The following is a 114,517-nucleotide window of genomic DNA, read 5'->3' on the forward strand; positions in this document are numbered from 1 at the left end:
ATTCCCCATCGCTCCATCGTGCCAGTCGGCACCGACAACGCAGGGTGCGGATCAGTACCCGCGGTACTGCTGCTGGTTGTTGTACGGGTCCTGCTGGTACGGCGCCGGGGCCGGGCGGGGAGCCGCCGGACGCATCGCCTCGTAGCCGGCCGGAGCCGCCATCGGACGCGGCTGCTGTTGCTGCTGCCCGGGGTAACCGCGCGGCGGGGCCTGCTGCGGGATGTAGGCGGCGGGCGCCTGCTGCAACGGGGAGGGCTGCTGCGCCTGCGGATAGCCGCCGTAGGAAGCCTGCGACGGACCCGCCGGGAGGGCGGGCAGTGCCGACGGCAGCGCCGGCAGGTTGCTCCCCGGCATGTCGTAGGCGGCGGGGACCCGGATCGGGGCGATCTGCGGGGTACCCCGCTCGGCCACGAGGGAGTCGTAGATCGGGGTGTCCGGGAAGGAGGCGGAGTAGTAGCCGCCGCCATAAGTGGAGCGGGGGGAGGTCATGGCACATAAGTTAAGCCCACGATGTGCTGGTTGGGGAGACCGATTAGAGGGTTGTTTTCCGTGTCGGCAGTGGCATGGGATCCCCAATGCGAGCGAACTTGCCAAAAAAGGGCATCAACCCGTGTTCGGATCGGGTAAAAGCCTAGTTCCCGGCGGGTTACCAGCGGTTGGCCGACGGTGTTGCAGCGCCCCTCATGGGCGTTTGCCGCCCCGGGGAATAGGTTGTGCGGGTAGACACCCGATGGGCTGCCGGGGCGTGTCCTGGCACGGTGACACGTGATGGGGGCAGACATGTCGATGCCGAAGGGATCGAATGTTCCGGTGCCGACGACGGCACTGCGCGTCGAATTGGGCTGGCGGTCCGGACCGGGCGTCCCGGACGCGGACGCCTCGGCCCTGCTGCTGGTCGACGGGAAGGTCCGCTCCGACAGGGACTTCGTCTTCTACAACCAGCCCACGCACTCCTCCGGCGCGGTCCGCCACGAGGGCAAGGGCAACGTCGGCGGACGGTTGACCGACACCCTGGTCGTCGACCTCGCGCGCGTGGAGCCCGCCCTTGACCGCATCGTCCTCGCCGCCTCGGCGGACGGCGGTTCGTTCGGCCAGGTCCCCGACCTGTACATCGAGGTCCGGGACGCCGTACAGAACACCGTGGTCGCCCGCTTCGACAGCGCGGGCGCGACAGTCGAGACCGCCTTCGTGCTCGGCGAGTTCTACCGCCGCCAAGGAGCCTGGAAGTTCCGGGCCGTCGGCCAGGGCTACGACAGCGGGCTCCAAGGCCTGGCGACCGACTTCGGCATCACCGTGGACGAGCCGCAGCAGGCGGCACCAGCCGTCACCATGCCACCGCCCTCCGGGCCGCCGGTGAACCTGGCGCCGCCGATGCCCGCGGCTCCGCCCGCCGGCCCGCCCGCGCCGCCTCCGACCACCCCCGTCCGGCTGTCGAAGGTCACGCTCACCAAGGCCGCCCCCTCGGTCTCGCTGACCAAGCAGGGCGGCACCTCGGGTGCCCTGCGCGTGAACCTCAACTGGGAGGTGCGCAAGCAGTTCTCGGGCTGGGGCAGCAAACGCGGCCGGGCGGTCGCGATGCACGCGGACCTCGACCTCGACCTGTGCGCCCTGTACGAACTCGCCGACGGCCGCAAGGGCGTCGTCCAGGCCCTCGGCAACGCCTACGGCTCCCTGCAACGGCCCCCGTACATCCATCTCGACGGCGACGACCGCACCGGCGCGTCGACGAGCGGTGAGAACCTCACCGTGAACCTCGACCACATCAAGGACTTCCGGCGCATCCTCGTCTTCGTGACCATCTACGAAGGCGCGCGTTCCTTCGCCGACCTGCACGCCACGGTCACCCTCCAGCCGCAGCACGGTGCCGCGATCGACTTCTCGCTCGACGAGTGCACGGTGCCCTCCACGGTGTGCGCGCTCGCGCTGATCACCAACACCGGGGGCGATCTCGTCGTCCAGCGCGAGGCCCGCTACCTCGTCCCCGACCGCGGGGTGAGCCCGCAGCGGACCGTGGACCGCATCTACGGGTGGGGCATGAACTGGACCCCAGGTCGCAAGTGAGCCTTCAGCTCTCGTCGCCGACGACGGCGTCGGGACGCGCGTACGTGCGGCCCTTCCAGGCCGCACCGCGTCCCCTGTAGTGCTGCACAGCGGAATCGACGGTCATCAGGAGGTACAGGAACGCGGTGAACGGCAGCAGGGGAGCGAGCCACAGCGACTGCCCGTAGTAGCGGAGCATCGGGACGTACGTCCCCGTCATCACCAGCCATGCGAGACCCCCGAGGACCGCGGTCGCCGTACTCCCGACCGCCAGACCGGTGAACAGGGTCACCGGCGGCACCAGATACACCAGTGCCAGGCCGACGACGGTACCCAGGAGGAGGAGCGGGTTGTGCCGCAGTTGCGCGTACGCGCTGCGCGAGACCATCCGCCACAGGTCGTGCAGCCGGGGATACGGGCGCACGCTGTCCACCCGCTCCGCGAGCCCCAGCCAGATGTGCCCGCCACCGCCCTTGACGGCCCGCGCGAGTGCCACGTCGTCGATCACCGCCTGCCGGATCGCGTCCGGGATCCGCGCCCGCTCGGCGGTGTCGGTGCGCAGCAGGACACAGCCGCCCGCTGCGGCCGCCGTACGTGCCGACGGCTTGCCGATCCGGCGGAACGGATACAGCTGCGCGAAGAAGTAGACGAACGCCGGCACCACGAGCCGCTCCCACAGGCTCTCCACGCGCAGCCGGGCCATCAGCGACACGGCGTCGAACCCGCCGGTGCGGGCCGCCGCCACCAACTCCCGCAGGCTGTCCGGGGCATGGGCGATGTCCGCGTCCGTCAGCAGCAGGTACTCGGGGTCACGCGCGCGTGCCAGACCGATCCCGTGCCGTACGGCCCACAGCTTGCCCGTCCAGCCGGCGGGCGGTTCGCCGGGGGAGCCCACGGTGAGCGGCAGCCCGCCGTGCCGGGACGCCAGCTCGTGGGCCAGTTCCCCGGTGCCGTCCGAACTGCCGTCGTCGACAAGGAAGATCTCCGCCCGCCCGGGATAGTCCTGGGCGAGGAGCGAGGGCAGACTCTCGGGCAGTACGGCGGCTTCGTCGCGGGCCGGGACGACCACACAGACCGACGGCCAGTCGTCCGGGTCGGTACGGGCCGGGAGTCTGATGTCCGTGCGCCAGAAGAAGCCCTGACACAACAGCAGCCACAGCCAGGCGGCGAGTGATCCGGCGGCGATCCACACGATGGCGCTCACGGGCGCAGTCTGCCCCACGGCAGCGGGTCCACCGAGGCCATCGTCTATCGTGGCCGGGTGAAGATCGCGCTGATGGACTCCGGAATCGGCCTTCTGGCGGCCACCGCGGCGGTACGGCGGGTGCGCCCCGACGCGGATCTCGTGCTCTCCCTGGACCCCGCCGGCATGCCCTGGGGACCGAGGACACCGGAAGACGTCACGGGGCGCGCGCTGGACGTCGCCGAGGCCGCCGCCGCGCACCGGCCCGACGCCCTGATCATCGGCTGCAACACCGCGACCGTGCATGCCCTCACGGCCCTGCGTGACCGCCTGGAGCCCGGCATCCCGGTCATCGGCACGGTCCCGGCGATCAAGCCGGCCGCGGCCGGTGGCACGCCCTTCGCGATCTGGGCGACGCCCGCCACCACCGGCAGCCCCTACCAGCGCGGCCTCATCAAGGACTTCGCCGACGGCGTGCCGGTCACCGAGGTCCCGTGCTGGGGACTGGCCGAGGCCGTGGAACACGGGGACGAGCCGGCCATCGACGCCGCCGTCGCCGCGGCCGCCGAGCTGACCCCCGACGATGTAACGACCGTCGTCCTGGGCTGCACTCATTACGAACTGGTCGCCGAACGCATCCGCGCCGCCGTGCAGCGCCCCGACCGCCCGCCGCTCGTCCTGCACGGTTCCGCCGACGCGGTGGCCGCCCAGGCGCTGCGCCGGATCGGTGAGAAGCCTGCCCCCGAGGCGCTGCCCGACGGCACCGTGACGGTGCTCCTGAACGGCCGTGAGGGCGCGCTGCCCGCCGCCGCGTCGGTCTACGCCGAGGGCCGGCTCCTGCGGGCCGTCACCCCCGCCCACTGACCACAGGCGACGCACCGGACGCTGTGCGTCCACCATGTCGCCCCACAAAACGGTCACCCTCCGCAACGCCGTACCCGCGCAGCGAAACCTGAGTAGTCTCGTAGGCATGAGGGACCACCCCCGCGACGAAACCTTCCCGCAGACCGAGATCTGGACCGGTAGCGCCACCAACCGGTTCCAGTGGCTGCTGGCGCTCGCCGGTGCCGCCTGCATGGCGCTCGGCATCGAGCTGGCCGTGGACTCCGTCTGGACGTCCGGCATCGCCCCGCTCGCCATGTCCGTCGTCGGGTGCATCGCGGCCGGACTGCTCATGCTGTTCGGCACGCTCGCCTTCGTGCACGTCGGCCTGAAGGTGGACACGGAGTGCCTCGAAGTGCGCTGCGGCCACATCGGTCTGCCGCGCCGCCGCATCCTCCTCGCGAGTGTCGCGGGCGCCGAATTCGCCCCGCACGTCACCCCGCGCCAGTGGGGCGGCTGGGGCTACCGCTGGCGGCCCGAGAAGGGCACCGCGGTCGTCGTACGGCGTGGTGAGGGCATCGTCCTGCGGCTGTGGGACGGGCACACGTTCACGATCACCGTGGACAACGCGGAGGCGGCCGTACGGATCATCACGGACCGGCTGGCGCCGCCCAAGCCCGGCGCGGTGCTCTGACGCGTTCCTCGCCCGTCACGGGGCCAGGCGGTCGCCACGCGCGTGTGCGTCGAGTGCGGTGTGTGAGGGGTCGTCGGCGATCGGGTGGGCCGTGGCCAGCCCGGCCAGGAAACCGGCGCCGACCGACACCGACGTGAAGCTCAGCGCGTCGCCGACCGAGGCGACGATCGCGAGCCCCGTCAGCGCGGCGGCCGCGGAGAGCGCGATCGGGGTGGAGCGCGTGGTGCGCCACAGCGCGTGGAGCAGCCAGACGTAGGTCGCGGCCAGCAGGAGCACTCCGACGATTCCCTGCTCGGCCGCCAACTGAAGCGGCGCCGAGTGCGGCTTGCCGTCCGGCAGCAGGGCCTCGGCCGCCGCGCTGCTCAGTTCCCCGAAGCGTCCGGGGCCCACCCCCAGGGCCGGGTCCCGGTGAGCCATGTGCAGGGCGTCCTGCCACAGCTGGATCCGGTGCGGGGTCAACTGGCCCTCCAGGGACGCGGTCAGCCCGTCCGGGAGCACGTTTCCGGCGACGGCCCAGGTCGCGCCGGTCACCAGTGCCGTCGCCAGGCCCAGGCCCGCGATGCCCAGACCTCGGTGCCGCATCCGGCCGGCGGCGAGCGAGCACAGCAGTACCGCCGTGCACAGGACGAATCCCGCGAGCGAGCCCAGGACGCCCGCGGTGACCGTGATCCCGGCCGCCAGCAGCCGCAGCGCGAGCCGCAGGGCCGGTGCCGAGGCGGCCCAGGCGGAGCAGCACGCGGAACCCACGGCCAGGGTCAGCAGGGCCGCGGTCGCACCGGCGTGGCCCAGCGGTACGGCGAACTGGGGGCCCGGCGCGAGATGTGGTTCGGCCAGCGCCACACCGAGCCCGGCCAGCGCCCCCGCACAGGGCGCGGCGACCGGCACCAGCGCCCCGGAGATGCGCCCCGACGCGTAACCGGCGGCGACCGCGAGGACCGCGAGCAGCACGCCCTCGGGGCGGCCGTCGTGCATGGCGGCGGTGATCAGCGACCATGCGGCACATGATCCGAGCACCGTGATGCCCGCCGCATCCGAAACGTTTCGTCTTTCACCTTCGGCGTCCGGACCGGTCGCCGACGCCATCCCCGTGGAACCCACCCCGCCGCCCCCTGAACCGGGCCGCCCCCGACCCGTGACCGGCCCCGCCCGTCCTGGCCTGGACCGACCGCACGACAGGGGCTCCGGCACACCGTAACGGCTGATGACCGATTTGTGGACGAGTTGCGCAGGAACGATGCTGCTGCGGCCCTGCTCAGTGCCCTGCGCTGCCATCCGGACCGTGCTGTCGGCGCCGAGGCCGACCGCCGTACACTCCCGGAGTGACCGTCACCGCAACTTCCGTGGACGAGTCGGACCAGCTGGAGCCACAGGCCGCGCCCGCATCGCGCCTCGCCCGCCTCGTCCGTCTGGTCCCGGCCGCCGTAGCCGCGCTCTCCGGAGTGCTGCTCTACGTCAGTTTCCCGCCGCGCACCCTGTGGTGGCTGGCGCTGCCCGCCTTCGCCTGTTTCGGGTGGGTGCTGCGCGGCCGCAGCTGGAAGGCGGGCCTCGGGCTGGGCTATCTCTTCGGCCTCGGGTTCCTGCTGCCGCTGCTCGTGTGGACCGGTGTGGAGGTCGGCCCCGGGCCCTGGATCGCCCTGGTGGTGGTCGAGGCGATCTTCGTCGCGCTGGTCGGCGCGGCCATCACCGCGGTGTCGAAGCTGCCCGCCTGGCCGCTGTGGGCGGCGGCGCTGTGGATCGCCGGCGAGGCGGTACGCGCGCGTGTGCCCTTCCACGGCTTCCCCTGGGGCAAGATCGCGTTCGGCCAGGCGGACGGCGTCTTCCTGCCGCTCGCCGCGGTGGGCGGTACCCCGGTCCTCGGTTTCGCGGTCGTCCTGTGCGGCTTCGGCCTGTACGAGATCGTGCGCCTGGCCCTGGAGAGCCGCCGCACCCGTGTCGTACGGCGATCCGCGGCGACCGTCGCCCTGCTGAGCGTGGCTCTACCGGTGGTCGGCGCGGTGGCCGCGCGGTCCCTGGTCAGCGACAAGGCCGAGGACGGCACCACGACGGTCGCGGTCATCCAGGGCAACGTCCCGCGCGCGGGACTGGAGTTCAACGCCCAGCGGCGTGCGGTGCTCGACTACCACGTCAAGGAGACACTGCGGCTGGCCGCGGAGGTCAAGGCGGGCAAGGCCGCCAAGCCCGACGTGGTCCTGTGGCCGGAGAACTCCTCCGACGTCGACCCCTTCGCCGACGCCCAGGCGTACGCCGACATCGACGCGGCGGCCAAGGCGATCGGCGCGCCCATCTCGGTCGGCGGTGTCGTCGAACGGGGCGGCAAGCTCTACAACGAGCAGATCCTCTGGGACCCGGTGAAGGGCCCGACCGACACCTACGACAAGCGGCAGATCCAGCCCTTCGGTGAGTACCTCCCGATGCGCTCGCTGCTCGGGGCGATCAACAAGAACTGGACCAGCATGGTCCGCCAGGACTTCAGCCGCGGCACCAAGCCGGGCGTGTTCACCATGAACGGCGCCAAGATCGGCCTGGTCACCTGCTACGAGGCCGCCTTCGACTGGGCCGTGCGCTCCGAGGTCACCGACGGCGCCCAGCTGATCTCCGTGCCCAGCAACAACGCGACCTTCGACCGCAGCGAGATGACCTACCAGCAGCTCGCCATGTCCCGGGTCCGCGCGGTCGAACACAGCCGTACCGTCACCGTCCCGGTGACCAGCGGTGTCAGCGCGATCATCATGCCGGACGGGAAGATCACCCAGAAGACCGGCATGTTCGTGGCCGACTCCCTGGTCCAGAAGGTGCCGCTGCGCTCCTCGGAGACCCCGGCCACGAAGCTCGGCATCCTGCCCGAGATGGCGCTGGTGCTCATCGCCGCGGCCGGCCTCGGCTGGGCGGTCGCCGCCGGTGTGCGCGGGCGGCGCGCGGCCGACGTGTAGCCGTACGCCTGCTGTACGCCCGCCGTGCGCACGGCAGTTCGTGGAGTAGCCATGGATCGTCCCGTTAGGGTCGGTGCATGGCTACTCCTGATTTCATCCGTACGATCCGGGCCTCCGCGGGGCACCAACTGCTCTGGCTTCCCGGGGTCAGCGCCGTCGTCTTCGACGACGCGGGTCGCATCCTGCTGGGCAAGCGGGCGGACAACCACGAGTGGGCGCTGCCCTCCGGCATTCCCGAGCCCGGTGAGCAGCCCGCGGTCTGCGCGGTGCGCGAGGTGTTCGAGGAGACGGCCGTCGAGTGCGTCGCGGAGCGGGTCGTCATGGTGAAGGCCGGGGGACCGATCAGTTATCCCAACGGTGACGCCTGCCAGTTCATGGACATCACGTTGCAGTGCCGGGCGGTGGGCGGGGAAGCGGCCGTGAACGACGACGAGTCGCTGGAGGTCGGCTGGTTCGAGCTGGACGCGCTGCCCGAGCTGAGCGATCACCAGCTGTTCCGGATCAAGCAGACCCTGGCTGATGCACCCACATGGTTTGACACTACGAGTTCTGACTGAAGTATGTGCTCGGCCCCTATGTGGCGGGGCGGGAGCGCTGTCTAGGCTCCCCACATGACCGTGCCCAACACCCTCCCGGGACCCCACGCGAGCCTCCTCGACCTCAGCGGCCGCACCGCCCTGGTCACCGGTGCGGCCGGCGGTATCGGCCGTGCCTGCACGCTGCGGCTGGCGGCCGCCGGGGCGAAGGTCAGAGCGGTCGACAGGGACGCCCCGGGACTGACGGAGCTGGCCGAGCTGGCGCGGGACCTCGCGGGCACCGTCGAGCCGCACGTCCTCGACCTCACCGACCTGGACGCCGCCGAGCACGCCGCCGCCGGTACGGACGTCCTGGTGAACAACGCGGGGCTGCAACTGGTGCGCCCCATCGAGGAGTTCCCGCCCGACGTCTTCCACACGGTGCTCACCGTGATGCTGGAGGCGCCCTTCCGACTCATCCGCGGAGCCCTGCCCCATATGTACGGGCAGGGCTGGGGGCGGATCGTCAATGTGTCCTCCGTCCACGGGCTGCGCGCCTCCGCCTTCAAGTCCGCGTATGTGGCCGCCAAACACGGTCTGGAGGGGCTCTCCAAGACCGCCGCCCTGGAAGGCGCACCCCATGGCGTCACCTCGAACTGTGTGAACCCCGCCTATGTGCGCACCCCCCTCGTCGAGCGACAGCTCACCGACCAGGCGCAGGCGCACGGCATCCCCGAGGAGCGCGTGCTGACCGAGGTGCTCCTCCAGGACAGCGCGGTCAAGCGGCTCATCGAACCGGAGGAGGTCGCGGAGGCCGTCGCCTATCTGTGCGGCCCGCACGCGTCCTTCGTCACCGGCACCTCGCTGGTGCTGGACGGCGGGTGGACCGCGCACTGAAGCACCTGGTACGCACGCGATTTTCGAGTTGTCCACAGGCCTGACCGGCCGGCCCGGCGATGGGGAATCCTGTGAGCATGTCCAGCGATCACGTGCAGTCCGCCGAGCGCTCCGCCACCGTCACCGGTGCCGCAGCGCGACCGAGCAGTGCCGAGACGCCGTTCCTCGAGCTGCTGGCCCGGGGTGCCTCCGCCGACGCCTATGAGCAGCCGGTGCTGCTCGCCCGCGCCGACGGTAGACCGGCCGAGGCGATCGCCGGACTCGAACACGCCAAGGTGCTCGCGCTGCGCGTGCGTTCGGAGCTGGAGGGGCGCCGACGGCGCGAGGCCGAGCTGTCCGCGCTCTTCGAGACGGCCCACGACCTCGCCGGACTGCGCGACCTGGACGCCGTGTTGCAGGCGATCGTCCAGCGCGCCCGCTCGCTGCTCGGCACCGACATCGCCTACCTCAGCCTCAACGACCCGGCCAGGGGCGACACTTACATGCGGGTGACCGAGGGGTCGGTCGCGGCCCGCTTCCAGCAACTGCGGCTCGGCATGGGGGAGGGGCTCGGCGGACTCGTGGCCCAGACGGCACGGCCGTACGTCACCGACGACTACTTCAAGGACGACCGTTTCCAGCACACCCTCACCATCGACTCCGGGGTGCGGGACGAGGGGCTGGTGGCGATCCTCGGGGTGCCCTTGATGCTCGGGCACCGGGTCATCGGGGTGCTGTTCGCGGCGGACCGGCGGGCGCGGGTCTTCGAGCGGGAACAGATCGCGCTGCTGGGCTCGTTCGCCGCGCTCGCCGCGGCCGCCATCGACACCGCGAACCTGCTCACCGAGACCCGCTCGGCCCTCGCCGGCCTGGAGCGCGCTAACGAGATCATCCAGGACCGCAGCGGAGTCATCGAGCGCGCCTCCGACGTCCACGACCGGCTCGCCGAACTCGTCCTGCGCGGCGGCGGGGTCCACGACGTCGCCGCCGCGGTCTCCCAAGTCCTCGACGGAGTCGTCGAGTTCACCGAGACCGACGCCACACCCACGAAAGCGCTGGAGGCGTCCCGCACCGAGGGGCACGCGGTGCGGCACCGGGACGACTGGATCGCCGCCGTGGCCGCAGGCGGCGAACTGCTCGGCGCGCTCGTGCTGCGCGGACACCCCGGCCTCGACCCCGTCGACCAGCGCACCCTGGAGCGCGCCGCCATGGTCACCTCCCTGCTGCTGCTCGCCCGACGGTCGGCCGCCGAGGCCGAACAGCGCGTGCGCGGCGAGTTGTTGGACGACCTGCTCGACGCCCGGGACCGTGACCCGCGCCTGCTGCGGGAGCGGGCGTCCAGACTGGACGCCGACCTGGACGCCACCCATGTCGTCCTCGCCGCCCGGCTCGACGGCACGGCAGCCGACGCCGAGCAGGAGGCCGCCGCCCGCAGACGCCTGTGGTCCGCCGCCTCGCACCTCGCCGGTACCCGGCACGGACTGGCCGCCGCCCGCGACGGCGGCACGGTTCTGCTGCTGCCCCTCGGCCCCGGCGACACCGCCACGGACCTGGCCCGGCGCACCGCCGCCCACCTCGGAGCGGCGGTCCACGAAACGGTCACCGTCGGTGCCTCCGCACCCGTCGAGAACCCCGCCGGCCGGCCCGACGCCGTGGTCGCCGCCTACGAGGAAGGGCGCCGCTGCCTCGACGCCCTGCGGTTGCTGGGCAGGACCGGAGACGGTGCCGCCGCCGAGGACTTCGGCTTCCTCGGACTGCTCCTCGCCGGGGACCGGGACGTCGGAGGCTTCGTCGAGCGGACCATCGGACAGCTCGTGCGCTACGACGAGCGGCGCGGCACGGATCTGCTGCGCACCCTCGACGCCTACTTCGCCTGCGGCATGAGCCCGGCCCGGACGAAGGACGACCTGCACGTCCACGTCAACACCGTCGCCCAGCGGCTGGAGCGCGTGGGCCGGCTCCTCGGCGAGGACTGGCAGGAACCGGGACGAGTCCTGGAGATCCAACTCGCCCTGAGACTAAGGCGGTTGGCGGATCCGGTGCGGCGGTGACCCTCGTAGGCGCGGGGCGTACGAGGGCCCGTGGGGCGTGGGCCGTTCGTGCGGATCAGGCGGTGCGGGCGTCCGCCGTGCCCGCGGTGTCCGTGGCGGGCGGTGCGTCCGCCGTGTCCGTCGCCGCGGCGGTCGCGGGCCGGTCGCCGGTGGTGGACTCGATCTCGGTCAGGTCGCGGTGCCGGGTCTCCTTGGCCACGCCCACCGCGATCAGCGTCAGGACCACCGCCCCGATCACATACAGGGCGATCGGGGTCGAGCTGTCGTAGTCGGCCAGCAGGGCGGTGGCGATCAGCGGGGCCGGGGCACCCGCCGCGACCGAGGCGAACTGGGCGCCGATGGAAGCCCCGGAGTAGCGCATCCGGGTCGCGAACATCTCGGAGAAGAAGGCGGCCTGGGGTGCGTACATCGCGCCGTGCAGGATCAGGCCGACGGTCACGGCGAGGACCAGGTCGCCGAAGCCCCCGGTGTCGATCAGCGCGAAGAACGGGAACATCCACAGCCCGATGCCCACCGCACCCAGCAGATACACGGGCCGGCGCCCGATCCGGTCCGACAGCGCGCCCCAGGCCGGGATGACGGCGAAGTGCACGGCGGAGGCGATCAGTACGGAGTTCAGCGCCGTCTGCCGGGAGACACCGGCCGAGGTGGTGGCGTAGACGAGGATGAAGGCGGTGATCACGTAGTAGCTGATGTTCTCCGCCATGCGTGCGCCCATCGCGACGAGGATGTCGCGCCAGTGGTGGCGCAGCACGGCGACGAGCGGGAGTTGCTCGGGCTCGGTGCTGCGGGATGTTGTCCGGGCGGCGGTCTTGCGGGCCTCCGCCTGTGCCAACGCCTTCTGGAACACCGGGGATTCATCGACAGAGAGACGAATCCACAGACCGACGGCGACCAGGACACCGGAGAGCAGGAACGGGATGCGCCAGCCCCAGCTGCCGAAGGCCTCGTCGGAGAGGACGGCGGTGAGCAGGGAGAGCACTCCCGTCGCGAGCAACTGCCCCGCGGGTGCGCCGGTTTGGGGCCATGACGCCCAGAATCCGCGCCGGCGTGCGTCCCCGTGCTCCGAGACGAGCAGTACGGCTCCGCCCCACTCGCCGCCGAGTGCGAAGCCCTGCACCAGGCGCAGCGCGGTGAGCAGGACCGGCGCCGCCGCCCCCACGGTCGCGTGGGTCGGCAGCAGCCCGATCGCGAAGGTCGCCCCGCCCATCAGCAACAGGCTGAGCACCAGCAGTTTCTTGCGGCCGAGCCGGTCGCCGTAGTGCCCGAAGACGAGGGCGCCGAGCGGACGGGCCGCGAAACCCACGGCGTAGGTCAGGAAGGAGAGCAGGGTGCCGACGAGCGGGTCGGAGCCCGGGAAGAACAGCTTGTTGAAGACGAGCGCGGCCGCGGAGCCGTAGAGGAAGAAGTCGTACCACTCGATGGTGGTGCCGATGAGGCTGGCGGCGACGATTCGTTTGAGGCTGGCGGGGGGTGGGGGAGCGGTGAGTGCGGAGGCCATGTGCGCCACTTCCTTGTGTGCCGTGGGGACGGGTACGTGATGGCACACGGTAGGAAGGGGCACGTCAGCGGCACATGTGGTGGGACACCATAGTTCTGGGCGGTGAAGTGCGTGCGGCGACTATGAGTTGAGGGTGTCAGGGCAGGATCGAGTCGATGTATCCGCCGTCGACGCGGAGGGCTCCGCCCGTGGTGGCCGAAGCCTGGTCGGAGCTGAGGTAGACGACCATGTGGGCGATCTCCTCGGGCTCGATCAGCCGTTGCAGGAGCGACTGCGGCCGGTGCTTGCGCATGAACTCGCGCTGGGCCTCTTCCCAGGGCAGGTCGCGGTCGACGAGTTCGTAGACGAAGTCCTCGACGCCGCCGGTGTGGGTGGGTCCGGCGATGACCGAGTTGACCGTCACCCCGGTGCCCGCCGCCTGCTTCGCGAAGCCGCGGCCGACGGCGAGGAGCGCGGTCTTGGACATGCCGTAGTGGATCATCTCGGCCGGGATGACGACCGCCGAGTCGCTGGCGATGTACTGGATCCGGCCCCAGCCGCGGTCCGTCATGCCGGGCAGGTACAGGCGGGTCAGCCGTACGGCGGCCAGCACGTTCACCTCGAAATAGCGCCGCCACTCCTCGTCGGTGATCTCCAGCGGGTCGGCGGAGCCGAAGATGCCCAGGTTGTTGACGAGGATGTCCACCTCCGGCAGCGCCTCCAGGGCGCGCTGTGCGCCCTCCTCGTTCGACACGTCGGCCGTCACGGGCACGAAGGCCGCACCGGGCACCTCCGCCGCCAGCCGTGCGACGCCCTCCGCGACGCGCTGTTCGTTCCGGCCGTTCACCCCCACCCGGGCGCCGGAGCGCGCGAGCCCGGCGGCGATCGCCGCGCCGATGCCCTGCGTCGAGCCCGTCACCAGGGCGGTGCGTCCCGTCAGATCGATCTGCATGTGGAACCAGTCCCCTTGTGCGTCTGTCCGTCCTGCGGAGCCGGTGGGTCTGCGGTCAGCCTGGCGGCAGGGCGATCCACCCGCCACTCCGGCCGACGTGGAAGGGCGCGGCCTGTCATGCCCGAGCCCCTAGACGTGGATGTCGACGACCACCCACGAAGCGTGGTGCATCCAGTGCGCGATCGCGGCCAGGTGCGAGGGGTGGTTGAAGTACCGCTGGAAGGCGGCGGTGTCGTCGAAGAGGCTGTTCAGGGCGAAGTCGTACGAGACAGGTGTCTCACCGAACACGTGCCAGCCGACCTCCCACTGCCGGATCTCGGGGATCTCCTGGTTGAGTCTCTTCACGAGTTCGAATCCCTCCGTGACCTCGGGGGATTCGCGCGTGAGACCTTCGTTGAGCTTGAAGAGGACGATGTTCCGGATCATTTCCGCTCCTCGTGCCATGTCGAAGTGCCCTGCCGAATTCGGCGAACGTTGACGGCTACGGGGCGTCCGACGACTTGGTTCACGGCGGGGGCGTCGACCCGGGCAGCTCACCCCGCGACGCGCCGACAAGCCCCTCGGGGCTTTCGGCCGGCCACGGCAGGATGGCGGGCATGCGTTTTCGACTGCTCGGCCGACTGGAGCTGGTGACCGCCCACGGCGCGGTCGTCCCTCCCGGCGCGGTGTCCCGGGCGATCGTGGGACGGCTGCTGCTCGCCCACGGGGCGGTCGTGCAGCGCGACACCCTCGTCGAGGAGCTGTGGGAGGAGCGCGGGACCAAGAACCCGGTCGGCGCGCTCCAGGTCCAGATGGCCAAGCTGCGCGCCGCCTTCGCCGCGCGCGGCGAGGACGCCCGCCTGCTCTTCGGCCACGGCGGCTACCGGATCGCCCTGGGTCCGGACGACGAGATCGACGTACCCGACTTCGAGGCCGCGGTCCGGCAGGGCCGTGAGCAGCTGGCGGCCGCGGAGTACGAGAAGGCCGAGAGCGAGCTGCGGCGGGGGCTGTCGATGTGGCGGGGCCGCGCCCTGGACGGCCTGGAGGGACGGGCCTTCGAGACCGAGCGGACCCGCCTGGAGGATCTGCGGCTGGGCGCGCTGGAGGACGCCGCCGCCGCGGGCCTCGAACTCGGTCGCGCGAAGGAGCTGATCCCGGAACTGCGGGCCCTGTTGTCCCTCGCACCGCTCCGCGAGCGGTCCCGGGCCCGTCTCATGCTCGCGCTGTATCGCTGCGGGCGGTTCGCGGAAGCCCTGGAGGTCTACGACACGGGCCGTCGGCTGCTGAAGTCCGAACTCGGTGTCGCCCCCTCGCAGGAGCTGAGCTCCCTGCACGCCGCGATACTCCGCCACGATCCGTCGCTCCACGGGCACGAACCGGCTCCCCAGGGGCGCGACCTGTCCCTCCAAGGGCCGGTCTCCCTGTCCGGCCGGCTGTCCTCGCCGCGCACGGATGTCCGGCCGGCGGCCGGCGAAGGCAACCTGAGCCGGCCGCTCGGCCCGTTCGTCGGGAGGCGCAAGGAACTGATCGCGCTGTGCGAGGTCCTCGACCGGGAGCGGCTGGTGACCGTGCTGGGACCGGGAGGCGTCGGCAAGACGCGCCTGGCGCTGGAGGTGTGCGCACTGGTCCAGCCGTCGCGCGGCACCGTCCGGTGGGTCGATCTTGCCCCGGCCGACGACGCGAACGTGCTCGCGGTGGTCGCCTCCGCGCTGGGACTGTCCGACACCTCCGTCCGGCCGGACCAGCCGCCGCACGACTACGTGCACCGGATCACCTCGTTCCTGGCCGGACGGTCGGCCGTGCTCGCGCTCGACAACTGCGAGCACCTGCTCGACGCCGTCGCCCCGCTCGTGGCGACGCTGCTGGGACGGTGTCCCTCCCTGACCGTCCTGACCACCAGCAGGTCACCGCTGGAGGTCCCGGCCGAGGTGCTGCACCCCCTGGCGCCGATGCCGGACGAGGACGCCGCGGACCTGTTCGGCACCCGCGCCGCCATGATCGACCCGTCCTTCGCCCCGGACGAGTCGGCGCTGCGCGACATCCGCCGCCTCTGCCGCAGGCTCGACGGACTGCCGCTGGCGGTGGAACTCGCCGCCGCGCACGTCCGGTTGCTGACCGTCCGTGAGATCGAGGCCCGCCTCGACAACCGCTTCACCCTGCTGACCAAGGGGGAGCGCACCGCACCGGCCAGACACCGCACCCTGCGCGCCGTCCTCGACTGGAGCTACGCCCTCCTCGACACCACCGAACAGCGGCTGCTGACGGAACTCGCCCTGTACGTGGGCGGCTGCTCGCTCGGACTTCTGGAAGCGGCCGTGCCGTTGCCCGGGGCGGACAGCGCCGAACTGCTCCACGTACTGGGGCAGTTGGTCGACAAGTCCCTGCTCGTCCCCGTCTCCACACCCGACGGGAACCGGCTGCGGATGCTGGAGACGGTCCGCGCGTACGCGCTTACCCGGCTCCGCGAGGAGGGCCGGGCGTCGGAGGCCGAAGAGCGCCTCATGACGTGGGCGGCACGCTTCGTCCGTGACGGCAGCGCGGGACTCTCGTCCCGTGACCAGCGGGACTGGGCCAGGCGGCTCACCGAGGAGTCCGCCAACATCCGGGCGGCATCGGACCTGATGACGGCCAGGTCCCGGCCGGCCGAGGCCCTGCTGCTGGAGGCGCGGCTGGGCTACTTCTGGTTCATCAGCGGCTGTGAGGAAGAGGGCATCGACCGGCTCCAACGCGGTCTGCAGGCCTACGACGCGACGGCGGGACAGCGGACCGCGGGGGCCCACCGAGGAGGACGAGTGGGCGCTGTTCTACACGATCGCCTGGCTCACCTGGCTCCACCATGTTGCCGGACACCACACGGAAGCCAGTTCCTATGTGGACAGGCACAAGGAGGCGTGGCAGCACGCGAAGAACCCCGACCTCGCCGTCCTGGGCCTCTGCTACGACGCGCTCCACGCGTTGCTCAACGGACACGACGACGTGGAGGAGCGCTTCGCCGTGGGGGAGGCCGCCGTGGTGGACACGGAGTTCCACTGGGACCGGGCGGTCCTGCAGACGAACTGGTCGACCTACTGCCTTCAGCACGGGGACGTCGAGGGGGCCCGCCGCCACGGGCTGATCGCCGTGGCCGCGTCGCGCGCGGCCGACGACGACTTCGCCCGGGTCTTCTCCCTCACCCTCTGCGGCGACGCGGACGAGAGCGACGGCCTGCGCGCCCGGGCCCGTGAGCAGTGGGTGGAAGCGGCCCGGATCCTCCGTGCCGTCGGGGCGCGCACCCGCTGGGCGTACGTACTGCTCAGGCTGGTCTGTCTGGACATCACCGAGGGGGAGTTCGCCCTGGCTGAGGAGCGGCTCATGGACGTGAGCCGGCTCGCGGACGAACTGGGCGCGGACGATCTCCAGGCGGCCGTGGCCAACCTGCGCGGAGTGCTGGCGGTCCGCGGCGGTCGCTTCGCGGACGCGGCGAGACTCTTCCGCGGGGTCTGGCGCTGTCCGGGAGCGCCGCCCGACCGCAGAGCGGTCTCGGCCGTCGGTCTGGCGGTCGTCGCGACGTTCGGTCCGCCGAGCCCGACCGCCCCGGACGACGCGCGGGCCTGGATCGACCGGGGGCGCCGGACGCACGCCGGACTGCTGGAACCGCTCGCCCGGCACGCGGTGGGCGTGCTGCTGGACAGGCTGGACGCCCACCATCGGGCCCACGCGAACGGGCCGGCCCGGACGGACCGGGAGTGCGACTGGCTCTCGGACAGCCCTTCCGTGCTGGCCGCCTTCAGCTGACCGCCCCGGCCGCGCCCGGCGACGGGCCGTACGCGGACCGTGAACCTCTTCGGGGTGCGCGCCGTAGCAGCGACCAGACGGCACCTGGTCACCCGGGACCGCCTCCGCCGCCATGTCGTACCACGCCGCGGAGTCGTTCCCTCCTGCTCTCCCAAGTGACCGTCGGACAGGGCCGGTTCTCCGACGAAAAGCACAGCACCATGACCGAGTACCAGGGGCGGATCGTTCTCGGAGAGGACACCGTCGCCGAACTGGCCGACCGGATCGAGGGATCCGTGTTCGCCCCGGACGACGCGGGCTACGGGGAGGCGGTCGCGGGATTCAACCTGCGCTCGCAGCAACGGCCCTGCCTGGTCGTCACGGCGGCCGGCGCCGCCGATGTGCGGGCCGCGGTCGCTTTCGCCGCCGCGCGGGACATACCCGTCGGGGTCATGGCCACCGGGCACCAGCCGTTCCCCGCCACGGACGACTTCCTCCTCGTCACGACGCGTGCGATGCGTACGGTCGAGATCGACACCGAGCGTGGTGTGGCCCGGGTGGGCGCGGGCGCCGTCTGGTCGGACGTCGTGGAGCCCGCTCAGGAGGAAGGGCTGGCACCGCTCAACGGGTCCAGTCCGCTGGTGGGAGTCGTGGGCTTCACCCTCGGCGGTGGACTCAGCCCGTTCCTGGGCCGGTCCTACGGCTGGGCCGCCGACCACGTCGTGGCGATCGAGGTCGTCACGCCGGACGGTGAGCTGCGTCGCGTCACCGCGGAGGTGGAACCGGAGCTGTTCTGGGGCCTGCGCGGCGGACGCAGCAACTTCGGGATCGTGACCGAGCTGGAGATCGGGCTCTTCCCCGTGACCTCCTTCTACGGCGGCGGGATCTACTTCCCCGCCGAGCACGTCGAGGCCGTGGTCCGCGCCTTCCCCGAGGTGGTCCGCGACGCGCCCGACGCCTTCACCTGCTCCGTGGCACTGCTCAACTTCCCGCCGGTCCCGGAGATCCCCGAACCGCTGCGCGGCCGGTTCCTCGCCCACGTCCGGGTGACCCACCTCGGCTCCGACGAGGACGCCGAGAAGCTCATCGCGCCCTTCCGTGCCATCGGCGAGGGAGTGATCGACACGATCGGCCGCCATCCCTACGGCGCGTTCGCCCTCGTGCACACCGACCCGGCCGACCCCTTCCCGTACGAGGAACAGGGCGCCCTGCTGGCCGAGTTGCCGGCCCAGGCCGTCGAATCCCTTGTGGAGAGCGCCCAGTTGGCGGCCGGCGGACTCGTCACGGTCCTGGAGATCAGGCAGCTCGGCGGGGCGCTGGCGGATCGGCCGGCCGCGGCGAGCCCCGTCGCCGCCCGGGACGCCGGGTTCAACGTGTGGGGAGCGACCGTCGGACCGCCGGAGGTCGTCGACGCCGGTATGGCCATGCTCGGCGGCATGGTGGAGCGACTTCGCCCCTGGTCCACGGGTCTCGCGTACACGAACTTCGCCGGCCGTGACGACCGGGCGGAGGACGTGTTCACCGCCGACGACCTGGAGCGGCTGCGCGCCCTGAAGCGGCACTACGATCCGCGCAACCTGTTCCGGGTCAGCAACCACAACGTCGCTCCGCAATAGGACTCCGCCGGTACGCCGGCGCAGAGCCGTCGAGTCGTGGAGCAGCCGAGCCGCCGGAATACCGACGTGATTCCAGGAGACCGCACGGTGAAATGCGAGCAGGAGAGAACCCGACTGGCCGCCTATGCCATGGCAGCCCTCGATCCCGGAGAAGCCGTACTCGTCGACAGGCACGTACGGGAGTGCCCGGCGTGCGCGGGCGACGTGGACGAGGTCCGCGCCGCTCTCGCCGCTGTCCGGCGACTGCCCGCGGAGGACATGCTGGGCAACTGGTCCGGCAGGCTCCCCGCACTGCGGGAAGCAGCGGTCCGAGCCGCCCTGGCCCGGACCTCCGACCGGGAGTGAACAGCTCCTGAGTGTCCCCGGCGCCCGGGGCTCCATCCCACGGAGCCCCGCGCGGCGGGCGCTTTCCTGCGCCTTTCCTCCGGCTGTCCTCGCAGGTACAGGCCAGGCAAGCGGACATCAAGCCGCGGGCAAGAGGTAACCCCGAAGGTTTCCCCGTTCAGCTTTCAACGAATTGGCGCGCCGTGAAACGACCCGCGGCGCATCGGGGGAACGTGGCAATGAGGCACAGCACAGCGATCCGGGACGCACGGCCGGGCGGGCCCGGCGACGCCCGTGACCGGGCGCGCGACGAGGCGTTCATCCGCGCCGTCTACGACAAGCACGGTGTGTTCCTGCTCAGAGTGACCACCGGACTGCTCTGGGGCGACAGCCATCAGGCCCAGGACCTGGTCCAGGAGGCCGTCCTGCGGGCCTGGCAGAACGCCGACATCCTCGATCCCGAGGGCATCCGGCCGTGGCTCGTCACGGTCGTCCGCAACCTCGTCATCGACGGCTACCGCGCCCGGAAGGCCCGACCGCCGGAGACGGTCGACACCGCGCTGAACGACATGCCCGGTCCTGAGTCCATGGATCCGGCCCTCACCAAGAAGATCGTGCGCGAAGCCCTGGCGGACCTGACGTTGCAGCACCGCGAGATCCTCGTCCACGTCGAGTTCCTGGACCAGTCCGTGGCCCGGACGGCACAGACGCTGGGCATACCGCCGGGCACGGTCAAGTCCCGGACACACCTCGCCCTCAGGGCGCTGCGGGCCGCGCTGGCCGAGCGGGGGTACACGCCGTGAGCGGTCGACGGCGCTGAGGAGCGCGCAGGCCGCCGCCCCGCCGCGGTGCCCGGAACGCGGAGAGGGAGCGCCGACAAGCTCGGCGCTCCCTTCCTCGGCACACGGCCCGACCGGTAGCCGGCGGACGGGTACCCCCGGCTACTGAGTCACCCGATCCGGAGATTTCGCGGCGGTCTCACGCCGAGTCGCCCGACGGCGTGCTTCCTCCACCGCGCTCCGCTCTTCCGGAGTGAGGCGATTCATGAGCCGTTCGTTGTTGACCCAATCGTTGAGAAGCGCATGAGAACCCCCCAGACTCAGGGAGTACGCCCACATACTTCGCCCGCGCGTCGTTCCGATCCATTCGTTCGCCCAGCTGAGCAGATGGCCAATTCGCTGTTCCGTCGTGAACCTCGTCAATTGCATGCCCATCACCTTTCGATGGTTACGAGAAGGTCTGGTCCTAGTCCGCCCTGTAAACGGGGCGGAGGAGAAGGAGGTTCACGGCAGGATCAGAATCCGGTGAGCGTCACCTTGCCGATGGTGCTGCCGGACTCGAGGATGCGATGGGCCTCGCGCAGATGCGCGGCGTTGATCGTGCCGAGGTCCTGGGTGGCCGTGGTCCGCAGCGCGCCCGCGTCCACGAGGTCGGCGATCCGGTTCAGGATGTGGTGCTGCGTCACCTGGTCCGGGGTCCCGAACAGCGAGCGCGTGAACATGAGTTCCCAGTGGAAGGAGATGCTCTTCGCCTTCAGCAGGCCGATCTCCACGGGGCCGAAGTCGTCGATGGCCAGCAGCCCGCCGAACGGCTTCAGCATGTCGGCGTACGCGGCGAGGTTCCGGTCCGTACCGGCGGTGCCGAAGATGTGGTCGACCCCGCCGGGCGCCACCTCGGCCACCTGCGCCGGCAGCGGACGATGGTGGTCGACCACATGTGTCACGCCCATACGGCGGGCGAACTCGACGGTCTCCGGGCGGGACGCGGTGCCGATCACGGTCAGTCCGGTGAGGGCCCGGGCCAGCTGAGCCACCATGGCCCCGACGCCACCCGCCGCAGCGGTCACCAGCAGTGTGCCGGTCTCCTCCGAAGCGCCCTCGCGCAGACCGAGACGTTCGAACAGCCCCTCCCAGGCGGTGAGGGAGGTCAGCGGCAGCGCCGCCGCCTCGCCGAAGGAGAGAGTGGCGGGCTTGCGGCCGACGATGCGCTCGTCGACGGTGTGGAAGCGCGAGTTGGTGCCCGGCCGGTCGATCGCGCCGGCGTAGAAGACCTCGTCGCCGACCTCGAACAGCTCCACCTGCTCACCGACCGCGACGACCGTGCCGGCGGCGTCCCAGCCCAGCACCTTGAGCTCACCGCCCGGGTCGTTGCTCTGCCGGACCTTGTAGTCCACGGGGTTGACCGCGACGGCCTCCACCTGGACCAGCAGATCGTGCGGACCCGGCTGCTGCACCGGCAGTTCGACGTCCACCAGGCTCTCGGCTTCATCGACCGGCAGGCTCTTGCGATACGCGACGGCGGGCATCGTCGACGTCTTCCAGGCCTCACTCATCAGGGATCTCCTCGACTCGTACGGTGGGCCGACGATGATCGGCGGCCACGACCCGCAAGGTACCTATCGGGAGGTAGTAACCATCAAGGGAGCCTGCTTCCCAAAAGAAACCATCGAGGTGAGGAGGGTGGGAGGAGCCCCGCGTGTCGCGCGATCAGGCGGATTCCGGGAACCGGTCGATGTTCTGCTCCACCCAGCTGCGCAGATGGGAGAGCGGGGCGCAGGCGTCCCTGCCGAGCGGGGTGAGGCTGTATTCGACGCGGGGCGGCACCTCCGCGTAGATCCGACGGTCGATCAGGCCGTAGTCCTCCAGGCGGCGCAGTGTCTGGGTGAGGACCTTGGGGCTCACGCCCTGGAGCCGGCCGCGCAGTGCTCCGAAGCGCCGTGGCCCGTCCTCAAGGGCGCCCAGCGCGAGGGCGCTCCACTTGTTGGCGAGGAGATCCAGCATGTCGCGGCAGGGGCAGGCCGCGGAGTAGACGCTCTTGGGGTCGTCGCAGAGGCCCGATGTCTTGGTCATACGGCAACAGTACCCAATGGGTACTAGTGTCCCTTGCGGGTAACCACCGCCTGCCTCGTACGGTCATGGGCATGCTCGGAATCCAGATGGGGAATCCAGGTTTCGGGCATCGGAACCGCCGATGAAGGCTGACACATGAGTGACGACGCCCTGCACCTCCGACTGCTCGGCCGCCTGGAGTTGGCGGACGGGAGCGGTGCCGTCACCCTTCCTGGCGCCGTCTCCCGCGCGATCGTCGGCCGGCTGCTGCTGGCCGGGGGAGCGGTCGTGCACCGCGACACCCTCATCGACGAACTGTGGGAGGAACACGAGGCGAAGGACCCGGTCAACGCCCTTCAGGTCCAGGTGACGAAACTGCGCGCGGCGCTCGCGAAGCGGGGCCGGGACGGGCGGCTCCAGTCGCAGCACGGGGGATACCGGTTCGTCCTGGGACCGGAGGACCAGCTCGACACGGTCCGCTTCGAGGCGACGGTCCGCGAGGGACGCGAACACCTGGCGGCGGGGGCGTACCGACAGGCCGAAGGCGTCCTACGGCAGGGACTCGCGCTGTGGCGGGGCCGCGCGCTGGACGACCTCAAGGGCCGGGTCTTCGACGCCGAACGGCTGCGCCTCGAGGAACTGCGCCTGGGCGCGCAGGAGGACGCCGGTGCCGCGGGTCTCGAACTCGGCCGCGCGGCGGAGCTGGTCCCCGAACTGACCGCGCTCGTGTCCGCCGCGCCGCTGCGCGAACGGTCCCGGGCACGGCTGATGCTCGCGCTCCACCGCTGCGGGCGGAACGCCGAGGCGCTGGACGTGTACGAATCGGGCCGCGGACTCCTGAGATCCGAGCTGGGCGCCGACCCTTCCCCCGAACTGCGCTCCCTGCACGACGCGATACTGGCGGGCGATCCACGTCCCGGCACGGCGCCCGCGGACACCGTACGACTGTCCCCGGCCCCCGCCGCTTCCCGCCCGGCGCCCGGTGACGGCGGTCCCGACCATCCCCTCGGCCCGTTCGTCGGCCGCGGTGAGGAACTCGACGGGCTGCGCGCGGCCCTCGACCGCGAGCGGCTGGTGACCGTCGTAGGAACCGGTGGTGTCGGCAAGACCCGCCTCGCGCTCGAGGCGTGCCTGCTGATGCAGTCCTCGTGCGACGGGGTGTGGTGGGTCGATCTGGTGTCGGCCGACGGCGCGGGTGTCCTCGCGGCGATCGCCGGGGCCCTGGGTCTGTCGGACGCGTCGGTCCGGCCGGACCAACCACCGCACGACTATGTGCACCGGCTCACCTCGTTCCTCGCCGGGCGTCGGGCGATGCTCGTGCTCGACAACTGTGAGCACCTGCTCGACGCGGTCGCCCCGCTCGTGGCGGTCCTGCTCGGCCGCTGCCCCGCGCTCACCGTCCTGGCAACCAGCAGAGCCCCACTGGCAGTTGCGGGCGAGACGCTGTATCCCCTGGTACCGATGCCCGACGCCGAGGCCGCTGACCTGTTCAGCACCCGCGCCCTCATGATCGACCCGTCCTTCACCCCCGACGAGACGGCGATGCACGACATCCGCTCGCTCTGCCGCAGGCTGGACGGACTACCGCTCGCGGTCGAACTCGCCGCCGCACACGTACGGTTGCTGCCGGTACGCGAGATCGAACTCCGCCTCGACAACCGCTTCACCCTGCTGGCCAAGGGGAAGCGGACAGCTCCCGCCCGGCACCGCACGCTGCGTGCCGTCCTCGACTGGAGCTACGCACTCCTCGACACCACCGAGCAGCGGGTGTTGACGGAACTCGCCCTGTATGTCGGCGGCTGTTCCGTGGAGTTGGCGGAGACGACGATGCTCCCTCCCGAGACTGACTGCCCCGGGGTGGACCACCACGAGATCCTCCAGGTGCTGGCCCAACTGGTCGACAAATCCCTCCTGTTCACCGTCTCGACCCCCGACGGAACTCGGCTGCGGCTGCTGGAGACGGTCCGCGAGTACGCCCTCGACCGGCTCCGGGCCGAAGGAAGGGCCGCCGAGGCGGAGGAACGCTTCATGGCATGGGCCCTGCGTTTCGTGCGCGACTGCACCGACGCCAACGCGCCCATCGGCCAAGGGGAGTTGATCAGACGGCACACCGGGGAGTCCGCCAACATCAGGGCGGCCTCGGACCTCATGATGGCCCGGTCGAGAACAGCTCAGGCCCTGTCCCTGGAATCACGCCGGGGCAGCTACTGGATCATCAGCGGCCGTGAGGAAGAGGGAATCGACCGTCTCCAGCGCAGCGTGCGGGCCCTTGACACGGCGGAGGGCCAACGGGCCGCCGCACAACTCACCGAGGGGGACGAGCAGGCACTCTTCTACGCCCTCGCGTGGCTTGTCTGGCTCAACCACGTCGTCGGCCGGTACGTGGAGGGCGGCCACGTCATCGATCGCTTCAAGGCGGCATGGCGCCAGGCGAAGAACCCCAACCTCGCGGTCCTGGGCCCCTGTTACGAACCGCTCCACGCCATGCTGGCCGGACGGGACGACGTGGAGGAACTCTTCGTACGGGCCGAAGAGGGCGTGGCGGGCACCGAGTTCCACTGGGACCGGGCGATCCTCCTGACCAACTGGACGACGTACTGCCTCCAGGCCGGCGACATCGACGGCGCCCGCGGCCACGGCCGGGCCGCCGTCGCGGCGGCGATCGCCTCCGGAGACGACTTCGCCAGGGCGTGCGCCCTCACGCTCCGCGGCGACGCGGACGAGAGCGCCGGCCTCCGCGACCGCGCCCGCGCGCACTGGTCCGAGGCGGCGCGCATCCTCCGTTCCATCGGCGCGCGCGGTCAGTACGCGTACGCCGCCCTCAGGATCGTGTGCCTGGACATCGCGGAGGGAGCGGTCGGGACGGCCGAGAACCGGCTCGCGGAAGTGGTCCGGCTCGCGGACGAACTGAGCGCGGACGACCTGCGCGCCGCGGCAGCCATCCTGCGCGGAACACTGGCGTTCTACGGCGGTCGCTTCTCGGATGCGCGGACGATCTTCGCCGACGTCTGGGACAGCCCTACGGCGCCGCTCGACCGCAGGGCGATGTCCGCCGTGGGCCTGGTGGCGGTGACGACGTTCGGCCCGCCCGCCCCCTCGGCGGCCGACGACGCGCGGATGTGGATGGACCGCGCCGGCGAGGCGCTCGACCGGGTACGTGAGCCGCTGGCCCGCCGTGCGGTGGGCGCCCTGCTGGGCAAGCTGGACGCCTACTTCAAGTCCGGTCCCAGCGGCGCGATCGGGGCGGAGCATGTGCAGGCCTGGCTCTCCAACAACCCTTCCCTGCTTGCCGGTTTCACCGGAGTGCTGAACGGCCCGGGCCGGCATCGCTGATCCGCCGAGTCCGGTACCCGCGCCGCACGCGTCATGCGTTCCGGTGACGGCATGTCCTTGTGCGCCCGATGCGTTCCCGGCGCCGAGTGAACCGGGTCGTGGAGCGGCCCGTAGACGGCATGCGACGAGTCCTGCGAACAGCTCGTCCGAGGCTCCGTGACGGGTTCGTCTTCTCAGGCTTGTAAGGAATGACATGTCGAGCAGTTCCGCAGATCAGACCCTGGCTGTCCGGGTCGTCGACAGCATGGAGCGGATGAGCGGGAGGCATCCCGGATACCGCCGGTCCAGTGCACGGGGGGCCGCATTCCGGGCCACCTTCACGCCCAGCGGGGTCGCGGCTGCCCTGACCACGGCCGCGCACCTTCAGACGCGGCCGGTCGCGGCGACCGTGCGGTTCTCGAACTCCGAGGGAGATCCGCACACCCCCGACACCGCCCCGGTGACCCGCGGCATGGCCGTCCGCTTCCACCTGCACGACGGCGGTGACACCGACCTCGTCGCCCTCACCGTCCCGCGGTTCGTCGCCTCGACGCCCAGGGAGTTCCTGGAGCTGACCGAGGCACTGCGCCCCGACCCCGTGACCCGCCGGCCCGACCCGTCCCGGGTGCACGCGTTCGTCGGTGCCCATCCCCACCTGGCCGAGGCCGTGGTGCAGCAGCCGCCCATACCCGTCAGCTATGCCACCGCCGCCTACTGGGCCATCCACGCCTTCATCTGGGTCGACGCGGACGGCACCAGGCGGCCCGTGCGGTACCGCTGGGAACCGGAGGCCGGACGCACCGCCCTGACCCCCGACGAGGCGGCCACCCGCGCCGCCCACTACCTGACCGACGAACTGCACCAGCGCCTGGAACGGGCACCGGTGGCGTTCGACCTGCGGATCCAACTCGCCGAACCCGACGACCCCACCCACGATCCCAGCACCGTCTGGCCCGACCACCGCGAGGAGTTCACCGCCGGGCGACTGGAGATCACCGCACCCGCCGACGACCAGGACCCCTGGAACACACAGGCCTTCAACCCCACCCGTGTCACCACCGGCATCCAGCTCTCCGACGACCCCGTCCTCGCCTTCCGGGCCCACGCCTACGCCGAGTCCCACCTCCGGCGCAGCCACAACCAATGAGTGAACCTTCCCGACCCGCACACCGTTTGACGTTTGGCCAGCACAACGCCCCCTCACCTGACGCCTGTTGGCTGAGCGACTCGACGAGTGCTTCGGGGGCCCGATGAATGGATGGACTTGAACACCAAGCAGACCAAGAACACCCCGGGCCGGCGGGGCCTGTTGCGCGGCGCCGCGGTGGCGTGTTGCGCGATGGCCCTGTCCACCGCGGGGGCGACGGCGGCCAGCGCCTCGATACCCACCGCGCGCACCACGGTGAACTACGTGGCGCTGGGCGATTCCTACGCCTCCGGCCCCGGCATCCCGACCCAGGTCGACGCCACGTGCGCGCGCTCCGACCAGAACTACCCGTCCCTCCTCGCGGCGGCGAGGAACTGGCAGTTGACCGACGTGAGTTGCTCGGGCGCGACCACGACTGCCCTGGCCGGACCCCAGGGTTCGCAGCCGCCGCAACTGGACGCACTTGGCGTCGACACGGACGTGGTCACCCTCACCATCGGCGGCAACGACATCGGCTTCTCCAGCAACCTGGCCACCTGCGCCGGACTGACGTCCAAGGACCCGGCGGGCCACCCGTGCCAGACCTTCTTCACGAGCGACGGCACCGACCGGCTGGCACAGCGCGTCGAGGACACCGCTCCCAAGATCGCCGCCGCGCTGGACGCCGTACGGCAGCGGGCTCCGCACGCCAAGGTCGTGGTGGTCGGCTATCCCGACCTGTTCCCGGACGACGGGGTCGGCTGCACCGGTTCGGCCGTACCGCTCGCCGCCGGTGACTTCGCCTATCTGCGGGACACCGAGAAGAAGCTCAACGCGATGATCGCGGACCAGGCGTCGGCGAACGGCGCGCGCTACGTCGACACCTACACCCCGACGGTCGGACACGACATGTGCAAGCCGGCCGGCGGGCGCTGGATCGAACCCCTGGTCGCGGCGGCCCCGGCCGCACCCGCGCACCCCAACGCCCAGGGCCAGCAGGCCATGGCCGCCACGGTGGAGCGCGCCGTCCGCTGCGGCGCGTCCCGCCGCTGACCTGAGCCACTGGCCCGAGGGGAACGGGGGCACCGGCTGCCAGAGGGAGCGCCGGTGCCCTTGCTTTCCTCCGGTTCTTTCCTCCGGCTTTTCCGCCGGTCCAGGAAACACGCCTCGGTCTTGCCGTCGATCGTGTCGGCGCCCACCAAGGGGGTACTCGGCTTTCTGCGGCACCCAGGGGTGCCGCTCCCCGAGGGAAAGAGAAACCCGTGTACATAGGTCTGGGCACCGTCGTCGTCATCATCGTCATCGTCGCTGTCGTCATGATGCTGCGCCGCGGCTGACCCGTGCCCCTCGTACGGCACGAGCAGCACGACCAGCCATAACCACAGCCCGCCCTGGATCCCCTTTTCCGGATCCCCGGGCGGGCATGGTCACGTCCGGCGCCGGCGCGAATTCCGTTTCGCCCGGCCCACTAGACTCCGTCGAGTGGTGACAGCGGTTGACGGGTACGAGTTCGGGCTGCTGGGGCCACTGAGTGCCCGCCATGGCGGACGTGCCCTGGATCTCGGCAGCCCACTACAGCGTGCGGTCCTGGTCAGGCTGCTGCTCGGAGACGGACGCCAGTGCGGCCTCGACCACCTCATCGACGCGCTGTGGGAAGTGCCGCCCGGCAACGCGGTGCGCTCGGTGCAGACGTACGTCTACCGCATCCGCCTCTCGCTGGGCGACGAGCGTTCCCGACTGGAAACCACACAGGGCGGATACCAGCTCGCCATCCCGGAACAGGCCGTCGACGCCCTGCGCTTCGAACGGCTCGTCCGTGACGGCGAGGAGCTGCGGGCCGCACGGCGGACCGCCCCCGCCCTGCGCGCGTTCGACGCCGCGCTCGCCCTGTGGTCGGGCGAGCCGCTGTCGGGCGTACCCGGTCCCTACGCCCGCCGACACCGCGGACGTTTCGTCGATCTACGGCTCAACGCCCAGGTGGCGCAGCTGAGTTGCGCCGATGAACTGGGCGAGCACGCCCGCGTCGCGACGGAACTGATCTCCCTGATCGCCGACCATCCGCTCCGCGAGGACCTGTACGCGCTGCGCATGCGCGCGCTGTACCACGCCGGGCGGACGGCGGAGGCCCTGGCGGTCTACGCCGCGGCCCGCGAGACCATGGTCGCCGAGCTGGGCATGGATCCGGGGCCGGAGCTGCGCGAGTTGCAGACCCGCATCCTCAGCGGCGCCGAACCCGAGCCCGTCCAGTCGAGTCCCAGAGGACAACTCGCCGGTGCCCCGCCGCCGTTCGGTGCCACTGCCTCGATCAGTCCTACGACGTCTGCCGGTGCCCCCGGCGACCTCGCGACGTGGTCGGACGGCCAAGGCCGGGGAGAGGGACAGCCCCTCGCATCAAGCGCCGCACCCGACGCCGACCGGTTGGCGACCACACGGGTAGAGGAGGTTCCGGTCCGTGTCCGCCCGCAGCAACTGCCCCCGGCGCCGGGCGACTTCGTAGGGCGGGAGCGGTTGCGGGAGCGGCTCCGGCTCGCGTTGCGGCCCAGTGGGGAAGCGGTCGCGCTCGCGGTGCTCAGCGGTATCGGCGGTGTGGGGAAGACAGCGCTCGCGTTGCGCGTCGCCCACGGCATCCGGGGCGACTATCCGGACGGGCAGCTCTATGTGGACCTGCGGGGCGACGGCGGCCAACCAGCCGACCCCGCCGACGTGTTGGTCGACTTCCTCCTCGCGCTCGGCATGCCCGCCGCCGAGATCCCCGCGACGCCCACCGCCCGCGCCGGGGCCTATCGCACCCTGACCGCCGACCGCCGGATCCTGGTGCTCCTGGACAACGCGTCCGACGCCGCCCAGGTGACCCCGCTGCTCCCGGGCACACCCGGCAACGCCGCGCTGATCACGACCCGGCACCGGTCGCTCGTACCGCCGGGCGCGACGCGTTTCGAGGTACCGGTGCCGGACCAGCGCGAGGCGGTGGCCATGCTGGGCCGGTTCACCGGCGACGCCGAGATCGCGGCCGCCCCGGAACTCGCGCTGGAACTGGTGCACGCGTGCGGGCAGTTGCCGTTGGCGCTGCGCATCATCGGTGCCCGCACGGCGGCCCGTCCCGGACGCGGGCTCGGCGCGCAGTTGGAGCGCCTGCGCGCCGAGGAGCGCCGGCTCGACGAACTGCGGGCCGGAGACCTGTCGGTGGAGGCCACCTTCCAGGTCGGATACCGGGCTCTCGCCCCCGCCCAGGCCCGGGCGATGCGCCGGTGCGCGCTGCTCGACGCCGCCGACTTCCCGGTCGCGGTCGCGGCGGTCCTGCTCGACCAGCCCGAACCGGAGACCGAGGAGCAGCTGGAGCACCTGGTGGAGGCCGGTCTGCTCGAACCGCACTCGGCGGACCGCTACCGATTCCACGATCTGGTACGGGCGTTCGCCGCACGTCGTGCCGATCGCGAGGATCCCGTCGCGGACCGCGAGGCGGCGCTGGTGCGGCTGACGATGTTCCTCCAGGCCACCCTGTTCCAGGCCATGAACGCGACCGAGGAGGCCGGTTCGCTCAGTACCCATCTCTTCTCCGTGCCCCTGACCGGACTGCGGTTCGCCGACGCCGAGGAGGCGCGCTGCTGGCTGCTGGCCGAGCACACGCTGCTGGTCTCGGTGTTCTCCCGGGTGCTGCGGGACATCCCGGACGCCGCGAGGATCGTCGTCGCCGCGCTGTCGGTGATCGCGTCGAGCGGGCTGTTCGCCGGACCCGCGCATCAGCGGGAACTGGAACGCGTCACGGACCACGCGGTCGCGGCGGCCGACCTGGGCGACGACCCGGCGATGCGGGCGCAGACCCGGCACATCCGGGCCTGGCTCGCCTTCATCCGGGGCGATCTGACGGCGGCGGAAACCGATCTCCGCGAGGCGATCCGGCGTGCGCGCGCCGTCGACGAGCGGGTGACGCTCTTCATGTCCGCCCGGCTCCTGTCAGTCGTCCTGGCGGACCGGGGGCGGAGCGCGGAGGCCGTCGGGTTCTTCGCAGAGTCGGAGGCCGTCGCCGGCGCGGAGGACGATCCGAACAGCCCGGCCTACTTCCTCCAGGAGGTGGCCCGCCTGTTCACTGCCCTCAGCTCGGACCGGGCCGAGGTCAACATCGCCGCCGCCCAGCATGTGTACGAGGTGAGTGACCGCCTGCGACGGGAAACCGCGCGGCGCTGAGCCTGTTCGGCCGCCGAGTCGGCCGAGCTTTCACCCGGCGTCGACCGGACGTCGATCGGTGTTCGGCAAGGTGATCCGAACCGACCGCAGCCGCAGGGAATCCGTACGCCCTTCTCATGGGGCTGGAAGCCCACCACGTCAGCGAGGACGAGTTCCTCTGGCCCCGGCTCGCGGCACGGGCGGCGGTGCGGGCCGACGCGGTCACGCGCATGGAGGAGCAGCACCACCGCCTGGAAGAGCTGGTCACGGAGGTGAGGAGCGCGCTGGACGGGCTGGCCGCCGACCCCCGGCCGCCCGTCTGTGAGCAGGTGGCGGCTCAACTCACCGCATTGGGTTCGGTGTTGACCGCGCACATGGACGAGGAGGAGAGCACCATCCTGCCGTTGGCCGCCGAGTATCTGAGCGTCGCCGAGTGGGAGGAACTCGGCGAGATCAGCCTGGCGAAGTTGGAGAAGAGGCATCTCCTGCGCGCCTTCAGCGCGTTGATGGCGGTAGCGACTCCGGAGGAACAGCGGGCGATTCTGGCCAAGGCGCCACTGCCCGCCCGCCTCCTGTGGCGCCTCACCGGCCGCCGCTCGCACGCCCGTTGGAAGGCCCGCCTGGCACGGGGCGTGAGCCTACGGCGTAGCCGCGGAGGGACCCGCGCTGCTGGGCGGATCCGTCGGTGAGGTGTCCGCCGAGCTGTGGTCGGGGGAGAACCAGGCCAGCCCGACCAGCAGCGCCGCGAGGAACACCACCACGGCGGCGACGGTACCCACCGTCTTCGACCGGTTCACGGCGACACCGCGGCCTCCCGTTCGTTGCCGGCGCCGTGTCCCGTGGGCCGGCGCGGTGCCGCTGCCGCCGACGGCGGACGGGAAGGCGTACGTGGTCACCGACCCGGAGCCGGGCAGGGAGCGGGAGCCAGGCGCGGAGCGGGGGGCCGGGTTCCTCCTGGGTTCCGCGATCGGATCCCAGGCGGTCACGCGTGGTTCCGGCTCGGGGCGCGGCGCGGCTGCCGGGAGTGGCTCGGGTCGCCCTCTCCAGGCGCCGGAGGCGAACCACTCGGCCACCTGGCGCGCCGTAGGCCGGTCCTCGGGCCGCTTGGCGAGGAGACCGAGTAAATAGTTCTCGAAGGCGGGCGGGAGTCCGACGCCGAGTTCCCGTGGCGGCACCGGGGGCGTGTCGAGGTGGTGGTGGAGGACGGCGATGGGGCTGCCGGCGCGGAACGGCGGCTGCCCGGTGAGGAGTTGGTAGAGCACGCAGCCGAGCGAGTAGACGTCGGACGGCGGCCCGGCGGGCTGGCCCAGGGCGCGCTCGGGGGCGATGTACAGGCTGGTCCCGACGATCTGGCCGGTCGCGGTGAGCGCGCCGCTCGGGTCGTTCATGAAGTGCGCGATGCCGAAGTCGGCGATCTTCACGGACCCGTCGGCGTCGAGGAGAAGGTTGCCGGGCTTGATGTCCCGGTGCACGATGCCCTGTTCGTGCGCCGCGCTGAGCCCCGCGGCCGACTGGGCGGCGATGTGGGCCACGTGCTCGGCCGGCAGCGAGCCCGCCTGGGCGAGCACGTGGGAGAGGCTGTCTCCCCCGACGAGCTCCATCACCAGGTAGAGACGGCCCTCCTGTTCACCGAAGTCGAGGACGCCGACCACATGGGGGTGGCTGAGCCGGCCCGCGGTCTGGGCCTCCAGGCGGAAGCGGGCGGTGGCGGTGGGCTCGGAGTTCTGGGAGTGCAGGAGCTTGACGGCCACCGGTCGGCCGCCCATCTCGTCGTACGCCTGCCAGACCTCGCCCATCGCGCCGCGTCCGATGGTGGTGTTCAGCCGGTACCGGCCCGCTATCAGCACCTGTTGCTTCATCCTCACGCAGTGGAACGACTCGACTGCTGCAAGCCATGTCCCTTTGAGGGAAGGGGTGTTGGTGGGGTGGCGCAGCTGTCACAGCCTACTGGCGGGCAGGCGGTCACCGACCGCGATCCCGCACATGCCTCGCGGCGGCGGGCGTGCCGGAGGCGCGCTGGTAAAATGGGTGGACGCTTCGACGCTGCCGGGGTCCGTACCGAGGGGTACGGACCCCGGTGCCGTTGCGGGCATCGGACTCAGGAAGGTTCCCCATGAACGCGAAGCCGTCGGCTGCTTCCTTCGGCGCGCTCGGGCTGCCGTCCGAGCTGGTCGAGACGTTGACCGGTCTCGGGGTGACGGAGCCGTTCCCGATCCAGGCGGCGACACTGCCCGACGCGCTGGCCGGGCGCGATGTGCTCGGCCGGGCACGGACCGGTTCCGGCAAGACGCTGGCCTTCGGTCTCGCGCTGCTGGTGCGGATCTCGGGCCTGCGCGCGGAGCCGAAGCGGCCGCTCGCCCTGGTCCTGGTGCCGACCCGCGAACTCGCCCAGCAGGTCAGCGACGCGCTGGCGCCGTACGCGCAGACGCTGGGCGTGCGGCTGGCGACGGTGGTCGGCGGGCTGTCGATCAACCGGCAGCAGGCGCTCCTGCGGACCGGCGTCGAGCTGGTCGTCGCGACGCCGGGGCGGCTGACCGACCTGGTGTCCCGCCGGGACTGCCTCCTGAACCACGTGCGGATCACCGTCCTGGACGAGGCGGACCAGATGTGCGACCTGGGGTTCCTGCCGCAGGTCTCGGAGATCCTGGGGCAGATCCCCGCCGACGGGCAGCGGCTGCTGTTCTCGGCCACGCTCGACCGCGACGTCGACCAGCTGGTCAAGGACCATCTGCACGACCCGGTTCACGCGTCGGTCGACCGGGCGTCGGGCTCCGTCACGACGATGGAGCACCACGTTCTGAACATCCACGGCGCCGACAAGTACGCGACGGCGACCGAGATCGCCGCCCGGGACGGCCGGGTGCTGATGTTCCTCGACACCAAGGCCGCCGTCGACCAGTTCACCCGTCACCTGCGGGCCAGCGGCGTACGGGCGTCCGCCCTGCACAGCGGCAAGTCGCAGCCCCAACGCACGCACACCCTCGGCCAGTTCAAGGACGGCGACATCACCGTGCTGGTGGCCACCAACGTCGCCGCACGGGGCATCCACATCGACGCCCTCGACCTCGTCGTCAACGTCGACCCGCCCGCCGACGCCAAGGACTACCTGCACCGGAGCGGGCGTACGGCGCGCGCCGGCGAGTCAGGGCGCGTGGTCACCCTGGTCACCCCGAACCAGCGGCGCGACGTGAACCGGATGATGTCCGACGCCGGTATCCGGCCGATCGTCACCCAGGTCCGCTCCGGCGAGGAGAAGCTGACCGCCATCACCGGCGCCAAACGCCCGCCGACCGGGACGAAGACCAGCGGCGGCAACGCCCCCTTCCGCGGCATGGGCACCCGCCCGGGCCGGGCGGGCAAGGAGACCCGCAAGACCGCCGAGGCCCGCAAGGCGGCGGAGGCCCGCGCCGCGGCGAGGGTCCGCAAGAGCCGCTGAACCGTGGGGAGTTCACTCCTGCCGGACTACGACTCCTCCCTCACCGGACTACGACTTCGCCGCGGAAGCGTCACGTGCGGCCGCCTCACCATGTGAGGCCGCGTCGCCATCCGAAGCGGCACGGCCCCGGAGCGTGACGAGAGCCAGCAGCGCGGAGCACAGCGCGGCCGTACCGCAGACCACGAAGCCGATCGAGTAGCCGTGTCCGAGGGCGTCCAGGGCGAGCGGATGCAGGTCGGCCAGCTTCGGCGAGGCCGCCGAGGCACCGTTCACCGCGAGCGGTCCGCCTTCTTCGAGTACGGCCGTGCCCGCGCCCTTCAGTGCCTGCGGCAGGGCGGAGCCGTGCAGCGAGTCGGAGAAGTCACTGGCCGCGCGGCTCAGGGCGACGGCGCCGATGACGGCCGGGCCGAGGGTGAAGCCGAAGTCCCGGAGGAGGTTGGTGGTGGCGCTCGCCATGCCGGCCAGGTGGGTCGGCACGGTGTTGACGGCCGTCGCCGTGATCGAGGTGACGGTGACCGAGAAGCCCAGGCCGACGAGACCGAGCGGCACGATCAGCGAGGTGAAGGCGGTGTCGGTGATCGGCAGCGTGGCCGCCCAGTAGTCGCCCGCCGCGATCAACAGCAGCCCCGAGCCCAGCAGTAGACCCGGTGCGACCGCTCGCAGCAGCCGTTCGGTCACGGGCAGCATCGCCAGCGTGATGCCGTTGAGCAGAACGAACGCGAGGCCCGTCCGCATCGGGGCCTGGTCCTGCACCGGGCCGAGCCGGATGCTGACGGAGTAGGCGGTTCCGAGGAAGGCGAACATGCCCACCACGGCCACGACCGAGGCCACCGCGAAGGCACGGTTGCTGAACAGATCGAGGCTCAGGAGCGGGGACTTGGCACGCTTCTCGGCCAGGACGAAGGCGGCGAGGAACACGGCCGCCAGCACGAAGGCGATGACGATCGAGGGCGAGGCCCAGCCGTCCGTCGGGCCCTGGATGATGGCGTAGAGGAGGGCGAACAGGCCCAGGCCGATGGTCACCTGGCCCGCTATGTCGAGTGAACGGCCCTCGGGCGCGCTGGAGTTGACTACGAACAGGGCGCTCACCGCGACGCTCGCCACAGCTATGGCGGTGACCACGACGAACGACCAGCGCCACGAGCCGTAGGTGGCGGTGACCCCGCCGAGCAGCGGGGCGATGAAACCACCGGTGGAGAGAAGGGCCGCCCACATCGCGATGACCCGGGCGCGCTGTGCGGGCGAGGTGGTGCCGGCGGCCAGGATGGCCAGCGAGGTCGGGAACAGGGCGGCGGCGCCGAGGCCCGCGAGGGCCTGCCCGGCCCAGAGCTGGTGGACGCCGGAGGAGGTGGCGCTGACCAACTCGCCCACCGCCAGCAGCGCGGCACCGCCGACCAGCAGCCGCTTACGGCCGAAGAGGTCGCCGAGCAGACCGAAGGTCAGCTCCAGTACGGCGACCGGGAGCAGGAACGCGTCGGAGATCCAGGTGAGTTGGGAGCCCACCGGGTGCAGGTCGGACTGGAACAGCCCGTTGAGCGTGGCCGGTATGGCCAGGCCTATCTGGGCGAGGCAGACGGCGAGGAGACCGGCGACCAGGGTGCCGGTGGTCAGACCGGGGCCGGTGGCGGACCTGGTGGAGGGTTCTGTCGTCATTGACACGGAGGGCTCCTGTGGCGCGCGGGCTGGGGACGGGGAGAGGGTGTTTCTGGATCAGCGGGTACCGGTCAGACGGCTCGGCCGGTAGTCGGTGAAGGCTGCGCCGTCGAGGCCCAACTCGTCTGCGCCGCGCTGGAGTTGGGCGGCCGTGGTGGAGTCGCCCCAGTGCCGGGTGTCCAACCGGTGTTCCACGGCGTGCAGACCGGCGACGACTTCGGCGGTGGTGAAGTTGCAGTGGCTCTGGCGGGACACGTAGGCCTGTCGCAGGAGCCGGGAGTCTCCGGCCGCGCGCACCCGCCCGGCGAACGCCGACTCCTGTTCCACCGGCACCAGCTGGTCGGCGGTGGTGTGGAGGTCCAGCAGCGGAACGGCCAGTCCCTGTCCGGCAGTTGAGGTGCGGTTCAGCCGGGCCAGCGCGGCCGGGTCGGCGGTGATGTCCGCACCGCGGGTGAGCCGGTTCAGATCGCTGCGCAGGTCGAGCCCCGCGTCACGGTAGAGCGCCTCGACCTGCTTGGCGTGCGCGGACTCGCGCAGCAGCCCGGCGTAGTCGACACCCTTGTTCCACGACGTGTTGCCGCCCGCGGACTGCTCCACCGACCAGCGCGCCGGGATGATGAAACTGAGCAGGCCCTGCGCCAGCCATGCGTACTGCTGCTGCTCCTGGCCCGCGAAGTCGCCACGCGCGGGCGGCAGTTGACCCGGGGCCCAGTCGGCCAGATTGAGGTAGGCGGCGGCCAGGGCGATCCGGGCGCGTCCGGCCGCGGTCTGCTGCGCCGTCTCCACGGCCGTCGTGAGCCGGCCGGCGAGGGCGGCGCCGTCGGCCTGGCCGTCGAGGTCCACCAGGGCGTCGGCGTCGGCGGGATCGAAGAACGTGGCCAGGGTGTACTCGGCGTCCAGTTGGTAGTTGTCCAGGTCGACACCGCCCGCGACCAGGCCGCACAGGCCGAGCGCGCCGTCGACGCGGCCCGCGCCGTCCCGGGCGATCCGCGCGTTGACGAGGCCGCCCATGGACTGGCCCACCGAGATGACCCGGGTCGGTGTGCCGACCTGCCGGCGGAAGGCGGTGAGGGTGGCGAACTGGTCCCGCTCGGCCGAATCCAGCGCCCACATCGAGCCGTTGGGGTCGTAGGAGGACCCGGCGAGGGCGTAACCGGCGTCCAGCAGGGCCTTGTTCACGGCGGGCGACGGGGCGTCGGCGGCGGTGGTCGGTCCGAAGCCGTGGCTGAACAGCAGCAGGGTGCCGTTCCACTGCTCGGGTGTGTCCGCGATCCAGGTGGCACCGTCGGTCAGCGTGCCGGAGTAGTGGCCGGCGGTGGTGGCGTGGGCGCCGGCCGCCGGACCGATCAGGGCGGTCACGAGGGCGGTCGCGCAGGCGGTGGCGAGGGTCGAGAAACGGGGTCGGGGCATGGCGGCGGCTCCGCGAGTCGAGTGGGGACCGAGTGGGGGAGCGTGCGGGGTGGACGTGCGAATGGGACGAGCGCGAGTTGGAAGAGCGGTGCGAATGTAGGGCTCTTTTTTCATGGCCGTCAATAGAGTGACCAATAATGAGGCAGACGAATCCGCATGGGGGCGTGCGGGGGCCGGGTGCGGACGAGAGGGGCTCCGCGGGGCGGCGCGGATCAGTCGAGCGTCAGGGTGTCCAGCAGGCGTGTGGCCGCGTGGGCCGCCGGTCGCTCCCAGCGGCTGGCCAGGCCGCGGAAGACGGTCTCCGCGTGCGCGGCGGGCCAGTCTCCGGGGAGGTGCTCGGCGGGCAGATGCGGGTCCCGTCGTACGAGATCCAACCAGTCGGTGTGCAGGAGGAGTTGACCAGCGAGGTCGTCGCCGGAGGTTGCCGCGGGCAGGGGGTCGGTGCGGTCCCAGCGGTCCAGGAACGCCCGGTACCGAGCGCCGATGGCCGGCACGTCGAAGGCCTGCTCCAGCACCTCACGGACGTCGGTCGGCGACTCCACCTCCGCCCGGAACACCCGCAGATACGGCTCCAGGCCGAGCCCCGCCACCATCTCCCGGACGTCGACCGGTGCCGGGGCCACCCACAGGCCGTTCTGCAGGGGCCCGAAGCCCGCCCAGATCAGACGGGAGCGCAGATCGTGCCGTTCGCGGCTCCACGCCTCGGGCAGCGAGAAGCCCACCATCGTCCAACGGCCGTCCCAGTCCCGGTTCACCGCACCGGTCTGCCAGATACGGTCCCTGCCGTCCGTCAGCACCTGGACGGCGTGCGGCGTCAGCGCGAAGTACGTCTTGCGGCCCTGGCGGCGACGCTCCAGCAGTTCGCGCTTGACCATGCGGTTCAGGGTGGTCCGCACCGCCTCCTCGGTGCTCCCCACCCGCCCGAGCGCGGCGATCACACTGCCCGACGACACGGCGACGGGCCGCCCCAGTACGTGAACACCGAAGAAGGTCAGCATCAGGGACTGGGTGCGCGGCTCGGGCCCGCTCTCTGCGGCGGGTCCGGCGGCGACGTCGACACTGGTCACGGGCACAGCGTAGGCCCGGTGCGGGTGTGCGGAGCGTCTGTTCCGTGAACTGTGTCGTGTCTGTAACGGCAGTCGAATATCGGCCGAGGGTCGGGGGTGCGGATTCCGATCACGTGGTGGACCACTTGAGGTAGGCGGCGGTCTCGTGGAATCCCAGGCCGCGGTAGAAGTCGGCCGCCCTGCGGGTCGGCACGGTCACCTCGATGTCCTTCGCCGCCCGGGCCCGTGACTGCGCGGCGCGGATCAGCGCGGAGCCCGTGCCTCGGCCGCGTACGGCGGCGTCGACCGTGAGTTCCAGCAGTTCGAGGACCGTTCCGCCAGCGAAGAGGGTGGGCAGGCGCAGCGCGAGGAGGTAGCCGATCACGCGCGAGTCGTGCTCGGCTAGCAGGAACTCGGCTCTGCCGGCCGCGGCGGCCTCGATGATCCGGGGGAACGTGACGTCGTCGAAGACCGTGCGGTCGGGCCGGTGGCTCGTCGCGAATCCGGTCAGGAGACGGTAGACGGCGGTGGCGTCCGCGGGTGTTGTGTCGCGGACGGTCACGTCGGCTCGGCCGTTCAGAAGGCGAACGCCTCCGTCAGGCGCAGGTTGTATCCGTCCTCTTCCATCAGGACGACGGTGACGCCGAACGGGGAGGGGTGGTCCAGTTCGAGGGGAGTGAAGGCGTAGTCGACGGCCGCCTGGACGGGGGGTACCAGTTTGGCGTCGGGCTGGGGAGCCGGGGCCGGCTGCCAGTGGGGTTCGATCGACGGTGAGCCCTCGGGGGTGGCGGTCAAGGTGCCCTCGGTGTAAGGGAATTGGTGGAGCGTGTGGCCGTCCTTAGTGGCGTGCACCATGTTGAGGCAGGGGGACGGGCCGTCGGCGGGGAGTCCGCAGGTGGTGGCCACGTCCCGGGTCTCCCAGGCGAGCACGATCTCGTCGGCGTTCGCCGCCGCGGCGATGTTCGACAGCGACGCGATCGCCGTGAGCGCGTCCTCGCCGGACGTGACCGGGCGCAGCCAGATCAGGCCGACCAACTCGCCGCGCACCAGCGGCATGATGACCGGGCGGGGCGCGACGCCCTCGCTGAGACCCGCGACGTACGCGCTCTTCATCGACTCCGTCAGCGCGTCGAACGTACGCGTGTCCATGAACTCCCCATCCGCAGCGGCTGTGTGGCGTCCATTCTGCCCCTGCCGCGGAGTGCGCGAGGCCGCTCCTGGGAGTGAAAGAGACCCCGGCTGGACGGGGGAGACCAGCCGGGGCCGTGCGTGGTGGCGTGCGGAGGGCGGTCGCCTCTCGGCGAGGGGCTCCATGGGGCTTCAGCCGGACGATCGTCCCCATGGGCTATAGGTGAGGCCCGGGGACACTGTCCCCTCCGCAGCCACGTACAGAAGAACGGGCAACCCGGCCCAGTTGTTCCCGCCCATGCCCCGGCGACGACTGTGAGCTGCGGAACACCCCGTACGCGGCGCTTCAGTTGAGGTAGCCGGCGATCAGCGTCGCGAACTCGTCGGGGGTGGCGAGACGGATACCGAGTGTCTCGGCCTTGGCCCGCTTCGATCCCGCGTTCTCGCCGGCCACGACCAGGGTGGTCTTCTTGGAGACGCTGGAGGAGGAACGGCCACCGGCGCGCTCGACGAGTTCGTTCATCTGGTTGCGGCTGAGCTTTTCCAGGGGGCCGGTCATCGCGCCGGTGACGACCACCGTCATCCCGGCCAGCGGCCCGTCGCCGGCCGTGCCCCCGGCTTCCGTGCCGTCGGCCGCGGCGTCGTCCGTCGGGGGCGCGGGCGGGGTCGCGCCCGGCTCGGTCATGTTGACCCCGGCGGCGACGAGTTTGTCGATCAGCGGGGCCAGCTCGGTGAGTTCGGCGACGATCGAGGGGGCCTTCTCCGTGCCGATGCCCTCGACCCGCTGCATCGACTCCGCGTCGGCGGCCCGGATCTCGTCCATGGTCGCGAAGAAGCGCGCGATACGACGGGACATGGAGCGGCCGGTGCCGCGCACCCCGAGCGCGCACAGCACCCGTGACAGGGGCTGACCCTTGGCCGTGACGATCGCGGCGAGGAGGTTGTCGGTGCTGGTCTCGCCCATCCGCTCCAGACCCAGGAGCTGCTCGCGGGTGAGGGCGAACAGGTCGGCGAGATCGGCGACCAGACCGGCGTCGACGAGCTGGACGACGCGGGTGTGACCCAGGCCCTCGATGTCGAGCTGGTCGCGGCCCGTGGCGTAGGAGAGGGCGGCGACCAGGTGGCAGTTGCGGCCCTGTTCGCAGCGCCAGCGCAGTTCGCTGGTGTCGATGCCGGAGCCGCAGCGCGGACACACCTCGGGGAACACGATCGGCTGTTCCTCGCCGGTGCGCAGGTGCGCCACCGGGGCCTCGATGCGCGGGATCACGTCACCGGCGCGGTGGACCATGACATGGTCGCCCAGGCGCAGGTCCCGGCGGGTGATGTCGCCCGGGTTGTGGAGGGTCGCGTAGGTGATGGTGGCGCCGTCGATCTCGACCGGCTCCAGGACCGCGCGCGGGGCGATGATGCCGGTGCGGCCCACGTTCCACTCCACCTCCAGCAGCCGGGTGATCTTCTCCACGGCCGGCAGCTTGTAGGCGATCGCCCAGCGCGGGGCCCGCGATCCCGACCCGGCGGCCCGCTGGTCGGCGGCGAGGTCGGCCTTGATGACGATCCCGTCGATCCCGAACGGGAGTTGGGCGCGCAGCGCCGCGATCTCCTGCACCCGGGCCAGCACCTCCTCGACCGTGTCGGCGGTGATGCCGGGCACGTCGGTGGTGGCCGTGGTGTTGACCCCGTAGGCGGCGGCCTGGGTCATCAGCTCGCTGTGCGCGAGCTCGGCCAGCCGCGCCGCCAGCTCGGTCCCGGTGTCGGCGAGGGGCAGCAGGCCGTAGCCGAAGAACGTCATCGGAACCGTATAGGCGCGCTCCTTGGCGCGCAGGGTGCCCGCGGAGGCGCCGCGCGGGTTGGCGAACGGCTGGCCGCCGTGCGCGGTGCGGACCTCGTTGCCGTGCTCGAACTGGGCGGTGGTCATGAGGACTTCGCCACGCACCTCCACGGTGACCGGCTCGGCCAGCTCCTGCGGCAGGCCCTCGATGGTGCCGATCGCGTGGGAGACGTCCTCCCCGGCCGTGCCGTCGCCGCGGGTGATGAGCCGGGTGAGGCGACCGCGGGTGTAGCGCGCGGCGATCGCCAGGCCGTCCAGCTTCGGCTCCACGCTGAACCGCGTGACCTCGTGGTCGATTCTTCGCGCCACCGACGCCGTCCAGGTGGTGAACTCCTCCGGCGAGAACACGTTGTCCAGGCTCAGCATCGCCACCGTGTGCGGGACATCGCCCTCGACCGCGCCGCCGGCCACCTTCCCGGTCGGGGAGTCGGGCAGCACCTGGTCGGGATTCTCGGCCTCCCAGGCGGCGATGCCGCGCACCAGCCGGTCGTAGGAGTCGTCGTCCAGCGCGGAGGTGCCGGCGGCGTAGTAGGCGGCCGACGCCTTCACCGCGTCCTCGACCGCCTGCGCGTAGGCGGCGGCATCCACGATCACAGCTGCAGGAGTTGTCATGCCTCTCATCCTGCCTCCCACCACTGACAATGCCCCGGGCCGAACGCGGCGCGGCCTCCTCGCCCACGAGGCGGAAGGACAGACGGTGTGCGCTGCCGGTGACCGTGGCCCCGGAAACGAGCCGGCCGCCCCCGTCAGTCCTCCGGCTCCGAACCGCGGTGCAGGTCGGCCCGCCCCTCGGCCGCGCGGATGAACCGGGTCATGCCGAACTGGCTTGTTCCGGGGGCGTCTTGGGAGGTGCCGGGCGCGGATTCGGTGGAGCGGGACGCGGCCGGCAGGACGTAGGGGCGGCGGAGCACCTCGTCGAGGATGATCACGGTCTCGGTCGCGCGGACCGCGGGGATGGTGGAGAGGCGGTCGGTGACCAGACGGTGGACGGCGGTGACGTCGGCCACCCGGATCTGGATCATGGCGTCGTGCTCGCCGGTGGTGACGGCGCAGTACTCCACCTCCGGCATCTGGGCGAGCGCCGTGCGGAACTGTTTCCACAGTTCCTGGCGGACCGTGACGAAGATCAGGGCGCAGATCTCCAGGCCGACCCGGTTGTGGTCGACGCGGGCGCTGAAGCCGCTGATGACGCCGTCGGCGCGGAGGGCTTCGAGGCGGGTGTAGGCGTTCGCGCGGGAGACGCCGACACGCTCCGCGAGGGCCGCGACGGAAATACGGCCCTGGGTGCGCAGTACGTCGAGGATCTTGAAATGCACCGAATCCAGGGCAAGACCGATGCCGATCCGTCCAGAGCGGCGCTCGCCCGGGGTCTCCGGGGTCGACAGATCTTCCATGTTCGCGCCTCTCCGTTGCATTTCGTCTCGCGCTGGTCCCGTCCGCCGAGAGTCCTGGTTAGTTTCAGCCAACCCTAACGGCGAATCGTCCAGGTCCCCTCCCGGCATCCGCCCGCACCCGCACGGCCTTCTTCCGCTCCACCCTGCTCTGTCTTGCCCACGGAGGCACGCATGCCCAGATTCAGTGCCGGGTCGTACCCGGTGGCTCTCCCTCTCGTCGCGGTCGCGGCGCTCGCCCTGAGCGCCTGCTCCGGAGGTACGGGCGCCACCGGTTCCCCGGCCGGCAAGACCCTGGTCGTCGACACGTCGTTCAACCTGAAGACCGCCGACCCGGGCCGTGAGTTCGAGCCGACCGGGCAGATCGTGGACAAGGCGCTCTACGAGACGCTGCTGTCCTTCAAGGGCTCCGACGTCACCAAGCCGGTGCCGGGCCTGGCCTCCTCGTACGAGCAGTCGGCGGACGGCAAGACGCTCACCCTGCACCTGCGTACGGGCGCCAAGTTCGCGGACGGCAGCGTGGTCACCGCCGACGACGTCGTCTTCTCGCTGAACCGGGTGATCGCGCTCAAGGGCAACCCGTCGTTCCTGCTCGACGGCGTCACGGTCACCAAGACCGACGCGTCCACCGTCACCCTGACCTCGAAGAAGGCGAACCCGGCGCTGCCCTTCATCCTCCCCAACCCCGCGCTCGGCATCCTCAGCGCGAAGACGGTCCAGGCCCACGGCGGCTCGGCGACCGCGACGGACGCGGCGGAGAAGTACCTCAACACCACGTCGGCCGGCTCCGGCCCGTACACCCTCACCTCGTTCAACACGAACACCCAGGTCGTCCTCACCAAGAACCCGAAGTACACCGGCTCCGACAAGCCGGCCTACGACAAGATCGTCATCCGCAACGTCCAGGCCCCCACCCAGAAGCTGAACGTCCAGCGCGGCGACAGCCAGATCGCCCTCGACCTCACCTCCGACCAGGTCAGCGGACTCGGTGGCGGACTCAAGGTGGACAGTGGCGCGTCCTCGGACGTGATCTTCCTGCTGCTCAACCGGAACACCAAGGTCAGCAGTACGACGGCCAACGCCAAGTTCGCGGAGGCGGTGCGCAAGGGCATCGACTACAAGAGCCTGCTCTCGCTCGCCGGCACCGGGTCCGTCCAGCCCGCCGGGATCATCCCGTCGACCTTCCTCGGCGCGCTGCCGGCCTCGCAGGCCGCGGGCCGCGACCTCGCCGGCGCGAAGGCGGCCCTGAAGGCGAGCGGTATCGCCAAGCCGTCCGTGACCCTCGGCTACGCCAGCGACCTGACGGTCGACGGGCTGTCCCTCCAGACCCTCGCCGAACGGGTCCAGGCCCAGCTGAAGGAGGTCGGCATCACCGTCACGCTCGCCCCCGCGCCGACCACCACCGAACTCGACAACTACCGCAACGGAAAAGAGCAGTTGGGCCTCTGGTACTGGGGCCCGGACTACCCGGACCCCAGCGACTACCTCACCTTCCTGCCCGGCGACCTCGTCGGCCTCCGCGCGGGCTGGAAGGCCGGCGCCGACCCCACCCTCACCGCGCTCGGCGACAAGGCCGCCACGACGATCGGCGACGACGCCCGCAAGACCCTGTACGAGCAGATCCAGACCCGTATGAACGCCTCCGGCCCCTTCATCCCGCTGATGCAGCCCAGCCGCAACACCGTCTCCGCCGCGTCCGTGACCGGCATCGCCTACAACCCCGTGTGGACGATCGATGTCGCCGCGCTGGGCGCCAAGTAAGGCAGCGGGCGGGAAGGGCGAGGGCCGCGAGGACGCGGGCGGCGGTGACGGCGACAGCCTTCGCGCCGGCCGCCCGGCGACCCTCCGCCCCCGCCGTCTCCTCGCCCGCCACCCCCTCGCCCGTTTCCTCCTCCGCCGAACCGCCACCGCCGTCCTCCTCGCCCTCGGCGTGACCCTGGTGACGTTCATCCTGACCAACCTGGTCCCGGGCGACCCCGCGGCGGCCAACCTCGGCCAGCGGGCGATCGGCGACCCGGCGATCGTCGCCCAGTTCCGCCACCACTACGGCCTCGACAAGCCGCTGCCGGTCCAGTACGTCACCTACCTCGGCAACCTCCTCCACGGCGACCTCGGCGAGTCCCAGCAGAGCCACCAGTCAGTCCTCACCGACCTGTCGACGGCCGTCCCCGCCACCCTGGAACTCGCCGGCGCCGCGATCGTCGTCTCCCTGGTCGTGGGCGTGGCCTTCGGCGTCGTGGCGGCACTGCGCCGGGACCGCCTCACCGACCAACTCCTGCGCGTCGTCAGCCTGTTGGGAGTCTCGGTACCGACGTTCTGGCTGGCCCTGCTCGCCTTCTACGTCTTCTTCTACCGCCTCGGCTGGGCCCCGGGCAGCGGCCGCCTCGACCCCGGCATGACCGCGCCCCCGCACGTCACCGGCCTGTACACGGTCGACGCGGCACTCGCCGGACAGTGGCCGGTGTTCTGGAGCGCGGTGGGCCATCTCGCCCTCCCCGCACTGGTGTTGACGGCCTACACGGTCGGCCTGCTCACCCGCTTCACCCGCTCCGCCGTCCTGGAGGTCCTCAACCAGGACTACGTCCGCGCGGCCCGCGCCAAGGGCCTCCCCGCCCGCACGGTCCTCTTCCAGTACGTCCTGCGGGCAGCTCTCGTCCCCGTCATCACCGTCGCCGGACTGGCCTTCGGCGCCCTCCTCTCGGGCACCGTCCTGGTCGAGTCGATCTTCGCCTGGCCGGGCCTCGGCGCCTACGCCTACCGCAGCGCGACCACCCTCGACCTCCCCGCCGTCATGGGCGTCGGCCTCGTCGTCGGCCTGGTGTACCTGACCGTCAACCTCGCCGTGGACGTCCTGTACGGCGTGATCGACCCGAGGGTGAGGGTCCAGTGAAGTTCTCTCTCCTACGACGGCTGCCGCCCGCCTGGCGCCGACCGCTCGCGGTGACCGGCGGCCTGGTCGCGGTGTTCTGGCTGGTCATCGTCGTCGCCGCGCCGCTGCTCGCCCCGCACGACCCCCTCGCGCAGAACCTGCCCCGGCTGACCGCCCCCGGCGCCGGACACTGGTTCGGCACCGACGAGCTGGGCCGGGACGTACTGAGCCGGGTGCTGTACGGCGCCCGGGTCTCCATCCCGCTCGCCCTGCTGTTGGTGGCCATGTCGCTGCTGGTCGGCGGGGTGCTGGGGGCCTGCGCCGGGTTCTTCGGGCGGTGGGTGGACGAGACCGTGATGCGGATCGCGGACCTGGTGTTCGCCTTCCCCACCGTCATCCTGGCGATGGTGGTCGCCGCCGCGCTCGGCGCCAGCCTGCAGAACGCGGTACTGGCCGTCCTGGTCGTGTCCTGGCCGTCGTACGCACGCGTCACCCGGGGCCTGGTCATGGGCCTCAGGAACCGTGAATTCGTGCTCAGCGGACGGCTGTTGGGGTTCTCCGCCTGGCGTTCGCTGCGCGTCGACATCCTGCCCAACGTGCTCGGGCCGCTCCTGGTCCTGGCCACCCTCGACATCGGTACCGCGACGCTGCTGCTGTCCGGGCTGTCCTTCCTCGGGCTCGGCGCCAAACCGCCGACCGCCGAGTGGGGCGCGATGGTGGCGGACGGCACGCAGCAGTTCGACAAGTGGTGGATCGGGGTCTTCCCCGGCCTGGCCATCCTCACCGTCGTCCTCGCCTTCAACTTCCTCGGCGACACCCTCCGGGACGCCCTCGACCCGGGCACCGCCCGCACGATCGGCGCGGAGAAGGAGCGTGTGGCATGACGGACGGCGACTCCGTGGACGTACTGAGGATCAGCGACCTCACCCTCGACCTGGGCGGCGCCCGCATCCTCGGCGGCGTCGACCTCGCGCTCCAGCCCGGCCGTATCCACGGGCTCGCGGGGGAGAGCGGCTCGGGCAAGACCATGACCGGGCTTGCCGTGCTCGGCCTGCTGCCGCCGGGCGCCCGCACCGAGGGGCGGATCGCGTTCGAGGGCACCGACCTCCTGACCCTGCCGGCCCGCCAACTGGCCGCGCTGCGCGGGCGGTCGGTGAGCATGGTGTTCCAGGACCCGTCCACCAGCCTGCACCCCATGCTCAGCATCGGACACCAGCTCACCGACCACCTGCGCCACCACCTGAAACTGAACCGCAAGGCCGCGAAGGAGCGCGCCGCCGACCTGCTGACGCAGGTCCGCATCCCCAACCCCCGTGAGGCGCTGGGCCGTTACCCGCACCAGTTCTCCGGCGGCATGCGCCAGCGCATCGCCATCGCCATCGCGCTGGCCTGCGAACCGAAGGTCCTGATCGCCGACGAGCCGACCACCGCGCTCGACGTGACCGTGCAGGCCGGTGTGCTGCGGCTGCTGCGCGGCCTCTGCGACGACCTCGGCCTCGCCGTGCTGCTGGTCACCCACGACCTGGGCGTGATGTCCGCGATCGCCGACGAGGTGAGCGTGATGCGCCACGGCCTGGTCGTCGAGACGGGTCCGCGGGGCCGGGTCCTCACCGACCCGCAACACGACTACACCCGCACGCTCCTGGACGCGCTCCCCGGAAGGAGCACCGTATGACCCCCGACCTGACGGCCCCCCTGCTCTCGGTCGACGACCTCGTCGTCCAGTACCACCGGCCGGGCGCACCGCCCACCCGTGCCGTCGCCGGGGTCAGCCTCCAGGTGCGGGCGGGCGAAGTCGTGGGCCTGGTGGGCGAGTCGGGCTGCGGCAAGTCCACCCTGGCCCGCGCGGTCTGCGGCCTCACCGCACCCGCGGAAGGCCGGATCACCTACGACGGCACCCCGGTACGGCCGTTGCGGGTGCGCCGCCGCGAACTCGCCCTGACCGGCATCCAGATGGTCTTCCAGGATCCGTACGGTTCCCTCAACCCCCGTCGCCGGGTGGGTTCGCAGATCGCCGACGGCATCCGTACGGCGGCCGGGCGAGGCGAGTCGGCGGCCGAACTCACCACCCCGGAGGACCTGTTGACCCGGGTCGGGCTGCCGGCGAGTGCCGCCGAGCGCTACCCGCAGGAGTTCTCCGGCGGCCAACGCCAGCGCATCGCCATCGCCCGCGCACTCGCCGCCCGCCCCAGGCTGCTCGTCGGCGACGAACCGATCTCCGCGCTCGACGCCTCCGCGCAGCTCCAAGTGGCCACGCTGATGCGGTCGTTGGCCGTCGAGTCCGGCGCCGGGCTGCTGTTCATCAGCCACGACCTGTCCGTCGTACGGCTGATCGCGGACCGGATCGCCGTGATGTACCTGGGGCGGATCGTGGAGACCGGTCCCACCGCCGAGGTCTGGGCCGACCCGCGCCACCCCTACACCCGCGCGCTGCTGGCCGCCGTACCGAAGCCGGACGGCGCGGGCGTGCTGCCGGCCGAACTCCCCGGCGACGTACCCGACCCCGCCGCCCCGCCGAGCGGCTGCCGCTTCCACCCGCGCTGCCCGCAGGCCTTCGACGGCTGCGACCGCGAGGAGCCGCAGTTGATCGCCGGGGGCGTGGCGTGCCGGTTGTACGCGGCCTGAGCCGGGCCGGACGGTCCGTCCGAGGGCGACGCCGTTCCCGGCCGGACGGTTCGCCCGGGAGGTAAGCAACTCACCTGATCCCCCTGCCACTTCACGGAGAACCGATGCCCGACGACGACCATGCCCACCACCCCGCCGAACCGCTCGCGAACCTCTACCCGGCCGACCGCCTCCACCGCGCCCGGGAGGCCACGGCCCGAGCCGGTCTGGACGCGCTGCTGATCTCGCCCGGCGCGGACCTGCGCTACCTGACCGGCTACGACGCCAAGCCGCTGGAACGGCTGACCTGCCTGGTCCTGCCGGCCGACGGCGAACCCTTCCTCCTCGTACCGGCGTTAGAGGAACTCGCGGCCAAGGCATCCCCGGCCGGTGACCTGGGCATCGAGATCACGGGCTGGGGCGAGACCGACGACCCCTACGCCCTTGTCGCGGGCCGACTGCCCGCGGGAACCGCCCGTGTCGGCGTCGACAACCGTATGTGGGCGGAGAAGACCCTCGCCTTCCGCACCCAACTGCCCGATGCCCGGCAGGAGTTGGCCGGAGAAGTGTTGAACGGGCTGCGGATGCGCAAGACCCCGCAGGAGGCGGCCGCGCTGCGCCGGGCCGGCGCCGCCATCGACCGGGTGCACGCCCGCATGGGGGAGTGGCTGCGGGCCGGACGCACCGAGCGCGAGGTCGGCCGGGACATCGCGGACGCGATCGTCGCCGAGGGGCACGTCCGGGTCGACTTCGTCATCGTCGGCTCCGGCCCGAACAGCGCCAGCCCGCACCACGAACTCTCCGACCGGACGATCCGCCCCGGTGATCCGGTGGTGGTCGACATCGGCGGCACGACCCTCGACGGCTACTGCTCCGACTCCACCCGGGTGTACGCGGTGGGCGAGCCACCCGCCGACTTCCGCCGCCTGCACGACGTGCTGCTGAGCGCCCAACGGGCCCAGACCGACGCCGTCCGGCCGGGTATCACGGCCGGTCAACTCGACGCTGTGGGACGGGACTTGATCACCGATGCCGGATACGGTCCGCACTTCATCCACCGCACCGGACACGGCATCGGCCTGGAGAGCCACGAGGAGCCCTACATCGTGACCGGCAACCCGCTCCCGCTCGCACCGGGCATGGCCTTCTCCGTGGAACCCGGCATCTATCTGCCCGGCCGTCACGGAGCGCGGATCGAGGACATCGTGATCTGCACCGAGGAGGGCGGCGAGCGCCTCAACCGCACGTCCCGGGACCTGGTCGTACTCCCTTGACCCGGCACGAACACCCCACCCAAGGAACCTCCATGACCGCTCCACCGCCCCGTTCCGCCCCGCCCGCAGCCGACAGCGGTGCCCGACCGGGTGGCGCGCCCGCCGACCTGGCCGAGGTGTGGACGGTGATCACGGGCATGTACGCGGGCTACACCGCGGGTGACCGTGCGCGCATCGACGCCTTCCTCGATCCCCAGGCCACCATCTGGGACTCGGCGACCCGCGAACTCATCTGCGGCAGAACGGAGTTGAACCGCGTCCGGGACGCCCGACCCACCTCCGGCGACGGGCCCGCCGAGACCGGACTCACCGCGTACGGCCAAGTCGTCGACGTCTTCGGGGACTTGGCGGTGGCCCGCTACTGGCTACGGGTCGAATTCCGTGCGGGCCCGCCGGAGTTGGCCCGCAACACCGCGGTCCTGAGACGTGTCCGTTCCGACGGTCGGTGGCTCGTCGTCCACCTGCACGAGGACATCCAGAGCACCCCGGAACCGTGTGACAGGTGAGGCGTGGGGGACTGTTCCCTCTACTATGTCGGGGTCCGGTCCGGAGGTGTCGTCCGAGGGCTGGTGCCGCACCCCGCTGGGCAACGGAGGACATGTCCCGTGCTTCCCCTCGATGGCTCCGACCCATCGCACATAGGCCGCTACCGTCTGGTCGGCCGACTCGGCGAGGGCGGGATGGGGAGGGTGTACCTCGCGCGTTCGCCGGGCGGCCGGCCCGCCGCCGTCAAAGTGATCAACGACCACCTCCGCCATGACGAACACGCCCTCAGCCGGTTCCGCCGCGAGGTGGAGACCCTGGGTACGGTCCGCAGCGCGTACACGGCCTCCCTCATCGACGCGGAGCTGGACACGCCGCCGTACTGGCTGGCCACCGAGTACGTGCCGGGGCCCACGCTGCACGCCGCGGTCGTGACCAACGGACCGCTCCCCGCCGACCTGGCCCGGGTCATGCTGGCCGCCCTGGCCGAGGGGCTGGACGCCATCCACGTCCGCGGTGTGTGGCATCGGGACCTCAAGCCGCACAACGTCATTCTCTCCGCCACCGGTCCTCAGCTGATCGACTTCGGCATCGCCAGGACCACCGGCACCTCCAACCTGACGCAGGTCGGCGGTGCGATGGGCAGCCCCGGGTTCATCGCGCCGGAGACGATCACGGGCGGCGAGACCGGTCCGGGCGCGGATGTTTTCGCCCTCGGGGCCACGCTGGCGTTCGCCGTCACCGGCCGCCCGCCTTATGGGGACGGGCCGTTCGCGGCCGTGTCGTACCGTTCGGTGCACGGCGAGATCGACCTGCGGGGTGTGGACGCCGGCGTCGCCGAGCTGATCGAGGCCTGCGCGCAGAGCGACCCCGCCCTGCGCCCCACACCGCATCAGATCGTCGAACTCTGCCGGGCCGAGGCCGATCTGGTCCACCATCCCGCCTACCAACGGGCGCTCGCCGTCGGCTCGTTGACGGATCGGGAACGCGCCGCGACCGTCGCCGACAACGGGGGCGGCGTGTCACCCGTGGCCTCCGACGCGGCGACGGCCGTAGCCCCGCAGACGGCGGCGGCCATGGACGGCGGCACGCGGGAGGCCCACGCGGTCACCCTCCTCGCGCCGAACCCGGGCCATGACAACCTCACGCGGCCGCACGCGGCAGACGCGTACGGCCCATATCCGGCGGGAACCGGTCCGGCCCCGCAGTGGGACGGCGGAGGTACCCCGAGCGAGCGCGGGCGTCGCGGGCTGTGGACCGCCGTCGGCGGGGCCGCGCTGGTCGTCGTCGCCGGCTCCGGGCTGCTCCTGTTCAACACCCTCGACGACAAGGGCCAGTCCAAGAGCAAGGACTCGGCGTCCGCCGACGGCACACCGTCCGCCGGCGCCGACCGCGCCGCCCAGGTGTCGGCCTCCCCGTCCGGAAGCGGAGCGACGCCGTCTCCTTCCGCTTCTCCCTCCGCCTCAGGCACGGGCGCCAGCCGCCTGCCCGACGCCGTGGTGGTGAAGTCCCCCTTCACGTTCGAGGTGGGGAAGTTCATCCAGACCGTGCGCTCGAAACTGATCATGCAGACGGACGGCAACCTCGTGCTCTACGACGCGTCCGGCACGGCACACTGGGCGAGCCAGACGCAGGGCACGGGCAACACGGCCACGTTCCAGGCGGACGGCAACCTCGTGGTCTACGACGCGCAGCACCAGGCGCTGTGGAGCAGCGACACGCAAGGTGCCACCGGGGCCGTGCTCAAGGTCCTGGAGGACGGCAACATGGTCATCGCGACCGACAGCGCGGTCATCTGGCAGACCAATACCGCTGGTTGACGGCCTGGGGCGGTGCGGCGGCGGAAGATCCAACGGTCCGCCACCGCCCCTGGGCGGGTCCGGAAGATCATGCGAGAGTGGGCGCATGACGGCACCAGAAGCCACGGTCGTGGCGGTCGACGAGGCCGAGGAACTCGCGGTCGACGGGCTGCGATGGCTGATCGGAGCGGCGCGAGAGACCTCCGGAGGAGGCCTCGCCTGGTCGAGAAAGCCCTCGGACGACGAACTCACCCCCATGCTCTACAGCGGTACGGCGGGGAACGTCCCCGTGCTCCTGGAGGCATGGCGGCACTTCGGCGACGACTCCTACGCCGACGCGGCCCTGCGGGCGGGTCGCAGTCTCGCGGATGCCGTCGACGGCGTCGAGGACGACTCCCTCTACTTCGGCCGGACCGGAATGGCCCTCGTCCTGCGGACCCTGCACGAGGAACTCGGCGACCCGGCCGCCGGTGCCGCCGCCGACCGCGCGCTGGAACTCGTACGGTCACACTTCGACGGGACCCGCTGGGGCGAGCTGTTCGAGCTGATGGGCGGCAACGCCGGGATCGGCCTCGGCGCACTCCTGGCCGGCGACTGGGACCTGGCCGTCCTCGCCGTGGAGCCGTACCTGCGGACGGCCGAGCGGACTCCGGCGGGCGTCCACTGGCCCCACCGCCCGGGCACCGACTCCCGTCTGCACCACATCTCGCACGGCACGCTCGGCATCGTCGTGGGGCTCGCCAGGGTCGGCGAGGCCACCGGCCGTACGGACCTGGTCGAACTGGCGCTGGCCGGTGCCGCGGACGTCGTGTCCCGCGACGAGGCGGGGCCGGAAGGCTTCCTGGTCCGGCACTCCACCCCGCAGTACCGCCCCGATGTCGTCGAGCCCGTCAACTACGGCTGGTGCTACGGCCCGGCCGGTGACGCCCAGGTCTTCCGGCTGCTGCGGGACATCACGGCCGACCCCGCCTGGTCCGCCCTCGCCGACCGCTGCTGGCACACGGTCACCCACTCCGGCCTGCCCCGGCGACTGAGCCCCGGCTTCTGGGACAACAACGGCCGCTGCTGCGGCACCGCGGGCGTCCTCGCCCTGGCCTGCGACCGGATCGCCGAGCGGCAGGAACAGAAGGAACAGCGGCAACAGCAGGACCCGTACGACTTCGCCCGCGTCCTCGTCACGGACCTGGCCGCCCGCGTGACCCGGGACGGCGACGGCGCCCGCTGGTCCAATGTCGAACACCGCGCCAGCCCGAGCGACCTCGAACCGTGCACGGGTTGGGCGATGGGCAACGCGGGCATCGTCCGCGAACTCCTGCGCTTCGTACGGCTCGGCCGAGGCGGCGATCCGCGCTACGCGTTCACGTGGCCGGACCAGCCTCCGGTGGACGCCCCGGACACGAGCCGCCGCTAGCGGACCCGCGCCACCCCCGCATAGATCCCGCTGCCTTCCGGAGCCTCCTCCGACGCCGGGGGATTCCACTCCGTCGCCGTCACCAGGCCGGGCTGTACCAGGTCGAGGCCGTCGAAGAAGCGCTCCACCTCCGGGCGGGTGCGGAAGCCGAGTTTGATGCCGCCCTTGGCGTACTCGGCGGTGACCTGCGCGGCGAGTTCCGGGTAGAGGTCGGACGCGGCGTGGGACAGGACCAGGTAGCTGCCGGACGGCAGGGTCGCGACGAGGTTGCGGACGATGCCGTGGGCGTCCTGCTCGTCCGGGATGAAGTGCATCAGCGCGATCAGCGAGAGGGCGATCGGACGGGTGAAGTCCAGGACGTGGCGGGCGTGTTCGACGATGAGCTCCGGCTCGCGCACGTCGGCCTGGATGTAGTCCGTGACCCCGTCGGCGTGGCTGATCAGCAGCGCCTCCGCGTGACGCAGGACGATCGGGTCGTAGTCGGTGTAGACGACCTTCGCCGTCGGCACGGTCTTCTGGACGATCTGGTGCAGGTTGGGCTCGGTGGGGATGCCCGTGCCGATGTCCAGGAACTGGTCGATGCCCTGTCCGGCGAGCCAGGTCGCCGCGCGGTGCATGAACGCACGGTTCTGCCGCGCCGCGTCCTTCGCCTCGGGTGGCAGCTTCTCCCCCACGGCCTCGTCGACCGGGTAGTTGTCCTTGCCGCCGAGCAGCCAGTCGTAGACCCGCGCGGGGTGTGCCTTGCCGGTGTCGATCTGCGGTGACGGCTTGGGGTCGGTCGTCATGGCAACTCCATCGCGGCGGGTGGGAGGGACACAGAGGAGAAGGGCGGGGCCAGCTCTCGATCATCGTACTCGGGGTGTTTCATGTGGCTTGTGCGGGAGGGGAGTTGAGGCCTGCGCTCCCCTCAACTCGCCGCGCGTCCGTGCAGGCCGTCGAAGAGGATGGTCGTCAGGGCGTCGGCCAGCGTCTCCACGGTCAGGTCGCGGTCGGGGCGGTACCACTCCACGAGGGAGTTGACGGTGCCGAACAGCAGCCGGCTGGCGAGATGCGGGTCGATGTCCGCCCGTATACCGCCCTCGGCCGCCGCCCGGGTCATCAACTCGGCCACCCGGTGGTCGAATTCGCGGCGCCGGGCGAGTGCCCGCTGCTCCACCTCGCTGTTGCCGTGCAGACGCAACAGCAGGGTGACGTACGGCAGTTCGGCGGCCAGTACCTCGACGCTGCGGTGGATGATGCGCTTCATCCGGACGGTCGCGGTCGTGCCCGGGGCCCCGCTGCCGCCGTCCTGGTCCCCGGCCTCCTCGTCCAGCACGGCGAACAGCGCGTCCAGCGCGCGGTTGACCGCGAGTTCGAGGAGTTCCTCCTTGCCGGACACGTGGTGGTAGATGCTCGACTTGCTGAGGCCCAGGCGTCGGGCCAGTTCCTCCATGCCGGTGCCGTCGTAGCCGCGTTCGTTGAAGACCACGACGGCGACCTCCAGCAGCGAGTCGCGGTCGTAGGCGGGACGGCCGTGGCGGCCGGCCGGGTTCTGCACAGGTGTCCTGGTCACCGGTCCATTGTGACAAGGCCGGCGACCACACCGGACGGAACCGCCTCGGAGGTCACTGGTCCCGCAGATCCTTGACCCGGCGGATCTTGCCCACCGAGCGCTCCAGGGTCTCCGGGTCGACGATCTCCACCGCCACGGTCACGCCCACGCCGTCCTTGACACCCTTGACGATCGACGCGGCGGCGGCATCCCGCTGCCCGGGAGTGGCACCGGGGCGGGCCTCGGCGCGGACCGTCATGTGGTCCATGCGACCGCGGCGGCTGAGCTGGATCGTGAAGTGCGGGGCGACGGCCGGGGTGCGGAGCAGGATCTCCTCGATCTGGCTGGGGAAGACGTTCACCCCGCGCAGGATGATCATGTCGTCGCAGCGGCCCGTGATCTTCTCGATGCGCCGGAAGGCCGGGCGGGCCGTGCCGGGGAGGAGCCGGGTCAGGTCGCGGGTGCGGTAGCGGATGATCGGCAGGGCCTCCTTCGTGAGGGAGGTGAAGACCAGCTCGCCGCTGTCGCCGTCGGGCAGCACCTCGTCGGCGAGCGGGTCGACGATCTCCGGGTAGAAGTGGTCCTCCCACACATGCAGGCCGTCCTTGGTCTCCGCGCACTCCTGCGCGACACCGGGGCCGATGACCTCCGACAGGCCGTAGATGTCGACCGCGTGGATGTCCATGCGCTCCTCGATCTCGCGGCGCATCGCCTCCGTCCACGGCTCGGCGCCGAAGATGCCCACCTTGAGGGAGCTGGTGCGCGGGTCGACGCCCTGGCGCTCGAACTCGTCGAGGAGGGTGAGCATGTACGACGGGGTGACCATGATGATCTCGGGCTTGAAGTCCTGGATGATCTGCACCTGGCGGGCGGTCATGCCACCGGAGGCGGGAATCACGGTGCAGCCCGCGCGCTCGGCACCGTAGTGGGCGCCCAGACCACCGGTGAACAACCCATAGCCGTACGACACATGGATCTTGTGGCCGGGACGGCCGCCGGCCGCGCGGATCGAGCGGGCCACCACGTCCGCCCACATGGAAATGTCGTTCTCTGTGTAGCCGACGACCGTGGGGCGGCCGGTGGTCCCGCTGGAGGCGTGGACGCGGCGGACCTGGTCCATGGGGACGGCGAACATGCCGAAGGGGTAGGTGTCGCGCAGGTCGGCCTTCGTGGTGAAGGGGAACCGGGCCAGGTCCTCCAGGGTGCGGCAGTCGCCGGGTTTGACACCGGCCTCGTCGAACTTGCGGCGGTACAGCTCCACGTTGTCGTAGGCGTGCCTCAACGTGGCCTGGAGCAGGCCGAGTTGGTGCTCGCGCAGTTCCTCGCGGCTCAGGCGCTCGGCGGCGTCCAGCAGCCCGTCGGGGAGCGGTTCCCCGAGGCGCGGACTCACGGGCGGCGAAGCCGGTGGGGCCGCCGGGGCTGTCAGGTCGCTGCTCATGGAGACTCCTTCGTCTTCGCGCTGTTGATCGTGCGGCTGCGGCCGCGGAACTCCGCGATCACCTGGTCGCCGCGCATGACGCTCACGTCGTAGATGCCGCTGCGGCCGAACCGGGTGCGCTCCGTCGCGGTCGCCACCAGGACGTCGCCCTCGTACGCCGGGGCGACGAAGTCGATGTCGGCCGCGGCGGCCACGGTCACCGGGCCGTGGCTGTTGCAGGCACAGGCGAAGGCGGAGTCGGCGAACAGGAACAGATAGCCGCCGTGAGCGGTCCTGTGTCCGTTGACCATGGCCGGGGTCACGGTCATGCGGAGCACGGCGGTCCCTGCGCCGTGCTCGACGAGCTCCATCCCGAGAGCCCGGGACGCCTCGTCCGCGGCGAACATCCTCGCCGTCGGACCGGAGGCCGTGTCAGCGGCCTGCGTCATTTTCCACCACCTTGTGGACCGACCGAACATTCGGTTAGCGTGCGTCACGGCCAAGTAATCCAGCATCACCACTGCCTGTCAAGAGGTGGAACGCATGCCCCAGACCAGCTCCGAGCTGCCCGACTTCTTCTCCCGCCATCGCGCTCTGCTGGAACAGGCGGTCGCCGCGACCGCGAGTCGTGACCACTGGACGCCGTATCCGGAGTCACCCAGCAAGTCGGTCTACGGAGAGGACGCGGCCAAGCACGGAGAGGCCGCCTTCGAGGAGCGGCTCGGCGGGTCCTTCGAGCTGGCGGGGCACCCCGGCGACGGGAGCGTGTCGGCCGCCGAGACCTCTCCGTACGGCTTCGAGCTGGGCATCTCCTACCCCCGCGTCGCGCCGGACGAGGCGGTGGCCGCCGCCCTGGCCGCCACCGGACCCTGGCGCGACGCGGGCCCCGACACCCGCGCCGGTGTCGCCGCCGAGATCCTGGCCCGGCTGAACGCGTCGAGCTTCGAGATCGCGCACGCCGTGCAGCACACCACCGGGCAGGCCTTCGTCATGGCGTTCCAGGCGGGCGGCCCGCACGCGCAGGACCGCGGCCTGGAGGCCGTCGCGTACGCCTGGGCCGAGCAGAAGCGGCACCCGGGCGCGGCTCGCTGGAGCAAGCCGCGGCGCAAGGGCGGCCCGCTGGTCCTCGACAAGAAGTTCACCCCGGTCGGCCGCGGGGTGTCGCTGCTCATCGCCTGCAACACCTTCCCGACCTGGAACGGCTACCCGGGCCTGTTCGCCAGCCTGGTCACCGGCAACCCGGTCGTCGTCAAGCCGCACCCGGGCGCCGTCCTGCCCCTCGCCGTCACCGTGCGGATCGCCCGCCAGGTACTGGCCGAGGCCGGCTTCGATCCGAACCTCGTGATCCTCGCCGCCGAGGAGCCCGGGGGCCGTAGCGCCGCCGTCCTCGCGCTGCACCCCGACGTCCGGATCATCGACTTCACCGGTTCCACGGAGTTCGGCGACTGGCTGGAGACCAACGCCCGCCAGGCCCTCGTGTACACCGAGAAGGCCGGACTCAACACCGTCGTCCTCGACTCCACCGACGACTACCGTGGCCTGCTCGGCAACCTCGCCTTCTCGCTGGCCCTCTACAGCGGCCAGATGTGCACCACCCCGCAGAACCTCCTGATCCCGCGCGACGGCATCACCACCGACCAAGGCCCGCGCACCGCCGACGAGTTCGCCGCCGACCTCGGCACGGCACTCGACAGACTGCTCGGCGACCCCGCCCGCGCCGCCGGCACCCTCGGCGCGATCGTCAACGACGGCGTGCGCGAGCGCCTGGAACAGGCCGCCACGGTCGGTCGTACGGTGCGCGCCTCGGCGCCCGTCGAGCACCCCGAGCACCCGCAGGCCGTCGTCCGTACGCCGCTGATCGCCCGCCTCGACGCCGAGGACGACCGGGAGACGTACACCCGGGAATGGTTCGGGCCGGTTTCGTTCGTCATCGGCACCGACTCCACCGAGCACAGCCTGCGGATCCTGCGCGAGACGGTGCGGGCGCACGGCGCGCTGACCGCCGCCGTCCACTCCACCAGCGAACTGGTGCTGGACGCCGCCGAGTTGGCCGCCCTCGACGCGGGCGTGCACCTTTCGGAGAACCTCACCGGCGGCGTCTTCGTCAACCAGTCCGCCGCGTTCAGCGACTTCCACGGCAGCGCCGCCAACCCGGCGGCCAGCGCCACCCTGTCCGACCCCGCGTTCGTCACCGGCCGCTTCGCGACCCTGCAGTCGCGCCGGCCCGCCCCCGCCGAGGAGACCACCGATGCCTGAGCCGTCCTCCGACGAGGTCTATCTGATCGACGGGGCCCGCACCCCGCAGGGCCGCTACGGCGGTGCCCTCGCCTCCGTACGACCCGACGACCTCGCCGCACTGGTCGTCGGCGAGGCGGTCCGCCGCGCCGGAATACCCGCGCACGAGGTCGACGAGGTGATCCTCGGCGCCGCCAACCAGGCCGGCGAGGACAACCGCGACGTGGCCCGCATGGCCGTCCTGCTGGCCGGGCTGCCGCACACCGTGCCCGGCTACACCGTCAACCGGCTCTGCGCATCGGGCCTGACCGCCGTCGCCTCGGCCGCCCAGGCGATACGCGCCGGAGAGGCGGACCTCGTCGTCGCGGGCGGCGTGGAGTCCATGACCCGCGCCCCCTGGGTGATGGCCAAGCCCGGCACCCCGTGGGCCAAACCCGGGGAGGTACACGACACCTCGCTCGGCTGGCGCTTCACCAATCCGCGCTTCGCCGCCCAGCAGACCCTGACGATGGGCGAGACGGCCGAGGAGGTCGCCGCGCTCGACGGCATCACCCGCGCCGAGTCCGACGCGTTCGCGCTGCGCAGCCATCAACGGGCCGTCGCCGCCCAGGAGTCGGGCCGCTTCGACCGGGAGATCGTGCCGGTCGCGGTCAAGGACGGCGAGGTGACCCGCGACGAGGGCCCGCGCCCCGGCACCACGCTGGAGAAGCTCGGCTCCCTGCGCACCATCTTCCGCGACGGCGGCATCGTCACCGCCGGTTCCTCCTCACCGCTGTCCGACGGCGCCGCCGCCCTGGTGGTCGCGAGCGGCGCGGCCGTCCGACGCCACGGGCTCACCGCCAGGGCCCGGATCATCACCTCCGCCTCGGCCGGAGTGGAGCCCCACATCATGGGCCTCGGCCCGGTCCCCGCCACCGAGAAGGCCTTCGCCCGCGCCGGATGGCAGACCGCAGACCTGGACGCGATCGAACTCAACGAGGCCTTCGCGGCCCAGGCGATCGCGGTCACGCGCCGCCTCAAGCTGGACGAGGAGAAGGTCAACGCCGACGGCGGAGCCATCGCACTCGGCCATCCTCTCGGCTGCTCCGGCGCCCGCATCCTGCTCACCCTGCTCGGCCGGCTTGAGCGCGAGGACGGCCGCCGGGGTCTGGCCACGCTGTGCGTCGGCGTCGGGCAGGGCGTCGCGATGCTCGTGGAGCGGGTATGAGCGCCCCCGACACCGACACCGGCCTGAGCGCCTCCGACACCGGTGGCTACCAGACCCTCCTCGTCGAGGACCGCGAGGACCGAGTCGTGGTCACCCTGCACCGCCCCGAAGCCCGCAACGCCATCAGCGGCCTGATGATCCGCGAACTGCACGCCGTCTGCGAGCAGTTGGAGCGGGACCCCAAGCTGCTCCTGCTCACCGGACACGGCGGGGTCTTCGCGGGCGGCGCCGACATCGCGGAGCTCCTGGCACGCGGGCGGGACGATGCCCTCCAGGGCATCAACAGCCGCCTCTTCGAGCGGGTACGCCGACTGCCGATGCCGACCCTCGCCGCGGTGGACGGCTGGGCGCTGGGCGGCGGCGCCGAGCTGTCGTACGCCTGCGACCTCCGTATCGCCGGACCGGACGCAGTCTTCGGCAACCCGGAGCCCGGGCTCGGCATCCTCGCCGCGGCCGGTGCCTGCTGGCGGCTGCCCGAGCTGGTCGGCGAGTCCGTCGCCAAGCAGGTGCTGCTCGCCGGACGGAACCTCGACGCACCCGCAGCCCTGGCCGCCGGGCTGGTCATCGACGTCGTAGCGGCGGACAAGCTGCTGGACGAGGCGCACGCGCTGCTCGACCGCATGGCCCGTTCGTCGGCCACTGCCCTCCGGCTCACCAAGCTCGTCGTCGACTCGCCCGGCGCCCACCCGGTCGCCGACGACCTCGCGCAGGCCGTGCTCTTCGAGGGGCAGGACAAGAGGGACCGTATGACACGCTTCTTGGAGAAGAGGAACCGCGTATGAGCCCAACACCCGTCTCCGCACCGGCCGTTGTCGGTGTGATCGGCGGCGGCCGGATGGGCGCCGGGATCGCGCAGTCCTTCGCGGCCGCCGGTTCGTCCGTGACCGTCGTGGAGAGCGGCGAGGCCGCCTCGGCCGCCGCGCTGGACCGCGTCGCGACCGGGCTCAAGCGGGCAGCCGAGCGGGGCCTGCTCAGCGAACCCGCCGAGCAGGTTCTCGCCCGCGTCACCATGGCGGACTCCGTCGACGGCCTGCCCGCCGGCGCCGATCTGGTCGTCGAGGCCGTCCCCGAGGACGCCGGGCTCAAGGCCCGCGTGCTCGCGGCGGCCGAGCGGGCGGTGGGCGCGACGACCGTGCTGGCCACCAACACCAGTTCCCTGTCCGTCACCGAACTCGCCTCTGTGCTCACCCGGCCCGGCCGCTTCCTCGGCATGCACTTCTTCAACCCGGTGCCGGCCTCGGCCCTGGTCGAGATCGTCGTCGCACCGCACACCGAGGCCGCGGTCGTCGGCGCCGCCCTCGACTGGACGCACGCCCTAGGGAAGAAGGACGTGACCGTCAAGGACTCGCCCGGCTTCGCCAGCAGCCGCCTCGGGCTCGCGCTCGGCCTGGAGGCGATCCGCATGGTCGAGGAGGGCGTCGCCGCGCCGGAGGCGATCGACGACGCGATGAGCCTCGGCTACAAGCACCCGATGGGTCCGCTGCGCCTCACCGACCTGGTCGGCCTCGACGTACGCCTGGCCATCGCCGAGTACCTGCACTCCACCCTCGGCGAGCGCTTCGCCCCGCCACAGCTGTTGCGCGACAAAGTCGCACGCGGTGAGCTGGGCCGTAAGACGGGACAGGGGTTCTACGAGTGGAAGTGAGCGGATCCTCGGACGGCGTCGGCTACCGCCTGGACGCCGGTGTCGCCACCATCGAGTTGCGCAGGCCCGCGCTCGATGTCGCCCTGCGCGATGGGCTGTTGGCCGCCGTACGGCAGGTGGGCGGCGACGGGACGGCTGTCCGTGCCGTGCTGCTCACCGCGCGGGGTAGGCACTTCTGCGTGGGACAGGATCTCAAGGAGCACGCCCGCGCGCTGGAGAGCGGGCCCGACGCCGCGTTCGCCTGCGTACGGAACGAGTACAACCCGCTGGTGGAGGCGCTGCACGCGCTGACCCAGCCGGTCGTCGTCGCCGTCGAGGGCGCCTGTGTTGGCGCCGGGCTCGGGCTGGCGCTCTGCGCGGATGTGCGGGTCGCGGCCGAGGGGGCACGGTTCGCCACCGCGTTCACCGGGATCGGGCTGGCCGCCGACAGCGGGCTGAGCGGTGCGCTGGCGCGGGCGGTGGGTCCGTCGCGGGCCGCCGCGCTGATGCTGCTCGGGGATCGGTTCGGCGCGGAGGACGCGCTGCGGTGGGGCATGGTGCACCGGGTCGTACCTGACGGCGATGCCGCCGCGGAGGGGCTGCCCCTCGCCGAGCGGCTGGCCGCCGGGCCCACCGCCGCCTACGCGGAGGTCAAGGCGCTGCTGCGGGAGGCGCCCGGCGCGAGCCTCGTCGCCGTGCTGGAGCGGGAGGCGGCGGCGCAGGAGCGGCTGGGGGCGACGCGGGACCACCGGGCCGCCGTAGCGGCGTTTCTCGCTCGGTCGGAGCCGTCGTTCGAGGGCCGGTGAGAGGGCTGGTGACCAGCCATTCACTCGGCAGGTCTTGCCTCGCCGGGGGAAACCCATCAGACTAGGCACCGAACGAATGGTCGGTAGGGAAGTTGGTGTGTCGATGAGCAGCACAGGCACGGAGGCGTCAGCCGCCGGCTGGGACGAAGCGCGGCTCTCGGGGCAGTTCGATGCCACGATCGCGAAGGACCAGCGGATCGAGCCCCGCGACTGGATGCCCGACGGCTATCGCAAGACTTTGATCCGGCAGATCGCGCAGCACGCGCACTCGGAGATCATCGGGATGCAGCCGGAGGGCGACTGGATCACCCGCGCGCCCTCCCTGCGCCGCAAGGCGATTCTCTTCGCGAAGGTGCAGGACGAGGCCGGACACGGACTGTATCTCTACTCGGCCGCCGAGACCCTGGGCGCGGACCGCGCGGAGCTGACCGACGCGCTGATCGAGGGCCGGCAGAAGTACTCGTCGATCTTCAACTACCCGACGCCGACCTTCGCCGACGTCGGTGTGATCGGCTGGTTCGTGGACGGCGCGGCGATCTGCAACCAGGTGCCGCTGTGCCGCTGTTCGTACGGGCCGTACGCGCGGGCCATGGTGCGGGTGTGCAAGGAGGAGTCCTTCCACCAGCGCCAGGGCTTCGAGTTGCTGCTCACGATGATGCGCGGCACGGACGGCCAGCGGGCCATGGTCCAGGACGCGGTGGACCGTTGGTGGTGGCCGTCGCTGATGATGTTCGGGCCGCCCGACGACGACTCGCCCAACTCGGCGCGCTCCATGGCCTGGAAGATCAAGCGGCACAGCAACGACGAACTGCGTCAGCGCTTCGTCGACATGACGGTCCCGCAGGCGGAGAAGCTCGGAGTCACCCTGCCCGACCCGGAGTTGAGCTGGAACGCCGAGCGCGGTCACCACGACTTCGGCACCCCCGACTGGTCCGAGTTGCAGCGCGTGATCAGCGGCGACGGACCGCGCAACGCCGAGCGGGTCTCCCGCCGCCGGGCCGCCCACGAGGAGGGCGCCTGGGTCCGGGAGGCGGCCACCGCCCACGCTGCCAAGCAGGCCGCTCGTACGCAGGAATCCGCCCGCACACAGAAAACCGAAGGAGCGGCGGCATGACGCAGGACTGGCCCCTGTACGAGGTGTTCGTCCGCGGCAAGCGCGGCCTGAACCACGTCCACGTCGGCTCGCTGCACGCCGCCGACGACGCCATGGCGCTCACCCACGCCCGCGACCTGTACACGCGGCGCAACGAGGGCGTGTCCATCTGGGTCGTGCGCTCGGAGCACATCGCCGCCTCGACCCGCGACGAGAAGGACCCGTTCTTCGCGCCGAGCGCCGACAAGGTCTACCGCCACCCGACGTTCTACGACATCCCCGACGACGTCCCCCACATCTAGGAGCAGGGAATGAGTGACGACCACGTCTATCTGTCCCTGGCCGAGGGGCACGACGACAGCGACGCCCGCTGGGCCTTCGGCACCGGCTTCGAGGACCCGCTGCACGGCGTCGACCAGACCGTGCCGGAGGGGACGGACTCCGCTCAACTGGCCGCGTTCTGCCTGGCACTCGGTGACGACGCGTTGGTGAGCGCGCAGCGGCTGGCCCAATGGTGCACGGCCGCGCCGGAGTTGGAGGAGGAGGTGGCGCTGGCCAACATCGGGCTCGACCTGCTCGGCCAGACCCGCCTGCTCTACGCGCGTGCCGGTCAGGTCGACGGCTCCGGACGCGACGAGGACGCCTACGCCTACTTCCGCGACGCCGACGACTTCCGCAACGTACGGCTGGCCGAACTCCCCAACGGAGACTTCGCGTTCTCGATCACCCGGCTGCTGGTGCTCTCCTCCTGGCGGCTCGCCCTCTTCGAGCGGCTCGCCGTCGCCACATCCGACCCGGTGCTCGCCGCCATCGCCGCGAAGGGCGTCAAGGAGCTCGCGTACCACCGCCAGTACTCCGCCGAGTGGGTCGTCCGGCTGGGCGACGGCACCGAGGAGTCGCAGCGGCGGACGCGGGACGCGCTGGCCGCCATCGCGCCGTACGTGGACGAACTCTTCGCAGGCAATGCGGAGTTGAGGGCCGAAGTGCTGGCCGTGCTCCGCCAGGTCACCGACGCCGCCGGGCTCACCCTGCCCGAGGCGGCACCGGTCCCCGGGCAGGGCCGCGACGGGGACCACACCGACCACCTGGCCCCGCTGCTGACCGAACTCCAGAGCGTGGCCCGCGCCCACCCGGAGGCGACATGGTGACCACCCTGCTCGACGCGCGGCGCGCCCGGCACATCGCCGCGCAGGTGCCCGACCCCGAGATGCCCATGCTCACGCTGGCCGACCTCGGCGTCCTGCGCGACGTCGAGCTGAGCGAGGACGGCACGGTCGTCGCGAGCCTGACACCCACCTACTCCGGCTGCCCCGCCATGGCCGAGATGCGCGCCGAGGTGGCCGCACGGCTGCGCGACGCCGGGTACGCGCGCGTGGAGATCCGTACGGTTCTCGACCCGCCCTGGACCACCGACTGGATCACCCCGGCCGGCCGCCGCAAGCTCGCCGAACACGGCATCGCCCCGCCGGGCGCCGCCCCCCGCGGCCCGATCACGCTCACACTGACACCGACCCGCCGTACGGTGGCGTGCCCCCGCTGCGGATCGGCGGACACCGAGGAGACCTCGCACTTCGCCGCGACCTCCTGCAAAGCCCTGTGGCGGTGCCGCGCCTGCCGCGAGCCGTTCGAGTACGTCAAGGAGATCTGATGGCGAGCCCCCAACGCCTGCTCGCGGCGAGCCCCCAACTCCCGCCCGTGGAAAGGACGGTGGACCAGTGACCGCCCCGGCCCCCGCCACCCCCGCCCGCCCGGTGCGCCGCCGACCGGCCTTCCACGCCCTGCGGGTCGCCGCCGTCGAGTCGCTGTGCGAGGACGCCGCCGCCATCAGCTTCGAGATCCCTGAGCACCTCGCCGAGGAGTTCGCGTACCGGCCCGGCCAGTCGCTCACCCTCCGCCGCGAGGTCGAGGGCCGCGACGAGCGTCGCTCGTACTCCATCTGCTCCCCGGCCGGGGCCCGCCCCCGTATCGGTGTACGGGTCGTCCCCGGCGGCCTGTTCTCCTCCTGGCTGGTCGACGACGTACGCCCCGGAGACACCGTCGAGGTGATGGCCCCCACCGGCGCCTTCACCCCTGACCTGACCCTCCCCGGCCATCACGTCCTGATCGCCGCCGGCTCCGGAATCACCCCGATGCTGTCCATCGCGGAATCCGTCCTCGCCGCCGACACCCGCTCCCGCGTCACGCTCTTCTACGGCAACCGGCGCAGCGACACCGTGATGTTCGCCGACGACCTCGCCGACCTGAAGGACCTCCACCCCGGCCGTTTCCAGCTGGCGCACATCCTGTCCCGCGAACCGCGCGAGGCGGAGATCCTCTCCGGCCGCCTCGACGCCGACCGGCTCAGCGCGCTCGTGGACGCCCTCGTCGACGTGGACACCGCCGACCACTGGTGGCTGTGCGGCCCGCACGGCATGGTCCGCGACGCCCAACAGGTCCTCACCGGCCTCGACGTCCCCGTCGAACGCGTCCACCAGGAGCTGTTCTACGCCGACGACGAGCCCGTACGGACCAACGAACACATCGACAAGGTCTACGACGGTCCCGTCAGCCAGGTCAGCATCACCCTCGACGGCCGGACCACCAACTCCGCGCTGCACAAGGACAGTTCGATCCTCGACGGCGCGCAGAAGACCCGGCCCGACCTGCCCTTCGCCTGCAAGGGCGGCGTCTGCGGCACGTGCCGCGCGCTGGTCACCGACGGCACGGCGGACATGCGGCGCAACTACGCCCTCGAACCCGCCGAGGTCGACGCCGGTTACGTCCTGACCTGCCAGACCTTCCCCGTGTCCGACACCCTCGCCGTCGACTACGACAGCTGAGGCGGGCCATGACACTTCACTTCGAGGTCGCCGACGGCGTAGGCACGATCCGGCTCGACCGGCCGCCGATGAACGCCCTGGACACCGAGACACAGGACGGCCTGCGCGCGCTCGCCGAGGAGGCGAGCCGTCGTGATGACGTGCGCGCTGTGGTGGTCTACGGCGGGGAGAAGGTGTTCGCGGCGGGTGCGGACATCAAGGAGATGCAGCGTATGGATCATGCGGCGATGGTCGTTCGGTCGCGGGCGTTGCAGGAGTCGTTCACGGCGGTGGCCCGTATTCCGAAGCCGGTGGTGGCTGCGATCACGGGTTATGCGCTGGGCGGGGGTTGTGAGTTGGCGTTGTGTGCGGATTTCCGGATCGCGGCGGACGACGCGAAGTTGGGGCAGCCGGAGATTCTGCTGGGGTTGATTCCGGGTGCGGGTGGCACGCAGCGGCTGGCGCGGCTGATCGGTCCGTCGAAGGCGAAGGACCTGATCTTCACGGGGCGGATGGTCAGGGCGGACGAGGCGTTGGCGCTGGGGCTCGTCGACCGACTCGCTCCCGCCGCCGAGGTGTTCACCGAGGCGCATGCGTGGGCGGCGAAGCTCGCGCAGGGTCCGGCGATCGCACTCCGCGCGGCGAAGGAAGCGGTCGACACGGGTCTGGAGACGGACATCGAGACGGGTCTTGCGGTCGAACGGACGTGGTTCGCGGGGCTGTTCGCGACCGAGGACCGTGAGCGGGGGATGCGGAGCTTCGTCGAAGAGGGCCCCGGCAAAGCCGAGTTCAGGTGAGACGAAGTCCAGGTGGGACGAAGCGCGGGCCGGGAATCACTCCCGGCCCGCGCTTCACATCAGTCGTGCGTCAGTCTTCGTAGGTCAGCCGAGCAGCTTGGTCGCCAGGGTCGCCGCGTTGTACGAACCCCAGCCGGTGGTGAAGTCCCAGCCGGTGGCCGCGGAGTAGGCGCCGTTGCTGCCACTCGTGATGTCGTGGAAGCCGGTGCCGCTCGCCGTGTAGAGCGCGGGGTTGGCGAAGCCGAGGTTGGCCTTGCCGGCCGCCGCGGCCTGCTGGTTGTAGAGCGCGCCGAACGCGGCCCACTCGGGCGCGGCGGCGCTGGTGCCGCCGACCGAGGTCCAGGTGCCCTGCGAGTAGATCGAGACACCGGGGCTCGGGTTGGCGTGCGCCGAGACGTCCGGCACCTGGCGGTAGCCGCCGCCCGCGCTCTTCTGCACCGCGGTCTGCCAGCTCGGGATCTTGAAGACGGAGGACTTGCCGCCGCCACCGCCGGACCAGGCCACTTCCTTGCTGAAGGCGTTGGCGGACGTGACGGTCAGCTTGGTGCCGCCGACGCCGGTGACGTACGGGTCGCTCGCCGGGTAGTCGACCGTGGTCGTACCGTCGCCCGCGTCGTCCGAACCGTCGTCACCCGAGGCCGCGTAGAAGCCGAGGCCCTCGGCCGCGCCCGCCTTGAAGACGGCGTCCACGGCGTTGATGTTGGAGGTGGTGCGCTGGCTCTCGGACGCGCCCCAGCTGATCGAGGTGGTCGGGATGCCGCTGTCGACGATGGCCTGGTAGGTGTCGACCTCGCCGGCGTCGGAGTTGGGGCCCTCGAAGACGGTGACGTTCGCCTTCGGGGCGATCGCGTGCAGGACCTCGATGTCCAGCTCGACCTCGACCTGACCGTCACCCAGCGCGCCCGAGCCGCCGTCCACCTTCGAGACGGTCGGAGTGGGGGAGCCCAGGCTGTAGTTGGTGTCGTACTTGGTGATGTTGGACTGCGCGAAGCCGTCGAACTCCAGCAGCGCGATCTTCTGGCCGCTGCCGGTGTACGTACCGGAGACGTTGTAGCCGCCCTTGAGCTGCGCCGGGGTGTAGCCGCCGCCGGGACCGTTGCGCGGGGCGACGGTGTTGGTGGCCTGGTGGTGCAGCTGGGCGCGGTTGTTGAGGCCGGTGACGTCGCTGACCAGGCCGGCGATGCCGGTCGGCAGGGTCGGCGCGGTCTCGTTGGCGTAGAACGCGCGGCCCGACCTGGCGTCCTTCCACGTCGACAGCTTGGTGCCGAACGCCTTCTCCAACTGGGCGGCGGTGCCGCTCGCGTCGACCAGCAGGTTCCCCGAGTGGACCTTGCCGACGGTGAGACCCTGGGCGCGCAGGTACTCCTTGACCTGCTTCACCTCGGCGTCGGTCCGGCCGAACCGGGCCGCGAACTGAGCCTTCGTCAGATAGTGGCCGTAGGAACTCGACCGCGGATTGCTGACGCCGGCGATGAAGGTGTCGAGGCCCTTGTCGTTTCTCGGGGTCAGGCTGATCGCCACCGATATGCGCTTGGCGGCGGAGACGGCGCCGGTGCGGGCCGCGTCGTGGTTCAGGCCCTTGAGGACATCTCCCGCGATGGCGGCGCGAGTTGTGTGCGGCTGGGCGGCGGCGTAGGCGCTGGGGACGGCGGCGGCGAGCAGTGCCGGTACGGCGACCAGACCGACCAGTTTCAGTCGTGACGTCACTGAGGTCCTCCGAGGAGTGGGGGGTTGCTGTCCCGGAAGCGGAACTGCTTCACCGTAGGAACATCGACCCCACCCGCATAAGCGGGGGAACCCTTGCGTCGCGTGTTAACTGCGGATGTCACGTGAACCGCGGATGACAGGTCAGCGGCGGTTGTCGAGCGTCCGGGAGGTGCGGACCCGGCCGGGCTGACTGATCGTCACCGCCTGTGCCGTGAGCTGCTGTTGGTCGTCGTCGCCGACGCTCACGGTCGCCGCGCCGGACGCGATGACGGCGACCGCCATGGCGTGGGCGAGCGCGGTGCGCGAGCGGACCCCGACCTTGCGGTAGACCCGCGACAGCGTGCCCTCCACCGTCTTGACGCTGATGAACAGCTCGGCGGCGACCTCCCTGTTGGTGGCCCCGCCGCCGACCAGTTCGGCGACCCTCGCTTCCGTGGGCGTGAGTTCGGGACGCCCCTCACCGTCCCGGTCACCGGCCTCCAGCCGGGCCAGTTCGTCCCCGGCCCGTGCCGCCAGCGGAACGGCGCCGATCCGCGTCGCCGTCTCCCATGCCTCGCCGAGAGCGGTGCGTGCCGCGTTCCGGTGCCGGGCCCGGCGTTCGACCGCGCCGAGCGCGATCAGGGTGCGCACCAGGTCCACGGGCAAAGGGAGTTGACGCAACCGGTCCACAGCGGCCCGCAGTCGTACCGCCCCTTCCTTCGCCCGGCCGAGCCCCGCCTCGCGCAGCCCCTCCGCCCGCTCCAGCGCCGCCAGCACGCTGCCGGGGGCGTCGACGGACACCCGCTTCCGTGCCTCGTCGATCACGGCACCGGCCGCGTCCGTCTCGCCCAGCACGACCAGGGCCTCGGCCAGGTCGCTGTACCAGTGCAGCAGGGGCGGATCGGCGGCGGACATGGCCGCGCCGAGTTCCTTGACGCGTTGCAGCGCCTCGACGGCGGCGGCCGCTCCACGCGGGTCACCGCCGAGCAACTCGGCCTGTCCCAGCACCGCCAACGCCCGCAGCAGGAACAGCCGATCACCGTCCGCCTCCGAGGCCCGCACCGCCTGCCCGGCGAGCCGCCGCGCCTCGTCGGCGGACCCGCCCGCGGTCGCCGCGAGCGCCGCCGCGTACAGCGCCGGAGCGGCCTGTACGCCGGTCTCGGCCACGGCACGTGTGCAGCGGGCGGCGGTGTTCAGGGCCTCCTGGCAGTGTCCGGCGCGTACTTGGATCCGGGTGAGGGCGACCAGGGTCGCCATGACCTCCTCGACCCCGGCGAACTCCCCGATCTCCGCGAGGAGTTCGGCGACCCGTTCCTGGGCCTCGGTGACCTTGTCGGAGTCCAGGGCGAGGATCGCCCGCATCCGGATCAGCCCCCAGCTCTCCGGCCCGGCGCCGGCGCCACCGGCCAGCGCGAGGGCCTCCTCCAACGCGACGTCGGCGGCGACCGGTTCACCGCCCAGGGAACGCACCCGGGCGAGCGTGGCGAGCGCCCCGATCCGGGTCTCCGTGTCACCGGCCACGGCCGCCTGCCGGGCGGCGCGCCGGGCATGCCGGGCCGCGTCCTCCAACTCCCCGCACAGCAGGCCCCGTACGGCAGCCCAGTGGTGCAGCCATGCCTCGGCCTCCGGGTCGCCGTCCGCGTCCCGGAGCCCCTCCTCGATCAGGGCGTGCGCACCCTTCAACGCCTGCCCGGCGTTGCGCAGCAGGACCAGCCGCGCCCGCACCCGCTGCCGCGCGGAGCCCGACCCGGCGAGCACGGTCTCGGCCGCCTGCCCCGCCTCCTCCAACTGCCCGGCGTCACACGCGTATTCGGCCGCCATGAGGAGTCGATCGGCGTACTCCGCGGCACGGTCGCCGGGAGTGCGCCGGGCCGCGAGCCCGGCCAGCTCGAAGGCCGTGTCGGGTTCGCCGTCGCGGCGGGCGGACTCCGCCGCCGACATCAGCGTGCGTGCCGTGGTCTCGTCCTCGTAAGGGCGGGCGAGCGCCAAATGCCGGGCCTGCTCGACGAGTTCGGTGACCGCGCCGGCCAGCAGCGCGTGCGCCTGCCGGCGGTCGTGCTCCGGAACGTCGGCGTACACGGCGGCCCGGACCAGCGGATGCCGGAAGCGTACGGTTCCGTCGGCGTCGGCGGTCGCGACACCGAGCCGCTCCGCCGCCGCGAGGTCCGCGGCGGGATCGTGGAGCCCGGCGGCGCGCAGCAGGGTGAGGGTGGGGCGGGCGGCGGCACTCGTGACGAGGAGAGTGCGCCGCACAGTCTCCGGCAGCGTGCGCACCTGGTCCAGGAGCAGGGTGCGCAGTCGTCGGGGTACGGGCAGGCTCCGGCCGAGGCCGACGGCCGCTCCGTCGCGCGGGGCCGCCCGCCCCAACTCCAGGGCGTACCAAGGGTTTCCGGCGGCGGTGTCCTGGACGGCCCGCAGTACCGCCGGTGGCAGGTCGGTGTGCGGGAGCTGCGCCACCTCGTCGTCCGTCAGGGGCGGCACGGGCAGTTCGGCGGTGCCGGGCGGGCAGCAGTGCGGCCGTTCGGGCTGCTCGTCCTCGGCCACCCGCTCGGCGGCCACCACCTGGACGCCGAGGCCCTCGACACGGCGTACGACGAAGGCGAGCACCTCGGCGGTCGGCTCGTCGAGCCACTGGAGGCCGTCGAGGACCAGCAGTACGGGCCCGGCTGCGGCGAGGGTGCGCAGCACGTCGAGAACGGCGACGCGGATCGCCAGCCGGTCCCGGTCGCCGTCCGGTGCCCCGCCGCGCAACAGGGCTGCCCGCAGGGCCACTTGGGGTTCGGGTGCCAAGGCCGCCAGGCAGCTCTCCGGCACCCGCGCGAACAGGTCGACCAGCCCGGCGAACGGGAGCTTGGCGTCCTCCTCGGCGGGGGAGCAGTGCAACACCGTTCCGGCGGGCTGGACATGAGCGGCCGACGCCGCCACGAGGGCGGCCACCAGCACGGACTTGCCGATCCCCGCGGGGCCGTGGAGAAGCACTCCATGACGGATCGTCAACTCGGCCCGGGCGGTGTCGAGCAGCTCGCGGCGCCCGGTCAATGACCGTACTTCCACGGTGAGTCCAGGGACGGAGCACGGACGGAGCCGAGGGCGGGGCAGGCCGTTCGGTGGGTGCGGCAGGTGAGGCGGGTGTGGCGGGGCCCCGGATATATCGGCATGTGTTCATGACAACCGTTGCGGAATCGGCTTGTCAATGACGGTCGGTGTGTCGCCGGTCCGCACACGAGCCGCAGCCACGATCCGACAGACCACTTCGCTGATCGTTTGACGCAGAATCTCGATCTGAGTCCGGAACGGTGACGTGTTCTCTGCGTCGCTGGCCGCCAAATGTGTGCGAACCAGCTATCCGACCGTACAAAAGCCTGGTCAGCGGATGTCGCGAAGGAGTGGGAGAGAACGATGACTGATCACGGAGTCGATCTGGTGATCCGGGCGAACGCGATCCACACCCTGGTATCCGGCCAGGCGCCGCAGCGGGCGCTGGCCGTGCGCGGCGACCGCATCGCCGCCCTCTCGCCCGATCCGAACGGACTCGACCACCTCCTGAGTGAGCGCACGACGGTCCACGACCTGCCCGGCGCCACCGTGCTGCCCGCCTTCGACGACACCCACACCCACCTGATCTACGCCGCGCTCGGCGCGCACGACGTGCCCGTCCACCAGGCCCACGACATCCCCGAGTTCCTGGAGCTGATCCGGCAGCGGGCCGAGGCGACCCCCGAGGGTGAGTGGATCCGCACCACCACCAACTGGCAGGAACTCAACCTCGCCGAGCGCCGCATGCCCACCGCGGCCGAACTCGACCGGGCCACCGACCGGCACCCCGTCCTGGTCAAGCGCGGCGGTCACAACGACATCGTCAACAGCTACGCGCTGCGCCTGGCGGGCATCACCGAGGACACCTCCGTGCCGCCGGGCGGTGTCATCGGCCGCGACGCCGACGGCCGGCTCAACGGCAGGCTGGTGGACAACGCGCTGGGACTGGTGGAACGCCTGGTCCCGGCACCGGACCGGACCCAGCGCATCGACGGGCTGCGCCTGGCGTCCGCCCAGTACGCCGCCACCGGCATCGGTACCGTCCGCGACTGCGCGGTCGGCCCCGAGGACTACGCCGTGCTCCTGGCCGCCCGCGAGGCCGGCGCCCTCAGCACCCGGATCCGTGCCCTGATCTCGGCGCTCGGCATGACCAGCGCGGCCCAGGTGGAGGACCTGCTCGACGTCATGGAGGACTGGCGTGACGGCTCCGACCCGTGGCTGCGGGTGTGGGGCGTGAAGTTCGGGCTCGACGGCGGCCTCGAAGCCGGCGCCACCGAGGAGCCGTACGCCTGTGACCACGCCTTCTCCGGGACGCTGATCTGGGAGCCGGACGCGCTGGTGGAGGCCGTCGAGGCCGTGGTCCGCCGCGGCTGGCGGGTCGGCACCCACGCCTACGGCGACCGCGCGGTCCGCACCCTCCTGGACGTCTACGAGCGCGTCCTCGCCCGCAACCCCGGACTGCCCGCCGGCACGCTGGTGATGGAGCACGGTGGCCTCGCCGGTCCCGAACAGCGCGCCCGCGCCGACGAGTTGGGCATCCCCGTCACCATCCAGCAGCCCCTGCTGCACGACACCGCCGAGGTGGAGGAGGGCTTCTGGGGCCCGGAACGCGTCGCCCGCCTCTTCCCCGCCCGCGGCTGGATCGACCTGGGCGCCCAGGTCAGCGCCGGATCCGACTTCCCCGTGGGCCAGTTCGGCGCGATGCGCTCGGTCTACGGCATGACCACCCGCCAGACCGTCATCGGCGTCAAGGGCCCCGAACACGCCATCACCTACGACGAGGCGCTCACCCTGCACACCGTCAACGCGGCCCGCCTGTGCGGCGATCAGGACCTGCGCGGCACCCTCGCCCCGGGTCGTCTCGCCGACCTCACCGTCTGGGACCGGGACCCCGCCCAGTGCCCGAGTGACGCCCTGCGCGACCTGAACCCCGTGCACACGATCGTCGGCGGCCGTCTCGTCACCGGGTAGGGAGACCGCGCGACCGTAAGGGACCGTAAACACGACTCGCCCGGCACGCAGCGACACGGCGTCCGGGCGAGCAAACGTTTTGTCAGGCGGCCGGCATCGTACGGATCGCCGCGATGTCGAACTGGAGCCGCACCTTCTCGCTCACCATCGCACCTCCCTCGGCCAGCCGGGAGTTGTAGGTCAGACCCCAGTCGGAACGGTCGATGGTGGTGGTGCCGTCGAAGCCGACGCGCTCGACGGCGAACGGGTCGGTGACATGGCCGATATAGGTGAGTTCCAGGACGACGGGACGGGTGACGTCCTTGATGGTGAGCTCGCCGAGCATGCGGTAGACATCGTTGCCCGCCATTTGCACCGCGGTACTGGCGAAGCGCATCCGCGGGAAGGTGGCGGAGTCCAGGAAGTCACGGCCGACCAAGTGGGCGTCGCGTTGTTCCACTCCGGTGTCGACACTGCCGGTGGACACCACGATCTCGGCCTGGGAACGGGCGGGGTTGCGGCCGTCGAAGTAGAGCCGGCTTTTGTATTCGGCGAAAGACCCGCGCACGGTCGTCACCATCGCGTGCCGGACGGAGAAGCCGATCCGGCTGTGCGCGGGGTCGATCATCCACTCCCCGGTCAGCTCCGCCAGGGCGGGATCGGGCAGGCCGGAGGAGGTGGAGGCCGGTGGGGCGGCGGGGCGTTGCGGGACGGCGGGGGGTGCCGAGCGGCGGAGGGGCGCAGCGCGGTTGAACAGGTTCATGTGTCACGTAGTTACTGCACGCCCGATAGCGCCGCAAGCCTTGATAGGGAACCGACAGCAGCGCGAACCGGCACTCACACGCTTAAATACCGTCACCTCGCGGACCGTTAGCACATTTCCCACACATATTCGTCACCCGGAATACGGCGAACGCCAATTCGGCGCACCGTTAGGCGAACTGTTCAGCGCACCGGGAACCCGAACGAATAACCCTGCTGCTTCAGCCACGGCAGGATCTCGCGCAGCGCGGCCACGGTCTCCGAGCGATCGCCGCCGGCGTCGTGGAACAGGATCGTCGGCCCGTTGGACAGTTCGGACTTGACGGTGGCGATGATGGCGGCCGTGCCCGGGAGCTCGAAGTCCTTGGAGTCGACGTTCCAGCCCAGCGGACGCATCCCCTGCGAGGCGGCGAGGTGCCGGCTGTACGGGGTGAAGGCGCCGCCCGGCGCACGGTAGTACTGCGGCCGGACACCGCCGGACGCCTTGGTGATCATGCTGGCGGCGTTCAGGATCTCCCGCGACTGGTAGGCCTCGGACTTCTTGTCCATCGTGGTGTCGTGCGAGACCGTGTGGTCGCACAGCCGGTGCCCGGCCGCCACGACCGCCTTGACCAGGTCGGGGTGCGCCTCGGCCTGCGTGCCCACCATGCAGAAGGTGGCCTTCACGCCGTACTCCCGCAGGACTTGGAGCACTTCCGGCGTCCAGGTCGGGTCCGGTCCGTCGTCGATGGTGATGTTGACGCCGTGGGCGCCCTTGTCGGAGGCGTGCACGATCTCCTCCGACACGGTCGCCCGGGCGGGAGCCGAACCGGAGGCGGAGGGACGCGCGTTGCCCGCGGCGTTCCGGGCGTCGACGACACCGGCCTGCGCGGTCCACACCGAGGTGGCCGCCGCCACCGCGGTCACCCCGACCGCCGCCGCGACTACCCGGCCGTACCAACCCCGCCCACCGTGCCGTGCCATGTCAGCCCTGCCCTTGTCCTGTTTGATCGACTCCGTGCACTCGTCAGGACGGCGTAAAGGCGGGGAAGGATCCGCCTGTTACGGATCACGGACAATTTCGCGGGAGTTCCGAGACGCAGGCTCAACGAGCGGACGCCCAGGAGGTTTCGCCACCGCAGGGTGAGACGCCCGCGGAAGTCCTCCGGGTGGCGGGGGACAACAGATGGCACGGGCCCGGCAGTTGGACGGTCCCGATGTCGGCGCTCACGTATTTCCCGGGCGCCCGGCCGAACGGCACACCGCGCCTTGGGGCGATGCAGAGCTCGGTCGCGGACGGTGCGTCAGCTCATCCGTGGGTCGACGTGGATCTTCGGCCCGGGTCCGGCGTCGGTCGGCCGGTCGCCGGCGAGGACGGCTCCGACCTGGTCCAGGGCGACGGTCGCGGCGACGAGCGGTCTCGGGTCGACGGATCCGTCGGCGTAGGCGCGGATGGTGTCGGCGAGGCCGGGGGAGGCGGACAGGACGCCCACCGCGGTCACGTCCTTGAGCGCGAGTCGGCGGGTGTCGATGCTGCTGGGCTCACCGGCCAGCCCTACGTACACGACACGTCCGGCCGGCTCGACCAACTCCAGCGCCAGGCCGGGCAGGTGGGCGGCGTTCGAGGCATCGACGACCGCGTCGAACGGCAGGTCCGGCACGGAGTGCTCCGTCCACACGCACGTGAAGCCCAACTCGCGTGCGAAGACCAGGGAGTTGTCGGCGAGACCCATCAGGTGCACCTCCGTACCGGCGGCCCGGAGGAACATCGCGACCAGCAGGCCTATGGTTCCGGGGCCCAGGACCAGAGCCCGGTCACCGGGTCCGAGCGCGGTGGCCCGTGCCGCCCGCAGGGCGTTGCCGCCCGGCTCCACCAGCGCGCCCAGCACGGCGTCCACGGAGTCGGGCAGGACGTGCAACGAGGTGACCGGTACGGCGAGTTGTTCGGCGAGGGCGCCGGGCCGTTCCCCGCGTATGCCGAGTTCCTGCCGCTTCTCGCACACGTGCTGGTGACCCCGTCGGCAGCGGCGGCAGGCACCGCAGCCGAGCATGGTGTCGCCCATGACCCGCCGGCCCACCCACACCGGGTCGACCCCGGCACCGACCGCCGCGACACGGCCCGCCCACTCGTGACCGAGCCGCATCGGGTAGGTGGAGTGGCCCTGGTGGAGATACGCCATCGCGCCGGTGAAGAACTCCATGTCGGTGCCGCACACCCCGACCCGCTCGACGTCGATCACGGCCTCGCCGGGCGCCGCCACCGGTACCGGAACCTCCTGGACCGCGTACTTTCCGGGCGCCGTCAGGACGAACGCCCGCATGAGACGGATGGTCATCGGGGCGGCTCGCCCAGCGGCCCGAGCACGGCACGGATCTCGTCGAGCGCGTCGAGCAGGGTGGACAGGGGCGTCCGGTAGGCCAGCGCGCTGACGCTCACGGCGCCGGAGGGGGCCGTCGGCGAGGTCGCGTACACGGGCAGCGCGAGGCAGTTCACCCCGGCCTCGTTCTCCTGGTCGTCGAGGGCGTAGCCCCGCGTGCGGCCGGCCCGCAGGTCGCGGTACAGGTCGGCGGCGGTGCACAGGGTCCGCGGTGTACGGCGTTCCAGCGGTGTCTCGCCGATCCACTTCCGGACGTCCTCGGCCGTGTCCAACTGGTGGGCCAGGAGCAGCTTTCCGACAGCGGTGGCGTGCACGGGATTGCGGCCGCCCACCGTCGAGGTCAGCCGGACGGCACCGGACGGCGGGTCCACCTTGGCGCGGTAGACGACCTCGCGGCCGTCCAGGATCGCGTAGTGCGCGGTCTCGCCGAACCGCGCGGCCAGTGCTTCGAGCAGCGGACGGAGGCGGACCGGCTCAGGACGTGCCTCGTGATGGGCGAAGGCCATCCGGACGAACTCGTCGCCGAGCAGATAGTGACCGCGGGTGTCCTGGTCGGCCAGACCCGCCCGGCGCAGCGCGCCCAGAGCCCGGTGCACGGTCGGTTTGGGGCTGCCGACCGTCCGGGTCAGCTCCTCAAGGCCCACTCCGTCGGGATACCGGGCGAGTTCCCTGAGGACGGCGAGAACCCGGTCCGACCCCACAAGTCGGCTGCCACCGGGGCTTGTTGGGCTGTCCTCGCCCGGGACTGCCACCCCGTCGTGTGTCTGCGTATGCTCCATGGCGTTCCAAAAAATAGACCTTCGTGTCGATTATTGGAAGGAGCTCGACGATGAGACTCCGCAGTGCCCAGTGGTACGAGGGTCAGGACCGCAACGCCTACATCCACCGGGCGTGGATGCGGCGCGGCGCACCGGAGGACGCCTTCACCGGCCGTCCGCAGATCGCCATCGCCAACACCGCCTCGGACCTGACCCCTTGCAACGCGCACCTGAACGAGGTGGCGGCCTCCGTGCGCAACGGCGTGTACGAGGCGGGCGGTATCCCGCTGGACCTGCCGGTGGTGTCGCTGGGGGAGACCCAGGTGCGGCCCACGGCGATGCTCTGGCGGAACATGGCGGCGATGGCCACCGAGGAGATGCTGCGGGCCAACCCCCTTGACGGTGTTGTCCTGTTGGGCGGCTGCGACAAGACGATCCCGTCGCTGCTGATGGCCGCCGCGTCGGTGGACCTGCCGGCGGTCGTGGTGCCCGGGGGTCCGATGCTGACCGGTACCTTCCGGGGTGCGCCGCTGGGTTGTGGCACCGACGTGTGGCGGCTGTCGGAGGAGGTGAGGGCCGGCACCCTCTCCCAGGAGGACTTCACCCGCTCCGAGTCCTCGATGATCCGCAGCCGGGGTCACTGCAACACGATGGGTACCGCGTCGACGATGGCCGTGGTGGCGGAGGCCCTGGGCACGATCGTCCCCGGGGTCGCCGGCACCCCTGCCCCGGACAGCCGACTGCTGGCGGCGGCCCATGACACCGGCCGACTGGCGGTCGACATGGTGTCCGTCGACAGGCGACCCAGCACCTTTCTCTCCAAGGCGTCCTTCCACAACGCGATCGTGGCCCTGGCCGCCGTCGGCGGATCGACCAACGCGGTCGTCCACCTGCTGGCGATCGCCGGCCGTCTCGGTGTCGACCTGTCGCTCGACGACTTCGACCGCATCGGCTCGCGCGTGCCGGTCCTCGTGGACCTCCAACCGGCCGGCCGCTTCCTCATGGACGACCTCCACCGCGCCGGAGGCCTGCTCGCCGTGTTGCGTGAGGTCCGCGACCTGCTCGACCCCGACGCGCTGACCGTGACCGGCAAGCCGCTGGTCAACTACCTTGACGACGCGCCGATCTGGGACCCCGAGGTGATCCGCACCCGCGCCGAACCACTCGTCGCCGAGGGCGGCATCGCCGTGCTGCGCGGAAACCTCGCCCCCTCCGGAGCACTCATCAAACCGGCGGCGGCCTCCGCGCACCTGCTGCGTCACCGTGGCCGGGCGGTGGTCTTCGACAGCATCGAGGACTTCCACGCCCGTATCGACGACCCGGACCTCGACGTCGACGCCGAATCGGTCCTCGTCCTGCGCGGCTGCGGACCCAAGGGCTATCCCGGCATGCCGGAGGTGTCGAACATGCCCCTGCCGAAGAAACTCCTCGAACAGGGCGTCCGCGACATGGTCCGCGTCTGCGACGGCCGGATGAGCGGCACGGCGTACGGCACGGTCGTCCTCCACGTGGCACCGGAGGCCGCGGCCGGCGGACCGCTCGCCCTCGTGCGCACAGGGGACTTCATCGTCCTCGACGTCGAAGCCCGCCGTATCGACGTCGACGTACCGGACGGCGAACTGGCCCGCAGGAAGCCCGACTTGGCCACCGTCGCGGGCTTCGCCACACCCCGGCGCGGCTGGGAACGGCTCTACGTGGACCACGTCCTGCAAGCCGACACCGGCGCCGACCTGGACTTCCTCGTCGGCTCCAGCGGCTCGGAGGTGAGCCGCGAATCGCACTGATCGGCCGCCCAAGCCGGTTGTCAGCTGCCGGCTGCCGGCTGCTCGAACGAATGCGACATCCGCAGCGTCGGTACTCATGAGGCCGGGCGCAACTTCGCGCGCACGCCCTAAAGAGGAGGCTGGATGAAAGCCGTGCTCCCGTTCGGCGGGACGGTATCCGGGTGGGCGTTGCCCGCGGCGGTCCTGGTCACGATGTCCGTCGCCTGTACATCGTCGAGCGACAGCGGGGACGGTGAGTCCGCGTCGTCCTGCGCATACGTGGTCGAGTACCAGAGCCATGAGTACTCGGGCACGGAGGCCACGGACTTCACGATCGGGGACAAGCTGGGTGCCGCCACCGTTCCCCCGTGCGACGACACGCCGAGCGATGACAACGGCGGCCGAACGGCGGCGACTTGGGCGACCGCCTATGCGATCGAGGGAGTGGATCCCGGCATCGCCATCGCGCTGGACCGGACGTACGACGACGAGGTCATCTTCGTCAACGTCGACTCCGGCAAGAAGCTGCCCGAGATCAAGAAGCTGATCCAGAGGTCTTGACGCCGAGTGCGGTACGCGTGACGCCCCGAACCGCGATGAGTTTCGGCCGGGGCCAGAGTCTGATCCGGTGAGCGTCGTACACGCATCGCGCGGCGCTGCCCGGAACGACACACCACGGAGGACCCCATGACGACCGCACCCGGCGCCGCGAACAGCGACCTCCCCGGCAAGCCGCCCGTCGTAGACCTGGCCACCTGGGAGGCGGCGCGCGAGGAGCTGCTGGTCCGGGAGAAGGCGCACACCCGTGAGGGCGACGCGATCGCCGCGGCCCGGCGGCGGCTGCCGATGGTCGAGCTCGACGGGAAGGCCGAGGTCGTCGGAGCGGACGGACCCGTCCCGTTCCTCGACCTGTTCCAGGGGCGCGACGAACTTGTGGTGTACCAGCACATGTGGCACGACCACACACCCCACCAGGGACAGTGCGAGGGCTGCACCACCACGGCCTGGCACATCAAGGACGCCGTCTACCTCAACGCCCGGGGCGTCTCGTACGCCGTCCTGACCACGGGCCCGTGGGACGAGGTCGCTCCCTACGTCGAGTTCATGGGCTACACCCAGCCCTGGTACTCGGTAAGGGGCCTGGACGCGCCGATCGGCGGCGGAATGGGGCACATCATCGCCTTCCTGCGCGACGGCGACCGCGTGTTCCTCACCTACTCCACGACGGGCCGCGGCAACGAGCCCGTCAACGGCTCCCTCGCCCTGCTCGACATGACGCCCTACGGCCGCGGCGAGGCGTGGCAGGACAACCCCGAGGGCTACCCGACCGGACGCGACGCCTGCTGGTACTGGCGCTCGGACGCCGACGGCAACGCCACCTGGGGCGGGACCAGCCGTCCCGTACCGCAGTGGACCCGCCCCGGCGCGACCCCTGTGGAGACCCTGGGCCGCGACGGCCACTGCCACTGAAGGTGAGGACCACCACTGATGGTGAGGACCACCACTGACAGGGAGGACCGCCACTGACTGGGAGCGCTCCGCTCTTGACGCCCTCCACCACCCCACCTAGCCTCGACTGAACACGTCTAGACAGGTAGGTCGACGATGGCGGACTCCCAGACTTCCCAGTCCCGACAGCTCCAGGTCGAGACGCACGGCCTCGATGTGATCGGCGACGCCGAACGCAAAGGCACCCCACGCACTCTGTTCTGGCCGTGGTTCGGGGCCAACGTCTCGATCCTGGGCCTGAGTTACGGCGCCTTCGCGCTCGGCTTCGGGATCTCCTTCTGGCAGGCGCTCGTCGCCGGTGTGATCGGGATCGTCTTCTCCTTCCTCCTCTGCGGCTTCATCGCGGTCGCGGGCAAGCGCGGCTCCGCGCCGACGATGGTGCTCAGCCGCGCCGCCTACGGCGTGCGCGGCAACCGGCTGCCGTCGGTCATCTCCTGGGTCCTCACCGTCGGCTGGGAGACCGTCCTCACCGCCCTCGCGACGATGGCCACCGCGACCGTGTTCGACCGGCTCAGCTGGGGCGGCGGCACGGAGACCAAGGTGGTCGCACTGATCATCGTCGGCGCGCTCATCGTCGTCGGCGGAGTCATGGGCTTCGACCTGATCATGCGGCTCCAGACGGTCATCACCGTGGTCACCGCGGTGCTCACCGTCGTCTACATCGCCCTCGTCGCCGACCACATCCACTGGAGCACGGTCAGCGCCGTACCGGCGGGCTCCGCCCAGGAGTTCATCGGCGCGCTGGTGTTCATGATGACCGGCTTCGGGCTCGGCTGGGTCAACGCGGCGGCCGACTACTCCCGTTATCTGCCCCGGAGTTCGTCCAGCAGAGGTGTGATCGGCTGGACCACCTTCGGCGCGTCCGTCGCCCCGCTGCTCCTGCTGGTCTTCGGCCTGCTGCTCGCCGGTTCCTCCAGCACGCTGAACAAGGCGGTCGCCGCCGACCCGATCGGCGCGCTGACGACGATCCTGCCCACCTGGTTCCTGGTCCCGTTCGCCGTCGTCGCCGTCCTCGGCCTGGTCGGCGGCGCGGTCCTCGACATCTACTCCTCCGGCCTGGCCCTGCTGTCGGCCGGCCTCCGGGTACCCCGCTACCTGGCCGCACTCGTCGACGGCGTCCTGATGATCGCGGGCTCCGTCTACATCGTGTTCTTCGCCGACGACTTCCTCGGCCAGTTCATGGGCTTCCTCACCACCCTCGGCGTCCCCATCGCCGCCTGGTGCGGCATCATGCTCGCCGACCTCGCCCTGCGCCGCCGCGACTACGACGAGGCCGACCTCTTCCGCCCGACCGGCCGCTACGGCGACGTGGCGCTCACACCCCTCCTCCTCACCCTCGCCGCCACCGCGATCGGCTGGGGCCTGGTCACCAACACCGCTGCCAGCTGGCTGACTTGGCAGGGCTATCTGCTCGACCCGTTCGGCCTCGGCGGCAAGTCCGGCTCCTGGGCCTACGCCAACCTCGGCGTCCTGGCCGCCCTCGCCCTCGGCTTCCTCGGCACGCTCGCCCTGGGCCGCGCCCGGGTCCAGCGGCAGGAAGCCGAGGCCGCGAGCCCGGAGGCGGTGCCCGCCGTATGACCACCGCGCCCGGCCACCTCGCCGTCATCGACATGCAGCGCGTCTTCGCCGAACCCGACAGCCCCTGGGCCACGCCCCGCTTCGCCGAGGCGGCGGCAGGCGTACGACGCCTGCTGCCGGCCTTCGGGGAACGCGTCACCTTCACCCGCTTCCTGGCCCCCGAGAAGCCCGAGGGCGCCTGGCGCGCCTACTACGACCAGTGGCCCTTCGCCCTCCAGCCGCCGGACGCCCCGCTCTGGCAGCTGACCGACGAATTCGCCGCCCAGGCACGGCACTTGGTGGACGCGCCGACCTTCGGCAAATGGACCCCGGACCTCGCGGAACGCGTCGGCCCCACCGGCCGCCTGGTCCTCGCCGGTGTCAGCACCGACTGCTGTGTCCTGTCCACGGCACTCGCCGCCGCCGACGCCGGAGCCGAGGTACTGGTCGTCGCCGACGCCTGCGCCGGAGTGGACGACGACTCCCACGCCAAGGCCCTGCACGTCATGGACCTCTACCGGCCCCTGATCCGGGTGGTCACCGTCGCCGAGGCGGTCGGGGAGACGTCATGACCGGCGTCCGCCTCAAACACCAGCGGATCACCGAGGTCCTCGCCAAGGAGATCCGCAGCGGCCACCGCCCCGCCGGCGAGCAACTCCCCGGCGAGCACGCCCTGGCCCAACGCTTCGGCGTCAGCCGTACGACCGTCCGCGCGGCCCTCGCCGAACTCAGCGAGGCCGGACTGATCGCCACCCGCACCGGCAAGGGCTCCTACGTCCTCTTCGACGGCCGCCCCCTCGACGACCGCCTCGGCTGGGCCCACGCACTGGCCACCCAGGGCATCGACACCCGGGTCCGGACCCTCACGGTGGACGCCCGGCGGGACGAGCGCCTCGCCCGTCAACTCACCCTCAACACCACCGAGTTCGTGTGCGTGGAGCGGATACGCGAACTGGCCGCGGACGCGGTCGTCGTGTCGTACGAACGCAGCTTCCTGCCGCCCGTGCCCGGAGTGCGCGAGCTGCCCTCCCGCGGGCTCGGGCAGGAGTCGCTGACCGAGGTGATGCTGCGGGCCGGGCTGCGGCCCGACCACGGTGAGCAACGGGTGAGCGGCCGCCGGATCGACGGGCGGGAGGCGGAGCTGCTGCGCCGCGAACCGGGTGACTGGTTCCTCGACACGCGGCGGACCAGCCGGGCGGCCGACGGCTCCTTCGTCGAACATGTCGTGAGCCTCCTCGACCCCGACCACTTCCAACTGACCCTCGAATTCGGCTGACCCACGCCCCCGAAGCCGACCCCTGCCCCGGAAAGTACCCATGACCCTCCAGAGCCGCGCCACCGGAGCCCTCCACGGGCTCGCCCTCGGAGACGCCCTGGGCATGCCCACCCAGATGCTGTCCCGCCCACAGATCACCGCACGCTACGGCCCGTTCCTCACCGGCTTCCGACCGGCCGACCCCGACCATCCCCTGGCCGCCGGGATGCCGGCCGGCGCCGTCACCGACGACACCGAACAGGCCCTGCTCCTCGCCGAGTTGCTCCTCGACGGCAAGGGCCGCGTCGACCCGGCGGAACTCGCCCGGCGCCTGGTCGCCTGGGAGGACGACATGCGGGCCCGCGGCTCGCTCGACCTCCTCGGACCGTCCACCAAGCGCGCGGTGGAACTCGTCCTCGCGGGTACTCCGGTCGACGAGGTCGGGCGCTACGGCACCACCAACGGCGCCGCGATGCGGATCGCCCCCGTGGGCATCGCGGTGTCGGTCGCCGACCCGGCCGAGTTGGTGGACCGGGTGGTCGAGGCCAGCAACCTCACCCACAACACCGGCGTCGCACTCGCCGGTGCCGCAGCGGTGGCCGCCGCTGTGAGCGCGGGAGTTGACGGGGCGTCGGTTCCGGAGGCGGTCGAAGTGGCCGTGTCGGCGGCCCGGTTGGCGGCGGGGCGCGGACACTGGGTGGCCGCCGCCGACGTCGCCGAGCGGATCGTATGGGCGACGGGGCTGGTGCGAGGCCTGACCGAGGCCCAACTCTGCGAGCGCGTCTACACGTTGGTCGGGACGAGTCTCGCCACCCAGGAGTCCGTGCCCGCCGCCTTCGCCGTTCTGGCCGTCTGCCCCGACGACCCCTGGCGTGCCGCGCTGCTCGCCGCGTCCGTCGGCGGTGACTGCGACACCATCGCCGCGATCGCGGGTGCCGTCGGCGGCGCCTGTCATGGGGTCGACGCGTTCCCGGCCGACGCGCGGGAGACGCTCGTACGCGTCAACCCGAAGCTCCAACTGGACGCGACAGCCGCCGCGTTGCTCGAACTCCGGGCGCGGCCGTGAGCGGCAGGATGTGGCACCTCGGCAATGTCGTCGTCGACCTGGTCCTCGAAGTCCCGGCGCTCCCCGAGCGCGGCGGCGACGTCCTCGCCACCCGCACCGAGCGCACCCCGGGCGGCGGCTTCAACGGCATGGCCGCCGCCGCCCGCCAGGGACTCGCGGTGACCTACGCCGGAGCGCACGGCACCGGCCCCTTCGGCGACCGGGCCCGCGCCGCACTGCACGCCGAGGGCATCGACGTCCTGCTCGCACCGCGCACTTCGGAGGACACCGGCTTCGTGGTCTGCCTGGTCGACGCGGACGGCGAACGCACCTTCGTCACCAGCCCCGGCGCCGAGGCCACCCTGACCAACGCCGACCTTCTCGAACTCCGGCCCGCGGCAGGCGACTTGGTGTACATCACCGGATACAGCCTGCTCTACGACAGCAATCGCACCGCCCTGCTCGACCTCCTGCCCCGACTCGACCCGGCCGTCACGCTGGTCACCGACCCGGGCCCGCTGGTCGGTGAAATCCCGGACGCAGCGCTGGAGTTGCTGCTCGCCCGGTCGGACTGGTGGAGCTGCAACGCCCGCGAGGCCGCGCTGCTCACGGGTGTCGACGACCCGGCCGACGCCGCCCGCGTTCTCCAATCCCGGCTGGGGCGCGGTTCGGTGCTCGTCCGTACCGGCCCCGACGGTTGTCTCCTGCACCACGGCGAACGCCTCGTCGCCGTGCCCGGGTTCGCCGTGGACGCCGTCGACCTCAACGGCGCGGGCGACGCGCACACCGGCGTGTTCATGGCCGCCCTGGCCCAGGGCCTCGACCCGGTGGCCGCCGCTCACCGGGCCAACGCGGGCGCAGCCCTGGCCGTCACCGCGGCGGGCCCGGCTACGGCGCCGGACGCGGCACGGCTGGACGCGTTCCTCCTGAACTAGCTCTGAGGCGGGGTCAGTTGCCGTCCCGGCGGGAGATCTCGACGTTCTCCAGGATGCCGATCGCGTCCGGCACCAGGACCGCCGCCGAGAAGTAGGTGCTCACCAGGTAGGAGATGATCGCCTGCTCGTTGATGCCCATGAACCGTACGTTGAGGCCCGGTTCGAGCTCGTCCGGGATGCCCGTCTGGAACAGGCCGATCACGCCCTGGTCGGCCTCGCCGGTGCGCATCGCGATGATCGACGACGTACGGGACGCGCTGACCGGGATCTTGCCGCACGGCAGCAGCGGCACCCCGCGCCAGGCGGGCAGATGGTGGCCGCCGACGTCGATGCCGCTGAAATAGACGCCCCGCTTGTTGCACTCGCGGCCGAACGCGGCGATGGCCCGCGGATGGGCGAACAGGTAGCGGGTGTCGCGCCGCATGCTGAGGAGTTCATCGAGGTCGTCGGGGGTCGGCGGTCCGGAGTGGGTGGAGATCCGCTGGTCGTAGTCGGCGTTGTGCAGCAGCCCGAAGTCCCGGTTGTTGACCAGCTCGTTCTCCTGCCGCTCGCGCAAGGCCTCGACGGTGAGCCGGAGTTGCTGCTGGGTCTGGTTCATCGGCTGGTTGTAGAGGTCGGTGACGCGGCTGTGCACCTTCAACACGGTCTGGGCGACGCTGAGTTCGTACTCGCGCGGGGCCAGGTCGTAGTCCACGAACGTGCCCGGCAGGTCGGGCTCGCCGACGTGTCCGGCGCTGAGGTTGATCGCCGCCTCGCCGAAGGGGTTGACCGGGCCGTGCTCGTCCGAGCCGGCCGACTCGACGTGCGCGCCCAGCTCCGGGTGCCGTTCCGCGACGGCCTGGTACGCCGAGTGCGGCAGTGCCAGCACCGTGGTGGCCGTCGCCGCGCGGGCCGTGAACTCCCAGCTGCCGTCGGGGTCGGCCAGCGCCTGGCCGCCGAAGGTGTCGCCGTCGGCGAGCAGACCGGTGACCGCCTCGTCGCCGTAGGGGCCCTCCCCGAGCTGCTCCACCTTGCCGTGCGCGATCAGGTACACCTGGTCGGCGGGGCGGCCCTCCTCGACGATCAACTGGCCCGGTGCGAACTCCCGTTGCTCGAACCGCCCGGCCAGTGCGCCGAGCGCGTCGGGGTCCGTGAAGCCGCGCAGCAGCGGGAGTTCGCCCAACTCGGCCGGGACGACCCGCACTTGTGCGCCGGTCTGGACGAACGTCACCCGGCCGTCGCCCCGCGTGTACGAGAGGCGGCGGTTGACGCGGTAGGTGCCGCCTGGCACGTTCACCCAGGGCAGCATGCGGGTCAGCCAGCGTGAACTGATGCCCTGCATCTGGGGTTCGGACTTGGTCGTGGTCGCCAGAGTGCGTGCCGCGGAGGTACCGAGGCTCTGCTGTTCCCGCTCCGCGGCGCCCGCCTCGGGCGCGGTACCGGTGTCGACCGACATGGTGCCTTCTCTCCTGTCGCACGGGTGACGGGACGACCGCCGTCCGTCACATTCCGTGCGTAGAGCTACCCGTTGCCGGTCACGACGAGTGATGACTTCGGACGGCGGTCGAGGCACATGCCAAACGCACGTGCTCCCGCACCACCCCCGGATCACTCGGCCTCACCCGTTCGGCGGTATCCGGTCCGGGGTGCCTCACAGGGTCTTGCCGGGGTTGAGGATGCCCCGGGGGTCGAACGCCTCCTTCAGCCGGCGCTGCAACGCGTGGGCGGTGGGCCCGAGTTCGTCCGCCACCCACTGCCGCTTCAGCACCCCCACACCGTGCTCGCCGGTCAGTGTCCCGCCGAGCCGCAGCGCGAGCGCGAAGATCTCGCCGGCCGCCTCCCAGGCCGCGTCCGGCAGCCGGTCCAGGGCCGGATCGACCACGATGATCGGATGGAGGTTGCCGTCCGCGGCATGCGCGAGCGTGTAGACCGGCACGTCGTGGCGGGCGGAGATGGCGCGGATCTCGCGGACCGCCTCCGCGAGCCGCGAGCGGGGCACGGCGATGTCCTCGATCAGCGGCCGGCCCAGCCGCTCCAGCGCGGGCAGGGCGAGCCGGCGGGCCGCGAGCAGGGACTCCGCCTCGACCGGGTTCGCGGTGGTCTCCACGCTCGTGGCCGTCGGCGCCAGCACCCGCGCGACCTGCTCCGCCTCGATGGCCGCCCCCGCCCCGTCGCACTGCACCAGCAGCAGCGCCGTCCCGCGCTTGCCCAGCGCCGGATCGACGGCCCGCAGCACCGGCCCGTCGAGCAGCTCCGCGAGCGCCGGCACGACCCCGGCCCGCCCGATCGCGTACGACGCCTCGGCCGCCGCCTCGAACGAGTCGAAGTAGGCGGCCAGCGTCGCGGTCGCCACCGGTACCGGTCGTAGCCGCAGCGTCGCCGAGGTGATGACGGCGAGGGTGCCCTCGGAGCCGGTCAGCAGCGCGGTGAGGTCGTAACCGGTGACCCCTTTGACGGTACGGCGGCCGGTCGTGACCACCGTCCCGTCGGCGAGGACGGCCTCCAGACCGAGCACGCTGTCCCGCGTCACCCCGTACTTCGCGCACCGCAGCCCGCCCGCGTTGGTCGCGATGTTCCCGCCGATCGTCGAGATCGCCGCACTCGCGGGATCGGGCGCGTACCGCAGCCCGTGCTCACCCGCCGCCCGGTCCAACTCGGCGGTGATCACGCCCGGTTCGACCACGGCGAGCTGGTCGTCGGCCGACAGTTCGAGGATGCGGTTCATGCCGGACAGGTCGAGGACGAGCACGCCCTCACCGGCCGACGCACCGCCCGACAGACCGGTGCCCGCACCGCGCGGAACCACCGGCACGCCCAGCGCGTTCGCGTGCCGGAGCGTGACGGTCACGTCCTCGGTGCGCCGCGCGTGCACCACGGCGAGCGGGACACCGTCCGGCCGGGTGCCCGAACGGTCCGTGGTGTACCCGCGCAACGTGCGTGGATCCGTGGCCAGTTGGTCGGGCGGCAGATCCCGGGCGAGCAGACCGAGCAGCCGGGCGGCGGCGGTGGGGGTGGTGGGGGGAGCTGTGGTCACCGGTTCCGTACCTTCACTGTGCGTGCCGACATGGGGTCCGTCATAAGGCGGGTTACGGATTCAACGCCTTCGTTCCGATCGCGAGCAGGGAGATGTCCTCCTGGGGTGCGTGCACGGGCGCGCACTGGATGTCCCGGAAGTGCCGCTCCAGCGGATTGCCCCGCGCGAGCCCGGGATTGCCGAGCAGCCGTACGGCCAGCTCCACCGCCCGCACGCCGTGCCGGTCGGCCAACACCCGTGCCCCCAAGGCTTGTTCGGGGGTGTACGAGGAGTCGCCGGTGTCCACCCGGGCCGCCCCGTCGAACACCAGCTGCTCGGCGGCGGCGAGCAGTACCTCGATCTCCCCGGCGACCCTGCGGAAGCGCTCCGTACGGGCCACCGGATGACCGAGGTTGGCGGGCACGCGTGCGTGGGCGAACGTGTGGAAGAAGGACTGGGCCGCCCGTGCCACCCCCAAGTAGAGGGCTGCGAGGGGGAGATGGAGTGCGGCGCCCGCCCGGTTGTCCTGCTCGGCCGACGCGCCGTACGGGCCGATGCCGATGACGTGTTCGTACGGGATCTCCACGTCCTGGAACGTCACGTCGTGGCTGCCGCTGGCCCGCAGCCCCAACTGGTCCCAGCGGCCGGTGATCTCGATGCCGGGGGAGCCGCCCGGTACCAGGAAGGTGCCGACGCGCGGCTCCGGTTCGTCGGTGGTGGCCCACACCAGGAACCAGTCCAGGCCCTCCGCGCCGGTCACGAAGCGCTTGGTGCCGCTCAGCGACCAGCCGTCCGGGGTGCGCCGGGCGACCGTGGAAGGGAGGCCGCCGCGTGCGGGAGAGCCCAACTCGGGTTCCACGCGTGCGTGGTTGACGAGCACCGGCCGTTCGAAGGACTCCTTGACCACACGTGCGTACAGCTCCTCGGGCCAGTGCGGCTGTACGGCCTGTCGGGCGTGCGTGTTGAGGGTCATCGCGGCGATCAGGGCCACCGACGGGTCGCCCTGGCCGATCCGGTGGAGGATGCGCGCGCTCTCCTCGACCCGGGCGCCCCGGCCGCCGTAGGACTCGCCGATGGTCGCGGTGAGGAGTCCGGCCTCGTGGGCGATGCGGAGGGAGTCGGCGGGGAAGGCGCCCGACTGGTCGTAGCCGGCGGCCAGTTCGGCGATGCGGGCGGTCACAGGGCCTTCTTCAGGTCGGAGTTGAGTGCGGTGGTCCAGAAGGACTTCACGTCCAAGTGCTTCTTGAGCGCGCCGAGTTCGGTGAAGGCATCGGCCACCTTCTGCTGGGAGGCGATCGTGTCGGCGCCGACCGTCCGGGCCTGCGTGGGCCGTTGCCTCTGCGCGGCGACCAGGTCCGACTTGGCCTGGGCGAGCGGCTGGTGGGTGGCGTCGGCGGTGACCTTCGCGAAGCCGTCCTCGTGACCGTCGCGGACGTAGGCGTACGCCTTGGTGATCCGGGCGATCAGGTCGGCGGCGGCGGCCCGTTGGGCGGGGCTCTTGAGGACGCTGTCGCGGGCGGACCAGAGGAAGTTGCCGGAGAGGATGTCCGCGCCCGAGCCGACCGTCGTCGCGCCCTGCTGGTGGGCGGTGATGACCGACGTGCCGTAGGAGGCGAAGGCGTCGATGGAGCCGCCGTTCAGGGCCGCGAGGCCGTCGTTGGGGAGCAGCGGCTTGGCGTCGATGTCCGACCACGTCAACCCGGCCCGCTTCAGCAGCTCGTAGAGGAAGTAGTGGGCGGTGGTGTTCTGGACGTAACCGACCTTCTTGCCCTTCAGGCCGGCGATGTCGGTCACCTTGGAACCTTTGGGGACCACGACTTCCTGGTTGAGGGTGGTGCCGCGCTGGACGGCCACGACCTTGAAGTTGGGGTTGCCGTCGGCCGCCGAGAAGATGGGCGGGATCTCGCTGGAGGAGGCCAGGTCCAGTGCTCTGGCGCGGATCGCCTGGAGTTGCAGGTCGCCGCCCTGGAACAGGCTCCACTTCACCTTGTACGGGGTGTCGTCGAGGTGGGCGTACTTGAGGACGGCCTCGCCGACCTTCCAGCCGGTGTCGCCGACCCGCAGGGTGACGGAGGAGACGTCGGACGAGGACTCGGCCTTCGCGCTGCCTCCGCAGGCGGCGGCGAAGGGGAGCAGCAGGGCGAGGGCGGCGGCGGACGCGCGCAGGGAGTGGCGGAACAACACGGAGTCTCCATAGGGGAGTTCGCAATCAGGGAGGGGAGGTGGTTCAGGCGGCCTGTGCGGTGCTCGCCCGGTGGGCGAGTTCCTGGCGGACCAGCGGCAGCACGTGCCGGGCGTAGTCGATCGCGTCGTTGAGCGGGTCGTAGCCGCGGATCGACAGCAGGTCGCAGCCGATGTCGACGTAGTCGAGCAGCGCCTGGGCGACGGTCTCGGGCGTGCCCACAAGGGCAGTTGACGCGCCGGCGGCATTCGTGGCGACGGCGGGGGCGGTCCACAGGCAGCGGTCCTGGACCTCGCCGCGCTCGGCGATGTCGAGGAGGCGCTGCGAGCCGACGTTCGCCGGGCGGCCGGTGGTGCGGTAGTGGCGGAGCAACTCGGTGTTCTTGGCCTGGTCCTTGAGGACGCCGAGAGTGCGGTGGGCCTTCTCCCAGGCGAGTTCCTCGGTGGGCGCGATGATCGGGCGGAACGACACCCAGATACGGGGATGCGGGCGCCCGGCGGCGTCCGCGACCGCGTTGACGGCGGCGATCTGCTCGGCCGTCTCCTTGAGCGGCTCGCCCCACAGGCCGAAGATGTCGCCCTGCTGGCCGCCCACCCGGTACGCGTCCTGCGAGGAACCGCCGACGGAGATCGGGACCAGCCCGTTCACCGGCTTCACGTCGGAGTAGTAACCCTCGAAGGTGAAGTACTTGCCCTCGTGCGAGACGGGCCCGTCGGCCTCCCACACCTTGCGCAGGATCTGGATGTACTCGTCCGAACGCTCGTACCGCTCGGCCTTGTTGAGGTAGTCGCCCTCCCGGCGCTGCTCCTCGTCGCTGCCGCCGGAGATGATGTGCAGCGTCAGCCGGCCGTTGCTGATCTGGTCCAGTGTCGCCAGGGCGCGGGCCGCGTGCGTGGGGAAGATGACGCCGGGCCGGTGCGCGAGGATCGGGCGGACGCGCTCGGTGTGGGTGGCGACGAACTGGGCGACCTGGAAGGCGTCGGGCGAGGCCGAGTGGTAGGCGACCAGGGTGTGGTCGAAGCCGCCGTCGTCCAACGCGCGGGCGTACTTGCGCAGATGGTCGACGTCGAAACCGGTACGGCTCGACGCGGCGGGACCCGAGGCCCCGGAGTCGGTGTGGACGGCGCTGATGAACTCGACGGGCATGAGCGAACTCCTAAGACGGGAAGGTCACTTGAGCAGGACGGTGTCCGTGGTCACTTGAGCAGCGAGGTGTCCGCGGACTTGGCCACGTCCACGTTCGGGTCGAGGACCCCGATGCTGTTCATGAGGTCGGCGACCTGCTGGACGGTCGTGTTGACATCCGAGGTGATCGGCAGCACCTGGCTGTAGGCGGCCGAGGCGAGGGTCTTCGCGACCGTGGCATCGGCGCCGTTGCGCTGCTCGATGGCCTTCGCGTACGTGTCCTGGTGGGTACTGGTCCACTTCAGCGCCGTGCTCAGCCGCTGGAGGAAGTCCGAAAGGGCGCTCTTCTTCGCCGAGTTGGCGAGGGCCTTCTCCGAGGCGTTGACGAAGCCGTAGCCGCTGACCCGGCCGTCCCCGCCGTCGACGAGGAGCCTGCCGCCCTGCTCCAGGCCGACGGCCTGGTAGACGCCGAACGTCGCCCAGATCTTGACCTTCCCGGAGGCGAAGGCGGCCTGCGCGTCGGTGGGCAGCAGGTACTGCACCTTGACGTCCTTGTAGTTGAGCCCGTTCTGCTTCAGCACGTTGGCGAGCAGATACTCCGAGATGCTGCCCTTCGCCGAGGACACCACGACCTTCTGGCCCTTGAGGTCCTTCACGCTGTCGATCCCGGAGTCCTTGCGGACGACGATCCCGACGTGCGTGCCGTCGTTCTTGAGAGCGGCGATGTTCTTGATCCTGACCCCGCCGCTGAGCGCCTGGAGGGCGGGCAGATCGGCGGAGAACCCGGTGTCGGCGGCGTCCGCCTGCACGGCCTGGTAGAGCGGGGCCGCGCCCTGGAACTCGGCCCACTTCACCTTGTACTTGGCGCCCTTGAGCGCGTCCGACGCGGCGATGATCGTCTGGAGCGTCTTGGCCTGGTCGCCGATGGTGAGGGTGACCTGCTTGCCGGCGGAGGTGTCCGCCGAGGAGTCGGCGCCGCAGGCGCTCAACGCCAGCAGGGAGGTCAGGCTCAGGGTGGCGGCGGCGATTCTGCGGATCACGAGGGGGTTCCTTCCAGGGTACGGGTCACGCCGAGCCAGTTCAGGAGGCGGGCGCGCAGGGTCACGAACTCGGGGGTGGTCAGGTCGCGGGGGCGGGGCAGGTCGACGGTCACCTCGTGGGCGATGCGGCCCTCGTCCATCACCAGGACCCGGTCGGCGAGCAGCAGCGCCTCCTCCACGTCATGGGTGACCAGGAGGATCGCGCACCCGTGCAGCCGCCACAGCTCGGCGACGAGCGCTTGCACCTTGCCCCGGGTCAGCGCGTCCAGCGCGCCGAACGGCTCGTCCAGCAGCAGGAGTTCGGGCTCCCGGACCAGAGCGCGGGCGAGCGAGACGCGCTGGGCCTGACCGCCGGAGAGCGTCTTGGGCCAGACGGTCGCGCGCTCGGCGATGCCGACCTCGTCGAGCGCCTTGAGGGCGAGCGCCCGGTCCGGACGCCCGGGCAGCCCGAGCACGACATTGCGCCATACCTTCAACCAGGGCAGCAGCCGCGGTGATTGGAAGGCCGCGCTGCGCCGCGCGGGCACGGTCACCTCGCCGCCGATCTCGTCGTCGAGCCCGGCGAGGATCCGCAGCAGCGTCGACTTGCCGCAGCCGCTGTGCCCGAGCAGGGCCACGAACTCGCCCTCACGGATGTCCAGATCGAGGTCGTGCAGGACGGTGTTGCCGTCGAAGGCCCGCGAAAGCCCGCGTATCTCAACGGAGTTGGCCATGTCTACGCCTCACCCTCGAAGTTGGCCCGCCAGGTCAGCAGCCGGCGCGACAGGATCCGTACGGCGAAGTCGCAGGCGAGACCGAGCAGCGCGTACACGACGAGGCACAGAACGATGACGTCCGTACGGAAGTACTGCTGGGCGTTGCTCATCAGATAGCCGAGCCCCGCGTCCGCGTTGACCTGCTCGGCGAAGACCAGCGCCAGCCACGCGGTGGACAGCGCGTACCGCAGGCCCACGAGTGCCCCGGGCAGCGCGCTCGGCAGGATCACGTACTTGATCAGCCCGAGCCGGCCGAGCCCCATCATCCGCGCCGCTTCGACGAGTTGGGAGTCGGTGGAGCGGATACCGCCGTAGATGTTGAAGTACAGCGGATACGTCACCCCGAGCGCCACGAGAGCGATCTTCGGGGTCTCCTCGATGCCGAACCAGACGATGAACAGCGGGATCAGACCCACCCAGGGGATCGCCCGGAACATGCCCATCGAGGAGTCGATGACGTCCTCACCGAGCCGGAACAGCCCCGCCAGCAGCGACAGGGTCAGCGCGACGGCCGCGCCGATGAGGAACCCGATGGCGGCCCGGCGGCCCGACGCGGCGATGGCGTGGGGGAGTTCGCCGTTCTTCGTCAGGTCCACCGCCTGCCGCAGGACGTCGACGGGGGAGGCCAGCACGGACTCGGGTAGCACCCCGGTGGCGGAGGTCAGGAACCAGAGCAGCACGAGGCCGACCGGTCCCGCGGCGCGGCGCAGCGAACGGGGCACGGTGAAACGGCGGTCGACCTTCGCCGTACCGCGGATGGTGACCCGGGTGGACGGTGCGGGCGCGACTTCCTTCTGCTGCGGCAGCACCGCCGCGTCCAGCGGTTTCGTCGTCATGGCCGGTCCCCCTTCGTGGCCGGCCGCGCGGGGTCGGCGGACCAGGCGGACCAGGAACCGGGGAAGAGCGTCGCCTCGAACCCGGCGATCTCCAGCGCCGCGATCTGATGGGCGGCGGTGACCCCGGACCCGCAGTACACGCCGATGCGCGCCGCGTCCCCGGCCCCCCGCTCCTCGAAGCGCTTGCGCAGCAGCTCGGGCGCGAGGAAGGTCCCGTCCGCCGCCAGGTTCTCCCCGGTCGGCGCGGAGACGGCCCCCGGGATGTGCCCCGCACGCGGGTCCACGGGCTCGACCTCACCCCGGTACCGCTCACCGGCGCGGGCGTCCAACAGCAGCCCAGACACGGTGAGTTCGGCGGCCCCGTCGGCATCGGTGACCGGCAGCGCACCAGCGCGGAGTACGACGTCACCCGGCGTCGGAGCGGCGGGAGTGCCGGACTCCAGCGGCAGTCCCGCTGTGCGCCAGGCGCCCAACGCCCCGTCCAGCAGGGTCACTTCGGTGACGCCCGCGTACCGCAGCAGCCACCAGGCGCGGGCGGCGGCCGTGTTGCCCAGGTCGTCGTAGACGACGACGGGCCGGCCGTCGACGATGCCCCAACGGCGGGCGGATTCCTGGAGTCCGGTGAGGTCGGGGAGCGGGTGCCGGCCGCCCTCGGGGCTCGCCGGTGCGGCGAGTTCGGTGTCCAGGTCGACGTAGACCGCGCCGGGGATGTGGCCGTCCGCGTAGTGGTCGCGGCCGTGGGGATCGCCGAGGGCCCAGCGGACGTCGAGCAGCACGGGGGGCCGCTCGGAGCCGAGGAGTTCGGCCAGTTCGGGGACCGTGGTCGTCACGCGGCCGCTCATGTCAACACCTCGGCGATCAGGGGCAGTTCGCGGACTTCGGAGGTCGCCGGTGCCTCGGGGGCCAGCCGGAGCCGTTCGAGGAAGAGGACGACCGTGGCGGCGGCGGTGCGGTGCAGGGCGTCGTTGAGGACGTCGTGCCGGCCGCCGTGGAAGACGACGGTGTGCACGCCCGGGTGGCCGTCGTAGACGCTCAGGGCCCGGTCGAGCGGGCTGACCGTGTCGTCCTCGCCGTGCAGGGCCAGGACCGGGACGCGCACCAGGTCCAGGCGCGGTTCAGGCAGGTCGGGGGTCTCGTCGATGGCACCGCGCCGGAAGGCGGGGTCGTTGGTGAGGCGGCCCTGGTGGGTCGGGCAGGCGGTGCGGGCCGCGGCCTCTTCCTCCCAACTGCCCGCTGTCCAGGCGCCGGTGGTTAGCCCGGCCAGGATCAGCGCGTCGACGCCCGCGGTCTGCTCGGCGGCGAGCTGGAGGGCGTGGAGCGCGCCCGTGTCGGAACCGACCAGTACCTTCGGGCCGGGCAGCGACTCGTCGGCGAGCAGCTTGGCGGCCTGCTCCAGTACGGCGGGGTCGGCGGTCGGGTCGCCGAGGGCCCGGACGCGGTAGGCGTCGAAGCCGAGCCGGCGGCCGAAGCGCTCGTAGACACCGCCGTGTTCGCCCCGCCCGGCCAGCACGATCAACGTGCCGCGGGCGGCGAGGCCTTCGGGTTCGTCCCAGGAGGAGAGGGCGGAAGAGGGCATGGGGTGACAGCTCCCAACGACGGGAAAGTCCCAACAAGGGGAAAGGGGAGGGGAATCGGAGCAAGGGGGAGGAAGAGAGCAGGCCGGAGCCGCCGTCACGTGTCAGTGCGCAGGGCGGACGTGATCAGCGAGAACTCGGGAAGGATGCCGCGGAGAAGCGGTGGGTCAACGACAGCGCGCGCTGCACGCCACGCCGAAGTCGATGACTCGGCGCTGCGTCAGAAGGGCAGCGAAAGCGGTCGTGTGCAGCATGCGCCCATCATGACCGGCCGCGACCGATCGCGTCCAACGATGATTCCGCATCGAAATCGATCAGTTATCGCGATCGATGCGGATCGATACGTGGAACGGCTACCGTCACCGGCATGCCCCAACCTGTCCTCGACATCGTGGCCCTGCGCAGCCTGACCGCGATAGCCGACTGCGGCGGCTTCCATCGCGCGGCCCGGGCCCTCGCCCTGAGCCAGTCCGCGGTCAGCCAGCATGTGCGCAGGCTGGAGAAGACGCTGGGCCGGCCGGTCGTCGAGCGGGAGGGGCGGGGCACCCGGTTCACACCGGAGGGGCGGCTGCTCCTGGAACAGGCCCGCCGCATCCTCGCCGTGCACGACGAGGCCGTACGCACGCTGCTCGACGTGGACGGCGACACCGTCACGATCGGCTCCACCGAACACGCGGCCGACCAGTTCCTGCCACGGCTGACGGCGGCCGTCCAGGAGGTGCGGCCCGGCTGCCGGGTCCGCTTCCGCATCGACCGCTCGGCCCGCCTCGTCGAGGCGGTGGAACGCGGGAGCGTCGACGTCGCGGTGTACGTCACCGAGGCCGCCGCCACCGAGGGCACGCCGGTCGGCGGCCTCCCGCTCACCTGGCACGCCACCCCCGGCTGGCAGCCACCGGCCGCGCCCGCACCCGTCCCGCTGGTCGCCATCGAGGACCCGTGCGCGATCCGCCGCCGCGCGATCTCGACCCTCGCCGCGCATGGCGTACCGGCGTCGGTCGTCGGCGACGCGGGCTATCTCGCCGGGGTCCTCGACATCGCCCGCACGGGGCAGGGCGTCGCGCTGCTCGCGGCGGTCGGTTCGGCTCCGGACGGCCTGACCCCGTACGACGGCCTGCCCTCCGTCACGCCCATCCCCATGAGCGCGCTGGCCCGTCCGGGCGCCGATCCGGCGACGGTGGAGGCGGCGTTCGCGGCGGTGCGGGATCTGCTGCGCTGAGCTGCCGGACGGGCATTAACCCTGGGGATCGTCCAACATCCGCACCAGGACGCCCCGTTGGAGCGGGAGCACCTCCGTGTGGAGATCACGCCCCTTCCGCGTGAGCGCGACCCACACCCCGCGCCGGTCCTCGACGCAGACGGAGCGTTCCACGAGGCCGTCCTTCTCCAGCCGTCCGATGAGACGGGAGAGGGCGCTCTGGCTGAGATGGACCCGTCCGACCAGGTTCTGCACCCGGCACTGGTCGCCCTCCCGGGGTGCCTCGGACGCGAGCATGTCGAGCACCTCGAAGTCGCTCGCGCCCAGGCCGTGCGGGTGCAGTACGCGGTCGATCTCGCACATCGTGCGCGCGTGCACGGACAGGATGTCCCGCCACTGTTCCTCTAGCTGCCGGGCACCGGCCGACTTCACTGCCATACCCGCACGGTAACACCGATCCGGCCATTTATTGAGCGCGCAACTAGTGCACGCGCAAGTAGCTGGGGTGTCACGGCACAGGTACCGATCGGCCGGCCGTCGGTGTGCGTCAGGCGGTCGGGTCCTGGGTGAGCCCGACGAAGTTGCCGTCCGCGTCCTTGACGAACGCGATGAGCTTGCCGCCGCCGACGTCCTGGACGTCCTGGACCAGCTCGGCCCCCGCCTCCACCAGGGCCGCGAGCCGCGTCCGGATGTCGTCCACGGTCCAGTAGGGCACCGGCCCGGTCATGCCCTTGGCGTGCCCGTTCGGGTCCAGGCCGACGTCCTGCCCGGCGGCCTTGTATCCGACGTAGTACGGCTCGTCCGCGTACGGCTCGACCCCCAGCAGGGCACCGAACAGGGCCTTCGCGCCGTCCAGGTCCTTGACGGGGTAGATGATCGTGTTCAGTCCGTCGGTCATGACGAGCTCCTCCGTGAAGCGTGGTCCGACGGATTTCGCCGGTGAGTTCAGGCTAGGGCGGGGGAGGGGGCGGTGGCTTCTTCAATCCTGACCGGGTGGCACCATCGAACGCGACAGGGAAAGTGAACATGAGAGGGACCGTGGCCGGCAGCCGTGCGTCGTGGTGGTTCTGGACGTACGTGGTGGCGTCGTTCCTCATCGGAGCCGCCGTGATCGTGACGGCCCTGCTGGATCATGAGCCATGGTGGTCCCTGTTGCCGCACCTGCTGCTCGCGCTGCTCATGGTCGCCTTCGCCCTTTACCTCTTCGTGGCAGTCGGCCCCCGCCGCCGTCGACAGCGAGTGAAGAAGCGCAGCCTGCCGCCGCTGTAGGCCGCTGTCGGCGTACCGACACCGGGCCACGCGTGTCCCTCCTACAACCTTCCGCCCAAAAGGAGTGTCCAACTCCCGCCTGGTGCCTTTCACTTGCCGGGCTTTCTGCTGTCTCAACTGGGGGATGTCATGAGTTCAGTCTCCGTCGGGCGTCAACTGCGTCGCGGAGCGTGTGCCGGGGCCGTGGGGGCGCTGGTCGTCGCCGGTCTCGGAAGCGGGGCCGCCTTCGCCGACGACGAGCCGCAGACCGACCAACTGTGGATCCAGGCGCCGTACGACCAGACGGTCGTCGTCGCTCCGGACGCCGGTACGGCGCAGTACCGGACGCTGGCGCTCGGTCTTTACCACGACAACGACAACTTCACGGTGACGGACGGACACCTGACCGTCGACGTCTCCGGGCTCGCCGGGGTCGCCGAGGTGGCCTGGCCCGACAACTGCACGCCGAACGGCGCGGGCACCGTCGCGGTGTGCGACACCGGGGACGTGCCCACGCGCTACAGCGCGCAGGTGCAGCTGAAGGTGCGGGCCGTCGCCGGCGCCGCTCTGGGAGCGCAGGGCACGATCGACTACTCCGCCGAGGCCACCGGCGGACCCGACGGCACACTCACCGCTCCGGAGGGCTTTGAGACCCCCGTCACCGTCCGCTCCGGCCCCGACCTCGGCACCGCCGCCCCGCAGGACACGACCGGCGTCGCACCCGGCACCGACCTCACCGTGCCGTTCGCCATCACCAACACCGGCAACGAGACCGCCCACGGCTTCACCGTGCAGATGTACGCGACGTACGGCCTCGACGTCGTCACCCGCTACCCGCAGTGCACCTACACCGAGCCGGACGCCGGCGGCACATACATGCCCATGACCCACGCGACCTGCACCTTCGACACCGACATCGCACCCGGCGCCACCGTGGAACTGCCCGCGCCGCTGCTGCTCACCGTCAACGATCACGCGCTCTTCGACCGGTTCGACTACGACGTCGAGCCCGTCGACGGCATCACCGACCTCGACAGCTCGGACAACGGCCGCGCCTGGAGCATCGAGGCCGACAACACCGCCGACTTCGCCGCGCACGGCACCGAGGTGAGCGGCGCGGCCGGCGACACCGTCACCACCGCCATCCGGTTCACCAACGACGGCCCGGCCTGGGTCGGCAACGTCGGCTCCGGCGACCCGGTCGCCGTGGTCGACTACTACCTCCCCGAGGGCACCACCGCCACGACCGTGCCCGAACACTGCAGCGGTGCCCATACGGCGGGCGACGACTCGACCATCGGCCACTTCGCCTGCTCCCTGCCGATCTGGGCCAAGCCCGGCATGGACGTCAGCTACCCGTTCCAACTGCGCATCGACCGGGTCGTCCCCGACGCGACCGGCCACGTCATCGTCCACCCCCACGCCGACAAGCCCACCGTCTTCGACCCGAACAGCGCGAACAACACGGCTGACGTGATCGTCAACCCGTCCGCCTGACCGCGAGGAGGGGAGGGGGTGAGCCCACAGCTCGCCCCCTCAACTCCCGGCGCGCACCGAGCTGTTGCTCAACTCCCCGCGACAGCCCGTCCGTTCACGTCGACTCCCGCTTCACCAACTCCGTCGGCAGTATCACCGCCGCCGTGTCCTCGCCCCCGATCTGCGCCAGCAGCACCCGCACCATCTCCGCACTGATCCGGTCGAACGGCTGCCGCATCGTGGTGAGTTCGGGGCTGGACGCCAGCGCGGCGGGGGAGTCGTCGAAACCGCCGACCGCCACGTCCTCCGGTACCCGCCGCCCGGCCCGTTCCAGCGTGGTCAGCACGCCCCGTGCCATCAGGTCCGAGGCGACGAACACGGCGTCCAGGTCCGGGACTTGGGCGAGCAGTCGCTCGGCGCCCTTCTCGCCGCTGAGCCGGCTGTAGTCGCCGGAGACGACGAGGCGCTCGTCCACCTCGATGCCCGCGTCGGCGAGCACCTCCTTGTAACCGGCGAGGCGCTCGACACCACCCGGCGTGTCCAGCGGCCCGGTGACCGTGCCGATGCGCCGGCGGCCGAGGGAGAGCAGGTGCCGGGTCATGTCACGGGCGCCGTCCCGGTCGTCGGCGGCGACATAGCTGATCTTGGAACCGAGCCCGATCGGCTTGCCGCACGCGACCAGCGGTACGCCCGCCTCGCTCAGCTCCTCCGCCACCGGGTTCCCGGAGTGGCTGGAGACCAGCAGCACCCCGTCGACGTGCCCGGAGGTGATGTACCGCGTGATGCGGCGCCGCTCGTCCTCGGTACCGGCCAGCATCAGCAGCAGCGGGATGTCGTGCGCGGCCAGCGCCTGCGTGCAGCCGCGCAGCAGGATGTTGAAGTTGGGGTCCTCGAAGAACTTCTCCTGCGGTTCCGTCAGCAGGAAACCGACCGAGTCCGAGCGCCCGGTGATCAGTGAACGGGCGTGCCGGTTCACGACGTAACCCGTCTTGCGGATGGCCGCGTTGACGGCCTCCTGCGCGGCCGGGCTCACATAGTGCCCGCCGTTGAGGACCCGCGACACCGTGCCCCGCGAGACGCCGGCCTCGCGCGCCACGTCATGGATCGTCGGCGGCCTGCGCCGACCCCCCGTATTGCTCATGGTCAAGACTCTACGGCTCCGGAGGCCGAGGCCAGAAGCGCCATGCTGGGAGCGTTCACAGCAGAGAAACGTCAGGGACACTTGTCACCGGTCACGGGCGTGCGATTATGTTGGGGCCGCGCCCCCAGGCGTGCTGTGTGCACGTTCCCAAATGATCGGCTACGGGAGAGATCCATGCCGGCGACCACCCCCAAGGGCCTCACCAGGCTCGCCTTCGGTGGGGACTACAACCCCGAGCAGTGGCCGGAGAGCGTCTGGCAGGAGGACGTCCGGCTGATGCGCGAGGCCGGCGTCACGATGGTGAGCGTCGGGATCTTCTCCTGGGCACTGCTGGAGCCCGAGCAGGGTGTGTACGACTTCGGCTGGCTGGACCGGATCATCGGCCTGCTGCACGAGAACGGCATCCGCGTCGACCTCGGGACGCCCACGGTCTCGCCGCCCGCCTGGTTCTACCGCGCGCACCCCGAGGCCCTGCCCGTCACCGCCGGCGGCACCCGCTACGAGTTCGGCTCACGCGGCGCGATCTGCCACAGCAACGCCGACTACCGCGCCGCCGCCGCGAACATCACCACCCGACTCGCCGAGCGCTACGGCGACCACCCGGCCCTCGCGCTGTGGCACGTCTTCAACGAGTACGGCGTCCCCGTCTCCGCCTGCTACTGCGACTCCTGCGCCGCCCACTTCCGCCGCTGGCTGACCACGACGTACGAGAGCGTCGATGGGGTCAACGAGGCCTGGGGCACCGCCTTTTGGGGTCAGCGCTACGGGGACCTCGGTCAGATCAACCCGCCGCGCCTCACCCCGACCGCCGTCAACCCGGCCCAGTCGCTGGACTACACGCGCTTCGCCGACGCCACGATGCGTGAGAACTTCGTCGCCGAACGGGACATCCTGCACCGCCTCGCGCCCGGCATCCCGGTCACCACCAACTTCATGGCCGCCCTCAGCCAGTGCGAGTCCGTCGACTACTGGGCCTGGGGCCGCGAGGTCGACCTCGTCACCAACGACCACTACCTGATCACCGACGGCCGGCGCACCCACGTCAACCTTGCGATGGCCGCCGACCTGACCCGTTCGGTGGCGGGCGGTGCCCCGTGGCTGCTCCTGGAGCACTCCACCTCGGGCGTCAACTGGCAGCCCCGCAACCCCGCCAAGGCCCCCGGCCAGATGGCCCGCAACGCCCTCTCCCACGTGGCGCGCGGCTCGGACGGCGCGATGTTCTTCCAGTGGCGCCAGTCCCGGCGCGGCGCCGAGAAGTTCCACTCCGCGATGCTCCCGCACGGCGGCACCGAGACCCGCGTCTGGCGCGAGGTAGTCCAACTCGGCGACTCCGTAGAGGAGTTGAGCCAGATACGCTCCACCCGCACGCAGGCCGACGTGGCCGTCGTATGGGACTGGCACTCGTGGTGGGCGCAGAAACTGGCGTGGCGCCCCAGCGAGGACCACGACGCCCGCGAGCGCGCCGACGCGTTCTACGAGGCGCTCTACGACCGTCACCTCACGGTCGACTTCGCCCACCCGGAAGCCGACTTGTCGGCCTATCCCCTTGTCGTCGTACCGGCCCTGTACCTGATGACGGAGGCGGCCGGGCGGAACCTCCAGCGGTACGTCGAGAACGGCGGCACCCTCGTCGTCTCCTACTTCTCCGGCATCGTCGACGAGCACGACGCCGTCCACGAGGGCGCCTACCCCGGCGCGCTGCGGGACGTACTCGGCCTGACGGTCGAGGAGTTCTCGCCGTTGCTGGCGGGCCGGCAGGTGCGGATCACCGGTCCCGACGGCTCCGAACTCACCGGCGACGTCTGGACCGAGTTCGTCGTCCCGAACGGCGCCGAGACCGTGTGGACGTACGCCGAAGGCCTCACCGCCGACCACCCGGCCGTCACCCGGCACCGCCTGGGCGAGGGCACCGCCTGGTACGTGTCGACCCGTCTCGACGCCCATGGCCTGGACGCCCTGCTCGGCTGGGCGGCCGACGACGCCCGGATCCCGCCGCGCGCCGACCTGCCGTACGACGTCGAAGTCGTGCGCAGGGAAGGCGAGTCGGGCAGCTACCTCTTCGCGATCAACCACAGCGCCTCGGACGTCAAGGTGCCGCTGGGTGCCGACGGCACCGAGCTGCTGACCGGCGAACGCGCCGCGGGCGGCCTCGCGGTCCCCGCCGGAGCCGTCCGGGTCGTCCGGCTCGACGGCTGAGCAGACTCCCCTCCGCCCGCGCGAGCCGCGAGCCGCGGGTGGAGGGGGACGTCATCCTGCCGGGCGTGCGGTCTTCCGCGCGTGCGGTTGTGTTCGGCTACGGCGGTGTGGTTCGGCCGTCACCGGCCCCGGGAACCGGAGCCCGGTCCCATCGGTTGGGTCGCGCCCCGCACGTTGCCTCACGCCCCTGGGCCGATCGGCCCTCTCGAACAGGACCGTTCGGTCCCGGACAAGGGTCCCCGAGTCCGGGACGCGGCGGTCCGTGCTGCGGGAGAGTGGGAGGACGCGGCAAGCGGCGCGCAGAACGGAGGGTCACGAAATGCTGAGGACTCCGGTGGGTCAGCGACGATTGGACATCCTGGAGTGGCTGAGAGATCCGGCCGCCCATTTCCCGCCACATCGGTATCTCGCCGAGGCCGGGGTCGGCTCGGAGGCGGTGGCGGCCAAACTGGGCGTGCCCCGCCAGGTGGCCGAAACCCACCTTGAACTCCTCGCGTCCATGGGCCTGTTGCGCACCCGGCGGATCCGGCTGCGCACCTACTACCGGCGTGACGAGGTCCGTATCGCCGAGGTGGCCCGGATGTTCGAGAAGGGCTGGTAGCCGGACCGGCAGGCCGGGCATCACGCCGTGTCCTGCTCGGCGTCCGCTCCCTCCGGTGTCTCCGGCTCCGTGCGGAAGGCCGCGTCCGGGTGTCCGAACCGCTCGCACAGCAGCCTGCCCACCAGCGCGCCGCCGTAGAGCACGAAGCCCACGCCGACCAGCCAGGACTCCACCACCAGGACCGTGCCGACCGGGCCGTAGCTCACCGCGTTCGTGACCAGCAGCGGGGTGAACACCAGGTACGAGAACCAGCGCAGGCCGACCAGGCCCGCCATCGTGGCGAGCGCGCCCGGGAGCAGATAGCGCCAGGGGACCCGGCGGTCCAGCAGGAAGTGCGGGCCCCACCAGAAGAACAGCAGACCGGCCGCCATGCTGAGCAGGATGCGGGGCGTGCCCTCCAGGACGTTGCGGGTCTGCACCTGCGCGTACAGGTAGCCCATCAGCATGACCAGCCAGATCAGTTGGCGCCAGATGCGGTTCCACGGGGCTCCGGCCGGGAGCCACACGTGCTCGTAGCCGCTCTGCACACTCGACGCGAAGGACAGGCCGAACAGCGCGAGCAGCGCCACGCTCCACGCGCTGGTCGCGCCGATGACCTTGCGGGGCGGGGTGAAGACGTCGGTGAGCGCGCGGGCGGACCGGCCGGACAGGTCCATGCCGTCCACCAGCCACAGCGCGAACCCGCCGTGCCCGAGCGGATCGGCCGCGGCCACCACGATCAGCAGGGGCGCCAGGGTGACCAGGGCGAGCGTGGCGAACCCCATCGCCCGGTGCAGGAGCTCCAACTCCCGCCCGCGCCGGTTGAGTTCGGCGAGTCCGAGGCGCTGCCACACGGCACGCACCCGATTCACCGCGCAGGTCCCGCGGGGTGGGTGGCCGACCGTGACATGAGGGCCCCCTTCTCGCCGAGCGGCAGCGCGATCCGGGTCACCAGGAATACGCTCGGCAAACGTGACCGGCTGACGCGATGACCGGGAAGAACAGCAAGCGTACGCGCGCCGACCCGAACCGTGGAGGCTTTCATGGACCGCCCCGAGGCACTGCTCGCCCGCCGCTACGTCGCGATCGGCGGACGTGGCCCGGAGGACGTGGTCGCCGACGCCCGCGGCCGGGTGCTGGCCGGCGTCGAGGACGGCCGCATCCTCCGCCTCGACGGACTGCTCGACCCCGAGGCGGTCCGCGTGGAGACCCTCGCCGACACCGGCGGCAGGCCGCTCGGCCTCGAACTCCTCCCGGACAACGGCCTGTTGGTGTGCGACGCGGAGCGCGGACTGCTGCGGATCGACCTCTGGGACGGCACTGTGCGCGTCCTCGCCGACGCGGTGGCGGGGGAGCCGCTGCGGTTCTGCAGCAACGTGGTCGCCCTGTCCGACGGCAGCGTGTACTTCACCGTCTCCAGCCGCCGCTATCCGCTCCACCAGTGGCTCGGCGACATCGTCGAGCACACCGGCACAGGACGGCTGGTGCGCCTCGCGCCCGACAGCGGCACCCCCGAAGTCCTCCTGGAGGGGCTGCAGTTCGCCAACGGCCTTGCCTCCAGCGCCGACGAGTCCTTCCTGGTGATCGCCGAGACCGGCGCCCGCCGCCTCACCCGCTACCGGCTCACCGGTCAGCAGGCGGGTCGTAGTGAACCCTTCGTCGAGGATCTCCCCGGCATGCCCGACAACATCTGGCGCGCGGGCCCCGAAGGACCGCTCTGGGTGGCACTGGCCGGACCCCGCGTGCCTCCGCTCGACCTCCTCCACCGCGCCCCGGACGCCGTACGGCACACCGCCGCGCGGATCGCCGTACGCGCGCCCTACCGCCCCACGGGCATGATCGGGGCCCTCGCGGTCGACGACGAGGGCCATGTCGTCCACCATCTCGCCGCGCGCGGCTCGTCCTTCCGCATGGTCACCGGCGTCTGTGAGGCGGCCGGTCACCTCGTGCTGGGCAGCCTGCGCGAACGCGGTGTCGCGCTGTGCGAGCCGCCCGCCCCGAAGTGACCCCGGCACGCCCCCGGCGTTACCCTGATGCCCGGCCGCGATCACCTCTCGCGGCGCGGCGGTGGGGCCCGCCGTACCCGAACCGCGGCAGAGGTGCCGCCAACGGTCCCTACTTGTAGAGGCGTGCGCCCACAGGGCCCCCGACGAGTAGGAGACGTACGGCCATGACAGCTCCCGAAGCCGAGAGCCTGCGTGCCCGGACCGAGGCACCGCGCCCGTCCGTCTGGCGCGGTCAGGGGCCCGTCGTCGCGGTGGTCGCGCTCGGCGGCGCGATCGGGGCCGTGGCCCGGTACGCGGCCTCGCTCTGGTGGCCCGCGCAGAGCGGCGGGTTTCCCTGGACGACGTTCTGGGTCAATGTGGTGGGCTGCGCCATCATCGGCGTGTTCATGGTGGTGATCACCGACGTGTGGGCCGCCCACAGGCTGGTACGGCCGTTCTTCGGCACCGGTGTGCTCGGTGGCTTCACCACCTTCTCGACGTACGCCGTCGACATCCAGAAGCTGGTCGACGCGGGCCATCCCCGCACCGCGCTGGCCTACCTCGCCGCGACCCTGTTCGCGGCCCTCACGGCCGTCTGGCTCGCGGTGGCGGCGGCCCGGCGGGTCCTGAAGTGGAGGCACCGATGACCAGGCTGACCGGCAGCGCCCTGCGCGTGACCGTCTTCATCGGCGAGAACGACACCTGGCACCACAAGCCCGTGTACGCGGAGATCGTGCACCGCGCCCACAAGGCCGGGCTGGCCGGTGCCAGCGTCTTCCGGGGCATCGAGGGCTTCGGCGCCTCCTCCCTGATCCACACCTCACGGCTGCTGTCGCTGAGCGAGGACCTGCCTGTGGCGATCGTGATCGTGGACACCGAGGAGCGCGTCCGGGCGTTCCTGCCCCAGCTCGACGAACTCGTCACCGAGGGGCTCGTGATCCTCGACGACTGCGAAGTCATCCGGTATGTGGGCCGCGCGGACGACTCCGGCGAAACGGACGCGAAGGGTAAGAGGTCGTTGTGAACTGGGTGTTGGTCGTCGCGGGAGCCATGGTCGGTGCGCCGCTCCGGTACCTCACCGACCGCGCGGTACAGACCGGACACGACTCCGTCTTCCCCTGGGGCACCTTCGCGGTGAACGTCACCGGCTGTCTGATTCTCGGCGTGCTGACCGGTGCGGTGTCCGCCGGTGCCGCCGGTTCGCATCTCCAACTCCTCGTCGGGACAGGGCTTTGCGGGGCCCTGACGACGTACTCGACCTTCTCGTACGAGACACTGCGGCTGACCGAGACAGGGGCGGGGCTCTACGCTGCCGCCAACGTCGTCGGCAGCGTGATGGCGGGCCTCGGTGCGGCATTTGTCGGGGTGTCGATCGCGCAGGCCCTGTGGGCGTAAGAGGTCGGGCGGCTCCCGTGCCCGAGCAGGACCGCTCCCAGCGCTATTGTCTACAGCACTGTCGACCAACTCCCAAGAACTGGATCTCATGAGCGTCATCAGCGTCGGTCAGGCCGCCGTCCTCGGAGTCGTCGAGGGGGTGACCGAGTTCCTTCCGGTCTCCTCGACCGGCCATCTGAAGATCGTCGAGGGGCTGATGAACATCCCCGTGGACGACGATTCCGTCGTCGCGTTCTCGGCCGTCATCCAGGTCGGCGCCATCGCCGCCGTGCTCCTGTACTTCTTCAAGGACATCGTGCGGATCGTCACCGCGTGGGGCCGTGGCCTGCGCAACCGCGAGGAGCGCTATCACCACGACTACAAGTTCGCCTGGTGGGTGATCTACGCGACCATCCCGATCGTGATCGTGGGCCTGGCCGCGAAGCCGCTCATCGACGGGCCGCTCGGTTCGCTGTGGGTGGTGGCCGCCTCGCTGATCGTCGGCAGTGGTGTGATGTGGGCGGCGGACCAGATGGGCCGGCACAAGCGCGGTGAGGACGACGTCACGTTCAAGGACGCGATGCTGGTGGGCAGTTCGCAGATCCTCGCGCTGCTCTTCCCCGGCTTCTCGCGCTCCGGCGCCACCATGTCCACCGGTCTCATCCTCGACCTGGACCGCGTCGCCGCGACCCGGCTCTCCTTCTTCCTCGGCATTCCCGCACTGACCGGCGCAGGCATCTACGAGCTGAAGGACGCCCTCGGGGCGGGCGTCGGCGCCGCCCCGCTGGCCGTCGGCACGATCGTGTCCTTCGTGGTGGCCTACGCCTCCATCGCCTGGCTGCTGAAGTTCGTCGCGAAGCACTCCTTCAACGCGTTCGTGATCTACCGGATCGTCATCGGCCTGCTGCTGTTCGGGCTGCTCGGCACGGGTGTGCTCAACAGCTGACAGTCGCCGACATCGAGCGGACGATCATCGCAGCGGGCGTGAAGCCGGATTTTCAGGCTTCACGCCCGCTGATTTTTTCTTTTCCGATCGCTTGACAGCACTGTCCCGTCACCCGCAGGATCACGTCCGTGAACCTGTCAGACAGCCAGACAGGTGGAGTCGGGCCGCGGCGCGTCAGCGCCATGGAAGCGGTGCTTGTCCACCTCCGCGGCGCCATCGAGCGCGGCGACTACGCCATCGGCGACAAGCTCCCCTCCGAGGCGGAGCTGTGCCGCACCCTGGAGATCAGCAGGCCGGTACTGCGGGAGGCCCTTCGCGCCCTGCAGACCATGGGGCTGACCGTCTCCAAGACCGGCAAGGGCACCTTCGTGGTGGCCAACGCCGTGGAGGACCCCACCTTCGGCGACTACGCGGCCAGCGACCTGCTGGAAGTGCGCCGCCACGTCGAGATCCCGGTCGCCGGATACGCGGCACTGCGCCGCACCCCGGAGAACCTGGACCACCTGGCCCACCTCCTGGACCGCATGGAACGGGAGACCGACACCACCGCGTGGGTCGCGATGGACACCCTCTTCCACCTCGCCGTGGCGGAGGCCGCCCAGAACCCGGTGTTCCGCCGGGTCATCGAGGAGATCCGCGACGCGCTGGCCCGCCAGTCCGCGTTCCTCAACGAACTCGGCGGCCGGCGTGAGCAGTCCAACCGCGAGCACCGGGCGATCGTCGAGGCGCTGATCGACGGCAGCGAGCCGGACGCCGTCGAGGCCATGTCCCACCACCTCGACCGGGTCGAGACGACCCTCACCGACATCGTGCGCCCCGCGCGCACGAACACCCCCACGGAAGGCGGACCCGAGGCGTGAGCGAGCAGTCCCTGCACGACGGCGTGCAGAAACGATCCGGCCATGTCGATGCCGGAGACGCCGGCTACAGCAAGTCCCTGAAGTCCCGGCACGTCAACATGATCGCCATCGGCGGCGCGATCGGCACCGGCCTCTTCCTCGGCGCCGGCGGCCGCCTCGCCGACGCCGGCCCCTCGCTGTTCATCGCGTACGCGGTCTGCGGACTCTTCGCCTTCCTCGTCGTCCGCGCCCTGGGCGAACTCGTCCTGTACCGGCCCTCGTCCGGCGCCTTCGTGTCGTACGCCCGGGAGTTCCTCGGCGAGAAGGGCGCGTACATAGCGGGCTGGATGTACTTCCTCAACTGGGCCACCACCGGCATCGCGGACATCACCGCCGTCGCCGTCTACACCCACTACTGGAGCATGTTCTCCGACATCCCCCAGTGGGTGATCGCCCTGATCGCCCTGGCCGTGGTCCTCACGGTCAACCTGATCTCGGTGAAGATGTTCGGCGAGCTGGAGTTCTGGTTCGCGATCATCAAGGTCAGCGCGCTCGTCGTCTTCATGCTCATCGGCATCTTCCTGCTGGTCACCCAACGCCAGGTCGACGGCACGACCCCCGGCCCGTCCCTGATCACCGACAACGGCGGCATCTTCCCCAACGGTCTGCTGCCCATGCTGCTGATCATCCAGGGCGTCGTCTTCGCCTACGCCTCCGTCGAGCTGGTCGGCGTCGCCGCCGGCGAGACCGAGAACCCCGAGAAGATCATGCCGAAGGCCATCAACTCGATCATGTGGCGCGTCGGCCTCTTCTACGTCGGCTCGGTCGTCCTGCTGTCGATGCTGCTGCCGTGGAACAAGTACAGCGCGGGCCAGAGTCCCTTCGTGACCGTGCTGTCGAACATCGGCATCCCGGCGGCCGGCGGCGTCATGAACCTCGTCGTCCTCACCGCGGCCATGTCCTCGCTCAACTCCGGCCTGTACTCCACCGGCCGCATCCTCCGCTCCATGGCGATGTCCGGCTCGGCCCCCAAGTTCACCTCGGTCATGAGCCGCAGCCAGGTCCCCTACGGCGGCATCCTGCTCACCAGCGGCATCTGCGTCCTCGGCGTCGGCCTCAACTTCGTGGTCCCGGCGGACGCGTTCGAGATCGTCCTCAACTTCGCGGCGATCGGCATCCTCTCCACCTGGGGCATGATCATGCTCTGTCACTTCCTCTTCTGGCAGAAGACCCAGAAGGGCGAACTGACCCGCCCCAGCTACCGGTTGCCGGGCTCTCCCTGGACCGAACTCGTGACGCTGGTCTTCCTCGCCTCCGTCCTGGTCCTCATGTACGCCGACGGCGGCGCCGGACGCACCACCGTGCTCTGTCTCCCGCTGATCGCCGCCGCGCTCGTCGCCGGATGGTTCGCCGTCCGCCGCCGCGTGGCCAGCACGTCCTCCACCGCACCCGACGCGTGAGACCCACGTCGTCCTGACCCCGACAGGCAGAGATGTACAGCAGTTCCCTCGCGGACCCACCCCTCATCCGTGAACCCCTCCACGCACCCGTCGCCCACCTCATACGCGGCGGAATGATCGAGGGCATCCACTACGGCTCGGTCGTCGTCCTCGATGCCGACGGCCAGGTCCAGCTCCAGATCGGCGACATCGAGGCGGCGTTCTATCCGCGCTCGGCGATCAAGCCCGTACAGGCCGTCGCCATGGTGCGGGCCGGGTTGCCGCTCGACGGCGAGCTGCTCTCGCTCGCCGCGGCCAGTCACTCCGGCGAGGAACGCCACCTCGCCGGGGCCCGGCGGATCCTCGAACTCGCCGGGCTGACGGAGTCCGATCTGCGCAACGTTCCCGACCTTCCGTTCGACCCGGTCGTGCGGGATGTCTGGGTACGCGAGGGACGGCCGCCGTCGCGGCTCGCCCAGAACTGTTCCGGGAAGCATGCGGCGATGTTGTATGTGTCGAAGCTCAATGGCTGGTCGCTCGATGACTATCTCGACCCTGCCCATCCGTTGCAGCAGGCGATCGCGGAGATCGTCGAGGATCTCACCGGGCAGCAGATTGCCCGGGTGAGCGTCGACGGGTGTGGGGCTCCCTTGTTCTCCATCTCCCTGCATGGGCTTGCCCGTGCTGTTGCTCGGATCACTACGGCTGCGCCTGGGACGCCTGAGGCACGCGTTGCTGATGCGATGCGTGAGTATGCGGAGATGGCGTCCGGGGCGGGGCGGGATGTCGCCGCGTTGATGCGGGCCGTTCCCGGGGTGTTGGCCAAGGACGGGTTCGAAGGTGTTCAGGTTGCCGCGTTGCCTGATGGGCGGGCTGTTGCCGTGAAGATCTCGGACGGGGCCAATCGGGCGCGGGTGCCTGTGGCTGCCGCCGGGCTTGTTCGGGCCGGCGTTGATGCTGGGCTGCTTGGTGAGTTTGCGGGGGAGGCGTTGCTTGGGGGTGGGGAGCCGGTGGGTTGTGTTCGGCCTGTGCGGGCCTTGGACCCGGTGTTGCCGTTTTCTGCGTGTGCCTAGATCTGTTGTGGGGATCTGCGGGCCGGATGTGGCTGGTCGCGCAGTTCCCCGCGCCCCTAAAAGCCAAAAGCAGGGGCGCTTGTCCTCGACCTCTTTTGAAAGTGAAGCCGATGACCGTTGCTGTTCGTCGCGAACATGATCTGCTCGGGGATCGGGATGTGCCCGGCGATGCCTACTGGGGTGTTCACACCCTGCGGGCCACGGAGAACTTCCCGATCACCGGGACGCCGATCTCCATCTATCCGCACTTGATCGATGCTCTTGCTTCCGTCAAGGAGGCTGCCGCTCTCGCCAATGAGGAGCTCGGGCTGTTGGCGCCCGAGAAGGCCGCCGCGATTGTCGCCGCCTGCCGGGAGATCCGGGACGGGAAGCTGCACGACCAGTTCGTGGTGGACGTGGTGCAGGGCGGGGCCGGTACCTCGACCAACATGAACGCCAACGAGGTTGTCGCGAACCGGGCGTTGGAGTTGCTGGGACATGGCAAGGGTGAGTACGCGTACCTGCATCCGAACGAGGACGTCAACCTCGGGCAGTCGACCAATGACGTGTATCCGACCGCCGTCAAGATAGCGACCGTCTTCGCCGTGCAGGGGCTGCTCAAGGCGATGGCTGTACTTCAAGACTCCTTTGCCCGTAAGGCTGTTGAGTTCCGTGACGTGCTCAAGATGGGCCGTACACAGTTGCAGGACGCGGTGCCGATGACGCTCGGTCAAGAGTTCTCGGCGTATGCGGTCATGATTGACGAGGATCGTCAACGTCTTGACGAGGCCGTCCAGTTGATCCATGAGATCAACCTGGGGGCCACGGCCATCGGGACCGGACTCAATGCGCCCGCGGGGTATGCGGAGTCGGCTCGGCGGCATCTCTCGGAGATCACCGGGCTGCCGTTGGTGACGGCGGCCAATCTGGTCGAAGCCACGCAGGACTGTGGGGCGTTCGTCCAGATGTCGGGTGTGCTGAAGCGGGTCGCGGTCAAGCTCTCCAAGAGCTGCAACGATCTGCGGCTGCTGTCCTCGGGTCCGCGCGCGGGGCTCGGGGAGATCAACCTGCCGCCGGTGCAGGCCGGTTCGAGCATCATGCCCGGCAAGGTCAACCCGGTGATTCCCGAGGTCGTCAACCAGGTCGCCTTCGAGGCGATCGGCAACGACGTCACCATCACGATGGCCGCCGAGGCCGGACAGCTCCAGCTCAACGCCTTCGAGCCGATCATCCTGCACTCGCTGTCGGAGAGCATCACGCATCTGCGCGCCGCCTGCCTCACGCTCGCCGAGCGCTGCGTGGACGGCATCACCGCCAACACGGAGGCGTTGCGCGCGAGCGTGGAGAACTCCATCGGCCTGGTGACCGCGCTGAACCCGCACATCGGGTACACGGCAGCCACCGACATCGCGAAAGAGGCCCTCGCCACCGGCCGGGGCGTGGCCGAACTCGTCCTGGAAAAGGGCCTGTTGCCCGCCGAGACGCTCGCCGCCCTGCTGCGGCCCGAGGTCCTGGCCGGCACCGGCCCCGTAGCTGTCTGATCCGCCCACGCGCACCAGGACCGGCCCGGAGGCACAATGGTGATCATGTCCCCATCGATGGCTTTCCAGCCGGTCCTGGAGCGCATCGCCGGTGAGATCGAGCGGATGCCAGGTCGTGGCCAGGCCGCCGACTACATCCCGGCGCTCGCGGCCTGCGATCCGCGCCGCTTCGGCATGGCCGTCGCGGAGCTGGACGGCACGGTGTACGGGGTGGGGGACTGGCGGCAGCCGTTCTCCACGCAGTCCATCACCAAGGTCTTCACCCTCGCCCTCGACCTGGCCCGCGAGGGCGACGAACTCTGGGAGCACGTGGGCCGCGAGCCCTCCGGCAACCCCTTCAACTCCCTTGTCCAGCTGGAGTACGAGAGCGGCATCCCGCGCAACCCGTTCATCAACGCGGGCGCGCTCGTCGTCACCGACCGGCTCCAGACCCGTACCGGAGACGCGGCCGGCGAACTGCTCGCCTTCCTGCGCACGGAGAGCGGCAACCCGTCCCTCGGCTTCGACAAGGAGGTCGCCGCCTCCGAGTCCGCGAACGGCGACCGCAACGCGGCCCTCGCCCACTTCATGAAGTCCTACGGCAACATCGACAACGAGGTGCCCGTCCTCCTCGACCAGTACTTCCGGCAGTGCTCCGTCATGGCGTCCTGCGCCGACCTCGCCCTCGCGGCAGGTTTTCTGGCCCGGCACGGCAGCCGCGCCGACGGCACCCGGCTGCTCACCCTCACCCAGGCCAAGCAGGTCAACGCGGTGATGCTGACCTGCGGGACGTACGACGCGGCGGGCGAGTTCGCCTACCGGGTGGGCCTGCCCGGCAAGAGCGGCGTGGGCGGCGGCATCATCGCGATCGTCCCGGGCCGGTGCACCCTCGCCGTGTGGAGCCCCGGGCTCGACGAACGCGGGAACTCGGTGGCCGGGGTCGCCGCGTTGGACCGTTTCACGACGCTCACCGGAGTGTCGGTGTTCTGAACGGCACGGTCGATCCACCGGTACCGAGGGCCCAGCACACGGAGGTCACACGCAGTCCGCCGCGCGGAGAGCGGCAGGTCGCTTTCCCGCCATGCGGCGTTGACACGCTGGGCGAGTGTTGGCCTTGGCTTTTCCCGTCGATCTCCGCCGCTGCCAGGTACTCGGCCTGGCCGGTACCGCCGTCCTCGCGCTGGGCGGTGAGACGGCCGGAGCCCTCCCGGCCGCCGATCTCTTCTCCCCGGCCTCCGCACAGGCGGCGCTCGGGCTGGTCGGGGTCTACTTCGGTGTCGTCCTGCTGATAGCGGCTTGGCTGCTGCTGGGCAAGCTGGTCCGCAGCGCCGAACCGCCCACCCCGCGCTCCCTGTTCCTGGTCCTCGCCGTATGGGCGTCCCCGTTGCTGCTCGCGCCGCCGCTGTTCAGCCGGGACGTGTACAGCTATCTCGCGCAGGGCGCGATGGTCGACGCCCACATGGACGTGTACGCGCACGGGCCCGCCGCGCTCGGCGGGCCCCTCGCCGACGAGGTCGCCCCGCTGTGGCAGCACACGGGCGCGCCCTACGGCCCGGTGTTCCTCGCCGTCGCCTCCGGTCTGTCCGGGCTGACCCGGGGCGAACTCCCCGCCGGGCTCTTCGGGATGCGGCTCGTCGCACTCCTCGGGGTCGGCCTGATGGCCGCCGCGCTGCCCAGGCTCGCCCGGCACAGCGGCGCCGACCCGGCCGCCGCGCTCTGGCTCGGCGCCCTCAACCCGCTCGTGCTGCTGCACCTCGTCGCGGGCGCCCACAACGACGCGATCATGCTCGGGCTGCTCGGAATCGGCCTGGTGGCAGCCCTCGGGCGATGGCCGATCCTGGGCGCCGTACTGGTCACACTCGCCGCCCTCGTCAAGGCTCCCGCCGCGCTCGGGCTCGCCGCCGTCGTGCTCCTCCAGATCCGC

104 protein-coding genes (2 of these 104 cut by a window edge) are annotated in these 114,517 nt (G+C 71.3%); 63 read left to right on the forward strand and 41 right to left on the reverse strand.

Annotated elements, in window-relative coordinates:
• Together OG714_RS46290 and OG714_RS46295 are read right to left on the reverse strand one after the other, a co-directional pair.
• Window positions 1-9 carry the beginning of an MOSC domain-containing protein gene (locus tag OG714_RS46290; protein ID WP_406130271.1) on the reverse strand. 816 nt of this gene lie to the left of the window's left edge, so only the first 9 of its 825 coding nucleotides appear in the window; it begins with the start codon at window positions 7-9; the stop codon falls past the left edge of the window.
• 42 nt (window positions 10-51) lie between these two features.
• On the reverse strand, window positions 52-489 hold the full coding sequence (locus OG714_RS46295) for a DUF6643 family protein (protein WP_406130273.1): 438 nt from the start codon (window positions 487-489) through the stop codon (window positions 52-54).
• Between the two features lie 297 nt (window positions 490-786).
• Between OG714_RS46295 and OG714_RS46300 the strand changes: the two genes are divergently transcribed.
• Entirely contained in the window at window positions 787-2,061 is a 1,275-nt protein-coding gene (locus OG714_RS46300; protein WP_406132170.1) for a TerD family protein, read from the forward strand.
• Between the two features lie 4 nt (window positions 2,062-2,065).
• On the opposite strand, the gene OG714_RS46305 is transcribed toward OG714_RS46300, so the two are convergent.
• A complete protein-coding gene (locus tag OG714_RS46305) occupies window positions 2,066-3,232 on the reverse strand; it encodes a glycosyltransferase (protein WP_406132172.1) in 1,167 nt (388 codons plus the stop codon).
• A 69-nt stretch (window positions 3,233-3,301) separates the two neighbouring features.
• Here OG714_RS46305 and OG714_RS46310 point away from each other — a divergent pair, with 69 nt between their 5' ends.
• Entirely contained in the window at window positions 3,302-4,087 is a 786-nt protein-coding gene (locus OG714_RS46310; protein ID WP_406130274.1) for a glutamate racemase, read from the forward strand.
• A gap of 106 nt (window positions 4,088-4,193) precedes the next feature.
• Complete coding sequence (locus OG714_RS46315; RefSeq protein WP_406130276.1) at window positions 4,194-4,739, forward strand: hypothetical protein; 546 nt, start codon at window positions 4,194-4,196, stop codon at window positions 4,737-4,739.
• A gap of 15 nt (window positions 4,740-4,754) precedes the next feature.
• Here the strand turns inward: OG714_RS46315 and OG714_RS46320 are convergent, their stop codons facing one another.
• The gene (locus tag OG714_RS46320) at window positions 4,755-5,822 is read right to left on the reverse strand and encodes an O-antigen ligase family protein (RefSeq protein ID WP_406132173.1); all 1,068 of its coding nucleotides are present in this window, start codon (window positions 5,820-5,822) and stop codon (window positions 4,755-4,757) included.
• Window positions 5,823-6,058: 236 nt separating this feature from the next.
• Here OG714_RS46320 and lnt point away from each other — a divergent pair, with 236 nt between their 5' ends.
• The 4 genes from lnt to OG714_RS46340 all read left to right on the forward strand — a co-directional run bounded on the left by lnt (window position 6,059) and on the right by OG714_RS46340 (window position 11,111).
• Window positions 6,059-7,669: an apolipoprotein N-acyltransferase gene (gene lnt, locus OG714_RS46325; protein WP_406130278.1), complete on the forward strand. Its 1,611-nt coding sequence runs from the start codon at window positions 6,059-6,061 to the stop codon at window positions 7,667-7,669.
• A 77-nt stretch (window positions 7,670-7,746) separates the two neighbouring features.
• A complete protein-coding gene (locus OG714_RS46330; RefSeq protein ID WP_200682306.1) occupies window positions 7,747-8,226 on the forward strand; it encodes an NUDIX domain-containing protein in 480 nt (159 codons plus the stop codon).
• 54 nt (window positions 8,227-8,280) lie between these two features.
• The gene (locus OG714_RS46335; RefSeq protein ID WP_406130280.1) at window positions 8,281-9,081 is read left to right on the forward strand and encodes a 3-hydroxybutyrate dehydrogenase; all 801 of its coding nucleotides are present in this window, start codon (window positions 8,281-8,283) and stop codon (window positions 9,079-9,081) included.
• 77 nt (window positions 9,082-9,158) lie between these two features.
• Complete coding sequence (locus OG714_RS46340) at window positions 9,159-11,111, forward strand: helix-turn-helix domain-containing protein (protein WP_406130281.1); 1,953 nt, start codon at window positions 9,159-9,161, stop codon at window positions 11,109-11,111.
• Window positions 11,112-11,166: 55 nt separating this feature from the next.
• Here the strand turns inward: OG714_RS46340 and OG714_RS46345 are convergent, their stop codons facing one another.
• The 3 genes from OG714_RS46345 to OG714_RS46355 all read right to left on the reverse strand — a co-directional run bounded on the left by OG714_RS46345 (window position 11,167) and on the right by OG714_RS46355 (window position 13,969).
• Window positions 11,167-12,612 carry an MFS transporter gene (locus OG714_RS46345; RefSeq protein WP_406130283.1) on the reverse strand — a complete coding sequence of 482 codons (1,446 nt, stop codon included), beginning with the start codon at window positions 12,610-12,612 and terminating at the stop codon, window positions 11,167-11,169.
• Between the two features lie 136 nt (window positions 12,613-12,748).
• Window positions 12,749-13,543, reverse strand: a complete 795-nt coding sequence (locus tag OG714_RS46350) for an SDR family NAD(P)-dependent oxidoreductase (protein WP_406130285.1) — start codon at window positions 13,541-13,543, stop codon at window positions 12,749-12,751.
• Window positions 13,544-13,672: 129 nt separating this feature from the next.
• Complete coding sequence (locus OG714_RS46355) at window positions 13,673-13,969, reverse strand: Dabb family protein (RefSeq protein ID WP_406130286.1); 297 nt, start codon at window positions 13,967-13,969, stop codon at window positions 13,673-13,675.
• 170 nt (window positions 13,970-14,139) lie between these two features.
• Here OG714_RS46355 and OG714_RS46360 point away from each other — a divergent pair, with 170 nt between their 5' ends.
• The 5 genes from OG714_RS46360 to OG714_RS46380 all read left to right on the forward strand — a co-directional run bounded on the left by OG714_RS46360 (window position 14,140) and on the right by OG714_RS46380 (window position 20,018).
• Window positions 14,140-16,746, forward strand: coding sequence for an AfsR/SARP family transcriptional regulator (locus OG714_RS46360; protein WP_406130288.1), 2,607 nt, complete (start codon window positions 14,140-14,142; stop codon window positions 16,744-16,746).
• Window positions 16,643-17,296 (forward strand): hypothetical protein, encoded by a 654-nt coding sequence (locus OG714_RS46365; RefSeq protein WP_406130290.1) that lies wholly within the window; start codon window positions 16,643-16,645, stop codon window positions 17,294-17,296. The genes OG714_RS46360 and OG714_RS46365 overlap by 104 nt, the downstream gene beginning before the upstream one ends.
• A 155-nt stretch (window positions 17,297-17,451) precedes the next feature.
• Entirely contained in the window at window positions 17,452-18,891 is a 1,440-nt protein-coding gene (locus tag OG714_RS46370) for an FAD-binding oxidoreductase (RefSeq protein WP_406130291.1), read from the forward strand.
• An 87-nt stretch (window positions 18,892-18,978) separates the two neighbouring features.
• On the forward strand, window positions 18,979-19,236 hold the full coding sequence (locus OG714_RS46375) for an anti-sigma factor family protein (RefSeq protein ID WP_406130293.1): 258 nt from the start codon (window positions 18,979-18,981) through the stop codon (window positions 19,234-19,236).
• A 218-nt stretch (window positions 19,237-19,454) separates the two neighbouring features.
• Entirely contained in the window at window positions 19,455-20,018 is a 564-nt protein-coding gene (locus tag OG714_RS46380) for a sigma-70 family RNA polymerase sigma factor (protein ID WP_406130294.1), read from the forward strand.
• Window positions 20,019-20,509: 491 nt separating this feature from the next.
• Here the strand turns inward: OG714_RS46380 and OG714_RS46385 are convergent, their stop codons facing one another.
• Both OG714_RS46385 and OG714_RS46390 read right to left on the reverse strand, forming a co-directional pair.
• On the reverse strand, window positions 20,510-21,520 hold the full coding sequence (locus OG714_RS46385; RefSeq protein ID WP_406132174.1) for a zinc-binding alcohol dehydrogenase family protein: 1,011 nt from the start codon (window positions 21,518-21,520) through the stop codon (window positions 20,510-20,512).
• Window positions 21,521-21,701: 181 nt separating this feature from the next.
• Entirely contained in the window at window positions 21,702-21,995 is a 294-nt protein-coding gene (locus OG714_RS46390; RefSeq protein ID WP_406132176.1) for a winged helix-turn-helix transcriptional regulator, read from the reverse strand.
• Window positions 21,996-22,199: 204 nt separating this feature from the next.
• Between OG714_RS46390 and OG714_RS46395 the strand changes: the two genes are divergently transcribed.
• The 5 genes from OG714_RS46395 (at window position 22,200) to OG714_RS46415 (ending at window position 31,334) form a co-directional block, all read left to right on the forward strand.
• Window positions 22,200-25,376, forward strand: a complete 3,177-nt coding sequence (locus tag OG714_RS46395; RefSeq protein WP_406130296.1) for an AfsR/SARP family transcriptional regulator — start codon at window positions 22,200-22,202, stop codon at window positions 25,374-25,376.
• Between the two features lie 193 nt (window positions 25,377-25,569).
• The gene (locus OG714_RS46400) at window positions 25,570-26,502 is read left to right on the forward strand and encodes a catalase family peroxidase (RefSeq protein WP_406130298.1); all 933 of its coding nucleotides are present in this window, start codon (window positions 25,570-25,572) and stop codon (window positions 26,500-26,502) included.
• Window positions 26,503-26,613: 111 nt separating this feature from the next.
• A complete protein-coding gene (locus OG714_RS46405; protein ID WP_406130300.1) occupies window positions 26,614-27,534 on the forward strand; it encodes an SGNH/GDSL hydrolase family protein in 921 nt (306 codons plus the stop codon).
• 429 nt (window positions 27,535-27,963) lie between these two features.
• Window positions 27,964-30,666 carry a BTAD domain-containing putative transcriptional regulator gene (locus OG714_RS46410; protein ID WP_406130301.1) on the forward strand — a complete coding sequence of 901 codons (2,703 nt, stop codon included), beginning with the start codon at window positions 27,964-27,966 and terminating at the stop codon, window positions 30,664-30,666.
• A 116-nt stretch (window positions 30,667-30,782) separates the two neighbouring features.
• A complete protein-coding gene (locus OG714_RS46415) occupies window positions 30,783-31,334 on the forward strand; it encodes a hemerythrin domain-containing protein (RefSeq protein WP_406130303.1) in 552 nt (183 codons plus the stop codon).
• Here the strand turns inward: OG714_RS46415 and OG714_RS46420 are convergent.
• Window positions 31,284-32,504, reverse strand: coding sequence for a protein kinase domain-containing protein (locus OG714_RS46420; RefSeq protein WP_406130305.1), 1,221 nt, complete (start codon window positions 32,502-32,504; stop codon window positions 31,284-31,286). The genes OG714_RS46415 and OG714_RS46420 overlap by 51 nt on opposite strands.
• A 254-nt stretch (window positions 32,505-32,758) precedes the next feature.
• Between OG714_RS46420 and OG714_RS46425 the strand changes: the two genes are divergently transcribed.
• Window positions 32,759-34,081: a DEAD/DEAH box helicase gene (locus OG714_RS46425; protein WP_406130306.1), complete on the forward strand. Its 1,323-nt coding sequence runs from the start codon at window positions 32,759-32,761 to the stop codon at window positions 34,079-34,081.
• A gap of 48 nt (window positions 34,082-34,129) precedes the next feature.
• Here the strand turns inward: OG714_RS46425 and OG714_RS46430 are convergent, their stop codons facing one another.
• The 7 genes from OG714_RS46430 to OG714_RS46460 all read right to left on the reverse strand — a co-directional run bounded on the left by OG714_RS46430 (window position 34,130) and on the right by OG714_RS46460 (window position 42,540).
• Window positions 34,130-35,734 carry an MFS transporter gene (locus OG714_RS46430; RefSeq protein ID WP_406130307.1) on the reverse strand — a complete coding sequence of 535 codons (1,605 nt, stop codon included), beginning with the start codon at window positions 35,732-35,734 and terminating at the stop codon, window positions 34,130-34,132.
• 57 nt (window positions 35,735-35,791) lie between these two features.
• Window positions 35,792-37,144, reverse strand: a complete 1,353-nt coding sequence (locus tag OG714_RS46435; RefSeq protein ID WP_406130308.1) for an alpha/beta hydrolase — start codon at window positions 37,142-37,144, stop codon at window positions 35,792-35,794.
• 212 nt (window positions 37,145-37,356) lie between these two features.
• Window positions 37,357-38,217 (reverse strand): PaaX family transcriptional regulator C-terminal domain-containing protein, encoded by an 861-nt coding sequence (locus OG714_RS46440; protein WP_406130310.1) that lies wholly within the window; start codon window positions 38,215-38,217, stop codon window positions 37,357-37,359.
• Window positions 38,218-38,320: 103 nt separating this feature from the next.
• On the reverse strand, window positions 38,321-38,752 hold the full coding sequence (locus tag OG714_RS46445; RefSeq protein ID WP_406130312.1) for a GNAT family N-acetyltransferase: 432 nt from the start codon (window positions 38,750-38,752) through the stop codon (window positions 38,321-38,323).
• 14 nt (window positions 38,753-38,766) lie between these two features.
• Complete coding sequence (locus tag OG714_RS46450; RefSeq protein WP_406130313.1) at window positions 38,767-39,339, reverse strand: hypothetical protein; 573 nt, start codon at window positions 39,337-39,339, stop codon at window positions 38,767-38,769.
• A gap of 325 nt (window positions 39,340-39,664) precedes the next feature.
• Window positions 39,665-41,758 carry an NAD-dependent DNA ligase LigA gene (ligA, locus tag OG714_RS46455; RefSeq protein ID WP_406130314.1) on the reverse strand — a complete coding sequence of 698 codons (2,094 nt, stop codon included), beginning with the start codon at window positions 41,756-41,758 and terminating at the stop codon, window positions 39,665-39,667.
• Window positions 41,759-41,892: 134 nt separating this feature from the next.
• Window positions 41,893-42,540 carry an Lrp/AsnC family transcriptional regulator gene (locus OG714_RS46460; RefSeq protein ID WP_406130316.1) on the reverse strand — a complete coding sequence of 216 codons (648 nt, stop codon included), beginning with the start codon at window positions 42,538-42,540 and terminating at the stop codon, window positions 41,893-41,895.
• 171 nt (window positions 42,541-42,711) lie between these two features.
• Between OG714_RS46460 and OG714_RS46465 the strand changes: the two genes are divergently transcribed.
• The 9 genes from OG714_RS46465 (at window position 42,712) to OG714_RS46505 (ending at window position 52,977) form a co-directional block, all read left to right on the forward strand.
• Window positions 42,712-44,298, forward strand: coding sequence for an ABC transporter substrate-binding protein (locus tag OG714_RS46465; protein WP_406130318.1), 1,587 nt, complete (start codon window positions 42,712-42,714; stop codon window positions 44,296-44,298).
• Window positions 44,273-45,427: an ABC transporter permease gene (locus tag OG714_RS46470; RefSeq protein ID WP_406130319.1), complete on the forward strand. Its 1,155-nt coding sequence runs from the start codon at window positions 44,273-44,275 to the stop codon at window positions 45,425-45,427. Before OG714_RS46465 ends, OG714_RS46470 begins: the two co-directional genes overlap by 26 nt.
• Window positions 45,424-46,290, forward strand: coding sequence for an ABC transporter permease (locus tag OG714_RS46475; protein ID WP_406130321.1), 867 nt, complete (start codon window positions 45,424-45,426; stop codon window positions 46,288-46,290). The genes OG714_RS46470 and OG714_RS46475 overlap by 4 nt, the downstream gene beginning before the upstream one ends.
• A complete protein-coding gene (locus OG714_RS46480; protein ID WP_406130322.1) occupies window positions 46,287-47,081 on the forward strand; it encodes an ABC transporter ATP-binding protein in 795 nt (264 codons plus the stop codon). The genes OG714_RS46475 and OG714_RS46480 overlap by 4 nt, the downstream gene beginning before the upstream one ends.
• Window positions 47,078-48,031, forward strand: a complete 954-nt coding sequence (locus tag OG714_RS46485) for an oligopeptide/dipeptide ABC transporter ATP-binding protein (RefSeq protein ID WP_406130324.1) — start codon at window positions 47,078-47,080, stop codon at window positions 48,029-48,031. Before OG714_RS46480 ends, OG714_RS46485 begins: the two co-directional genes overlap by 4 nt.
• A 104-nt stretch (window positions 48,032-48,135) precedes the next feature.
• A complete protein-coding gene (locus OG714_RS46490) occupies window positions 48,136-49,284 on the forward strand; it encodes a M24 family metallopeptidase (protein WP_406130325.1) in 1,149 nt (382 codons plus the stop codon).
• Window positions 49,285-49,316: 32 nt separating this feature from the next.
• A complete protein-coding gene (locus tag OG714_RS46495) occupies window positions 49,317-49,790 on the forward strand; it encodes a DUF4440 domain-containing protein (RefSeq protein WP_406130327.1) in 474 nt (157 codons plus the stop codon).
• A gap of 99 nt (window positions 49,791-49,889) precedes the next feature.
• The gene (locus OG714_RS46500; protein WP_406130328.1) at window positions 49,890-51,587 is read left to right on the forward strand and encodes a protein kinase domain-containing protein; all 1,698 of its coding nucleotides are present in this window, start codon (window positions 49,890-49,892) and stop codon (window positions 51,585-51,587) included.
• Between the two features lie 85 nt (window positions 51,588-51,672).
• Window positions 51,673-52,977: a lanthionine synthetase LanC family protein gene (locus tag OG714_RS46505; RefSeq protein WP_406130330.1), complete on the forward strand. Its 1,305-nt coding sequence runs from the start codon at window positions 51,673-51,675 to the stop codon at window positions 52,975-52,977.
• On the opposite strand, the gene OG714_RS46510 is transcribed toward OG714_RS46505, so the two are convergent.
• The 4 genes from OG714_RS46510 to paaI form a co-directional block, all read right to left on the reverse strand.
• Entirely contained in the window at window positions 52,974-53,762 is a 789-nt protein-coding gene (locus OG714_RS46510) for an SAM-dependent methyltransferase (protein ID WP_406130332.1), read from the reverse strand. The genes OG714_RS46505 and OG714_RS46510 overlap by 4 nt on opposite strands.
• Before the next feature lie 122 nt (window positions 53,763-53,884).
• Window positions 53,885-54,529, reverse strand: coding sequence for a TetR/AcrR family transcriptional regulator (locus OG714_RS46515; protein ID WP_406130334.1), 645 nt, complete (start codon window positions 54,527-54,529; stop codon window positions 53,885-53,887).
• Between the two features lie 52 nt (window positions 54,530-54,581).
• Window positions 54,582-55,946, reverse strand: a complete 1,365-nt coding sequence (gene paaK / locus OG714_RS46520; protein WP_406130336.1) for a phenylacetate--CoA ligase PaaK — start codon at window positions 55,944-55,946, stop codon at window positions 54,582-54,584.
• A complete protein-coding gene (gene paaI / locus OG714_RS46525) occupies window positions 55,943-56,374 on the reverse strand; it encodes a hydroxyphenylacetyl-CoA thioesterase PaaI (RefSeq protein ID WP_406130338.1) in 432 nt (143 codons plus the stop codon). Before paaI ends, paaK begins: the two co-directional genes overlap by 4 nt.
• Window positions 56,375-56,468: 94 nt before the next feature.
• Between paaI and paaN the strand changes: the two genes are divergently transcribed.
• The 11 genes from paaN to OG714_RS46580 all read left to right on the forward strand — a co-directional run bounded on the left by paaN (window position 56,469) and on the right by OG714_RS46580 (window position 66,485).
• Window positions 56,469-58,181, forward strand: a complete 1,713-nt coding sequence (paaN, locus tag OG714_RS46530; RefSeq protein ID WP_406130340.1) for a phenylacetic acid degradation protein PaaN — start codon at window positions 56,469-56,471, stop codon at window positions 58,179-58,181.
• Window positions 58,174-59,367, forward strand: a complete 1,194-nt coding sequence (locus tag OG714_RS46535) for a thiolase family protein (protein ID WP_406130342.1) — start codon at window positions 58,174-58,176, stop codon at window positions 59,365-59,367. The genes paaN and OG714_RS46535 overlap by 8 nt, the downstream gene beginning before the upstream one ends.
• Window positions 59,364-60,149, forward strand: a complete 786-nt coding sequence (locus tag OG714_RS46540) for an enoyl-CoA hydratase/isomerase family protein (RefSeq protein ID WP_406130343.1) — start codon at window positions 59,364-59,366, stop codon at window positions 60,147-60,149. Before OG714_RS46535 ends, OG714_RS46540 begins: the two co-directional genes overlap by 4 nt.
• Window positions 60,146-61,012, forward strand: coding sequence for a 3-hydroxyacyl-CoA dehydrogenase family protein (locus tag OG714_RS46545; RefSeq protein ID WP_406130345.1), 867 nt, complete (start codon window positions 60,146-60,148; stop codon window positions 61,010-61,012). The genes OG714_RS46540 and OG714_RS46545 overlap by 4 nt, the downstream gene beginning before the upstream one ends.
• A complete protein-coding gene (locus OG714_RS46550) occupies window positions 61,009-61,797 on the forward strand; it encodes an enoyl-CoA hydratase/isomerase family protein (RefSeq protein WP_406130346.1) in 789 nt (262 codons plus the stop codon). The genes OG714_RS46545 and OG714_RS46550 overlap by 4 nt, the downstream gene beginning before the upstream one ends.
• A 103-nt stretch (window positions 61,798-61,900) precedes the next feature.
• On the forward strand, window positions 61,901-62,911 hold the full coding sequence (paaA, locus tag OG714_RS46555) for a 1,2-phenylacetyl-CoA epoxidase subunit PaaA (RefSeq protein WP_406130348.1): 1,011 nt from the start codon (window positions 61,901-61,903) through the stop codon (window positions 62,909-62,911).
• Entirely contained in the window at window positions 62,908-63,192 is a 285-nt protein-coding gene (paaB, locus tag OG714_RS46560) for a 1,2-phenylacetyl-CoA epoxidase subunit PaaB (RefSeq protein WP_019075091.1), read from the forward strand. The genes paaA and paaB overlap by 4 nt, the downstream gene beginning before the upstream one ends.
• Before the next feature lie 9 nt (window positions 63,193-63,201).
• Window positions 63,202-64,038 (forward strand): 1,2-phenylacetyl-CoA epoxidase subunit PaaC, encoded by an 837-nt coding sequence (gene paaC, locus OG714_RS46565; protein WP_406130350.1) that lies wholly within the window; start codon window positions 63,202-63,204, stop codon window positions 64,036-64,038.
• Window positions 64,032-64,538, forward strand: coding sequence for a 1,2-phenylacetyl-CoA epoxidase subunit PaaD (gene paaD, locus OG714_RS46570; RefSeq protein WP_406130351.1), 507 nt, complete (start codon window positions 64,032-64,034; stop codon window positions 64,536-64,538). Before paaC ends, paaD begins: the two co-directional genes overlap by 7 nt.
• A 67-nt stretch (window positions 64,539-64,605) precedes the next feature.
• Window positions 64,606-65,709: a 1,2-phenylacetyl-CoA epoxidase subunit PaaE gene (gene paaE, locus OG714_RS46575; RefSeq protein ID WP_406130353.1), complete on the forward strand. Its 1,104-nt coding sequence runs from the start codon at window positions 64,606-64,608 to the stop codon at window positions 65,707-65,709.
• Window positions 65,710-65,717: 8 nt separating this feature from the next.
• Complete coding sequence (locus OG714_RS46580; RefSeq protein WP_406130354.1) at window positions 65,718-66,485, forward strand: enoyl-CoA hydratase/isomerase family protein; 768 nt, start codon at window positions 65,718-65,720, stop codon at window positions 66,483-66,485.
• An 84-nt stretch (window positions 66,486-66,569) separates the two neighbouring features.
• Here the strand turns inward: OG714_RS46580 and OG714_RS46585 are convergent, their stop codons facing one another.
• Together OG714_RS46585 and OG714_RS46590 are read right to left on the reverse strand one after the other, a co-directional pair.
• Window positions 66,570-68,192 (reverse strand): protease pro-enzyme activation domain-containing protein, encoded by a 1,623-nt coding sequence (locus tag OG714_RS46585; RefSeq protein ID WP_406130356.1) that lies wholly within the window; start codon window positions 68,190-68,192, stop codon window positions 66,570-66,572.
• Window positions 68,193-68,333: 141 nt separating this feature from the next.
• The gene (locus OG714_RS46590) at window positions 68,334-71,210 is read right to left on the reverse strand and encodes an AAA family ATPase (RefSeq protein WP_406130357.1); all 2,877 of its coding nucleotides are present in this window, start codon (window positions 71,208-71,210) and stop codon (window positions 68,334-68,336) included.
• 360 nt (window positions 71,211-71,570) lie between these two features.
• Here OG714_RS46590 and OG714_RS46595 point away from each other — a divergent pair, with 360 nt between their 5' ends.
• On the forward strand, window positions 71,571-73,178 hold the full coding sequence (locus tag OG714_RS46595) for an amidohydrolase (protein ID WP_406130358.1): 1,608 nt from the start codon (window positions 71,571-71,573) through the stop codon (window positions 73,176-73,178).
• 82 nt (window positions 73,179-73,260) lie between these two features.
• Here the strand turns inward: OG714_RS46595 and OG714_RS46600 are convergent, their stop codons facing one another.
• The 4 genes from OG714_RS46600 to OG714_RS46615 form a co-directional block, all read right to left on the reverse strand.
• Entirely contained in the window at window positions 73,261-73,920 is a 660-nt protein-coding gene (locus OG714_RS46600) for a YceI family protein (protein WP_406130360.1), read from the reverse strand.
• Between the two features lie 182 nt (window positions 73,921-74,102).
• Window positions 74,103-74,882, reverse strand: coding sequence for a polysaccharide deacetylase family protein (locus OG714_RS46605; protein ID WP_406130361.1), 780 nt, complete (start codon window positions 74,880-74,882; stop codon window positions 74,103-74,105).
• A 320-nt stretch (window positions 74,883-75,202) separates the two neighbouring features.
• Window positions 75,203-76,234, reverse strand: a complete 1,032-nt coding sequence (locus OG714_RS46610) for a zinc-binding dehydrogenase (protein WP_406130363.1) — start codon at window positions 76,232-76,234, stop codon at window positions 75,203-75,205.
• Window positions 76,231-77,055, reverse strand: coding sequence for an IclR family transcriptional regulator (locus tag OG714_RS46615; RefSeq protein WP_406130365.1), 825 nt, complete (start codon window positions 77,053-77,055; stop codon window positions 76,231-76,233). The genes OG714_RS46610 and OG714_RS46615 overlap by 4 nt, the downstream gene beginning before the upstream one ends.
• Before the next feature lie 50 nt (window positions 77,056-77,105).
• Here OG714_RS46615 and OG714_RS46620 point away from each other — a divergent pair, with 50 nt between their 5' ends.
• From OG714_RS46620 to OG714_RS46655, 8 genes are all read left to right on the forward strand, one after another.
• Window positions 77,106-78,818 carry an IlvD/Edd family dehydratase gene (locus tag OG714_RS46620; RefSeq protein WP_406130367.1) on the forward strand — a complete coding sequence of 571 codons (1,713 nt, stop codon included), beginning with the start codon at window positions 77,106-77,108 and terminating at the stop codon, window positions 78,816-78,818.
• Window positions 78,819-78,941: 123 nt separating this feature from the next.
• Window positions 78,942-79,358 carry a DUF6281 family protein gene (locus OG714_RS46625; protein ID WP_406130368.1) on the forward strand — a complete coding sequence of 139 codons (417 nt, stop codon included), beginning with the start codon at window positions 78,942-78,944 and terminating at the stop codon, window positions 79,356-79,358.
• A 126-nt stretch (window positions 79,359-79,484) separates the two neighbouring features.
• Window positions 79,485-80,267 (forward strand): DUF899 domain-containing protein, encoded by a 783-nt coding sequence (locus OG714_RS46630; RefSeq protein WP_406130369.1) that lies wholly within the window; start codon window positions 79,485-79,487, stop codon window positions 80,265-80,267.
• A 135-nt stretch (window positions 80,268-80,402) separates the two neighbouring features.
• Window positions 80,403-81,884, forward strand: coding sequence for a purine-cytosine permease family protein (locus OG714_RS46635; RefSeq protein WP_406130371.1), 1,482 nt, complete (start codon window positions 80,403-80,405; stop codon window positions 81,882-81,884).
• A complete protein-coding gene (locus OG714_RS46640; protein ID WP_406130373.1) occupies window positions 81,881-82,435 on the forward strand; it encodes a cysteine hydrolase family protein in 555 nt (184 codons plus the stop codon). Before OG714_RS46635 ends, OG714_RS46640 begins: the two co-directional genes overlap by 4 nt.
• The gene (locus OG714_RS46645) at window positions 82,432-83,139 is read left to right on the forward strand and encodes a GntR family transcriptional regulator (protein ID WP_406130375.1); all 708 of its coding nucleotides are present in this window, start codon (window positions 82,432-82,434) and stop codon (window positions 83,137-83,139) included. The genes OG714_RS46640 and OG714_RS46645 overlap by 4 nt, the downstream gene beginning before the upstream one ends.
• 40 nt (window positions 83,140-83,179) lie before the next feature.
• Window positions 83,180-84,184, forward strand: a complete 1,005-nt coding sequence (locus tag OG714_RS46650; protein WP_406130377.1) for an ADP-ribosylglycohydrolase family protein — start codon at window positions 83,180-83,182, stop codon at window positions 84,182-84,184.
• Window positions 84,181-85,098, forward strand: coding sequence for a PfkB family carbohydrate kinase (locus tag OG714_RS46655; protein ID WP_406130379.1), 918 nt, complete (start codon window positions 84,181-84,183; stop codon window positions 85,096-85,098). Before OG714_RS46650 ends, OG714_RS46655 begins: the two co-directional genes overlap by 4 nt.
• A gap of 13 nt (window positions 85,099-85,111) precedes the next feature.
• Here OG714_RS46655 and OG714_RS46660 read toward each other — a convergent pair whose 3' ends face one another.
• The 10 genes from OG714_RS46660 to OG714_RS46705 all read right to left on the reverse strand — a co-directional run bounded on the left by OG714_RS46660 (window position 85,112) and on the right by OG714_RS46705 (window position 95,604).
• Window positions 85,112-86,533 carry a family 2B encapsulin nanocompartment shell protein gene (locus tag OG714_RS46660; RefSeq protein ID WP_406130381.1) on the reverse strand — a complete coding sequence of 474 codons (1,422 nt, stop codon included), beginning with the start codon at window positions 86,531-86,533 and terminating at the stop codon, window positions 85,112-85,114.
• Between the two features lie 195 nt (window positions 86,534-86,728).
• Window positions 86,729-88,111 (reverse strand): FAD-binding oxidoreductase, encoded by a 1,383-nt coding sequence (locus OG714_RS46665; protein ID WP_406130382.1) that lies wholly within the window; start codon window positions 88,109-88,111, stop codon window positions 86,729-86,731.
• Between the two features lie 52 nt (window positions 88,112-88,163).
• A complete protein-coding gene (locus OG714_RS46670) occupies window positions 88,164-89,270 on the reverse strand; it encodes an acyl-CoA dehydrogenase family protein (RefSeq protein WP_406130384.1) in 1,107 nt (368 codons plus the stop codon).
• Window positions 89,267-90,274 (reverse strand): ABC transporter substrate-binding protein, encoded by a 1,008-nt coding sequence (locus tag OG714_RS46675; RefSeq protein ID WP_406130386.1) that lies wholly within the window; start codon window positions 90,272-90,274, stop codon window positions 89,267-89,269. Before OG714_RS46675 ends, OG714_RS46670 begins: the two co-directional genes overlap by 4 nt.
• A gap of 43 nt (window positions 90,275-90,317) precedes the next feature.
• The gene (locus OG714_RS46680; RefSeq protein WP_406130387.1) at window positions 90,318-91,418 is read right to left on the reverse strand and encodes an LLM class flavin-dependent oxidoreductase; all 1,101 of its coding nucleotides are present in this window, start codon (window positions 91,416-91,418) and stop codon (window positions 90,318-90,320) included.
• A 50-nt stretch (window positions 91,419-91,468) separates the two neighbouring features.
• Window positions 91,469-92,437: an ABC transporter substrate-binding protein gene (locus tag OG714_RS46685; protein ID WP_406130389.1), complete on the reverse strand. Its 969-nt coding sequence runs from the start codon at window positions 92,435-92,437 to the stop codon at window positions 91,469-91,471.
• Window positions 92,434-93,150 (reverse strand): ABC transporter ATP-binding protein, encoded by a 717-nt coding sequence (locus tag OG714_RS46690; RefSeq protein WP_406130390.1) that lies wholly within the window; start codon window positions 93,148-93,150, stop codon window positions 92,434-92,436. The genes OG714_RS46685 and OG714_RS46690 overlap by 4 nt, the downstream gene beginning before the upstream one ends.
• A gap of 2 nt (window positions 93,151-93,152) precedes the next feature.
• Window positions 93,153-94,028, reverse strand: a complete 876-nt coding sequence (locus tag OG714_RS46695; protein ID WP_406130392.1) for an ABC transporter permease — start codon at window positions 94,026-94,028, stop codon at window positions 93,153-93,155.
• The gene (locus OG714_RS46700) at window positions 94,025-94,870 is read right to left on the reverse strand and encodes a sulfurtransferase (protein ID WP_406130393.1); all 846 of its coding nucleotides are present in this window, start codon (window positions 94,868-94,870) and stop codon (window positions 94,025-94,027) included. The genes OG714_RS46695 and OG714_RS46700 overlap by 4 nt, the downstream gene beginning before the upstream one ends.
• Window positions 94,867-95,604: an alpha/beta hydrolase gene (locus OG714_RS46705; protein WP_406130395.1), complete on the reverse strand. Its 738-nt coding sequence runs from the start codon at window positions 95,602-95,604 to the stop codon at window positions 94,867-94,869. Before OG714_RS46705 ends, OG714_RS46700 begins: the two co-directional genes overlap by 4 nt.
• A 365-nt stretch (window positions 95,605-95,969) precedes the next feature.
• Between OG714_RS46705 and OG714_RS46710 the strand changes: the two genes are divergently transcribed.
• A complete protein-coding gene (locus tag OG714_RS46710; protein ID WP_406130397.1) occupies window positions 95,970-96,818 on the forward strand; it encodes a LysR family transcriptional regulator in 849 nt (282 codons plus the stop codon).
• Between the two features lie 15 nt (window positions 96,819-96,833).
• Here the strand turns inward: OG714_RS46710 and OG714_RS46715 are convergent, their stop codons facing one another.
• Window positions 96,834-97,235, reverse strand: coding sequence for a MarR family winged helix-turn-helix transcriptional regulator (locus OG714_RS46715; RefSeq protein ID WP_406130399.1), 402 nt, complete (start codon window positions 97,233-97,235; stop codon window positions 96,834-96,836).
• 109 nt (window positions 97,236-97,344) lie between these two features.
• Window positions 97,345-97,695, reverse strand: coding sequence for a VOC family protein (locus OG714_RS46720; protein WP_406130400.1), 351 nt, complete (start codon window positions 97,693-97,695; stop codon window positions 97,345-97,347).
• Between the two features lie 128 nt (window positions 97,696-97,823).
• Between OG714_RS46720 and OG714_RS46725 the strand changes: the two genes are divergently transcribed.
• Complete coding sequence (locus OG714_RS46725; protein WP_406130402.1) at window positions 97,824-98,066, forward strand: hypothetical protein; 243 nt, start codon at window positions 97,824-97,826, stop codon at window positions 98,064-98,066.
• Between the two features lie 129 nt (window positions 98,067-98,195).
• On the forward strand, window positions 98,196-99,542 hold the full coding sequence (locus OG714_RS46730; RefSeq protein WP_406130404.1) for a hypothetical protein: 1,347 nt from the start codon (window positions 98,196-98,198) through the stop codon (window positions 99,540-99,542).
• Window positions 99,543-99,636: 94 nt separating this feature from the next.
• Here OG714_RS46730 and OG714_RS46735 read toward each other — a convergent pair whose 3' ends face one another.
• A complete protein-coding gene (locus OG714_RS46735; protein ID WP_406130405.1) occupies window positions 99,637-100,668 on the reverse strand; it encodes a LacI family DNA-binding transcriptional regulator in 1,032 nt (343 codons plus the stop codon).
• A gap of 168 nt (window positions 100,669-100,836) precedes the next feature.
• Between OG714_RS46735 and OG714_RS46740 the strand changes: the two genes are divergently transcribed.
• Together OG714_RS46740 and OG714_RS46745 are read left to right on the forward strand one after the other, a co-directional pair.
• The gene (locus OG714_RS46740) at window positions 100,837-102,858 is read left to right on the forward strand and encodes a beta-galactosidase (protein WP_406130407.1); all 2,022 of its coding nucleotides are present in this window, start codon (window positions 100,837-100,839) and stop codon (window positions 102,856-102,858) included.
• Window positions 102,859-103,177: 319 nt separating this feature from the next.
• Window positions 103,178-103,459 (forward strand): ArsR family transcriptional regulator, encoded by a 282-nt coding sequence (locus OG714_RS46745; protein ID WP_406130408.1) that lies wholly within the window; start codon window positions 103,178-103,180, stop codon window positions 103,457-103,459.
• Window positions 103,460-103,479: 20 nt separating this feature from the next.
• Here the strand turns inward: OG714_RS46745 and OG714_RS46750 are convergent, their stop codons facing one another.
• Complete coding sequence (locus tag OG714_RS46750) at window positions 103,480-104,310, reverse strand: ribonuclease BN (protein ID WP_406130410.1); 831 nt, start codon at window positions 104,308-104,310, stop codon at window positions 103,480-103,482.
• A 171-nt stretch (window positions 104,311-104,481) separates the two neighbouring features.
• On the opposite strand from OG714_RS46750, the gene OG714_RS46755 reads away from it, so the two are divergent.
• The 11 genes from OG714_RS46755 to mptB form a co-directional block, all read left to right on the forward strand.
• Window positions 104,482-105,444 (forward strand): SMP-30/gluconolactonase/LRE family protein, encoded by a 963-nt coding sequence (locus OG714_RS46755; RefSeq protein ID WP_406130411.1) that lies wholly within the window; start codon window positions 104,482-104,484, stop codon window positions 105,442-105,444.
• 164 nt (window positions 105,445-105,608) lie between these two features.
• Window positions 105,609-106,070: a fluoride efflux transporter CrcB gene (crcB, locus tag OG714_RS46760; RefSeq protein ID WP_406130413.1), complete on the forward strand. Its 462-nt coding sequence runs from the start codon at window positions 105,609-105,611 to the stop codon at window positions 106,068-106,070.
• Complete coding sequence (locus OG714_RS46765) at window positions 106,067-106,447, forward strand: DUF190 domain-containing protein (RefSeq protein WP_406130414.1); 381 nt, start codon at window positions 106,067-106,069, stop codon at window positions 106,445-106,447. Before crcB (OG714_RS46760) ends, OG714_RS46765 begins: the two co-directional genes overlap by 4 nt.
• Window positions 106,444-106,818 carry a fluoride efflux transporter CrcB gene (gene crcB / locus OG714_RS46770; protein WP_406130415.1) on the forward strand — a complete coding sequence of 125 codons (375 nt, stop codon included), beginning with the start codon at window positions 106,444-106,446 and terminating at the stop codon, window positions 106,816-106,818. The genes OG714_RS46765 and crcB (OG714_RS46770) overlap by 4 nt, the downstream gene beginning before the upstream one ends.
• Window positions 106,819-106,906: 88 nt before the next feature.
• A complete protein-coding gene (locus OG714_RS46775) occupies window positions 106,907-107,743 on the forward strand; it encodes an undecaprenyl-diphosphate phosphatase (RefSeq protein ID WP_406130417.1) in 837 nt (278 codons plus the stop codon).
• A gap of 182 nt (window positions 107,744-107,925) precedes the next feature.
• The gene (locus OG714_RS46780) at window positions 107,926-108,603 is read left to right on the forward strand and encodes a FadR/GntR family transcriptional regulator (protein ID WP_363101647.1); all 678 of its coding nucleotides are present in this window, start codon (window positions 107,926-107,928) and stop codon (window positions 108,601-108,603) included.
• Entirely contained in the window at window positions 108,600-110,042 is a 1,443-nt protein-coding gene (locus OG714_RS46785; protein WP_406130420.1) for an amino acid permease, read from the forward strand. The genes OG714_RS46780 and OG714_RS46785 overlap by 4 nt, the downstream gene beginning before the upstream one ends.
• 32 nt (window positions 110,043-110,074) lie before the next feature.
• Window positions 110,075-111,094, forward strand: a complete 1,020-nt coding sequence (locus OG714_RS46790) for an asparaginase (protein ID WP_406130421.1) — start codon at window positions 110,075-110,077, stop codon at window positions 111,092-111,094.
• A 110-nt stretch (window positions 111,095-111,204) separates the two neighbouring features.
• Window positions 111,205-112,614 carry an aspartate ammonia-lyase gene (aspA, locus tag OG714_RS46795; RefSeq protein ID WP_406132177.1) on the forward strand — a complete coding sequence of 470 codons (1,410 nt, stop codon included), beginning with the start codon at window positions 111,205-111,207 and terminating at the stop codon, window positions 112,612-112,614.
• 36 nt (window positions 112,615-112,650) lie between these two features.
• Entirely contained in the window at window positions 112,651-113,583 is a 933-nt protein-coding gene (locus tag OG714_RS46800) for a glutaminase (RefSeq protein ID WP_406130423.1), read from the forward strand.
• 124 nt (window positions 113,584-113,707) lie between these two features.
• A protein-coding gene (gene mptB / locus OG714_RS46805; RefSeq protein ID WP_406130425.1) for a polyprenol phosphomannose-dependent alpha 1,6 mannosyltransferase MptB crosses the window boundary here: on the forward strand, window positions 113,708-114,517 show its 5' portion. It continues 585 nt past the right edge of the window; 810 of the gene's 1,395 nt are visible here — the first part of the coding sequence; its start codon is at window positions 113,708-113,710; the stop codon falls past the right edge of the window.

Source organism: Streptomyces sp. NBC_00989 (assembly GCF_045162655.1).
Lineage (GTDB): Bacteria > Actinomycetota > Actinomycetes > Streptomycetales > Streptomycetaceae > Streptomyces.

Bases quoted from the DNA above. Each gene is read 5' to 3' on its own strand.
- OG714_RS46295 (WP_406130273.1), bottom strand. From the start codon at position 489: ATGACCTCCCCCCGCTCCACTTATGGCGGCGGCTACTACTCCGCCTCC.
- OG714_RS46300 (WP_406132170.1), top strand. From the start codon at position 787: ATGCCGAAGGGATCGAATGTTCCGGTGCCGACGACGGCACTGCGCGTC.
- OG714_RS46315 (WP_406130276.1), top strand. From the start codon at position 4,194: ATGAGGGACCACCCCCGCGACGAAACCTTCCCGCAGACCGAGATCTGG.
- OG714_RS46320 (WP_406132173.1), bottom strand. From the start codon at position 5,822: ATGGCGTCGGCGACCGGTCCGGACGCCGAAGGTGAAAGACGAAACGTT.
- OG714_RS46330 (WP_200682306.1), top strand. From the start codon at position 7,747: ATGGCTACTCCTGATTTCATCCGTACGATCCGGGCCTCCGCGGGGCAC.
- OG714_RS46335 (WP_406130280.1), top strand. From the start codon at position 8,281: ATGACCGTGCCCAACACCCTCCCGGGACCCCACGCGAGCCTCCTCGAC.
- OG714_RS46340 (WP_406130281.1), top strand. From the start codon at position 9,159: ATGTCCAGCGATCACGTGCAGTCCGCCGAGCGCTCCGCCACCGTCACC.
- OG714_RS46345 (WP_406130283.1), bottom strand. From the start codon at position 12,612: ATGGCCTCCGCACTCACCGCTCCCCCACCCCCCGCCAGCCTCAAACGA.
- OG714_RS46350 (WP_406130285.1), bottom strand. From the start codon at position 13,543: ATGCAGATCGATCTGACGGGACGCACCGCCCTGGTGACGGGCTCGACG.
- OG714_RS46355 (WP_406130286.1), bottom strand. From the start codon at position 13,969: ATGATCCGGAACATCGTCCTCTTCAAGCTCAACGAAGGTCTCACGCGC.
- OG714_RS46360 (WP_406130288.1), top strand. From the start codon at position 14,140: ATGCGTTTTCGACTGCTCGGCCGACTGGAGCTGGTGACCGCCCACGGC.
- OG714_RS46380 (WP_406130294.1), top strand. From the start codon at position 19,455: ATGAGGCACAGCACAGCGATCCGGGACGCACGGCCGGGCGGGCCCGGC.
- OG714_RS46385 (WP_406132174.1), bottom strand. From the start codon at position 21,520: ATGCCCGCCGTCGCGTATCGCAAGAGCCTGCCGGTCGATGAAGCCGAG.
- OG714_RS46390 (WP_406132176.1), bottom strand. From the start codon at position 21,995: ATGCTGGATCTCCTCGCCAACAAGTGGAGCGCCCTCGCGCTGGGCGCC.
- OG714_RS46395 (WP_406130296.1), top strand. From the start codon at position 22,200: ATGAGTGACGACGCCCTGCACCTCCGACTGCTCGGCCGCCTGGAGTTG.
- OG714_RS46400 (WP_406130298.1), top strand. From the start codon at position 25,570: ATGTCGAGCAGTTCCGCAGATCAGACCCTGGCTGTCCGGGTCGTCGAC.
- OG714_RS46405 (WP_406130300.1), top strand. From the start codon at position 26,614: ATGGACTTGAACACCAAGCAGACCAAGAACACCCCGGGCCGGCGGGGC.
- OG714_RS46415 (WP_406130303.1), top strand. From the start codon at position 30,783: ATGGGGCTGGAAGCCCACCACGTCAGCGAGGACGAGTTCCTCTGGCCC.
- OG714_RS46420 (WP_406130305.1), bottom strand. From the start codon at position 32,504: ATGAAGCAACAGGTGCTGATAGCGGGCCGGTACCGGCTGAACACCACC.
- OG714_RS46425 (WP_406130306.1), top strand. From the start codon at position 32,759: ATGAACGCGAAGCCGTCGGCTGCTTCCTTCGGCGCGCTCGGGCTGCCG.
- OG714_RS46430 (WP_406130307.1), bottom strand. From the start codon at position 35,734: ATGACGACAGAACCCTCCACCAGGTCCGCCACCGGCCCCGGTCTGACC.
- OG714_RS46435 (WP_406130308.1), bottom strand. From the start codon at position 37,144: ATGCCCCGACCCCGTTTCTCGACCCTCGCCACCGCCTGCGCGACCGCC.
- OG714_RS46450 (WP_406130313.1), bottom strand. From the start codon at position 39,339: ATGGACACGCGTACGTTCGACGCGCTGACGGAGTCGATGAAGAGCGCG.
- ligA (WP_406130314.1), bottom strand. From the start codon at position 41,758: ATGACAACTCCTGCAGCTGTGATCGTGGATGCCGCCGCCTACGCGCAG.
- OG714_RS46460 (WP_406130316.1), bottom strand. From the start codon at position 42,540: ATGGAAGATCTGTCGACCCCGGAGACCCCGGGCGAGCGCCGCTCTGGA.
- OG714_RS46465 (WP_406130318.1), top strand. From the start codon at position 42,712: ATGCCCAGATTCAGTGCCGGGTCGTACCCGGTGGCTCTCCCTCTCGTC.
- OG714_RS46470 (WP_406130319.1), top strand. From the start codon at position 44,273: ATGTCGCCGCGCTGGGCGCCAAGTAAGGCAGCGGGCGGGAAGGGCGAG.
- OG714_RS46480 (WP_406130322.1), top strand. From the start codon at position 46,287: ATGACGGACGGCGACTCCGTGGACGTACTGAGGATCAGCGACCTCACC.
- OG714_RS46485 (WP_406130324.1), top strand. From the start codon at position 47,078: ATGACCCCCGACCTGACGGCCCCCCTGCTCTCGGTCGACGACCTCGTC.
- OG714_RS46490 (WP_406130325.1), top strand. From the start codon at position 48,136: ATGCCCGACGACGACCATGCCCACCACCCCGCCGAACCGCTCGCGAAC.
- OG714_RS46495 (WP_406130327.1), top strand. From the start codon at position 49,317: ATGACCGCTCCACCGCCCCGTTCCGCCCCGCCCGCAGCCGACAGCGGT.
- OG714_RS46505 (WP_406130330.1), top strand. From the start codon at position 51,673: ATGACGGCACCAGAAGCCACGGTCGTGGCGGTCGACGAGGCCGAGGAA.
- OG714_RS46510 (WP_406130332.1), bottom strand. From the start codon at position 53,762: ATGACGACCGACCCCAAGCCGTCACCGCAGATCGACACCGGCAAGGCA.
- paaK (WP_406130336.1), bottom strand. From the start codon at position 55,946: ATGAGCAGCGACCTGACAGCCCCGGCGGCCCCACCGGCTTCGCCGCCC.
- paaI (WP_406130338.1), bottom strand. From the start codon at position 56,374: ATGACGCAGGCCGCTGACACGGCCTCCGGTCCGACGGCGAGGATGTTC.
- paaN (WP_406130340.1), top strand. From the start codon at position 56,469: ATGCCCCAGACCAGCTCCGAGCTGCCCGACTTCTTCTCCCGCCATCGC.
- OG714_RS46535 (WP_406130342.1), top strand. From the start codon at position 58,174: ATGCCTGAGCCGTCCTCCGACGAGGTCTATCTGATCGACGGGGCCCGC.
- OG714_RS46540 (WP_406130343.1), top strand. From the start codon at position 59,364: ATGAGCGCCCCCGACACCGACACCGGCCTGAGCGCCTCCGACACCGGT.
- OG714_RS46545 (WP_406130345.1), top strand. From the start codon at position 60,146: ATGAGCCCAACACCCGTCTCCGCACCGGCCGTTGTCGGTGTGATCGGC.
- paaA (WP_406130348.1), top strand. From the start codon at position 61,901: ATGAGCAGCACAGGCACGGAGGCGTCAGCCGCCGGCTGGGACGAAGCG.
- paaB (WP_019075091.1), top strand. From the start codon at position 62,908: ATGACGCAGGACTGGCCCCTGTACGAGGTGTTCGTCCGCGGCAAGCGC.
- paaC (WP_406130350.1), top strand. From the start codon at position 63,202: ATGAGTGACGACCACGTCTATCTGTCCCTGGCCGAGGGGCACGACGAC.
- paaD (WP_406130351.1), top strand. From the start codon at position 64,032: ATGGTGACCACCCTGCTCGACGCGCGGCGCGCCCGGCACATCGCCGCG.
- OG714_RS46580 (WP_406130354.1), top strand. From the start codon at position 65,718: ATGACACTTCACTTCGAGGTCGCCGACGGCGTAGGCACGATCCGGCTC.
- OG714_RS46595 (WP_406130358.1), top strand. From the start codon at position 71,571: ATGACTGATCACGGAGTCGATCTGGTGATCCGGGCGAACGCGATCCAC.
- OG714_RS46600 (WP_406130360.1), bottom strand. From the start codon at position 73,920: ATGAACCTGTTCAACCGCGCTGCGCCCCTCCGCCGCTCGGCACCCCCC.
- OG714_RS46605 (WP_406130361.1), bottom strand. From the start codon at position 74,882: ATGGCACGGCACGGTGGGCGGGGTTGGTACGGCCGGGTAGTCGCGGCG.
- OG714_RS46610 (WP_406130363.1), bottom strand. From the start codon at position 76,234: ATGACCATCCGTCTCATGCGGGCGTTCGTCCTGACGGCGCCCGGAAAG.
- OG714_RS46615 (WP_406130365.1), bottom strand. From the start codon at position 77,055: ATGGAGCATACGCAGACACACGACGGGGTGGCAGTCCCGGGCGAGGAC.
- OG714_RS46620 (WP_406130367.1), top strand. From the start codon at position 77,106: ATGAGACTCCGCAGTGCCCAGTGGTACGAGGGTCAGGACCGCAACGCC.
- OG714_RS46625 (WP_406130368.1), top strand. From the start codon at position 78,942: ATGAAAGCCGTGCTCCCGTTCGGCGGGACGGTATCCGGGTGGGCGTTG.
- OG714_RS46630 (WP_406130369.1), top strand. From the start codon at position 79,485: ATGACGACCGCACCCGGCGCCGCGAACAGCGACCTCCCCGGCAAGCCG.
- OG714_RS46635 (WP_406130371.1), top strand. From the start codon at position 80,403: ATGGCGGACTCCCAGACTTCCCAGTCCCGACAGCTCCAGGTCGAGACG.
- OG714_RS46640 (WP_406130373.1), top strand. From the start codon at position 81,881: ATGACCACCGCGCCCGGCCACCTCGCCGTCATCGACATGCAGCGCGTC.
- OG714_RS46645 (WP_406130375.1), top strand. From the start codon at position 82,432: ATGACCGGCGTCCGCCTCAAACACCAGCGGATCACCGAGGTCCTCGCC.
- OG714_RS46650 (WP_406130377.1), top strand. From the start codon at position 83,180: ATGACCCTCCAGAGCCGCGCCACCGGAGCCCTCCACGGGCTCGCCCTC.
- OG714_RS46660 (WP_406130381.1), bottom strand. From the start codon at position 86,533: ATGTCGGTCGACACCGGTACCGCGCCCGAGGCGGGCGCCGCGGAGCGG.
- OG714_RS46680 (WP_406130387.1), bottom strand. From the start codon at position 91,418: ATGCCCGTCGAGTTCATCAGCGCCGTCCACACCGACTCCGGGGCCTCG.
- OG714_RS46690 (WP_406130390.1), bottom strand. From the start codon at position 93,150: ATGGCCAACTCCGTTGAGATACGCGGGCTTTCGCGGGCCTTCGACGGC.
- OG714_RS46695 (WP_406130392.1), bottom strand. From the start codon at position 94,028: ATGACGACGAAACCGCTGGACGCGGCGGTGCTGCCGCAGCAGAAGGAA.
- OG714_RS46700 (WP_406130393.1), bottom strand. From the start codon at position 94,870: ATGAGCGGCCGCGTGACGACCACGGTCCCCGAACTGGCCGAACTCCTC.
- OG714_RS46705 (WP_406130395.1), bottom strand. From the start codon at position 95,604: ATGCCCTCTTCCGCCCTCTCCTCCTGGGACGAACCCGAAGGCCTCGCC.
- OG714_RS46710 (WP_406130397.1), top strand. From the start codon at position 95,970: ATGCCCCAACCTGTCCTCGACATCGTGGCCCTGCGCAGCCTGACCGCG.
- OG714_RS46715 (WP_406130399.1), bottom strand. From the start codon at position 97,235: ATGGCAGTGAAGTCGGCCGGTGCCCGGCAGCTAGAGGAACAGTGGCGG.
- OG714_RS46720 (WP_406130400.1), bottom strand. From the start codon at position 97,695: ATGACCGACGGACTGAACACGATCATCTACCCCGTCAAGGACCTGGAC.
- OG714_RS46725 (WP_406130402.1), top strand. From the start codon at position 97,824: ATGAGAGGGACCGTGGCCGGCAGCCGTGCGTCGTGGTGGTTCTGGACG.
- OG714_RS46730 (WP_406130404.1), top strand. From the start codon at position 98,196: ATGAGTTCAGTCTCCGTCGGGCGTCAACTGCGTCGCGGAGCGTGTGCC.
- OG714_RS46740 (WP_406130407.1), top strand. From the start codon at position 100,837: ATGCCGGCGACCACCCCCAAGGGCCTCACCAGGCTCGCCTTCGGTGGG.
- OG714_RS46745 (WP_406130408.1), top strand. From the start codon at position 103,178: ATGCTGAGGACTCCGGTGGGTCAGCGACGATTGGACATCCTGGAGTGG.
- OG714_RS46755 (WP_406130411.1), top strand. From the start codon at position 104,482: ATGGACCGCCCCGAGGCACTGCTCGCCCGCCGCTACGTCGCGATCGGC.
- crcB (WP_406130413.1), top strand. From the start codon at position 105,609: ATGACAGCTCCCGAAGCCGAGAGCCTGCGTGCCCGGACCGAGGCACCG.
- OG714_RS46765 (WP_406130414.1), top strand. From the start codon at position 106,067: ATGACCAGGCTGACCGGCAGCGCCCTGCGCGTGACCGTCTTCATCGGC.
- OG714_RS46775 (WP_406130417.1), top strand. From the start codon at position 106,907: ATGAGCGTCATCAGCGTCGGTCAGGCCGCCGTCCTCGGAGTCGTCGAG.
- OG714_RS46780 (WP_363101647.1), top strand. From the start codon at position 107,926: ATGGAAGCGGTGCTTGTCCACCTCCGCGGCGCCATCGAGCGCGGCGAC.
- OG714_RS46790 (WP_406130421.1), top strand. From the start codon at position 110,075: ATGTACAGCAGTTCCCTCGCGGACCCACCCCTCATCCGTGAACCCCTC.
- aspA (WP_406132177.1), top strand. From the start codon at position 111,205: ATGACCGTTGCTGTTCGTCGCGAACATGATCTGCTCGGGGATCGGGAT.
- OG714_RS46800 (WP_406130423.1), top strand. From the start codon at position 112,651: ATGGTGATCATGTCCCCATCGATGGCTTTCCAGCCGGTCCTGGAGCGC.